Genomic DNA, 111,363 nt, shown 5'->3' on the forward strand with positions numbered 1-111,363 from the left:
GTACACCACGTAGAGCCGGTCAATGCTGCCGTCGCGGTAGGCGTCGAGCATCACCTTGACGCTGCCGATGACCTGTTCCGCGCTGGGCCGGTCCCCGAGCTGGGTTTCCGATGCCACGATATTGCCACCCACCACGTTCAGGAAAACGCTGGCTTTCTGACCGAGCGTGCAGAAATCCGACGGCACGCCTTTGTCGTTCCAGGAGCGGCTGTCCTGAAGCATGGTCTTGAACAGATTGTTGTTCAGACCACCACAGAGACCACGATCCGTGGAGACGACGATGTAGCCCACACGATTCGCTTCCCGAGCTTCCATGAACGGGTGCCGGTAGTCGGAGTCGGCTTCCGCCAGATAACCGATCACATCCCGGATCTTGCTCGCGTAGGGGCGGGTCAGTTCCATGCGCTCCTGGGCTTTACGCATCTTGCTCGCCGCCACCATTTCCATGGCGTTGGTGATCTTCTGCGTATTCTGGATGCTGGAGATCTGAGTGCGTATTTCTTTTCCGCTGGCCATAGTTCAGTGCCTTTTCCGGTTGATCGCTCCGCCACAGTCACGGGGCCCGCAGGCCCCGAACGGCATTACCAGCTCTGGGTCGACTTGAACTTATCCAGCGCTGATTTCAGACCACTCTCGACCTCGTCATTCAGTTCGCCGGAGTCGTTGATCTTGGCCAGCAGCTCAGACTGCTCGGTGCGCATGTAATCCATAAGCGCCTTTTCGAAATCCACGATCTTCTTGGCGTCCACATCCTCGAGGTAACCCTCGTTGGCAGCGAACAGGACCGTCGCCATCTCACCCACGGACATGGGCGAGTACTGTTCCTGCTTCATCAGCTCGGTAACACGGGCACCGTGCTCCAGCTGCTTACGGGTCTGCTCATCCAGATCGGACGCGAACTGTGCGAACGCCTGGAGCTCGCGGTACTGGGCCAGAGCCAGACGGATACCGCCACCAAGCTTCTTCATGATCTTGGTCTGCGCGGAACCACCCACACGGGAGACCGAGATACCCGCGTTCATCGCCGGGCGGATGCCCGAGTTGAACAGGTCCGTCTCCAGGAAGATCTGACCGTCAGTAATGGAGATTACGTTGGTCGGAACGAAGGCGGACACGTCACCGGCCTGGGTCTCGATGATCGGCAGTGCCGTCAGTGACCCGGTCTTGCCGGTTACTTCACCGTTGGTGGCCTTCTCAACGTACTCCGGATTGACCTTGGACGCACGCTCCAGCAGACGGGAGTGGAGGTAGAAAACGTCACCCGGATAGGCTTCACGGCCCGGCGGACGGCGCAGCAGCAGGGAGATCTGGCGATACGCCCAGGCCTGCTTGGTCAGGTCGTCGTAGATGATAAGGGCGTCTTCGCCGCGATCACGGAAGAATTCACCCATGGAGGTACCGGCGTAGGGCGCCAGGAACTGCATGGAGGCCGGATCGGCGGCACCAGCAGCGACCACGATGGTGTTGTCCATGGCACCGTGTTCTTCCAGCTTGCGCACCACGTTGGCGATGGTCGACTGCTTCTGGCCGATCGCCACGTAGATGCACTTAATGCCGCTGTTCTTCTGGTTGATGATGGTATCAACGGCCACGGCGGTCTTACCGATCTGGCGGTCGCCGATGATCAGCTCCCTCTGGCCGCGACCGACGGGAACCATGGTATCAATCGGCTTCAGGCCGGTCTGGACGGGCTCGTTCACCTCTTCGCGGGCGATAACCCCGGGGGCCACCTTCTCAATCGGTGTGGTTTCGGTGGTTCCCGCGTCACCCTTACCGTCGATCGGGTTACCCAGGGCGTCCACGACGCGGCCCAGCAGTTCGCGACCCACCGGCACCTCAAGGATGCGGCCGGTACACTTGACCTTCTGACCTTCCGCGAGGCCCTCGTCCTCACCGAGCACAACGGCACCGACCGAATCCCGCTCGAGGTTCAGGGCCATGCCGTAGTTGCCGTTCTGGAACTCAACCATCTCGCCGTACATGACGTCGGCCAGACCGTGGATGCGAACGATGCCGTCGGAAACGCTGACGATCGTCCCTTCATTGCGAGCTTCAGAAGACACATCGAGCTTTTCGATGCGCTTCTTGATGATCTCGCTGATTTCGGATGGATTCAGTTGCTGCATGCCTGTGTCCTCAAAAAATTCTGCAAATGACCGCGTGTCGGAATTCGGTTCCTGCCGTGCCTGGCGGACTCAGGCGCTCATGGCGTTGGCCAGCCTGTTGAGGCGCCCGCGCAGCGAGGCGTCAATAACCTCGTCACCCGCTCGGATAACCACGCCGCCGATGATTGACTGATCGGACTCAACACTGAGCTCAACCGAGCGGTCCAGGCGTTTTTCCAGGGCCTGGGAAAGCCGCTGCTTCTGCTCATCGTTCAGTTCAAAGGCGGTGGTCAGCGTGACGTCGACAATCCGCTCATGATCATGACGATAGGCTTCGAAGAGTGCCGCAACAGCCGGGAACTGCGCCAGCCGGCGATTTTCAGCCATGATATGGATGAAGTTGTTGACTGACTCCGGGAGCGGGTTCTCACAGACGTCGCTGATGAGCTGGATCTTTTCCTGGGCACTCAGGCCCGGATGGCGCAGGACCGAGGCCATGCGGTCATCACTGGTGATGGCCGCCAGCAGATTGAGCGACTGACTCCAGTCATCGAACTGACCGCTGTCGCGTGCCGCTTCGAATGCCGCCCGCGCGTAGGGTCGGGCGAGTGACGTTGACTCTGCCATGTTGGACCTCGTTTACAGTTCCGCGGAGAGCTTATCCAGCATCTCGCTGTGCGCCTTGGCGTCGACGGAGGATTCCAGAATCTTTTCCGCGCCGGCGATCGCAAGAGTGGCAACTTCAGCGCGCAGCGCATCCCGTGCCTGCTGGCGTTCCTGCTCGATCTCGTCGCGGGCCTGGGCCAGCAGCCGATCGCCCTGTTCACGGGCTTCGGTCTTGGCCTCTTCCACAATCTGGTTGGCGCGCTTGTTGGCCTTTTCCACGATCGTGGCCGCTTCGTCACGCGCTTCCCGCAGTTCCTGGGTTGCCCTTTGCTGGGCCAGTTCCAGGTCCTGGTTTGCCCGGTCGGATGCGGCAAGGCCGTCGGCGATCTTCTTCTGGCGATCCTGCATGGCCTGAACCAGCGGGGGCCAGACATACTTCACGCAGAATGCGATGAAGATGAAGAAGCCGATGGTCTGCCCGATCATCGTGAGGTTGATATTCACGGCGTTCTACCTCTTTCCGATTCGTTGCGTTCGGGACGATGGGGCAGCCGCTATTGGACCACCCCTCAACCATCCGGTGTTATGCAACAACAAAGATCAGGTAAAGACCGATACCCACACCGATCATGGAAACCGCGTCCAGAAGACCCGCCATGATGAAGGTCTTGGTCTGGAGCTCAGCGGCCATTTCCGGCTGGCGTGCAGTGGTTTCGAGCAGCTTGCCACCCAGCAGGGCAAAGCCAACGGCGGTACCCAGAGCACCAGAGGCGATCATGATTGCGGCGGCGATGATTACGAGTTCCATAACAACTCCTGATTTAACGACGGTTTAGGGGTTTAGGATCATCAAAGATTGATGGTTAATGCTCTTCATGGGCCATGCTCAGATACACGATCGTGAGCACCATAAAGATGAAGGCCTGTAGCGTGACCACCAGAATGTGGAAGATCAGCCAGGGCACCTGCAGCGCCCACTGGGCCCAGAACGGCAGCAATGCGATCAGGATGAAGATCACCTCACCCGCGTACATGTTGCCGAACAGCCGGAGCGCGAGGGAAAACGGCTTGGTCAACAGCCCCACGGTCTCAAGGATCAGGTTGAACCAGGACAGAGACCAGTGGTTGAAGGGACTGAAGGTCAGCTCCTTGGTGAAACCGCCCACGCCTTTCACCTTGATGCTGTAGTAGAGCACCATCAGGAAGACACCGATAGCCATGCCGAAAGTGGCATTGGGATCGGTGGTGGGTACGATCTTGGTGTACTCGATGCCCATGGCCGAGGTCAGGGCCGGAATGTAGTCCACCGGGATGAGCTTGAGCGAGTTCTGGAGGAAAACCCACACAAAGACGGTCAGGGCGATTGGCCCGATCATGGGGTTACGACCGTGGAAGGTGTTCTTCACCAGATCCTGAGTGAATTCCACAACCATTTCCACCAGGTTCTGGAGCTTGCCGGGCTGATCACTGGTGGCGTTCCTGGCCACTATCCGGAAAAGAACCAGAAAGATGATGCCTGTCAGCGCCGACATGAAGAGAGTATCCACATGAAACGCCATGAACCCCATGGCGCGTGCCTCTTCGGCGGACTGGGCCATGGTCCAGGTGGCTTCCTGGAGTTCGGTGCCGTTCCGCTCAAAACCGGCCGGCAGTTTTCCGTAGGTGAGGTTTGTAAGGTGGTGCTGTATGTATTCCGCTGGAGATTCACCTGCCATGTTCTACTCTCGCCCCGTCATCGGTTTGCAACCCTACTGAACACAAGCGGCGTCAGCATGTGGCTGAGGATCATGGTGCCGAACCCTGTAAACAGGGCCGGCCCGTCGATTGGCTGGATCAGCATCAGCGTGCCCGCCAGAAGAACCACTGTCGCGGACAGCTTGAACATCTCACCGGCCATCATGGCCGCGAAAACCGCCCCCATCCGCCGCGCTCCGCTATGGCGGAAATAGCGCAGGGCAAAAAGGCTGTTCGGTATCCAGTAAGCAAGCCCCCCGAACAGGGCGGAGCGGGCACCGAGCGCCGACTCAAGCAGGAAAAGACTGCTGATCAGCAGCAGAATTCCCAGCTGTAGCGTGATGAGTCGGCCTACCGGAGGCCGCCTGATGTTCAAAATGCCAACCCTTGTCGGCCGTTGTTAAAGCGGGGCAGATTATAGGGCTTTGGGTGGTCTGGATCAATAAATTTGGATGAAAATTCGAACGATTGCCAGCAGCCGACTACTGGATATGATCAAGAATTCCGTCCAGCTCATCCAGGCTGTTGTATTCGATCACCACCTTCCCCTTACCACGTTTGCCGTGATTGATGGCCACGCGCGCGCCGAGCCGATCCGCCAGCCGATCCTGGAGGTTGCGGATGTCCGGATCCTCCTTTTTCGGTTCCGGCTTGGCATTGTCCTGGCCCTGCTCCAGGCTTTTGCGCACCAGCGCTTCTGTCTGACGTACCGAGAGTGACTTGCTCACCACCTGGCGGGCGACCGGCGCCTGCTGCTGCTCCGGCAAACCCAGAAGGGCGCGGCCATGGCCCATCTCTAGGTCGCCGTGTTCCAGCATAATCCGGACCTCTTCGACCAGCCCCATGAGCCTCAGCAGGTTGGTGATGGTGGTGCGTGACTTGCCCACGGCGTCAGCCGTCTGCTGCTGGGTCAGGCCGAATTCTTCCTGCAGGCGGTAAAGGGCGGCGGCTTCCTCGATAGGGTTGAGGTTCTCGCGCTGGATATTTTCCACCAGACCCAGGGCAATGGCAGCCTCATCCGGAACCTGACGGATCAACGCCGGTATGCGGTCCAGGCCTGCGAGCTGGGTGGCGCGCCAGCGACGTTCACCGGCGACCAGCTCGTAATGGCCGCTCTCCAGAGGCCGCACCACCACCGGCTGCATCACACCCTGCTGCTTGATGGACTCGGCCAGCTCCTGCAGCGCCTCTTCATCCATGTCCCGACGCGGCTGATAGCGCCCGCGCTGGATCAGATCCAGGGGCAGCTCTTTCAGCTCGGCTTCAATGGCCGGATCCGCCGGAGCGTCATCCTCCAGGTTGGTCCGGGAACCTTCAAGAAGAGCGTTGAGGCCTCTCTGGCCCAGTCCGCGTTTGCGCGATGACATGATGGTTGCTTGTTATCCTGTTCGTTGCTGGTGCGGGTGCCTGCCGTCAAACGGCGACGGCGCCCTCTGATTGCTGGCTGCCATTACGCCTGACCATCTCCCCCGCCAGCGCGAGATACGAGATGGCACCCTTGGAGCTGCGGTCGTAGCGCAGCGCCGGCATGCCGTAACTGGGAGCTTCGGCCAGGCGCACGTTGCGCGGGATAACGGCCGAGTAGACCCGGTCGCCGAAGTAGTCGTTGAGCTGGCGCGATACGTCCAGGGTCAGGCTGTTACGGGGGTCATACATGGTACGCAGCAGGCCCTCGATTTTCAGCGCCGGATTCACGGTTTCCTGGATCTGCTCGATGGTACCCATGAGTGCAGCCAGCCCTTCCAGCGCGTAGTACTCGCACTGCATGGGAATCAGCACCGAGTCGGCGGCGGCCAGGGCGTTGACGGTCAGCAGGTTGAGCGCCGGCGGGCAGTCGATGAGGATGAAATCATAGAGCTCGGTGATGGGCTTGAGCGCCAGGCGCAGACGGTGCTCCCGGCCGATCTCGTTCATCAGCTCCACCTCGGCGGCGGTCAGGTCGCCGTTGGCCGGCAGCACATCGAACCCGGAGTCCGGTGCTTCAGTACAGACGTCGGCAGCGTTCTGGCGGCGGGTCAGCACGTCAAAGCCGCTGACCTTGAGTTCGTTCTTGTCGAGCCCGCTGCCCATGGTGGCGTTGCCCTGGGGGTCCATATCCACCAGCAGCACGCGGCGCTTGGTCGCCGCCAGCGAGGCCGCCAGGTTCACACAGGTGGTGGTCTTACCCACGCCACCTTTCTGGTTGGTTACCGCCACGATGCGCGCCATTACCGTCAGTCTCCTGTCTCGCCCGTGGAATCCGTGCTGTTGCGCCCGATGCGCAGTATCCGCCGTTCCGCGTCCACGCCGGGTACGGTGACCCGACTGTCTTCAAGCAGCTGCCAACCGGTGGGCAGCCCTTCAACCTCGGTGGTGGCTTCCGGGCCCTTCATGGCCAGGTGTTCCCCGTCCTGCGCCAGTAGATGGGCCGTCATGGGTACCATTTCCGCCAGTGAGGCGAAGGCGCGGCTTGTGATCTGCGGGAAGGGGCCGCCCTGCCAGTCCTCGACCCGGGAATGCACCACCTGCATGTTATCCAGGCCCAGCTCCAGCCGGCACTGGGTCATGAACCGGGTCTTTTTGCTGTTGCTGTCCAGCAGTGTCACCTGTCTGGACGGCGAGTGCAATGCCAGGACCAGGCCCGGGAAGCCGCCGCCGGAGCCGACGTCCAGTATGGGGCCAGGACCGAGCCGCGGCACCAGGGTCAGGCTGTCCAGAAGGTGCCGGGCGCACATGGCGCTGCGCTCGCGTACGGCGGTCAGGTTGTAGGCCCGGTTCCACTTTTCCAGTAGATCCAGAAGCCGCAGCATCCGGTCCGCCGTCTCCGGGGCGAGACGGACACCGAGTGCTTCGGCCCCCGCCTCCAGTTCACGGCGCTCCGTGTCCATTCAGGCGCTTTCCTGCTGCAGCAGATCCCGTTTCTTGAGATGGATCAGCAGCTGGGAGACCGCCGCCGGCGTCACGCCCTGAATGCGCGAGGCCTGGGCAATGGTTTCCGGACGTGTTTCCTCAAGCTTCTGCTTCACCTCATTGGACAGGCCACCGACACTGTCGTAGTCCAGATCCTTCGGCAGGGTCATGTTCTCATGCCGGCGCAGGCGCTCGATGTCCGCTTCCTGACGGGAGATGTAGCCCTCGTATTTGACCTGGATGGCCACCTGTTCGGCCACCACCGGATCCTCGGCGCGTTCGCCCCCAATGGCAGCAACCGCCTCGTAGTCGACCTCCGGCCGGCGCAGCAGTTCGGACAGGGTCTGGTCCTTTTTCAGAGGCTGTTTCAGGTACTGGTCGGCCACCGCCGCTGCTTCCGTGCCCGGATGGATCCGTGTGCGGTCAAGGCGCTCACGCTCCGCCTGGATGCCTGCGCGCTTGGCCTCAAACGCAGCCCAGCGCTCATCGCTTACCAGACCCAGATTGCGCCCTGTTTCGGTCAGTCGCAGATCCGCGTTGTCTTCACGCAGCACCAGGCGGTATTCCGCCCGGCTGGTGAACATCCGATAGGGCTCCTTCGCCCCCATGGTGATGAGGTCGTCCACCAGTACACCGAGATAGGCTTCGTCCCGACGTGGGTACCAGGGTTCCTCACCACGCGCGGCCAGGGCCGCGTTGAGCCCGGCCAGCAGGCCCTGGGCGCCGGCTTCCTCGTAACCGGTGGTGCCGTTGATCTGGCCCGCCAGATAGAGCCCGCCGATAAAGCGGGTCTCAAGCGTGTGATGGAGGTCGCGCGGGTCCAGGTAGTCGTATTCGATGGCGTAACCCGGCCGGGTGACGTGGGCGTTCTCGAAGCCCGGGATGGTCCGGATGAAGGCCATCTGCACGTCGAACGGCAGGCTTGTGGAAATACCGTTGGGATAGAGTTCCTGGCTGTTCAGGCCTTCCGGCTCCACGAAGATCTGGTGGGAATCCTTGTCCGCGAAGCGGTGGACCTTGTCCTCGATGGAGGGGCAGTAGCGCGGCCCAACGCCTTCAATGTCGCCAGAGAACATGGGCGACTGATCCTGGGCCCCCCGGATGATGTCGTGGGTCTCCGGCGTGGTGCGGGTGATGTAACAGCACATCTGCTCTGGATGCGAATCCGCACTGCCGATGTAGGACATCACCGGTTCGCGTTCGTCGCCGGGCTGAACGTCCATCTTCGAGAAGTCCACGGTCTTGGCGTCGATCCGCGCGGGTGTGCCGGTCTTGAGCCGGCCCACGGTGAACGGGAGCTCCCGCAGCCGTTTGGCCAGGCCGATGGTCGGCGGGTCGCCGGCGCGGCCGCCCTGCTGATTCTGCATGCCAATGTGGATGACCCCCCCGAGGAAGGTACCGGTGGTCAGCACCACCGTGGGTGCCCGGAAGGCGACACCGGTCTGGGAGACCACGCCCTGCACCTGGTCATTCTCGACGATCAGATCCTCCGCCGCCTGCTGGAAGATATGCAGGTTGGGCTGGTTTTCCAGCATGTTGCGGATGGCGGCCTTGTACAGGGCACGGTCCGCCTGGGCACGGGTAGCGCGTACGGCCGGGCCCTTGCTGGAATTGAGAACCCGGAACTGGATGCCCGCCTGGTCCGTGGCCAGGCCCATGGCCCCGCCCAGCGCATCGATCTCCTTCACCAGGTGACTCTTGCCGATACCGCCGATGGCGGGATTACAGGACATCTGGCCAAGGGTCTCGATGTTGTGCGTCAGCAGGAGGGTATCGCGCCCCATGCGGGCCGCGGCGAGGGCCGCTTCGGTGCCCGCATGGCCACCGCCGATGACGATGACGTCGAAGTGCTTGGGGTATTCCACGCTGGACCTCGGGGTTTGCCGGTATCTCTGAATGAACCGCGTAGTATAACCCGAAGCGTCAAGCCTGTGCAGGCGATCCGGACAATTTCTGAACAGATACCATCTATCCCGGAATAACAGACACCTGCAGTGCTTTCGTCACAAAGCACTCAAAAAACTGTCCACAGATTGGAGGAGCCTTAAAAAGCCTTATTTATTACCTAGAATGCTGACGTAAAAGTATTTTTTAAATTTTCTACAGATCTCTCCCTATTCTGTAAACAGAGTTTTCCACAAGGAAGGCGACCTACTGTCTCTGGATCACCAGGACCACCTCGCCCACACGGAATCCCCACCAGGTCATTTCCGTTTCATTGATGACGGTGTCCTCGGTGACACGGTACATCCAGTCATCCATTCGGACGTTGTAGGTGCTTCCTCCGAAGGACACTTCCAGCACGTAGTTCATGTGGATGGCATTGCCCTCGAACTCCATGAAACCCGGCTCTGTCACATCCCCAGCCGTGGCGTGATAGCCGCCGTCACGGGGCTCCAGGGTCCAGACGCGCGTGTCGGTCTCACCATCGCTGTACGTGAACACCTCGTCCAGGGTACCCACGCCCTCCTCATCCCATGACGCATCAATGGTGGCATCGAAATGGCGGATCACCTCGCCGGAACGGTTCTTCACCACACCACGGGCGGTCAGCTCACCCTGGAAGAACTCACTGGGCACCAGCTCCGGCTCCTGGCCCGCATAGTCGTTGATTGCGGGGCCGGAGCAGGCCGCCAGAAAGGGCAGGACCAGAAAAAGAAGCCCGTAGACGCGGCGGGCTGGATGTATGACTGCCATGGGCTGAACCTCCATCGGAATGAGTGACTGTTACTGGATACGTGGGTTTTCCCGGGAGGGTTCATTGGGTGGCCGCAGTGACGTACACAGATGTACACGTCGCCATTGGCTCGAATGACGGAGCTGTCAGAAACTGTCTTCACAGTAAACAGATGGGAGGGTCCGAGATGGCAAGCTACAAGGCGCCTCTGACCGACGTGAATTTCCTGCTCAACGAAGTGTTCGACTACCCCAGTCACTACCAGAGCCTGAGCAACGGGGCCGAGGCGACACCGGACATGGTGGACGCCATCCTCGGTGAATGTGCCAAGTTCTGTGAGAACACTCTGTTTCCGCTCTACCAGAGCGGCGACCAGGAAGGCTGCAAACTGGTGGATGGCGAGGTTAAGACCCCGGCCGGCTACAAGGAAGCCTACGAGGAATACGTGGCCGGTGGCTGGCAGGGCCTCTCCAGCCTGGAGGAATACGGCGGCCAGAACCTGCCCGCCTCCCTGGGCCTGATGAAGCAGGAGATGATGGGCACCGCCAACTGGCCCTTCAGCATGTACCCGGGTCTGTCGATGGGGGCCATGAACACCCTGCAGCTTCATGGTGATGAGGATCAGCGCCAGACCTACCTGACGCCGATGACCGAGGGCCGCTGGACCGGAACCATGTGCCTGACCGAGCCCCAGTGCGGCACCGATCTTGGCCAGGTCCGCACGAAGGCTGTCCCCCAGGAGGACGGCAGTTACCGCATCACCGGCACCAAGATCTTCATCTCCTCCGGAGACCATGACCTGGCCGAAAACATCGTGCACATCGTGCTGGCACGCACCCCGGAGGCGCCCAAGGGCACCAAGGGCATTTCCCTGTTCATCGTGCCCAAGTACCTGCCGGACGGGAAGGGCAACGCGGGCGAGGCCAACGGGGTTTCCGTGGGCGCGCTGGAAGAGAAGATGGGCATCAAGGCCTCGGCCACCTGCACCATGAACTTCGATGACGCCAACGGTTACATGGTCGGGGAGGAGAACAAGGGCATGGAGTGCATGTTCACCTTCATGAACACGGCCCGGATCGGTACCGCCATCCAGGGCGTGGGTCCGGCCGAACTCTCCTACCAGAATGCGCTGGCCTACGCGAAGGAGCGTCGCTCCATGCGTGCACTCTCTGGCAAGAAAGAGCCGGAGCAGGTGGCGGACAGCCTGATGTACCACGCGGACGTGCGCCGCATGCTGCTGACCCAGAAGGCGGTGGCTGAAGGCGGGCGGGCCATGCTCTATGATGCCGCTCAGTACGCGGATCACATGGTCTGCGGCCACCTGGAGGAGGACACGAAGAAGATCCAGAAGTACGACGACAAGCTCGGCTTCCTGACCCCGATCCTCAAGGGCTTCCTCACCGAGAAGGGTTATGAGGCCACCAACCTGGGCATGCAGGTATTCGGCGGCCACGGCTACATCAAGGAGCACGGCATGGAGCAGATCGTGCGCGACACCCGGATCGCCACCCTCTACGAGGGCACCACCGGCATCCAGGCGCTCGACCTGCTCGGCCGCAAGGTGCTGATGATGACACAGGGCGGCGCGGTGCGTGACTTCACCCTGCGCATGAGCAACGAGGCGCGCAAGCACCTCACCGACAGCACCCTGCGGCCCTGGGCCTGGCAGATCCTCAAGCTGGCAACCCAGTGGAACTGGCTGACGTTCCGGCTGATGGTCATCGCCCGCAAGGACCGCGACATGGTTTCGGCGGCCGCGCATGACTTCCTGATGTACAGCGGCTATGTCTACATGGCCTTCATGTGGCTGCGCATGGCGGCCGCCGCGCGCCAGGGCCTGGCCGAGGGCGGCGACCAGAGTGAGGATTTCTACAACGCCAAGCTCGCCACCGCTGAATTCTACTTCGAGCGGATGCTGCCACAGGCCCAGGGCCATGCCGACAGCATGCTGAGCCCCAGCGATACCCTGATGCAGCTGGGTAACGAGGCCTTCGCCTTCGATTACTGAACCCCTTTTACCCCTCCCCTGCCGGCCTCCGGGCCGGCTTTTTCATCTCAACCCCCCAGCGGCACCCTGAGGGTCATGCGCACATCGCGCCCGGGGCTCAGCGCATAGCCTTTGTAGGTATCCAGAAAGTCCCGGTAGGTCTTATCCGTCAGATTCCGCACTTCGAGGCTGAACCGCATGGGCGCGCCCGTAACGCCATCCACGGAAAAGCCCAGGGCCAGGTCCGCGACAGTATAGGCATCGGTCGATGCCGTGCCGAAGGGGGCGTTGTCGAACTGGGCGAAGGGTTCACCCGGGGCTGCCTCCCTGGAAGCGTTATGCCGGAGACCCAGGCGGATATAGGGACTGCGGGCCCATCCCCAGTTCCCGGGTGTCCAGGTTCCTGCGACCAGCAGTTCGTCAGCCGGCTGGAGTGGCAGGTCCTCACCGGTCTGGTCGTTTTCACCGTCAACGGCACTATAGGTGGTACTCAGCTCGAGCGTTTCAGTCATCTGTGCCCGGGCTGTCAGTTCCACGCCGGTGAGGACGGCGTCGGTCTGCTGGTACTGAAACACCGGCAGAGCGTCCTGCGTATTGCCCGTGTCGTGAAGGTAGATGTAGTTGTCAATCGCATTGCGGTAAACCGTGGCACTGGCAGACGTTTCGTGGGAACGCCACCGGAGCGACAGGTCGGTATTCAGCGATTTCTCAGCATCCAGGTCGTCATTGCCCTTCTGGACCGCCGCAACACCAGCATGCACCCCGTCCGCATGGAGTTCGAAAAGGGTCGGCGCCCGGAAACCACGCCCGATGTTACTGGCAAGCGTCAGGTTATCGGTCAGGGCATAGGAACCACCGAACGAGCCCGATGTCACCGAGTAGTCATTGGAGTCACTGCCTGAGAACGAAGTCGGCGCCGCCGTCTTGCTGCTTTTCGCGATGGTCTCGGTCCAGTCCTGCCGCAACCCAGCCTGCAGGGTGAGACGCCCCAGTGTGCGCTCCTCAAAGGCAAACAGGCCGACATTGTTCACCCGACCTCCGGGCGTCAGCTGGGTGGTGCCACGGGAGACCTGTTGCTTGGTGCGGTATTCAATCCCCATGCGCCCGGCGTCGAGAAACGCCAGTTGGCCGTGTCTGGCCTCGAGACGGGTGGTGTACTGGTCGAATTCAATGTCGAGGGTCCCATCAAACAGCGCATCCCTCGGGACACCGGCCGCGTTCGACTGGCGCAGGTTATTCTGCCATGCCAGGGTTGGCTGAAGGGTCCAGGTGTCATTGACCGGCAGCGTGGCGTCCAGACGAAGCTCGTCGTTCTCCAGATTCTGGCCGATGCCCTCCGGGCCCTGGCCAGGCGGCTTGTTGCCGGCCGGGGGCGGCAGCAGGAAGTTGTGTTCATTGCGCCATCCGGTATAGCGCATCCGGACCTCGCCGAAGGTCCCACGATAACCGACGCCGAGTTGACCGTTGGTCTGGTCAAAGTCCGTGTACTCCAGTGATCCGGTGTAGGCGGGTGCCCGGCGTTTGCCGGCGTCACTGGGAGGCGGCGGGAAGAAGGTCCGGTCATCCGGCACGGTGACATCCCCGGCGTCCCGGTGAATGATGCCAGCGGCAAAACTCCAGTGCTTCCCCTGGCTGGTTCCCTTGAGCCCGAGGTCATTCTGGTCGTTGTTGGTAGCATGCCCCAGTAGCGCCTCGCCCCTGTTGTGACGGGATCCATCACTGCTGAAAGTCAGTGGCAGGGGTTGTACATCCACCGCACCGCCCAGGGCATCGGATCCGTAGAGGATGCTGGAAGCGCCTCGCACTACTTCGATCCGCTCACTCAGGAAGGGCTCCATGTTCGGCGAATGCCGGGTTCCGAATTGCTGGTGATCCACACCGATGCCGTCAGACAGGATACGCACCCGATTCCCGGACAACCCCCGGATCACCGGTTTACCCACCTGGTTGCCGGCACTGACGGTATCGACCCCGGGAAGGTGATCCAGCGTCTGGCCAAGAGTGGCGCTTTCGCGGCGATCCTTGTCCTCGCCCTGCAGGACGTCAATCTGAGCGGCCTGCATCAGGGGCGAGCCCGGTGCCGGTGCGCCAGCCTCAACCACTACCTCGTCAAGGGCCATAACCCCCGTATCAGCCTCATCCTGCCCAAAGGCCAGAGGCGCGACCGTGGTAAGACCCAACAGCCCCAGGGAGGCCTGAACGGCGCCAGGCAGTCCACCGCTTTTGATTGGCTTCAATCTCATAACAACCCTATAAAACGGTATAACGTAACTTCAAGATAATCGCTCTGAGCAAGCTCCCCAATCCGGGGACTTCCAGTTCGTGATGATGGAATTATCGGATGTTATACCATAACATTTATTCGAGCAATCGAATGGTAATGGCCAGGTAAAGGAGCAATGGAATCAGCTGTGACTATTTGCCAATACAGAAGGATCCGAAGATTTCGCCCAGGAGCTCATCCGGTGTCATGGCACCGGTGATCTCGCCAAGTGCCTCCTGGGCCTGGCGCAGATCCTCGGCAAGCAGCTCACCGGCGCCGAACTCGCTGAGCTGGGTCTGGCCCTGGACCACCATGGCGCGGGCGCGCTCGAGAGCGTCAAGGTGGCGCCGGCGTGCCATGTAGCGGCCCTCGGCGGCCGTCTGGTAACCCATGCAGTCCTTCAGGTGTTCGCGCAGCGCCTCGATGCCCTCCCCGGACTGCGCGGAAAGCCGGATAACAGGGGTGCCCTCGTCTTCGGTATAGCCAGGGGTTTCACCGGAAAGGTCCACCTTGTTGCGAAGCACGGTTACCGGCAGTTCCTGCGGTAGCTGGCGGGGTAGCCCTGTTGTCAGCCTGGCAGGGTTGGTATCCGCTGTGATGGTACTGTCCGCCAGCAACAGGAGACGGTCCGCTTTCTCGATCTCCGCCCAGGCCCGGTCGATGCCGATGCGTTCCACTTCATCGGCGCTGTCGCGCAGGCCCGCGGTGTCAATGATGTGCAGCGGCATGCCGTCAATCTGGATCTGCTCTCGCAGCACGTCCCGGGTTGTGCCCTCGATTTCGGTCACGATGGCTGTGTCCTGGCCGGACAGGGCATTCAGGAGGCTGGACTTGCCGGCGTTGGGTTTTCCGGCGATGACCACCTGCATGCCGTCCCTCAGCAGTGTGCCCTGATGGGCTTCCTGGACAGTGCGGTCCAGTGATTCCAGCAGGGCCTGGAGATCCGCGGCAACCTTGCCGTCACCGAGGAAATCCACATCCTCGTCCGGGAAATCGATGGCCGCCTCCACATAGACCCGGAGCTGGACCAGTTCCTCAATAAGTCCCGAGACCACCCTGGAGAAGGCACCCTGAAGGGATTGCAGGGCACTTCGAGCCGCCTGTTCCGAACTGCTTTCAATAAGATCGGCAATGGCCTCGGCCTGGGCGAGGTCCAGTTTATCGTTCAGAAAGGCGCGTTCCGAGAATTCCCCCGGGCGTGCAAGTCGGGCCCCCCGGACCGTGGCGGAAGCCAGGATCCGGTCCATGAGGACGGGTCCGCCATGGCCCTGGAGTTCAAGGACATCCTCACCAGTAAAGGAATGCGGACCGGGAAAGTACAGGGCAATACCCTCATCCAGGACATCGCCCGTCTCATCCAGGAAAGGGCCATAGTGAGCATACCTGGGCCGGGGCTCAAACCCCAGGAAGGCTTGCGCCAGGACCAGGGCCTGTGGCCCCGAGAGGCGGATAACGCCAACACCCCCGCGGCCCGGAGGCGTAGCGAGGGCAGCGATGGTATCCCGGTCAGCACCGCTCATGGCGCGTCAGAGGATCAGCCCTTGGCGGACTTCCCCTGCTCCTTCTCGATCTGGCGGTAGATGAAGAACTGCTGTGCCATGGAGAGCACGTTGTTGCTCAGCCAGTACAGCACCAGGCCTGCCGGGAACCACAGGAAGAAGAAGGTGAACATGATCGGCAGCAGCTTCATCACCTTCGCCTGTACCGGATCCGGTGGTGTCGGGTTCAGCTGCATCTGCAGGAACATCGAGCCGCCCATCAGGATCGGCAGGATGAAGTACGGATCCATCACCGAGAGGTCGTTGATCCACAGCATGAAGGGTGCGTGGCGCAGCTGAACACTCTCGAACAGCACCCAGTAGAGGGAGATGAACACCGGCATCTGCACCAGTATCGGCAGGCAGCCGCCCAGTGGGTTGATCTTCTCCTTCTTGTAGAGATTCATCATCTCCTGGGAGAGCTTCTGGCGATCATCGCCGTACTGTTCCTTGAGACGCTGCATCTCCGGCTGGACACGGCGCATGTTGGCCATGGAACGGTAACTGGTGGCCGAAAGCTTGTAGAACGCCAGCTTAACCACGACAGTCAGCAGGATGATGGCAACACCCCAGTTGCCGGTCAGGCCATGGAACCAGTCCAGGAGGTAGAACAGGGGCTGGGAAATGAAGAACAGCCAGCCAAAGTCGACCGTGCGGTCCAGATTGGGCGCAATGCCCTGGAGACGCTCGATGATCTTGGGGCCGACGTAGACCCTGGAACTGATCTCTTTCTCTTCACCCGGAGCGACTTTGGTACCGGGACTGACAAAGCCCATGACATGGAGGTTACTGCCACGCTGGCGGGTCTGGTAGCGATGGGTCTCATCCTGGTCCGGGATCCAGGAGCTCATGAAGTAATGCTGGAGGAAAGCGATCCAGCCCCCCTCGACCTGGCGGTTCAGGGGGGTTTCCCTCAGATCCGAGAACTCGTACTTGGTATAGGGCTCCTGGGGTGTGCTCAGAACCATGCCGAGGAAAGCCTGGACGCCAAGGATCCTCTGGCCGGTGGGATCGCCACTTTCATCACGCACGATACGACCGGAGAAGTATCCGTTCCAGGGCTCACTGGAATTGTTCCGTATATGGTAGCTGACCTTCAGGCGGTAGTGATCACGCTCGAAGGTGTAGCGTTTGATGATCTGTACCCCGGAATCCGTTTTATGGGTCAGATCCACGGTCAGCTTGTCTTCACCTTCCTCCAGACGATAGCTGTCGGAGTCGCTGTTGAAGGTCAGATTCCCGTGGCCGCGTGCGGAACCACCATCACCTAGAAGACTGCTTTCAAGGATGTAGGTGAGTTCCTCGTCACTCCGGAGCAGCTGCAGGGGCTTGTCCGACTTCAGAGTTCGGGTGTGCTCGGGCAGCCAGGCTTCCACAAGATGGCCGCCGTTGAGGCTGATGCGGGCATCCAGAACGTCTGTTTTCACCCGGATGGTGTCACTGCTGTCGGCGGTCGCGCCGGATCCGGTCGCTTTACTGCTGGTCTGCTGCCCGGCCGACGCCATGTCAGATTCCGGGCGCTCAAAACCATCGCCGCTATCGCTGCTGTTCGGAGGTTGCTGGCTCTGGGTGCCCGGATCGGCGGGAGCGGACTCCTCGGCAGCCACGGGTTCGGTGGAAACGGGCTGCTGGTGATAATCCTCGTTCCAGGCCATGACGAGGAGGTAGCTGACTATGGCCAGACCGAGCCATATGGCGACGCGGGGGATATCCATGGATTGGGTCATCCTTTGCGTGAACAGGATTGATGGGTCGGGGAAACCCCTGGAACCGGATCATAACCGGAGGTGCCCCAGGGATGGCATCGGAATAGGCGGTGCAGCGCGTAGTAACCACCGCGGATCATGCCGTGCTGCTCGATGGCGCTCACGGCGTATTCGGAACAGCTGGGCGTATGCCGGCAGTGAGGGGGCATCAGTGGACTGATCCCGTACTGGTAAGCGCGAATCAGCAGAAGAAGCAGCCAGCGCATTGGGTTATCCCGTTTTTGCCGGAGACCGGGAGGTCGCCTGTTTGCCCAGCTTCCGCCACGCCCGGTCCAATTCCTGGAACAGTTCGGCATTGTCCATGGTATTGCCGCCGGGCCGGGCCAGGACAATGACGTCCAGAGCTGGCAGATCGTGCTGTCGATGCCTGAAGGATTCCCGTACGGCACGCTTGAACTGGTTGCGTGCTGTGGCCTTGGGCAGATGCCGGCGGGCCACGATGATGCCCAAACGGGGCAATGCCCGGGATTCGTCGGAACTCCGGGCAAGCATCAGGAATCCACGGCTGCCGGCCCTGAACTCGACACTGTCGAATACCCGCGTGTAATCACGACTGTTGAGCAGTCTTGCCTGGCGGGGAAATCGGAAGTCAGGCGGCAACTGGACGGGTTCAGACGCTGAGGCGCTTGCGACCCTTGGCACGGCGGCGCGCAATCACTTTGCGACCGTTCTGGGTTGCCATGCGGGCACGGAAACCATGGGTCCGTTTGCGCTTGAGGTTACTCGGCTGAAAGGTTCGTTTCATGGTGATGGTCCTGTTCAGGGCTGCGAATGTCGGAACGATGGTTTCGGCCGATGGTCCGAACACGGAGCTGCCACCGGGATGCGGGATTCTAGTCAATTTGTGGCGTTCAGACAATGGGCAGCGTTGACGGAAAAGCGGGGCAGTTACAGTAGAAACAAAGTTTTTATCTTTAATGAATCAATAAGACTGTTGTTACTGTTATTAGGGAAGCGGATTTCTGTGGATAACCGGTTACCAGCGGCTGGTGACGCCGTTTGAAGCTGGGGACGGTTCTGTTCAGTTGCGCTTGGCAAACTGGGACTAAGAGGGGGGATGGAATGGGTATAACCGGGGGTCCCTGGCCGGGGGTCGGGTTATCAAGGGGTCTGTCCGGGGTTTATACGGTCGTGAACACACGGTGTTTGCACAGTCTTCTGTGGAAAAGTCGTTTTAAGGAGAATTGATCTGTAATTTTGTGCACGACTCTGTTTTTAAGTTGGTAGTTTTCTGACTTAAAACGAAAAAGTTATCAACAGGGTGTTTATATCGTTGGCCTGGGGGGCTTTTACAGACGGTGGGCGGAGCGTAGAATACCGCTCTTGCCGGGGAGAGACCCGTCCGAAGAAGAACAATGCGAGGTCAGCAGTCGTGGCACAGGAAATCTGGCAGCAGTGTCTGGAGCTGTTACAGGATGAGTTCCCCGCCCAGCAGTTCAATACCTGGTTGCGTCCGTTGCAGTCCCGCGACGACGGAGGGTCTCTGGTGTTGCTTGCACCCAATCGGTTTGTGCGCGACTGGGTGAGCCAGAAATATCTGGATCGCATTGAGGAGGTCATCCGGGACCTGAATGGCGCCAAGGGGCTTCAGGTCGAGGTCAAGGTGGGGTCAGCGGAGGAAAACCGGTCCCGGCCGACCCATTCCTCCAGTAATCGCAGTGACAGGGCGACGAAGCGACAAACAGCGGTCAGCGCGGGTTCCGAGGTGGAGTCCGCCAGCGCGGAAGTGGCACCGCCGGTGAACGATGCCGAACTGAACACCGCTGATGAACGCCCGGTAGAGGATTCACCCGTGGCGGCGCGCATTGCCGGGCGTGCCAATGGTGGACGTGATGACCGCCGGGCGAATGTCGAAGGCGGTGTCCAGCACAGTGAGACCTTCCTGAATCAGCAGTTCACGTTTGGGACCTTTGTTGAGGGCAAGTCCAACCAGCTGGCGCGGGCCGCGTCCAGCCAGGTGGCGGAAAACCCGGGGGGATCCTATAACCCGCTGTTTCTCTACGGCGGCGTGGGTCTGGGCAAGACCCACCTGATGCACGCCGTGGGCAACGAGATCGTGCGCCGCAATCCCGGGGCACGCGTGGCCTACCTTCGTTCCGAGCGCTTTGTGGCGGACATGGTCAAGGCGCTGCAGCTCAACGCCATCAATGACTTCAAGCGCTTTTACCGGTCCCTCGATGCCCTTCTGATCGACGATATCCAGTTCTTCGCGGGCAAGGAGCGCTCCCAGGAGGAGTTCTTCCACACCTTCAATGCGCTGCTTGAGGGCGGCCAGCAGGTGATCCTGACCTGTGACCGTTTCCCCAAGGAGATCGTGAACATGGAGGAGCGGCTCAAGTCCCGGTTCGGCTGGGGCCTGACGGTCATGGTGGAACCACCCGAGCTTGAGACCCGCGTGGCGATCATCATGAAAAAGGCGGAGCAGGCACAGGTCAGCATCAGCAACGAAGCGGCCTTTTTCATCGCCCAGAAGATCCGGTCCAACGTGCGCGAGCTGGAGGGGGCGCTGAAGCTGGTTATCGCCAATTCCCACTTCACCGGCCAGCAGATTACACCGGCATTCATCCGGGAAAGTCTCAAGGACCTGCTGGCGCTGCATGAGAAGCAGGTCAGCATCGACAATATTCAGCGGACCGTGGCAGAGTACTACAAGATGAAAGTGGCGGATCTGCACTCAAAGCGCCGCACACGCTCGATCACACGGCCCCGCCAGATGGCGATGGCACTGGCCAAGGAGCTGACCAGCCACAGCCTGCCCGAGATCGGCGATGCCTTTGGTGGCCGGGACCACACCACGGTTCTGCACGCCTGCAAGAAAATCGAGGAACTGCAGGAATCGGACGCCAATATCCGCGAGGATTACCAGAACTTCCTCCGGCTTCTGACCACCTGAATCACTGACAAACCCACATCCGAACCAGGCGGAATCCGATAATCATGAAAATCCGGACCAGTCGCGAATCCCTTCTCGAGCCACTCCAGGCAATCGCCGGTGTGGTGGAAAAGAAACAGACCATGCCCGTTCTGTCGAACGTACTGCTGGTGGCCGAGGGCGAGGCCCTGACGCTGACCGGGACCAATATGGAGGTGGAACTGGTTGCCACCGTAACCGACCTGGAAGTGGAACAGGAAGGCCGCATTACGGTGCCGGCGCGCAAACTGGTGGATATCTGCCGGTCGCTTCCGGAAGCAGCGGATGTGACGCTGGCCCTGGAAGGGGATCGCATGCGGATCCGGGCGGGGGCGAGCCAGTTCACGCTGGCTACCCTGCCCGCGGATCATTTCCCGAATGTCGAGGACGATGAGGACAGCTTCACGCTCAATCTTGAACAGGGCAGCTTCCAGAGTCTGCTCAGCAGTACCGCCTTTGCCATGGCGCAGCAGGACGTTCGCTACTATCTCAACGGGCTGCTGCTCGAGATCGGGGATGACGCCATACGGGCAGTTGCGACGGACGGGCACCGTCTGGCCCTGTCGAATCTGTCCGCCCCTACCTATCTGGATGAGACACGACAGATCATTGTGCCGCGTAAGGGCGTTCAGGAACTCATCCGGTTGTTGGACGACAGTGAAAAGAATGTGGCGGTGACCATCGGCGGTAGCCACATACGGGCAACAGTGGACGGGTTCACTTTCACCTCCAAGCTCATCGAGGGTCGTTTCCCGGACTACAACCGGGTGATTCCCAGCGGCGGTGACAAGACCGTGATCGCGGATCGTGAGACGTTGCGCAGCATTCTTCAGCGCGCCGGAATCCTGTCCCACGAGAATATCCGTGGTGTGCGGCTGGAACTCGAGCCCGGTGAACTGCATGTCTACGCCAATAACCCGGATCAGGAGCAGGCGGAGGACACCATGGCGGTGGAATACCAGGGTGAGGCGCTGCAGATCGGGTTCAATGTGGGGTATCTGATCGATGTGATGAACGTCATCCGTGAGGATCAGGTCCGGATCGTTCTGTCCGGGCCCAATGCCAGTGCGCTGATTGAGAGCACTGGCCCGGATGACAATCTGTACGTTGTGATGCCGATGCGTCTTTAATCGTTTCCAGATTGGACTGACAGGGAAGCTTGGTAATGAGTGTACTGATTCAGAATAGCCCGCTAGCGGGTCGCAACAGAGGCAAACGAGCCCCTGACGAGGAAGGTAGGACGCTGGGGAGCGATCCCGCACGTGTCCTTGGGGATGGCATCAAGGGCGCGTTCCGGATCGGGCAGACGGCCATGGTGGTCGGAGGTCAGGGGGTTCGCTGGCTGCGGGGTGACCGTCATCCCCTGCCGCGGCTGATGCGGGATACCTTTGAGAGGCTTGGCGCGACCTATATCAAGCTGGGTCAATTCATCGCGTCCTCCCCGACGTTCTTTCCCCGTGAGTATGTGGATGAATTCCAGAACTGTCTGGATCAGACTCGCCCCCTGCCCTATGCGGTGATGGAGCGGATCCTGAGGGAAGAGCTGGGCAGTGCGGTGGATACGGAATTCACCCGCATTGACCGGACGCCATTGGCTTCCGCATCGATTGCGCAGGTTCACGGTGCCCGGCTGACCAATGGGGAAGAAGTGGTACTTAAGATCCAGAAGCCGGGTGTATCCAACATCCTGCTTACCGATCTCAACTTCCTCTACGTATCAGCCCGCGTTGTGGAAACCCTGGCACCGAAGCTCGCGTGGACATCGCTTTCCGGGATCATCCAGGAGATCCAGCGGACCATGATGGAGGAATGCGATTTCGTCCAGGAGGCCAATAACCTTGAGGCGTTCCGGGAGTTCCTTGATCGCACTGGTAACACTGAAGCTACGGTTCCGCGGGTTCATCGCAGGCTGAGTACTGGGCGGGTTCTGACGATGGAGCGCTTCCACGGCGTACCACTGACGGACCTGGATACCATCCGGCGCTACAGCGACGACCCGGAACGGACACTGATTACGGCCATGAACACCTGGTTTTCCAGCCTGACACAGTGTGAGTTTTTCCACGCTGACGTTCACGCTGGCAACCTGATGGTGCTGGAGGATGGTCGGGTCGGTTTCATCGACTTCGGAATCGTTGGGCGCATTGATCCCGACACCTGGACGGCGGTGTCCGACTTCATGGGCGCGCTGATGAACGCCGATTTCGGGGCCATGGCGGATGCCATGGCCAGGATCGGGGTGACGAGGGAAGGAGTGGATATCGAGGCTCTGGCGCGGGACCTCTCCGGCCTTCAACAGCACATGGAGACGGTTGTTCCGACGGATCCGCAGGAGATGCCCGATATCGAAACACTCTCCGAGGAAACGGACGATGACGTGAATGAGCTGCTGATGGATCTGGTCCGGGTGGGTGAGGATCACGGTCTTCACTTTCCACGCGAATTCGCGCTACTGATCAAACAGTTCCTGTATTTTGACCGCTACGTTCACATACTGGCGCCGGAAATGGATATGTTTCTGGATGAACGCCTTAACATGCTCCATTGAGGCTCAGGCAGATGGCACTTTTCCCCCAGCTTGTTACCTCCACCCTGGCGCTCTGGCGAGGCACCGCGATCCGCGCTCCTGACGGGGATCAGCCGGAACAGCCGCTGCAGCTGTTTGATATGGAGGGCTGCCCTCACTGCCGTCTGGTGCGGGAAACACTTACGGAGCTGGATCTGGATGCGGTGATCTACCCGTGTCCGAAAGGGGGTGACCGGTTCCGGAACCGGGCTCGCGAACTGGGCGGACGTGAACGCTTTCCGTTGCTGGTGGATCCCGAACAGGGAGAAGTTCTCTACGAAAGCCGGCGCATCAGGCGCTATCTGTGGGAGCGTTACGGTCACGGACGGGTTCCCGGGGTGAGCAGCCGGCTACCGCTCGATAAAGGGCGTGTTGTAATGGCCACCGCCTCCAGGCTTGGTCGGGGGCTTTACGCGAAGCCGGCCCGTCGGCCCGAGCGGCTTCTGGAACTCTACAGTTTCGAGTCCAGCCCGTACTCCAGGGAAGTACGCGAACTGCTGTGCGAACTGCAGCTTCCCTATGTAATCAGGAACTGTGGTAAATCGTCGGGGAGTGAGTTTGTCCTTCCTGCGGTCCGTGACCGGCTTGGACTTGAATACCAGCCACGCTCCCGCAATCGTATGGAACTGCTGGACAGAACGGGCCGTGTTGCCGTGCCTTATCTGGTGGACCCGAACCAGGGAACGGCAATGTATGAAAGCGAAACGATACTGGCGCACCTCCGCGATCATTACCAGATCTGATCCATGGCGCTGCGTGAGCTCCATCTTCATCACTTCCGCAATATTGAGCAGCAGAAACTCCAGTTCTCTTCCGACCTCAATCTGATTTATGGCGCTAACGGGAGTGGTAAAACCAGCCTACTCGAGGCGATCTACTATCTTTCCACTGCCCGCTCTTTTCGCACATCGAATCACCGTCGTGTTGTGCAGGAGGGATCCCGGTCACTGACCCTTTTCGGTGTGGTGACGGATCCGGTAAGGGGATCGCTCCGGATTGGACTGGAGCGGGAGCCCGGGGATGCAAACGGCGTCCGTCTGCAGCGTAACGGGGAGGCAGTGCGCTCGGTCTCTGAGCTCGCGAGACTTTTGCCTGTCTCAGTGATTGAACCCGGGACTTTTGAGCTGGTTGCCGGAGGGCCGGGTAATCGGCGGCGTTTTCTGGATTGGTTGGTGTTCCACGTGGAACATTGGTTCAGTGGCGTCTGGCAGGAAGCACAGAGAGCCCTTAAACAACGCAATCACCTGCTCCGGCATGGTATAATTGATCACTCGTCCATCGGCCCCTGGAACGCCAGAGTGGCGGAGCTCGGTGAGCGATTGAATCAGGGGCGTCAGGCGGGTTTCGACCGGTTTTACAATGAGTTCGAATCAATCCGCGCCAGGTCACAGGCGGAATGGCTCAACAGCGTTTCCCTGGCTTTCAGTCCAGGTTGGGATTCGAGTAACGGCCTGGCTTCGGTTCTGGAAAGCAATCTTGAGGCGGAGGCCCGTGCCGGTTTCAGTCTCTATGGCCCGAATCGGGCGGATATCCGCGTCCGGGTCGGCAAACAGCCCGCCGGGGAGGTATTGTCCCGCGGCCAGCAGCGATCCCTGGTGGTGCTTATGAAGCTGGCTCAGATGCGGGTGCTGCAATCCGTGGGCTGCGAGGGTATCTGCCTCCTGGATGATATCCATGCGGAGCTTGATGGCGAAAATCAGGCTCTTCTGGCCGGTGAACTGCTGGCCCTGAACACACAGGTTTTTCTTACCGGGATCACTGCTCCGAATGAAGGAGCGCTCGGTCACCTGATGCACAAACATGAACCTGCGATGTTCCACGTGGAACATGGCCGATTCACGGAACAATGAACGCCAAGCTGGGGGAACCCTGCGAATGTCTGATTACACCTCTACAAGCATCAAGGTACTCAAGGGTCTGGATGCCGTGCGCAAACGGCCCGGCATGTACATCGGCGACACCGATGATGGAACCGGTCTCCACCACATGGTCTTCGAGCTGGTGGACAATTCCATCGACGAGGCTTTGGCAGGGTTCTGTTCCGAGATTGGCGTTGTCATCCATCCGGATGAGTCCGTAACCGTCCGGGACGATGGTCGTGGTATTCCCACGGACCTTCATGAGGAAGAAGGCGTTTCCGCCGCCCAGGTCATTATGACCGTCCTCCATGCCGGCGGTAAGTTTGACGACAATACCTATAAGGTGTCCGGGGGTCTGCATGGCGTGGGCGTGTCCGTGGTCAACGCCCTCTCCTCGACACTCAAGTTAACGATCCGCCGCAGTGGCAAGGTCCATGAACAGGTCTACCACGACGGGATTCCGGAGGAGCCGCTCCGGATCGTTGGCGATACGGAAGCTTCCGGCAGCGAAGTCCACTTCATTCCCTCCACCGAAACCTTCACGAATATCGAGTTCCATTTCGATATCCTGGCCAAGCGGTTGCGGGAACTCGCCTTCCTCAACAGTGGTGTAAGGATCCGGCTGACCGATGAGCGCAGTGGCAAGGATGAGGTTTTCGAGTACGAAGGTGGACTCAGGGCTTTTGTTGAGCACCTGAACACCAACAAGACGCCACTGAACCGGGTATTCCATTTCACCCGGGAACGCGAGGACGGCATCGTGGTGGAAGTGGCGATGCAATGGAACGACGCGTTCCAGGAAAACATCTTCACCTTCACCAACAATATTCCCCAGCGTGATGGCGGTACCCACCTTGCCGGATTCCGGGCGGCATTGACCCGGACCCTGAACTACTACATGGAGCAGGAAGGGCTGCTCAAGAAACTCAAGGTGAACACCTCCGGGGACGACGCCCGCGAAGGTCTGACCGCGATCATCAGCGTTAAGGCGCCGGACCCCAAGTTCTCGTCCCAGACCAAGGACAAGCTGGTTTCCTCTGAGGTCAAGACGGCCGTCGAGCAGGAGATGAACCAGCAGTTCACGGACTACCTCCAGGAATATCCCCAGGAGGCCAAAACCATCGTCAACAAGATGGTTGATGCCGCCCGGGCCCGGGAAGCCGCCCGCAAGGCCCGCGATATGACACGCCGCAAGGGCGCTCTTGATGTCGCGGGTCTGCCGGGTAAGCTGGCGGATTGCCAGGAAAAGGATCCGGCACTTTCCGAACTCTTCATCGTGGAGGGTGATTCCGCGGGCGGTAGCGCGAAACAGGGGCGTGAACGCCGCACCCAGGCCATCCTGCCACTCAAGGGCAAGATCCTGAACGTGGAGAAGGCACGTTTCGACAAGATGCTGTCCTCGGTGGAGGTGGGCACGCTGATCACCGCCCTCGGCTGTGGTATCGGCCGTGAGGATTACGATCCCGACAAGCTCCGCTACCACAGCATCGTCATCATGACGGACGCGGACGTGGATGGCTCCCACATCCGTACCCTGCTTCTGACCTTCTTCTACCGGCAGATGCCGGAACTCATAGAGCGCGGCCATGTCTTCATCGCCATGCCGCCCCTGTACAAGGTCAAGCGTGGCAAGCAGGAACAGTACCTCAAGGACGAGAAGGCCAAGACGGCCTACGTCACACAGTCCGCGCTGGAAAACGCCGCTCTCTATGTGAATCCCGAAGCACCGCCTCTGGCAGGCCAGGCGTTGGAAGACCTGGTCCACGAATACCAGAGCGTGATGGAGAACATTGAGCGGCTTACCCGTGTCTATCCGGAACGTGTGCTCCAGGAGATGGTCACCCACAGGACACTGACGACCGAGGACCTCAAGGACCCAGAAACCATCCAGAAGTGGGTGGCGGAACTGGGAGAACGCCTGGTGCTGGATACCCGCACCGGTATCCGTTATGAGTTCTCAACCACTGAGGACACGGAACGCGGACTCACGCTGCCGAAGGTCACCCTCCTGATCCACGGCATTCCCTACGAATACGTGTTCCGCCATGAATTCTTCGAGTCGCCCTCGTACAGCGCTATCGCGCGCCTTGGTGAAAAACTTGATGGTCTGATTGAGCCGGGCGCTTACATCCAGAGAGGCGAGCGCCGGCATCCGGTGGACACCTTCGCGGGGGCCCTGGACTGGCTCATGCGCGAAGGCCAGAAGGGCCTGACCATCCAGCGGTACAAGGGTCTGGGTGAGATGAACCCGGACCAGCTCTGGGAAACCACCATGGATCCGGAGACACGCCGGATGATGAAGGTGACAATCGAGGATGCCATTGCGGCGGACCGGATCTTTACGACCCTGATGGGCGACGAGGTGGAGCCCCGCCGGGAATTCATCCAGACCAATGCGCTGGAAGTGGCAAACCTGGATATCTGAGGGTTACGAGTCCCAGGTATCCGGTTTCAGGGCCTGGAAGCGGGTGGCCAGATCCGCCAGGCGGTCGGGCAGGGATGGCCCGAAACACATTAACTCCAGCATCGGAAGCCGGGCCCAACGCTCCGTTTCCGCTGCCGGTGACAGCATCAACGGCCAGTGCCGCGCCAAAGCGGATTCCCCCTCCTCCCCGGTCCAGGCTTCGAGAATCAATACGGCGTCGTGTTCCACCATGCTGAGCGTCCGGACGCTCAGCTTCTCACCCGCAACCCTCTCTGAAGGCGCACTGATCCAGCCAAGCTGCGCGAACATGCTGTGGCAGGGGTGATCCGGCGCTGTCAGGCGGTACCGACCACGCCCGGTTTCCACCAGTACCAGAACCCGCGGACCCGGTACGTGCAGCCGGGCGCGCAGCCCCTCGAACGTTTCCCGGAAGCGCTGGGCAGGGACCATTTCACCCATGGTATTGCCAAGGATGCGGGCAATGCGTTTCAGGTTATCCTGGACATCGGATGCGCCGCGCGCTCCCTGAACCATGGAAAGGCGAGGCTGGTAGCGGGTAGGCAGCCAGGTCGGGCACAGGCTGGTCCCGCCGGCGATCTCATGGGCCAGGATCAGGTCGGGGTCCGGACCATCATCGAGTCCGAGATGCTGCCAGGGAACCAGCCGGTCCCCGAAGCCCAGTGCTCGGACGTAGTCCTCAATGACCGCATCACCGGCCATAACACGTCGGATCTGGGGCATCGTCGTCGCATGAAGGACCAGCGCGGTTTCGATGCAGGCACTGACGGTGGCCTGGAGTTCGGGCAGGAGGCGGGTGAAAGACTGGCTCATGGCGATTCAATGGTTCCTGTGGGGTCATCGAATCGCCAGTATTGCCGGCCTTTTCCTATATGTCAATGAGAATGGTTCGCACTAATAATGGCGATCACCGGATCTTCCCTAGTCACTGCCAGTCTGCAGCAGTGAAATATCCGCGACCCTGAGGAACAGCTGCCTGAGTCGTTCCAGGAGTGCCAGCCGGTTGGCCCTCAGGCTGTCGTCGTCCGCCATCACCATGACGTCGTTGAAGAACCGGTCCACCACCTCACGCAGCTGCGCCAGGGACTGGAGGCCGGCATCATAGTCGCCGCGGGCGAACAGCGGTTCGACCTGTGCCTCCTGGGACTGGAGCGCCTCATAGAGTGCCCGTTCCGCCTCTTCCTGAAAGCGTTCGGGATCCACACTGCCGGCCTGGGTGCCGCCCTGTTTCTCAAGGATATTGGAGACCCGCTTGTTGGCGGCTGCCAGGGCCTGAGCTTCCGGCAGGGCGACGAAGTTGTTCACCGCCAGCACCCGGCGATGGAAGTCGAGGGGCTGGGTGGGTCGGCGCGCCTGAACCGCCAGGAAAACCTCCGCCGGAACTCCCTGATCCTCGAAGCTGGCCCGGAAACGCTCAAGAATATAGTCCACGACCGGCTGGATCGGATCGTTCACAGTAAGGCTGTTGAACTCCCCGGCAGCCCAACCGGCCAGCTCTTCGAGATCCAGGGTCAGTTCGCGTTCCACCAGTATGCGGATCACGCCCAGTGCCGCCCGGCGCAGTGCGTAGGGGTCACGTGTGCCGCTGGGGGGCTGGTTGATCCCGAACAGGCCCACCAATGAATCAAGCCTGTCCGCGAGCGCAACGCAGGCGCCAATGTCGGTCTGCGGCACACGGTCCCCGGCAAAGCCTGGCAGGTACTGTTCGCTCAATGCCCTTGCGACCGATTCGTCCTCACCATCATGACGTGCGTAATACTCGCCCATGACACCCTGGAGGTCGTCGAACTCCTGGACCATCTCGGTCAGCAGATCGGTCTTGCTCAGGGTTCCGGCACGCCGTGCCTTGTCCGGATCCGCGCCAATGCCCCCGGCAATACGCCCGGCCAGGGAGGCAATCCGGAGTGTCTTGTCGTGCAGGCTGCCCAGATCCTGCTGGAAGACAATGGGTTTGAGATCGTCCAGCCTGTCGATGAGCGGGGTTTTCCGGTCGGTATCGTAGAAGAAGGCGGCGTCCGCCAGCCGGGGCCGGATGACCTTTTCGTTGCCCGCGATCACCGCCGAGGGGTCGTGGCTCGCGATATTGGCCACTGTGATGAAACACGGCATCATGGTGTTATTGGCATCCACCACGTGGAAGTACTTCTGGTGTTCCTCCATGGAGGACACCAGGGCTTCCGGCGGTACGTCGAGGAATCGCTCCTCAAAACGGCCGAGCAGCGGTACCGGCCATTCACACAGCGCGGTGACCTCGTCCAGAAGGTCCGGATTGATGACCGCGCTACCTTTAGCCTGTTCTTCCGCCACACGGTTCACCCCGCTACGGATCGTCTCCCGGCGTGTCGCGAAATCCGGTTCAACCCAGCCGTGCTGGCGCAACACCAGTTCGTAATCCGCAGGCGTGGAGATGATGAGCTCACCCGGGTGATGGAAACGGTGACCACGCGTGGCCTGCTCGGCTTCGCAGCCCAGTACGGTGCAGGGTACTTCCTTACTGCCATAGAGCATGATCAGCCAGTGAACCGGGCGAACAAACTCCTCGCGGCGGGACCCCCAACGCATGCGTTTGGGGATGGGCAGTCCATTGAGCGCTTGCTCCACCATACCGGGAAGCAGCTCGGCCGTGGGGCGGCCTTTTTCCACGCCACGGTAGACCAGCCAGGCGCCTTTATCGGTCTCCATGGTGTCCAGCTCGTCCGGCTGGATGCCCAGGTTGCGCGCAAAGCCTTCCAGGGCGCGCGTGGGGTTGCCCTGATCGTCAAACGCCGCTTTCACGGCCGGGCCCTTCTTCTCGAAGGGAGTGTCCGGCTGGGCGTCCGCGAGCTTATTCACGCGTACGGCCAGTCGCCGGGGTGTGGCGAAGGTCTCGATCTCGCCGTACTCAATGCCCGCGTCCGCCAGCGCGCTGCGCAGGCCCTCCCCGAAGGATTCCGAAAGTGTCTTCAGCGCCTTGGGGGGTAATTCTTCCGTGCCGACTTCAACCAGGAAATCCGGTGTGGCCATGATCATGCCTCCTTCTGGGTGTCGTCGTCGGCGAGCAGTTCGCGCCGGATGGTCTCGTCCGCCATGGGGAAGCCGAGATCCCGGCGCCGGTCGTAATAGGCCCGGGCCACCGCCCGGGCCAGGGTGCGTACCCTCAGGATGTAGCGCTGGCGCTCGGTGACCGAGATCGCATGCCGGGCGTCCAGCATATTAAAGGTGTGGGAAGCCTTCAGAACCTGTTCGTAGGCCGGCAGGGGAAGGCCCGCATCAACCAGGCGCTGGGCCTCACGCTCATGCACCCCGAAGGCGTGGAACATGAACTCGACATCCGCCTGCTCGAAGTTGTAGTGGGACTGCTCGACCTCGTTCTGGTGGTAGACGTCGCCATAGGTTACTTCGCCGGCCGGTGTCCGCGTCCAGACCAGGTCATAGACGCTGTCCACCTCCTGCAGGTACATGGCGATGCGTTCCAGGCCGTAGGTGATTTCACCGGTCACGGGGTAGCATTCAATACCGCCCACCTGCTGGAAATAGGTGAACTGGGTGATCTCCATGCCGTTGAGCCAGACCTCCCAGCCCAGGCCCCAGGCCCCCAGGGTTGGCGACTCCCAGTTGTCTTCCACAAAACGGATGTCGTGCACCAGTGGGTCCAGGCCCAGGACCCGCAACGAGTCCAGGTACTGTTCCTGGATGTCGTCCGGCGAGGGCTTGAGCACCACCTGGAACTGGTAATAGTGCTGCAGCCGGTTGGGGTTCTCACCGTAGCGACCGTCCGTGGGGCGGCGGCTGGGTTGGACATAGGCGGCATGCCAGTTTTCCGGCCCGATACTGCGCAGGAAGGTGGCGGGATGGAAAGTCCCCGCGCCCACTTCCATGTCCAGCGGCTGCTGGATGATGCAGCCGCGCTCGGCCCAGAACTGCTGGAAGGCCAGGATCAGCCCCTGGAAGGTTGTTACATCGGGTTGTGCCTGTTCGCTCACGGCGTCCACCTGCTGGGGATTGAGGGGATCGGTTTCCCGTTCTACCAAAGGCGCGTATTATACGCTCCGCCTCCGGTTCTTAGGAAACCCCGGCCCGGGAGTCGTTCAAATTTCCATGAAAACCCTGCGCATCAGGGGCCTGCGCGCCCTGCTCTGGCTCATCGGTCACCTGCCGCTGGCGCTCGCCCAGTCGCTGGGCCGTGTTGTTGGCCTCTGTCTATGGGCCGCGCGCGATCGTACCCGCAAGGTAACCGAGCGCAGTCTCACCCTGGCCTATCCGGACATGCCGGAAGCCGAGCGCCGTACCCTGGCCCGCGACAGCCTGCGGGAGACCGGCAAGCTGATCGCGGAAATCCCCATCATGTGGGAAAGCCCAGTCCCGCGCTGCCTGGGCCTGATCCGTGAATTCGAGGGCCAGCATCTTCTGGACGAGGCACGGGCCGAGGGCCGCGGCGTGGTGCTGATCGTGCCCCATCTCGGCAACTGGGAACTGCTGGGGCTCTACTACTCCACCCGCTTTTCCATGGCCGCGCTCTACAGCCCGCCCAAGATGGCTGAGATGGAAGACTACATGTCGAAGGTGCGGGGTCGTGGTGGGTCGGAGCTGGTCCGGGCGGACCGCAAGGGGGTGCTGCGGCTGTTCAGCATCCTGCGCGAAGGCGGTGTTGTGGGGATACTGCCGGACCAGGTTCCGGATGCCAGTGGCGGCACCTACGCGCCCTTCTTTGGTATCGATGTTCTGACCATGAAGCTGGTTTCCCGCCTGGTTCAGAAAACCGGCGCCCGGGCTGTGGTGACCTATTGCGAACGGCTGCCTGGCGCCCGCGGTTTCCGCCTGGTTGCGGACGAGGCGGATCCACGGCTCTACGCGGCGGACACGGAGACCTCGGTGGCCGCCCTCAACGCCAGCGTGGAATCCGTTGTCCGGCGGATTCCGGAACAGTACCAGTGGGAGTACAAACGCTTCCGCAAGCAGCCATCCGGCAAGCCCAACCCCTACAGAGACCTCTGACGGAGCCATTGAGTGCGCGCCTACGCGGATAACGACTACCCGGGCGACTACCGCCCGGACTGGCGGGTGATCGCCAGCCTCTGGCCCTACCTGAAGGAATTCCGGGGCCGCGTTGGCATCGCGGCTGCCTGCCTGATCGTCGCCAAGCTGGCGACGGTGGCCACGCCTGTGGCACTGAAATACATCGTCGACCATCTGGACGCGAAAGACAGCGGCGACATGGTCCTCTGGATTCCGGTTCTCCTGGTGGTCGCCTACGGGTTGCTGCGCTTCAGCGGCACCCTGTTCAACGAGGTGCGCGACGCGGTCTTCGCGCGCGTCGCAGAGCGGGCCATGCGTCGTGTTTCGCTGCAGGTCTTCCGTCATCTGCACCGGCTGGAGCTGGGCTTTCACCTGGACCGCCGTACCGGGGGCCTCGCCCGGGATATCGAGCGCGGCACCAATGGCATCAGCTTCCTGCTGCGCTTCACGCTGTTCAACATCGTGCCCACTATCCTGGAACTGGTGATGGTCTGCGGCATCCTGTTGTTCGCTTTTGATCCCGGCTACATGCTGACCGTCCTGGTGGCCGTCGTGATCTACGTGGTGTTTTCGATCCGGGTCACCGAGTGGCGGACACGGTTCGTGCGCGAGGCGAACGCCAAGGACAACGAGTCCAACAGCCGTGCGGTGGACAGCCTGCTGAACTACGAGACGGTCAAGTACTTCAGCAACGAGGACTTTGAGGCCGAGCGCTACGATGCCAACCTGGCCGAGTGGGAACAGGCCCGGCTCAACAACCGCCTTTCACTGGCGACGCTGAATGCCGGTCAGGCCCTGATCATCGGCATCGGGCTCATTGCGGTCATGGCCATGGCGGTAACGGATGTGGCGGCTGGGGACATTACCCTGGGCGATTTCACCATGATCAACGCCTACCTGCTGCAGCTGTTCATTCCCCTGAACGCCCTGGGCTTTGTCTACCGCGAGATCCGGCAGGCACTGGTCAACGTGGAGCGCCTTTTCGGGTTGCTGGAACAGCCACCAACAGTGGTGGATGCGCCGGACGCGAAACCACTGGCGGTCACCGGGGGCCGGATCGAATTCCGCCATGTTGGGTTCGGCTATCGCCCGGACCAGCGGATCCTGCAGGATGTCTCCTTTGAGGTGCCGGCCGGCTCCCGGGTGGCGGTGGTGGGCGCCAGCGGCGCCGGCAAGTCGACCCTGGCAAGGTTGTTGTTCCGCTTCTTCGATGTGCAGGAAGGCGCCATTACAGTCGATGGTCAGGATATCCGCGAGGTCACCCAGCAGAGCCTGCGCGAGGCCATCGGCGTGGTGCCCCAGGACACCGTGATGTTCAACGACAGTCTGCGCCGCAACATCCTCTACGGACGGCCCGATGCCAGTGAGGAGGACCTGCAGCGGGCGCTGCGCATGGCCCATCTGGAGGACTTCGTGGCACGCCTTCCCGAGGGGCTGGAAACGCGGGTCGGTGAACGGGGCCTGAAGCTTTCCGGGGGTGAGAAGCAGCGCGTGGCCATCGCCCGTGTCATCCTCAAGGATCCGCCCATACTGGTGCTCGACGAGGCCACGTCGTCACTGGACTCGGTGGCGGAGCAGCATATTCTGGAGGCGTTGGACGAGGTCGCCAGCAACCGGACCACGCTTGCCATTGCCCATCGCCTGTCCACGGTGAATGACGCGGACAGCATCCTTGTCATGGATGCCGGCTGTATTGTTGAACGCGGCACCCATGAACAGCTGCTTGCCCTGGGCGGTCGTTACGCCCGGCTATGGGAACGTCAGGCGCTGGGCGATGAGCCATCGGCGGATGCCTGAAGGGATTCGGGGGTGAGCATGTCGATACCGCCATCAGCGTTCTGTCGGGCCACAACCGTGCGGTTACGGCCGCGCGTCTTGGCCTGATAGAGGGCTTCGTCAGCGGTACGGATCAACCACTCATGGTCCCGCTGGCAGTCCGGTATACAGCACGCCAGCCCAATGGAAACGCTCAGCGCAATGGGGTTGCCCTCCCATTCAAATTCCACTGATGCCGCGGCCTCGCGTATGCGTTCGGCCAGCAGGGTCGCGCCTCCGAGATCGGTCATGGGCAGCAGGATCACGAATTCCTCGCCCCCGTAGCGCGCGACGGTGTCGGCGACCCGTCCCACTCCCTCTTCGCAGATCGCTGCAATCCGGCGCAGCGCGTCATCACCGCAGAGGTGGCCGTAGTCGTCGTTAACCGCCTTGAAATGATCAATGTCCAGCATCAGAAGGGACATGGTATGGGTCTCACGGCAGCTGCGCCGCCATTCGCGCTCCAGGGCCTGGTCAAAGTAGGGTCGGTTCTTGAGCTGCGTGAGGCCATCCAGCTCGCTCAGCTGCTTGAGCTGATCATAGGCGTGGCGGAGCTCCTCGGTGCGCTCCTCCACCCGTGCTTCCAGCTTGAGGTTGGCGTCCTGCTGCACCCGCAGCGCCTCGGCCTGGGCCTGCTGGCGCTGTTCGCGTTCCTGGTTGATGCGCCAGGCCAGAGCAAAGGACAGCAGCAGCATCTGGATGACGGCGCCGATCTGGGTGCCATGGTCCACCAGCATATTGGTGGGAATCACGCCGGTCTTGCTGACGGTATAGGCGATGTTGGCAAACAGGAAGATGCCCCAGGCAATGACGTAGAAGCGGGCCAGCACTTCACCGCGCCACCACAGATAGCAGGCACCCACCAGCGCCAGTACCGCCTCGCTGCTGACGACCCCGAGCATCAGAGCAATGGCGATGTGATAGGGCACGAGCACGCTGATGATTGCCAGGGCAATACCCGACCAGCCGATGGCCCGGAAGATGATGGACCACAGGCGGCTGTGCCTGGGGGCATTGAGGAACTGATGGGTAAAGAACCCCACGGCGGCAAGGCTGAGTGAGAGAAGCACCGTCAGGCTGATGCCGTTGAACCAGGGCGCGCCGGGCCACAGGTACTGGAAACCGAAGCCCCGCAGCGCCGCCTGTGACAGAACGAAGGCCAGCAGATAGAGGACGTACCAGAGATAGGCGCCATCCCGTACCGCAAAGTACAGCAGCAGGTTGTAGATGGCGAGCGCCCCCATGATGCCGAAGAACATCATGTGCAGTGCCGAGGACACCTGGGTATCCCTGAGGAAGGCCTCCGGCTCCCACAGACGTACCGGGGCCTGCAGGGCCCCTTCGGTCTGGATGCGGATCAGCAGCAGGTAGCGGGTGTCCGGAGCCAGTGTCAGCCGGCTCACGAAATCGTGATGCGCGATCGGTCGGGATGAGAATGGCAGGGTATCCCCGGTGTGGACCTCGGTGACGGTTTCACCGTCACTGGCCCGAAGAAGCTGGATCCGGACATCATCCAGTGGTGGATAACCTATCTGGAGATAGCGGTCGATTTCCGAACTGCTTTTGAGCCAGACGCCCATCCATACGGGGGCGCTCTCCAGCCCGAGGTTGAGGATCCGGCCGTTGGTGGTCTGCCAGTCCGGCTCCCCAGGCGCCTGTAACAGCGATTGCGCGCTCAGTTCAGAGTTGGGGTCGGCCACCCACCGCATATCAGCGCTGAGGTCCAGTTCCCTTTCATCATCGACCTCGACGAGCTCAAGCGCCGCTGCTGGGCCGCTGCCGAGTACCATGAGGACCAGGATGACGACTGCAAACCACGTTCCGACAATACGTTTCATGTTCCGCAGTCTAGTTGAGCCGCAGTGGTTGTCACATTGGCCGTTCAGCGCCGCCAGAACTCAGGTGTGAACAGTACCAGCAGCGTGAAGATTTCCAGTCGTCCCAGGATCATGGCGGCCATGCCGCTCCATTTGGTGACATCCGGCATGGTCTGGAAGGTGCTCGAGACCTCGCCGAGACCCGGACCCAGGTTGGTCAGGGTGGCTACAACGGCGGTCCAGGCGGTTACCTGATCCAGACCCACCGCGAGGTTGATCATCAGCAGTACAACGAACACCACCATATACATGGAGAAGAAGCCCCAGACTGCCTGGAGGATGCGGTCGGAAACCGGACGGTTACCAAGTTTGATGGGAATAACCGCATTGGGGTGAAGGATCCGGCGGATTTCTCGTGCACCCTGACGATAGATCAACAGGATCCGCATGGCTTTCATTCCGCCGGTCGTTGAGCTTCCGGAGCCCCCCATGAAGGCCATGAGAATCAGCATGACCGGAAGGATTCCGGGCCAGGATGCGAAATCCCCCGTTCCAAACCCGGCCGTTGTCGCAACGGAGAGTACCTGGAAAAGACCTTTGGAAATGCTGCTGAGGGGGACATAGACGTCGTTGATCAAAAGCAGGACGATCGTAATGATGCAGCCCCCGGCCATTACGCCTGCATAGAAGCGGAATTCAGGGTCTCTGATGTACTGACCGGGCCCCTTTTGATTCCACGCCATGAAATGCAGGGCGAAATTGATGCCACTCAGGAACAGGAAAAGAGAGCCGATCAGTTCAATGGTTGAGCTGTCGAAATAGGCGAAACTGGCATCATGGGTGGAGAACCCACCTGTGGCGATGGTCGCAAAGCTGTGACCGATCGCATCAAAAAGCGTCATTCCAGCCGCCCAGTAGGACAGGGCGCAGGCAATGGTCAGTATCACGTAGATATAGGAAAGCGCTTTTGCGGTTTCCGCAATGCGTGGTGTGAGCTTACTGTCCTTGACTGGTCCGGGGACCTCAGCTCGATACAGTTGCATGCCCCCGATACCGAGCATGGGCAGCATGGCAACTGCCAGAACGATGATGCCGATGCCGCCCAGCCATTGAAGCTGTTGCCGATACCAGAGAATGGACTTGGGAAGGTCATCGAGACCGGTCAAAACAGTGGCACCAGTCGTTGTCAGCCCGGAAACCGACTCAAACAGGGCATCCACGAAAACCATGCTGGGTTCGGAGCTGAAGAAAAACGGAACGGCGCCTGACAGGCTGAGAACAATCCAGAAGAGCGATGTGATCAGAAAGCCATCACGCACCCTCAGTTCCATATTGTTCCGACGATTGGGCCACCAGATCAGGGCTCCGGAGAAAAGCACAACCGCAAACCCTTCCAGAAATGCGAGAGACTGCCCGTCCTGATAGATCAGCGATACCAGAATCGGTGGCAGCAGCGTCAGGCTGAAGAGCATCATCAGCAGGCCGAGGATTCTGGCAATGACTCCGTAACGCATGGCGTGCCCTTCTAGAAGAACGTGAGTCCGACCTGGAAGAGCTTCTCCACTTCCCGGATCCGTGTCTTGTCCACCAGGAAGAGGATGACGTGATCGTCCGGCTGGACCCGGACGTGGTCGTGGGCGATCAGCACCTCGTTGTCGCGCACGATGGCGCCGATGGTGGTCCCTTCTGGCAGCGGGATCTCATCCAGCCGCAGGCCCACGACCTTGGAGGAACGCTGGTCGCCGTGGGCGATGGCCTCAATGGCCTCGGCCGCCCCGCGACGCAGCGAGTGGACGTTGACCACGTCGCCCTTGCGCACATGGGTCAGCAGGCTGCCAATGGTGGTCTGCTGCGGCGAGATCGCCACATCGATCTCACCGCCCTGGATCAGGTCCACGTAGTCCGGATTGTTGATCAGCGTCATCACCTTGCGCACGCCCAGGCGCTTGGCGAGCATCGAGGCCATGATATTGGCTTCGTCGTCGTCGGTGACGGCGCAGAATACGTCCGTGTCCTCGATGTTCTCCTGCAGCAGCAGGTCCTTGTTGGCGGCGTCACCCTGGAGGACGATGGTGTTGTCCAGGTTCTCGGAGAGCTCGATGCAGCGGTCCTGACTGCGCTCGATGATGCGCACCCGGAAGCGGTCCTCGAGGGTGCGCGCGAGCCGGTGGCCGATGTTGCCGCCGCCTGTGATCATGATGCGTTTGTAGGGCTTCTCCAGGGGCTGGAGTTCGCTCATGACCGCACGGATATGGTCACTGGCGGCGATGAAGAAGACCTCGTCGCCCTCCTCGATCACGGTGTCGCCCTGGGGAATGATGGGCCGGTCACGGCGGAAGATGGCCGCCACCCGGGTGTCGATGCGCGGCATGTGCGCGCGCAGGTACGACAGTTCATGCCCCACCAGTGGGCCGCCCTCGGTCGCCCGGATCGCGACCAGCCGCGCCAGGCCCCGGGAGAAATCCAGCACCTGAAGCGTGCCGGGGTATTCGATCAGTCGTGTGATGTGCTCGGTGACCACCTGCTCCGGGCTGATCAGCACGTCGATGGGGAAGCCTTCCTTCTTGTCCCGCTCGAACAGCTCCGGGCGGGCCAGATAGGCGCCGGTGCGCACACGGCTGATCTTGGTGGGGGTTCGGAAGCAGGTCCAGGCCACCTGGCAGGCGACCATGTTGACCTCGTCACTGTTGGTGGTGGCGATCAGCATGTCCGCGTCCTGGGCCCCGGCCTGCTTGAGCACGCGCGGATAGGAGGCACGCCCGAGCACGGACTGGATGTCGAGCCGGTCCTGGAGCTCGCGCAACCGGCCCGGGTTGTTGTCCACCACGGTGATGTCGTTTGCCTCGCTGGCCAGGTTTTCCGCGAGCGTACCCCCAACCTGGCCGGCGCCGAGAATGATGATCTTCATGGGTAACTGCTGACTCCCTCGCCGGATCCGTCAGACCCAGTGGGCCGGGTTTTTCTCCAGACAGGCGTAGAAAAAGCCGTCCTGTTCCCGCTCCCCCGTGATTAACTGGCGACCGTAACCGGTCTCGATGCCCCAGTCCAGCGTTATGGGGACCAGCTGGGCATCCATGTGGCCATTGATGAAGCGCTGGATGATACGCGCATTCTCCTGCTGAAGCACAGAGCAGGTGGCGTAGACCAGCCGGCCGCCGATGGCCAGCGTCTGCCAGCAGGCCTCAAGCAGGCGCAGCTGGGTATCCGCCAGCTCGCGGATGTCGGTCTCGCGGCGCAGCAGCTTGATGTCGGGGTGGCGGCGGATCACACCGGTGCCGCTGCAGGGGGCATCCAGCAGGATGCGGTCGAACGCGGTGCCGTCCCACCAGGCGTCCGGATCGCCGGCATCCGCCGCCACCAGCCGGGCGCCGGCGCCGATGCGTTCAAGGTTTTCGGTGATCCGCCCGAGTCGGTCCCGGTCCGAGTCCAGCGCTACTACTTCCGTGAGGTCCGGTTCGTGCTCCAGGATGGCGCCGGTCTTGCCGCCGGGGGCAGCACAGGCGTCCAGCACCCGCTGGCCCGGGGCCAGCTCAAGCAGTTGCGTACACAGCTGCGCGGCTTCGTCCTGCACACTGAAGTGGCCTTCGGCGAAGCCTGGAATGCGTTCCACGGGGCAGGCTTCATCCAGCTGCAGGGCATGGGGCGCGAGCTGGCCGGGTTGTGCGGAAAGCCCGGCGTCCGCCAGTGCTGCCAGGGCACTGGCCTGGTCATGATGACCGGTATGATAGCGCAGGCTCATGGGGGCCCTGCGGTTGTTCGCCTCCAGCATAGCCTGCCAGCGCTCCGGCCAGTTGGCACTGAGCTTGGCTACCAGCCATTCCGGATGGCTGTAGCGGATGGCATCGGTAACGGGCTCTGATTCGCCGTCACGCAGGCTTTTCCGGAGTATGCCATTGACCAGGCCGGTGAGCTGGTGCGCGCCGAGTTCCCTGGCGGTCTCGACGCTCTGGTGAATGGCCGCATGGGGCGCTATCCGCGTGTGGCGAAGCTGGTAGAGACCGAGAATCAACAGGGACTCCAGCTGCGCATGGCGTTTCGGCAGGGGCTTGTGCAGCCGCTGCTGGAGTTCCGCGTTGAGGCGGTGCCACCAGCGGCAGCTGCCGAAGCACCAGTCCTGAAGCCGGCCGCGCTCATCCGCCGGCAGACCCTCAAGGGCGGAGGGCAGGATCTGCCCAAGGGACTGGCCGCTGTGAACCACCTGGTGGATGATGCGGGTTGCCGTGGCGCGCAGGGAGCCCCCTGTCACGCCGCTCATGCTCCCAGCCTCTGACCAGGGAGGAGCACGGGCCTGCCGCCATTGATGAGGTCCTGCATGGATTGGGGGCGGCCGCCGGGCAGCTGGACCCGGGTGATGCGGAGGACGCCCTCGCCGCACTGCACCAGGGCGCCGGAGGGCTCGCGCTCGAGAACCGTCCCCGGCTCGGCATCCGTCACCTCGGTGTTCACCGGCTCCGCGAAGAGCACGCGCACAGCCTCATCATCCACCGTGGTGTGAGCCATGGGCCAGGGATTGAAGGCACGGATACGGCGCGCCAGGGACTGCGCCGATCCCTGCCAGTCGATGCGGCCATCGCTGCGCTCGAGTTTGCGCGCATAGGAGGCCCTGTGATCGTCCTGGGGTTCGGGGTCCAGGCTGCCGTGCGCCAGTTCGTACAGTGCTGCCGTGATGGCTTCGCCACCAAGCCCGGCCAGCCGGTCGTGAAGGCTGCCACCCGTCTCGTCGTCCGCGATGGTAAGGCGGTGGCGGCTGAGCACATCCCCGGTATCCAGCCCGGCGTCCATCTGCATGATGCTGATGCCGGTCTCGCTGTCGCCGGCGGCGATGGCCCACTGGATGGGCGCGGCCCCGCGCCAGCGTGGCAGCAGCGAGGCGTGGACGTTCAGGCAGCCGTGATCCGGAATGTCCAGAACGGACTGGGGCAGGATAAGGCCATAGGCGGCGACCACCATCACATCCGGGGCCAGTTCCCTCAGCGTGGCCTGCGCCTCTCTGTTGCGCAGGCTTTCGGGCTGTTCAATCCGGAGCCCGTGATCATGGGCCAGCTGGGATACCGGGCCGCGACGTGCCTTTCGGCCCCGTCCGGCGGGGCGGTCCGGCTGGGTATAGACGGCCAGGATCTCATGCCCTGCTTCAATCAGGGCGCTGAGGCTGGCCGCGGCAAAATCCGGGGTGCCCGCGAAAACGATCCGCACGGTTCAGTGACTCCTCAGGAGGCTTTCTGGCGCTGCTGTTTCTCGACCCTGCGCCGGATGCGGCTGCGCTTGAGCTGGCTCAGGTAGTCGATGAAGAGCTTACCGTTCAGGTGGTCCACCTCATGCTGCAGACAGACCGCCATGAGACCGCTGTGTTCCTCGTCGAAGGGCTCGCCGTGGTAGTCCAGCGCCCGGACCCGGACGGACTGGGGACGGGAGACATCCTCGTAGACGCCGGGAATGGAGAGGCAGCCTTCCTGCATGGGCTCCTTCTCGCTCTCAGGGATCTCGAGTTCAGGGTTGATGAATACCCGGGGGGTGCTCTGGTCCTCGGAAAGATCGATCACCAGTACCCGCCGGTGGACGTTCACCTGGGTGGCGGCCAGCCCGATGCCCGGGGCCGCATACATGGTTTCGATCATGTCATCGACCAGGCGCCGGATGCTGTCATCCACGGATGCGACCGGCTCGGCGACGGTCCGCAGCCGCGGGTCCGGAAATTCCAGAATACTGAGAGTCATGATGCTGCTCCGAAGGGTTACTGGCGCCATTATCACGCATCAGGCAATGACCGTACAAACCGCCACGCTTACAAATCATTGCAGTGTTGTGGACGCGGTCCACCCGCTGGGATCGCAAATGGCGTTATTTCTTCTATAGTGGTGAAATAATGACGTCGATCGATCGAGACAAGCCAGCAAGGAAACCGAGCATGAGGATTCTGTCGATTCTGCTCACGGTGGCCCTCGGGCTGGGCGCCACCGGGGTCATGGCCGAGACACAGCTGCGGGATGACCATCCCGAGCAGTACACCGTCCAGCCCGGGGATACACTCTGGGACATCAGCGCACGCTTCCTGAAGGAACCGTGGAACTGGCCGGAGATCTGGCAGGCCAATCCCCAGGTGGACAATCCGCACCTGATCTATCCGGGGGATGTCCTGGAACTGACCTGGGTGGATGGCCAGCCGCGGCTGTCACGGGCCACGGACACGGACCGGGAAATCAAGCTCTCCCCGGAGGTGAAGGAAACTCCGCTGGACACCCCTATCCCCACCATTCCCCTGGAGGAGATCCGGAGCTTCCTGTCCAACACGCGGATCGTTGATGAGGCCACGCTGGAGGAAGCGCCCTATATCGTGCAGGGCCGTGATCGGCGTTCGATTATGGGTGCCGGGGATCGGGTCTACGCAAGAGGCGAGGCGCAGCCCCGGGAGACCCTGGCGGTGTTCCGTCGCGGTACCCGGCACGTGGATCCGGAAACCGGTGAGTTCCTGGGCCTCGAGGCACGCTCCATGGGTCGGGGTCGTGTGGCTGAGGTCAACGGCGAGCTTCTGAGCGTGGATCTGACCGCCAGCCGCGAAGAGATTGAAGCGAAGGACCGGCTGCTGCCCACGGAGTCGCGCGAGATCACCACGCGTTTCCAGCCCCGTGCGCCCGAGACGGATATCCAGGGGCGGATGATCGATGTCGAGGATGGCGTCAGCAACATCGGCCAGTATAATGTGGTCACCATCAACCGCGGTGAACGCGAGGGCCTGGAAGCGGGTCATGTGCTGGCGGCCTACAAGAAGGGCAACCAGGCGCGGGACCCGGTGACGGATGAACTGCTGCAGCTGCCTTCGGAACGGGCGGGGCTGGTGATGGTTTTCCGCACCTATGAGAAGCTCAGCTACGGGCTGGTTCTGCAGGCGACGCGACCACTGGAGATCATGGACGAGGTCCGTAACCCCTGAAACAACCATTCTGACAGAGGAAGTCACTGATGACGGTCATGGAACGACCCACCCTTCCCGGCCCGGAGACGGGCGACGCCCATCATCTGCTGGCGCTGCTGCCGGGCATGAATCCGGAACACTGGCAGGTGGTGCTGGATCAGCTTGAGGATCCCGCACGGCTGCTGACCATGACGCCGGACAGCCTGCGGGCACTTGGGCTGCCCAGGTCCACCCGCCAGACCCTGAATGCCTGGCAGGCCCAGGGGCTTGAGCCCACCACGCGGCAGCGCCTGGAGCATGCCCGGCAGCAGTGCGGGGAACTCGGGATCCGTGTTATCCATTGGCGGGATCCGGACTATCCGGAGGCGCTGAGGCACATCCATGGCCCGCCGCCAGTGCTCTACTGCCGGGGTGACATCAACGCGCTCAATCGCCCCTGCCTCGCCATGGTCGGCAGCCGGCACGCCAGCCGCGATGGCCTCAATCACGCACGGCGCTTTGCCCATGCCCTGTCCGAGGGTGGTTTCAGTGTGGTCAGCGGCCTCGCCCTTGGCATTGACGGGGCGGCCCATAAGGGGGCGCTGGAAGGCGGTGGCGCCACCGTGGGCATCCTCGCCAACGGCGTGGACCGCCCCTACCCGCGCCGCCACGAGGCGCTGGCCAGGGACATGCTCCAGGCCGGAGGGCTCCTGGTCTCGGAGCTGCCTCCGGGCACCCCGGCCCGTGCCCACCTGTTTCCCCAGCGCAACCGCCTGATCAGCGGGCTCTGCCTGGGTGTGCTGGTGGTGGAAGCCGGGCTGCGCAGCGGCTCGCTCATCACGGCACGGCTGGCGATGGAGCAGGGGCGGGAGGTCTTCGCCGTTCCCGGGTCCATCCATCAGCCAAGCGTCCGGGGCTGTCACCGGCTGATCCGGGAAGGCGCCGTGCTGGTGGAGACAGTGGATGACATTGTCTCGGAGCTGGGGGTCTGGGAATCCGTGCCCGCCAGAACGGAACCGCAAGCTGAAACCACACCCGCCCATCTGGATGAAAGCAGTCGTCGCGTTCTGGAGGCGGTGACCTATGAACCGGTGGATTCGGACAGCCTCTGCCGCGCCACGGGCATGGCGGCTGCCGATCTGCTTCAGGCCACGCTGCTGCTGGAGATGGAGGGGCTGGTGGAATCAACGCCGGGCGGTTATCGACGCCGATCGGGCTGACGTGGGCCGCCGCTGGGGATAGACTTCCGCCTGACGATTCTGGAGATGGAGGTACCGGTGACAGCGCAGAGCCCGGACTGGTGGCATACTGAACAGGCAGCGGACTCACTCATGGCCGGCGGCGTCTGGGCTTACCCTACGGAAGCGGTCTGGGGACTGGGTTGTGATCCCTGGGACCCGGAGGCCGTGGAGCGGATCCTGGCGCTCAAGGGCCGGCCCTGGCACAAGGGCCTGATCCTGGTGGCGGCGGATACGCAGCAGCTGGATTTCCTGTTGGCGGACGCACCGGAAGAGGTCCGCAAGGCGGTGGACGACTACTGGCCCGGCGCCAATACCCTGCTGTTGCCGGATCCCGGTGAGCGAGTGTCTTCGCTGGTGCGCGGCGATCATGACCGGGTGGCCGTGCGGGTGCCGGATCACCCCCAGGTCCGGCGTCTGTGCCGGGCTTTCGGTGGGCCGCTGGTGTCCACCTCCTGCAATCGCGCCGGCGGTTCGCCGCTGCGCTGGTCCTGGCAGATCCACCGGGCATTCGGCAGTGAGCTGGATGGCATCCTCACCGGAGCCCTGGGTGGCGCCCGACGCCCGAGCCGCATCATCGACCCCATGGATGGTACCCTTCTGCGTGACTGACAACGCCCGTCCACGGGCAGCCGAGGAGCATCCATGAACAACACCCCCGACCCGGACGCCGTCTACCAGTACCTGATAGATCTCCAGGACCGGATTACCGATACCCTGGCAGAGCTGGATGGTGGTGCCGGTTTCCGGGAGGAGACCTGGGAGCGGGAAGCCGGAGGAGGTGGCCGCAGCCGCGTGATCGAGGACGGGGATCTGATCGAGAAGGGTGGCGTGAATTTCTCCCACGTCATGGGCGCGGAACTGCCGCCCTCGGCCTCCGCCAGCCGCCCGGAGCTGGCGGGTGCGAGCTGGGAGGCCATGGGTGTATCGCTGGTGATCCATCCGCGTAATCCCTATGTGCCCACCTCCCACGCCAACGTGCGCTTCTTCATTGCCAGGCCGGAAGGCCGTGAACCGGTCTGGTGGTTCGGTGGCGGTTTCGACCTGACGCCCTATTACGGTTTCGTGGCGGACTGCCGGTACTGGCACGAAATGGCCCGGCAAGCCTGTGCGCCGGCCGGTGATGACACCTGGCACCGTTTCCGCCAGTGGTGTGACGACTATTTCCACCTCAAGCACCGTGGCGAACAGCGTGGTATCGGCGGGCTCTTCTTCGACGATTACAACGAAGGCTCCTTTGAACACAGCTTTGAACTGATGCGCTCCATCGGGGACAGCTACCTGCCGGCCTATGTGCCCATTGTGGAGGCACGCCGCCATACGCCCTACGGCGACCGGGAGCGCCAGTTCCAGCTCTACCGCCGGGGGCGCTACGTGGAGTTCAACCTGGTCTACGACCGGGGCACGCTGTTCGGGCTGCAGTCCGGAGGGCGCACGGAGTCCATCCTGATGTCCCTGCCGCCGCTGGTGCGCTGGGACTACAACTGGCAACCGGAGTCCGGAACGCCCGAGGCGCGGCTGAGTGACTACTTTCTGCAACCCCGCAACTGGCTGGAGGAGACGGATGACTGAACAGGCCCGCTATGCAGTGGTCGGCAATCCCATCGAGCATAGCCTGTCGCCGCGCCTCCATACGGCATTTGCTGAACAGACCGGCGAGTCCCTGGTCTATGAGCGGCTGCTGGCGCCGCTGGAAGGGTTCCGGGATAGCGTGGAACGCTTCTTTGCGGAGGGCGGTGCCGGGCTCAACGTGACGGTGCCGTTCAAACAGCAGGCCTGGGAGATCGCCGGCCGCCATGAGCCCAGGGCGGCCCGGGCCGGCGCGGTGAACACCCTCTGGCGGGAAGCGGACGGAACCCTGGTCGGGGACAACACCGATGGTGCCGGGCTGGTGCGGGATCTGCGTGTGAACAACGGCGTGACCCTGGCCGGTGCCCGGGTGCTGGTGCTGGGCGCCGGCGGCGCCGTGCGCGGTATTCTGGAGCCACTGCTGAAAGAAGCACCGGCGGAAGTGGTGATCGCCAACCGCACACTGGCGCGCGCCGAGGGGCTGCGGGATCTCTTTGGGGATACCGGTACCGTGGCGGTCAGCACCTTTGAGGCTCTGGTGGGGCCCTTCGATGTGATCATCAACGGCACCAGTGCCAGCCTGCAGGGCGAGCTGCCACCTCTGCCGGGCGCTCTCGTCAATCCGGCAACCGTCTGCTACGACATGATGTACAGCCAGGCGGAGACCGCCTTCAATGCCTGGGCTCGGCAGCAGGGTTCCAGGCTGCGCCTTGACGGGCTGGGCATGCTGGTTGAGCAGGCGGCGGAATCCTTCCTGCAGTGGCGCGGGATGCGCCCGGATACAGGTCCGGTCATGGCCCTGCTGCGGCCCGACTGAAGGCTGTTCCGCTGAATCTGGACTATGCTGGGGCCATGGAGGCCAGCCGGGAGGATCTCCCGGCCCCTTTCGGAGACAGTGAGGCGCCATGGATCTTCTGACACTGCTCGGCCTGCTGGTCGGCATCACCACCATTGTTGCCGCGATCGCCACCAGTTCCGGTCTCGCGTCCTTCCTCAATATTCCGGGGTTCCTCATCGTGGTGGTGGGCACCCTGGCGGTAACCCTCATCAAGCACCGCATGACCTCAGTGGTCAGCGCCTTCCGCATGGCGTTCGGCGAGGCCTTTCGGGACCGCACCGAGGAGCCCCTGGACCTGATCCTTCAGATCCGGGACCTGGCGGACATCGTCCGCAAGAAAGGCATCCTGGGCCTGGAGGATTACGACACCCGTTACCGGTTCCTGGCCAGGAGCATTGAGCTGGCCGTGGACGGTCATCCGCCGGAATTCATCGAGGAGGCCATGACCCATGAGTTCCAGCAGACGCTGGAGCGCTATGAGAACGCGGAAAGGGTCTTTCGGGGCATCGGTGACTCCGCGCCGGCACTGGGCATGATCGGCACACTGGTGGGGCTGGTGCAGATGCTCAACCAGATGGAGGACCCCTCGGGCATTGGCCCCGCCATGGCGGTGGCCCTTCTGACCACCTTTTACGGCGTGGCCATCGGCCAGGTGATCTTCCTGCCGCTGGCGGACAAACTCCAGCTCAAGATGCAGGACGAACAGCGCAACATGACCCTGGTGCTGACCTCCATGCAGAACATCCTGCAGGGCCAGAACCCACGCGTCATGCAGGATGTGCTGGCCGCCTATCTGTCACCCGAGGCGCGCGAGCGGCTCGACCAGGGCCGGCAGGCCTGACGGAGGGCGTTGATGGCGGCACTGCCGAAGCGCCGGTCCAGACGCGGCAACACCAGCAGCAGTTCTCCCGGGTGGATGACCACCCTGGCGGACATGTTCATGCTGCTGATGACCTTTTTCATCCTGATGCTGTCCTTTTCCAGCATGGATGCGGAGAAGTACCGGGCCATGGTCACGTCCCTGGTTGAGGCATTCAATATGGCCCCGGATCAGATGCCCGAGCCCCAGGGGCTGGCGGATGAGGATACGGAATCGCCGGCCATCAGCGAGGACGTCCCCATCCCCATGGACGGGGCACCCGCGGCCCCTTCCGAGGGCGACGCCATGCTCCGGGGGCAGGCCTCGGCGGAACCGGCGCGCCCGGATGTGCATCCCGGGGTGGAACAGCTCGCCAGTATGCTGATCTCGGAAATGGAGAAGGCGGTCAGTGAGGAGCAGATCGACGTCGGGTTTGATCGCCAGAGGGTGGTGATCCGCTTCAATGACGAGGCGACCTTCCCGGTGGGTAGTGCTGAGCTGATTCCGGACATCCGCCCTGTGGTGGCCGACATCGTGGAGATTGTAGCCCGCTGTGACGGCGAGGTGGTCGTCACCGGCCATACGGACAACCGGCCCATCGTCAGTGACCGTTACCGCTCCAACTGGGATCTGTCCGCGGCGCGGGCCGTGTCCCTGGTGCATGAGCTGGTGCTCAATCGGGCCATACCGGCGGAGAATGTGGTGGCTGCGGGGAGGGCCGAAACCCGGCCGATCGCTGATAACGACACCGCGGAAGGCCGCGAGAAGAACCGGCGCGTGGAGATCGAGATCTATGAGCCGGACTGTGACACTGGTGGTGGGGACTGAGTTCCGGGCATAAAAAAGGCGCCGGCAGTGCCGGCGCCGGAGCACCATGGGGCGTCCTGCCCCGAGGGGTCAGTTGACTTCCACCTCGATGGCCCTGGGCTTGGCCTTCTCCTGCTTGGCGAGGGTCAGCTCAAGCACGCCATCGTGGTAGTTGGCCTTGATGTTCTCGTCGTCCACATGCTCGGGCAGTGTGAAGCTGCGGGCGAAGTGACCGTAGAACCGCTCCACCCGGTGCCGTTTCGCGTCGTCTTCGGTGGTCTCGAAGTTACGCTCGCCCTGAATGGTCAGCACGCCATCGTGCACCGAGACTTTGACGTCTTCCTTCCGGATACCGGGCAGTTCCGCGGTTATGACGAAGGCATCCTTGTTTTCGGTGATGTCCACCGAGGGAGCCCAGTCGGTTTTCTGCAGGATTTCCCGATTGCCGTTGGTCGCCGGTGTTGTATCCCGGCCGGCCATCTGACGGTTGTACCGGTCGAGAATGTCTTCGAACTCGGCAAAGGGATTCCAGCGGGTCATGGCTGTCATGGTTATCACCTCCTCTCAACGAACCTGAAATCATGTCGGGACAACAGCTTCGTCAGGGGGAGCGTGGCTGACCGGCGCCGGATCATCAGTCCGCTTCCCTAACGCCCTATTGGATAGATAGGGACTGCTCGCGTATTTTCAAGGGGCGTCGGCAAGGAATTCGTCCTTGAGCTTGACGTAATTTCCGGCAGTGTAGGTGAAGAACCCAAGCTCCTCGTTGGTGAGGGGGCGGGCCTGGCGTGCTGGGCTGCCGCGGTACAGGTAGCCGGATTCCAGGGTCTTGCCCGGCGGTACCAGGGTGCCGGCGGCGATGATGACTTCGTCTTCCACAACGGCACCGTCCATGATGATGGAGCCCATGCCGACCAGCACCCTGCTGCCGATGGTGCAGCCGTGCAGCAGGGCCTTGTGCCCGACCGTGACATCATCGCCCACAGTGAGGGGGAAGCCGTCCGGGTTGTAGGGGCCGGCGTGGGTGATGTGGCACACGGAGCCGTCCTGGATGCTGCAGCGGCTGCCGATGCGGATGCGGTGCATGTCGCCGCGGATAACGGTCATGGGCCAGACCGAGCAGTCGTCGCCCAGTACCACGTCGCCGATGACGGTGGCGGTGGGATCAATCCATACGCGGTCCCCGAGCTGGGGGTGATCGCCCTTGTGGCTGCGGATCCGGGTCATGGTGGGTCCTCCATCTGAACTTAGGGTGGTTACGGGAAGTATGTCATCATGATTGCATCAAGGTCACACGCAGGAGACGCTCCATGAACAATCCTCTGCTGGCTCAGGACCAGCTGCCGAAGTTCGATGCCATTGATGTCGAGCACATGGAGCCGGCCATCGACCGGATCCTGAAGGAGAATCGGGCGCGCGTGGCGGAACTGGCGGAGCAGCAGGCGCCGACCTGGGCGAGCCTGGCCCAGCCCATGCAGGCGCTGGACGACCGCCTCAACAATGCCTGGGCGATCATTTCCCATCTCAATGGCGTGATGAACGACGAGGCGATCCGCGAGGTTCACAAGCGCTGCCTGCAGAAGATTACCGAGTACGGTTCCGAGATCAGCCAGAACGAGGCGCTGTGCGAGGCCTATAAGCGGCTCGCGGCCAGTGATGAGTTTGGCCGGTTGCAGGAGGACCAGCAGGAGGCCATCCGCCAGACCCTGCGTGACTTCCGGCTCGGTGGCGTGGATCTGCCAGAGGCGCAGAAGGCGCGTTTCGCCACCCTTTCCCAGGAGTTGGCGGATCTGGAAAGCCGCTTCGGCGACAATGTGCTGGATGCCACCCAGAACTGGTACCGCCAGGTGACCGATGAATCCGAGCTCGCCGGCCTGCCGCAGACCGCTCTGGACAGTGCCCGCCAGGCGGCGGAGCAGCGTGGCATGGACGGCTGGGTGATTACCCTGGATTTCCCCTCCTTCTACCCGGTACTGACCTACTGCGATAACCGTGAGCTGCGCCGTGAGGTGTACGAGGCGTTCACCACCCGCGCCTCGGATCAGGGCCCGGATGCGGGGACCTGGGACAACAGCCCGCTGATTGACGAGATCCTGAAGCGCCGGCACGAGCAGGCGCAGCTTCTGGGTTACGACAACTACGCCCAGCTGAGCCTGGCAACCAAGATGGCGGCCAGCGAGGACGAGGTGCTGGGCTTCCTGAACCGGCTGGCCGGGCGAGCGAAGCCGGTGGCCGAGCGCGAGCTTGAAGAGCTGCGTGAATTCGCCCGGGAACAGGGTGGTCCCGACCCCCTGGAGGCCTGGGATCTGGGCTATTATGGCGAGAAACTGCGCCAGGCCCGGTTCAGCATCTCCGAGGAGGAGGTCCGGCCCTGGTTCCCTGTGGGCCGTGTGATCAAGGGCCTTTTCCAGGTCGTCGAGAAGCTGTTCGATGTGCGCATCGTGGCGGATGAGAGCATTCCGGCCTGGCACGACGACGTGACCGCGTACCGCATGGAGCGCGGTGGTCAGCCCCTGGCCTTTTTCTATCTGGACCTCTATGCCCGCCAGGGCAAGCGTGGCGGCGCCTGGATGGCCGACTGCCGTGTCCGCTGGCGCCATGACGACGGCAGCGTGCAGCTCCCTGTAGCCTTCCTTACCTGCAACTTCACCCCGCCGGTGGGCGAGCAGCCCTCCCTGCTCACCCACGATGAGGTGGTGACGCTCTTCCATGAGTTCGGTCATGGGCTGCATCACATGCTCACCCAGGTGGACGTTGCGGATGTCTCCGGCATCAATGGGGTGGCGTGGGACGCGGTGGAACTGCCCAGCCAGTTTCTGGAGAACTGGTGCTGGGATCGTGAATCACTGGCGCTGATTGCCGGCCATCACGAGACCGGCGAGCCGCTGCCGGACGACATGCTCGAACGTATGCTCGCGGCGCGCAACTTCCAGAGCGGCATGCAGATGGTGCGCCAGCTGGAGTTTTCGCTGTTCGATTTCCGTTTGCACAGTGAATACGACCCGGCTGACCCCGTGGACCCGCTGGCGCTTCTGACCGAGGTCCGCAACCAGGTGGCCGTGGTGCATCCACCGGCGTTCAACCGTTTCCCGCAGGCGTTCGGACACATCTTCGCTGGCCCTTACGCCGCGGGCTACTACAGCTACAAGTGGGCGGAAGTGCTGGCCGCGGATGCCTTCTCGCTGTTTGAGGAACAGGGCATTTTTGATCCGCAGGCGGGGCGTGCTTTCCGCGAGAATATTCTGGAAAAGGGTGGTTCACGTGAACCCGCAGCGCTCTACCGGGCCTTCCGGGGGCGCGAGCCCAGCGAGGAGCCACTGCTGCGCCAGTCGGGAATCACTGAATCGGAGCGGGCGGCCTCAGCCGCGGGAGAGCCAGCTTGAAGAAACGTTTCATCGCCGGGGCGGTCTGCCCCCGTTGCAGTGCCATGGACCGGATCGTGATGTACACCACCGAGGAAGGCACCTTCCGGGAGTGCGTGGACTGTGGCTTTGAGGATCGCCAGCCCGAGGCGGCGGACATGACCCCGGCCTCGGAAACCCTGAAGACCCGCGTCACACCCACCGAACCGGATCCGCCGAAAAAGGACGATACGCCACAGCCGGTGCGGATCCTGCCTTCCGGGTCCGGCGGGACCCATTAAGGCGGGAGGTCAGCGGCTGCCCTCAGGCACCGGCAGCAGAAGGTCCGGGCGTATCGGCAGCAGCGGCAGCTGCACCGGTGATCCCCCATTTTTAAGGAAGGGGTTCGGCAGGGGAATGAAGACCCGGTCCATGACGTCCAGCTTCTGGATCGGCCTGCGGAAATAGGTGCTGAACCATTCCTCGTAGTCGCCGCTGAGCATGGCACGGTGCAGCCCCACGGTAAGCCGCTCGGCCATGTGCTCGTCATCCGGGGCCACGAACAGATATGAGGGCATCCGATAGGTGAATACGAGCCCGTCCTCTATCGTCAGCCGGTCGCCCTGATACTGTTGCAGATCGATCAGGATCTCACCAACCCCGCGCAGGAAGCAGTCGAAGCGGTCCCTCTCAAGCATCGTCAACAGGTTACTGAAACGCGGCGAGGTCACGACCTCAAAACCGGACTGGCGCAGGATGCGGGTATCGGGCCAGTGCGTACCCTGGCCAATGGTCAGGCCCTGCTGCTGGAAGTCGTCGGCGGAGAAGATCCGGTCAAACCGCGCCTGGTCACCCTTGCGGATGATGCAGATGCGGAATCCCAGCATGCCCTGGGCAATGGGAATCGGTACGGGTCTGAGTTCGCGGTTGCGTTCCGGGGAAGAGGCAACGTTCGCAATGCGGACCCGGTTCCTGTGCCCGGCGCGCAGATGCCGGGTCGCCCGGGCCTGGGCCATGGGCATGCTGGCGCGGATTTCCGTGGGCCCGTAATCCGGCGTCTTCGCCAGTGCCATCGTCACGAGTTCGCGGATGGCCGGGCTCTCATGGTTGCGCTTCCAGAGCGTGATGGGCCCATCGCCGCCGTCAGTGCCCGCCAGCAGGGGGGGTGCCAGCGCGAGCAGCAGAAGAATGGCAACTGACTTCCGTGTTGTCAGCATGGTCCGCTCCAGTCAGGAATGGGCCCGGTAGCGGCCAGGCCCGAGCATCAGGACCACCACCGCATTCACCAGGAAAAGCACCGGCAGCTCCAGGGCCCAGCCGCCATTGGTCTTGAGCGTGAGCAGCTCGTGCTGGTGTGCGAGAACCAGAGCGAACACCATGTTGATGGCTACCAGCACCGCTGCGACACGGGTGTGAATACCCAGGATCAGCATGGCGGGCGCCAGGATTTCACCGATCAGAACGCCCCACGCGAGTATGGCCGGAAGGCCGTGCGCGGCCAGAAGGTTCTCGATTGGCCCGATGCCGTTGAGCAGCTTGCTGATCCCGTGCAGCAGGATCAGAAAACCCAGCGCCAGACGCAGTATGAGACGGGCAAGATCCGGTTGGTTGAGCACCTGAGTCCCCTTCGGTCATTTCCTACAGTGCTGAGCGGAACGAGAACCGGAAATGGATTCCGTTGCGCGCCAGCAGGTTGGTCCAGTATTCGTGCATCCACTGCCAGGCCTCGTCGCTGGCCTGGGCGACAAAGGGCGCCAGATCCAGATCGTAATAGTCGCCCGAACCGACAATCTGGCGTACCGTGATCAGTATGGCCTGATCGAGCTCGTTGGCAAAAGGCTCGCCGATGAGATGATGCACCAGGAGGTTCGCCTCGGTGGCTTCCGGCTCCAGAAGATTGCTGTTGCGGAACGACCGGTTGTTCTCGTACATCTCCTCCATAAGGCGGTGGCACTGGTAAGCTTTCACCAGCAGCCCCTCCAGACCCTCATAGCCTGCCAGAAGCACGGACGGATGGGCGAAATAACCGGTGGCTGTCTTGAGGAAGGGGTGAAACAGTGCATCGACCCCTGCACGTTCGGCGCAGATCCGGACGCAGTGGATGAGCCCGGGCGTCATTTCCACGTATTCGCGGGCAAATCCGTACAGCGCCGCTGCCGGGTCTTCGGCCTCCACCCGGAACAGCCCATGCAGGACTTCCGCCCTGGTGCGGAGTGCCTGCTGGAACTGGCCACCGGCGGATTCCCGGGCCACGGCCTGGGCGATGATCTGGGTGATGGACTCCGGCGTCATGGACCGTACAGCGCTGGTGGATGGAGACCGCAAGCGGTTTAGTCTCAGTGTAGCTGAGTTTGCGGGCAGTGCCCGCCGGGTGGTCGGGGCTGGCCGGACACGATAGAATTGGGTCTTGACGGTTGTCATACGCGCAAAAAACGATAAACTCTGCGTAACTTTGCGCGAGAGACCCATACATATCCCCGCGTTCCCCAGGGTTCGACGCCACGGCCCGGTTTATGGTGCGCGGGGCCGAAACACAATTCTTGTTGGAGACGAGGTATGAGCGTGCAGGCCCTGCGTGCCGGTGCCCTGGCGACTGCTGTAACGGCGCCGTCCAGCGCCCTTGCCGAGTGGGGGGTTAACCTTCCTGAAGGTGTCACCTCCATAAGCAACACCATCTATGACATTCACATGTGGGTGTTCTGGATCTGTGTTGTGATCGGTGTGGGTGTTTTCCTGGCCATACTCTGGTCGGTTCTGGCCTACCGTCACTCAAAGGGGGCGAAGCCGGCGCATTTCCACGAGAACACCACGGTGGAGATCATCTGGACCGTCATTCCCTTCCTGATCCTCATCATGATGGCCATTCCGGCCACTGGCACTCTGGTCGACATGTACGACACCTCCGACGCCGAGATGGAGATCAAGGTCACCGGGTACCAGTGGCGCTGGCAGTATGAGTACATGGATGAGGACATCAGCTTCTTCAGTTCTGCGGATACACCACGTGATGCCGAAAAGAACCTGATGGAGAAGACCGAGGACTATAAGTATTCAGTGGATAACCCACTGGTTCTGCCTGTTGATACCAAGATCCGGTTCCTGATCACGTCCAACGACGTTATCCACAGCTGGTGGGTACCGGAGTTCGGCTGGAAGCAGGACGCGATCCCCGGGTTCATCAACAAGAACTGGGCGAAGATCGAGGAGCCCGGCACCTACTATGGGCTGTGTGCTGAGCTGTGCGGTCAGGGCCACTCGGATATGCCGATTGAGGTCAAGGCAGTACCAAAGGACGAATATCGCGAATGGGTCGCCGAGCAGACCGGCGAAGACGGTTAAGTATTCAGCGTTTGAATAACGGGGGTTCATCATGAGTGCGGTTGCAGACGCTCACGCCGCTGATCATCACGATCACGGCCCCGCCAAGGGGATTGGACGGTGGTTGTTCACGACCAACCACAAGGATATCGGCACCATGTACCTGGTGTTCTCGTTCGCGATGTTCCTCGCGGGCGGCGCCATGGCCATGATTATCCGTGCCGAGCTGTTCCAGCCAGGCCTCCAGATGGTGGAGCCGGCCTTCTTCAACCAGATGACCACCATGCATGGCCTGGCCATGATCTTCGGTGCCGTCATGCCAGCCTTCGTGGGGCTCGCGAACTGGATGATCCCACTGATGGTGGGCGCACCGGACATGGCTCTGCCACGCATGAACAACTGGAGCTTCTGGCTGCTGGTGACTGGGTCGCTGATCCTGATGTCCACCCTGTTCATGGATGGCGGTGCGCCCAACTTCGGCTGGACGGCCTACGCGCCCCTGTCCACAACCTATGGGCCTGACAGCACCACCTATTTCATCTTCTCCGTCCATATCCTGGGCATCTCCTCCATCATGGGCGCGATCAACGTGATCGCCACCATCATCAATATGCGCGCCCCCGGCATGACCCTGATGAAGATGCCCATGTTCGTTTGGACCTGGCTGATCACCGCTTTCCTGCTGATCGCGGTGCTGCCGGTACTGGCGGGTGCGGTGACCATGCTGCTCATGGATATCCACTTCGGCACCGCATTCTTCGATGCCGCGGGTGGCGGTGATCCGGTGCTCTACCAACACATCTTCTGGTTCTTCGGTCACCCGGAGGTCTACATCCTGATCCTGCCGGCGTTCGGCATCATCTCCCAGATCATCCCGACCTTCTCGCGCAAGCCGCTGTTTGGCTACACCTCCATGGTCTACGCCACGGCCGCGATCGCTATCCTGTCGTTCCTGGTCTGGTCGCACCACATGTTCACGGTTGGGCTGCCGCTGCCCGGTGAGCTGTTCTTCATGTACGCCACCATGATCATCGCGGTGCCCACAGGGGTGAAGATCTTCAACTGGATCACCACCATGTTCCGTGGTTCCATCAGCTTTGAAACCCCCATGCTGTTCGCCATCGGTTTCGTGGTGCTGTTCACAGTGGGCGGGCTCTCCGGCGTGATGCTGGCCATCGCGCCCGCGGACTTCCAGTACCATGACACCTACTTTGTGGTTGCCCACTTCCACTATGTCCTGATACCGGGCGCCATCTACGGCATCTTCGCTTCCGTGTACTACTGGCTGCCCAAGTGGTCCGGCCGCATGTACAGCGAGGCACTGGGCAAGGCGCACTTCTGGCTGTCTTTCATCGGCCTGAATATCGCCTTCTTCCCGATGCATTTCCTGGGTCTTGCCGGTATGCCACGGCGTTATGCGGACTACCCGATCCAGTTCGCCAACTTCAACCAGGTTTCGACCATCGGTGCTTTCCTGTTCGGCGCCAGCCAGCTGCTGCTTGTCTTCATTGTCTACAGGGCTGTGAAGAACGGTCCCAAGGCGGACGCCAAACCCTGGGAAGGTGCGGAAGGTCTGGAGTGGACGGTTCCGTCTCCGGCGCCCTATCACACCTTTGAGCAGCCGCCGCGGGTCGACTGACCCCGGCGGTCCGGAAAAACGGAAACCGTAACGGAACAAGAACAGCGGAGGCTGCATGTCGAGCAACCAGTCCTATTACGTCCCGGAGTCGAGCATCTGGCCCATTGTGGGCAGCATCGGGATGTTCCTGACCTTCTTCGGGCTTTCCACCCTCCTGGTGAATCAGTCCAACGGGGATCCCACCACCACAGCCTGGGTCGTATTCACGATCGGGGCCCTGGTCCTGATCTACATGATCACCGGCTGGCTCCGGGATGTGATCCGCGAAAGCCGCGCCGGGCTCTACGATGCCCAGATGGATCGTTCCTTCCGTCAGGGCATGAGCTGGTTCATCTTCTCCGAGGTGGCTTTCTTCGCGGCACTTTTCGGCAGCCTCTTCTATATCCGTTTCTTCGCCGTTCCCTGGTTGGGTGGTGAAGGCGCCAAAGGCACCGCCAATATGCTCTGGGAAGGCTTCCAGGCCCAGTGGCCCCTGCTGAGCAATCCGGATAACAGCCAGTTCGCTGGCCCGGATTCAGTTATCGGTCCCTGGGGGCTGCCGCTGCTGAATACCCTGATCCTGGTGACGTCGTCCATCACGTTGACGCTGTCTCACAAGGCGCTCAAGTACGATAAGCGCAAGCAGACCATCTACTGGCTGGCGGCCACCGTGGCCCTGGGCGCGATTTTCCTGTTCTTCCAGATCGAGGAGTACATTGAGGCCTACAGCCATCTGAATCTGACGCTGGACTCCGGTATCTACGGCAGCATCTTCTTCCTGATGACCGGATTCCACGGCCTGCACGTACTACTGGGTGGGATCATCCTGTTCGTTGTCCTGATGCGGCTGATCAAAGGGCATTTCAGCGCCCATGATCACTTCGGCTACGAGGCAGGTGCCTGGTACTGGCACTTCGTGGACGTGGTCTGGATCATGCTTTTCGTCTTCGTCTACGTAATCTGAAAAACTGACGCGCCGCTCAGAAGGGCGGCGCGTTCAGTTGCAGATTGCCCGTCATCGCCGCCACTCCAATAAGAACCAGCAGCAGCGCGGACAGCGACACCCGGACGATCAGTCCATTCACAGTTCTGTGACGACTGCCCTCATCCTTCATCATGAAAAAGAAACTGCTGGTCAGGCTGGCAACGATGCCGATAAGTACGAGGACGATCAGTAACTTGAGCATGGCGAATCTCTTGACGCTGAAACAACCCGATCACTATAACAGAGCATGACTGAATCCCGGAGCCAATGGCGCTGGCGGCCGAATCGGGCCATCTGGGGTATTGCCATCGCGTTCCTGCCGCTGCTGCTCGGGCTCGGCGTATGGCAGCTTGACCGGGGCTTTGACAAGGCGGAGCGCCAGGCTCGCTGGTCGGACACCGATGGGCCCGTTGAATGGCCGGTTGAGCGTCCCCTCGAAGGGCAGCCGGTGGCGCTCTCGGGTGAATATGACCCAGAAGTCCAGTGGCTTCTGGACAACCGGACCCGGGATGGCCGGCCCGGCTACGAGGTGCTCCAGCCCTTCCATACCGAAGACGGGCCGGTTGTGGTCAACAGGGGCTGGATTGCGGCACCGGGGGAGCGTGACCGCCTTCCGCACCCGGAGACGCCCGACGGTAGGCGGACGATTGAAGGCCATGTCTGGTCCTGGCCCACGCCCCTGGTGCTTGGCCGGGTCGAAGCGGTCAATCCGGATGGCTGGCCGAGACGGGTGGCCAGCCTGGACCGGGCGGATGCCCGGGGAACCCTCTCCAATGTCGCCGCTGCTCCTGTCCGGCTGGCGGATGAGGGGCAACCCGGGGCGCTGCGTACTGGCTGGACGCCGGACCGGATGGACGCCGCAACCCACTACGGCTATGCCGTGCAGTGGTTCGGGCTGGCAGTCGTGCTGTTGACTCTGACCATCGCAACCAGCTTTCGCCGAGATGAGGAATCCTGAGTGAGCCAGAACAGTTTCAGTGACGAGGAAACCCGGCGCGCCCGCCGCAAGGCCGCGCTGCTGTTCCTGATTGCCATCCTGCCCCTGATGGCCGCTACGGTTATGTACTATACCGGCTGGGGTATGCCGGGCAGTACCACCAACAAGGGCGAATTCGTTGAGGGCAACGAACAGGTGCTCGACCAGGGGATCCGCGACCCGGATGGCGAGCCTTTCCGGAGTCATTTCCTGCAGGAAAACAAGGATGCCAAGTGGTGGATCCTGGTCACCGCGGCAGACTGCGGTGATGCCTGCGTGGAGTGGCTCGACCGCACAGGCAGCGTCCACCAGCTCCTGCACCGCGACTGGAATCGCGTGCGCCGTGGTTTCATCAGCAGGGATGGCAGTGTACCGGAGGGTGCGGATGACCGGAGGCTGGTACCGCTCTCCGCCGGGGAGGCCAATCCCCTGGCGGCATACACGGCGGATGATGCCGAGGCGACCGTCTTCATCGTCGACCCCATGGGTAACCTGGTCCTGCGCTACGACCAGCGCCATTCCGGGGATGATGTACTGGAAGACCTTGAACATCTGCTGGAAGTTTCCCCACTTGGCTGAATCCGGATAAAACGATGAGTACAGCTTCGGGCCGCTCACCGGCCACTGCTTTCCCACGTCTGCGCCGGGCCGCGCTCAGCGCACTGGTTCTGGCCACGATCGTGATCCTGCTCGGCGCCTGGACCCGGCTGGTGGATGCGGGCCTGGGTTGCCCGGACTGGCCCGGCTGTTACGGTCATCTGACGGTGCCCGGCGGTGAGGAGACCATTGCGAAGGCGCAGGCCCGGTTCCCCGAGGCCCCTTTTGACGCCAGCAAGGGCTGGCCCGAAATGATCCACCGCTATGCGGCCGGTACCCTGGGTCTTGTGATCTTTGGCATTGCCGCCGCCTGCATTCGTCACCGCAGGGCGGGCGCACCCGCCGGGCTGGCCAGCTTCGCGGCGGGATTCGTGGTGTTGCAGGCGGCTTTCGGTGCCTGGACCGTCACCCTTTCCCTGTGGCCCCAGGTCGTAGCGGCTCACCTGCTGGGCGGTTTTACCACCTTCTGCCTCATGTTTCTGCTGTTCAGGCGTCTTGAAGGTCGAACGGGCCATGACGATCTGCCTCCGGAACCCCGGGCCCGTGTCCTGGCCATGCGGCCCTGGCTTTATGGGGGGCTGGTTCTACTGGTCCTGCAGATTGCGCTCGGGGCGTGGACGGCCGCCAACTATGCCGCGGTCGCCTGCACCGACCTGCCAACCTGCCAGGGCGCGCTCTGGCCGGAGATGGATTTCGCTGAGGGGTTCAATTTCTTCCAGTCCGTTGGGCCCAACTACCTGGGTGGTCAACTGGGCAACGACGCGCGCGTGGCCATCCACCAGAGTCATCGCATCGGAGCACTGGTGGTTCTGGTGACCCTTGGTACGTTATTCTTGGCAGTGATCCGAAGAGCACGGGGATCCGCCCTCGCCGGCGCTGCCGGTGCTGGGCTCGCGCTGCTCCTGGTGCAGGTTGCTCTGGGTGTTCTCAACATTCTCCTCCAGGTTCCGCTGGCGATCGCCATGGCCCACAACGCATTCGGGGCCTTTCTCCTGCTGGGTCTCGTCAATCTCCTCGTGCGGGTGGAAAGACTGCGCGTCGCGCCCTCGAATCCGTGAATACCGGAATTTCCTATGAGTGACAATACCGCATCCGCGAAACGAGCCATTACATGGCGCGACTATCTTGAGCTGACCAAGCCGAAGGTAGTCGCACTGATGCTGATGACCGTCATCATCGGCATGCTGGTCGCTGAGCCCGGGCTGCCGTCTCTGGCCACCGTTTTCTGGGGCAACCTGGGTATTGCCCTGCTTTCCGGCGCCGCTGCCGTCATCAACCATGTTGTGGACCATGAGATCGACGCCCGCATGGCCCGTACACGGCGCCGGCCGGTTGCAACCGGGCGCCTGAGCAACGCCGATGCCCTTGGCTTCAGCGCCACCCTGGGTCTTGCCGGAATGCTGGTGCTTGTCTGGCAGGTGAACATGATCACCGCCTGGCTGACGCTGGCATCGCTGGTGGGCTATGCCATCATCTATACCGTCTTCCTCAAGCGCGCCACCCCCCAGAACATCGTTATCGGCGGGCTTGCTGGTGCCATGCCGCCCCTTCTGGGCTGGACCGCCGTAACCGGAACCGTGGACCCCAATGCCCTGCTGCTGGTACTGATCATCTTTGCCTGGACGCCGCCCCACTTCTGGGCCCTGGCGATTCATCGCAAGGAGGAATACGCCCAGGTGGATATTCCCATGCTCCCGGTTACCCATGGCAACCGTTTTACCGAACTGCATATCCTGCTCTACACCTTCATGCTGTTCGCCGTGAGCCTGCTGCCCGTAGCGACCGGTATGTCCGGCATGATCTATCTGGTCGGCGCCACCCTGCTCGGGCTGCGTTTCCTGCAGTACGCGTTTCGGCTGTGGTGGGGGGATGACCGGCGTGTCGCGCTGGATACGTTCAAGTATTCCATCACCTACCTGATGCTGCTGTTTGTCGTCCTGCTGGTTGACCACTTTGTCCGCTTCCCGGAGATCTGATGTCCCAGAACCGCAACATCGCCATTACCGTCATCATCCTTTTCATGGTCGCGGCCGGTGTGATGGCACTGACCATCTACAACGTCTGGCTGGGCTCCCAGTACAGCAGTGGCGGGAATGCCAAGCCCCCTGAGGTGGCTGCGGACAACGTCTACCTTTATGACAAGCCGCGCGCCATTGCTGATTTTTCCCTTGTCGATGAACAGGGCAACACGGTGGATGAGTCCATCCTCCGCGGCCAGTGGACGCTGGCCTTTCTGGGCTTCACCCATTGTCCGGACATCTGCCCGACCACCATGGCAACACTCTCCAAGGCAGACAGCCGCATTTCGGACCGGGCTACGGAGCCCCAGTTCCTTATGATCACTGCGGATCCGGAAAGGGATACACCGGAAGCCCTGAGCCGCTACGTCACTTTCTTCGGGGACGATTTCCGGGGCCTCACAGGCGACCTCGAAACCCTGAGAAGCCTGGCCGCGGATCTCAACGCCACCTTCACCCACAGTACGGATGCCAACGGCAACCCTGTGGTCGAGCACAGCGCCCATCTGTCGATCATCTCCCCCAACGGCCGCCTTGCCGGGCTGATCCAGAAGCCCTTTGACGCCGATACCGTGGCGGACACCTATGAAGCCATCCAGAGTTGGCAACCCGGCAGTCAGTGACTCCAATGCCCCGGTCGGGGCTGCTTGCCGGCTGTGACTTCCGGTCATACAATGACCGCTGGTCACTAAAGGAGTCCGACACCGGTGCGCTATCAGGATGAACTCTTCCAGCAGCGGGAAACCCTGCTGCTGGATACGGCTCTGTCACTGTTCCGCGACAGCGGCTGGGAGCGCGTTACCATCGCCCAGCTCGCCCAGCATGCCGGTGTCGCCAAGGGTACGGTCTACAAGCACTTCAGCAGCAAGGAGAGCATCTATGCCCGCCTTGCCCTGCGTTTCTCCCGTGACTGTCTGGCCCATTACCGTGCCCTGGAGCCGGCCGGAACCCCTCTGAAGAGCATCCGGCGCGTCCTGCACGAAGCCTTTGCCCTGATGCAGGCCCACCCCGTGGATGTCCAGCTGTGTCTGCATTGCGACCGCCCCGAACTCCAGGCCCGCCTGGGAGAAGACGAACGCGCGGCCATGGAGGCTCTGGACCGGGACTACCAGGTGTTGTTCCATGAGCTGGTCCGGGCTGCCATCGAAGCCGGCGAAGTACCGGACAAACCCATTGAGGGCCTGTTCTGGGGCGTGGATGCCATCTTTCAGGGCGTTATGGAACGTATTGCCGCCGGCGGCCTGGGCCCGGAGCGCCATGGGACCCCCAGTCTCGAGGCCTATTTTGAGCATGTGGTGGAATTCATCGTCGCTGGCCTGACAGGGCCGGATCCGGTCCAGGGAAGGGAGGTAGCTCAATGATCAACAGAATCCCCCGGGGGCCGGTGGCAATGGCGATTGCGCTGGTCATCCTTCTGGTGCTCTGGCTGCTCAGCGGGGATGTCCGCCGCAGTGCCAGCAACATGGAGGATCCCTACGAGGAGTCAGAGCCAACCATTTCCCGGGTTGAGGTGAGCGAGCGTCTGGCCACGCCTTTCCAGCCGGAAGTTGTGATCCAGGGCCAGGTTGAGCCCTGGCGCACCGTGGTGATCCGAAGTCGCATCGCAGCACAGTTGGAGAGCCTTGAGCCTCTCGGTGCCGAGCTCGCCAAAGGCGATCGCATCGCCCGGCTTTCCGAGGAGGATCGGGAGGAGCAGCTGGAAAAGGCACGAGCGGAACTGGAGCGTGCCCGTACGGACGTCGAGGCTGCCTCCCGGCTGCGTGGCGCGGATCTGGCCTCCCAGTCCGAGTACCTGGCGCGGCGTGCTGAAATGGCAGCGGCCGGGGCGGAACTGGAACAGGCCCGAATTGCGCTCGATGACCTGACGCCGGAAGCGCCGTTCGACGGCAGCATCAACAGCCATGAAGCCGAGATCGGGGACGAGCTCCAGCCCGGCGACCCCCTTGCGGAGTTGGTGCAGACCCGACGCCTGAAGGTCAGTGGCCGGGTTCCCCAACAGAAGGCCGGACAACTCGCCAATGGCCAGTCCGTGCGGGTGGAGCTGCTTGATGGGCGGGAGCTCAGTGGCAATCTGTCTTTCATTGCCAACTCCGCGCACCCGGAGACCCGAAGCTTCCGCATTGAGGCTGCCGTGCCCAATCCCGACCACTGGCGTGTGGCCGGTTCCAGCGCCACGCTGCGCATCGGTCTGGCGCCGGAACTGGCCACCCGCCTTTCACCGGCACATCTCAGGCTCAATGATGCGGGCCGCCTGGGTGTCCGCCATGTCTCCGCCGACAACGAAGTGGTGTTCACCCCGGTACGGCTTCTGAGTACCGATGATGATGGCGCCTGGGTGACCGGCCTGCCGCTGCGCACACGACTGATCACCCGCGGCGCTGGTTTTGTCCGTGAAGGTGAGCAGGTCACACCGGTCGCTGCCGGCGGGAACGGGGACTGAGCATGCGTGGCCTCATCAACGCGGCCCTGGACCGCGCACGCACCACCATACTGACCCTGATCTTCCTTGTGGTGGCGGGAATAGTGGCCTTCCAGACCATACCCAGGGAAGCCAATCCCGATATCCCCATCCCCATGATCTACGTCTCAATGGCGCTGGAGGGCGTCAGCCCGGAGGATGGGGAACGGCTGCTGGTCCGCCCGATGGAACAGGAACTGCGCTCGCTGGAAGGTGTCGAGGAGATGAGCTCGACGGCCAGTGAGGGCCATGCTTCGGTCATGTTGGAATTCGACGCCGGCTTTGACGCCGATCAGGCGCTTCAGGATGTGCGCGAAAAGGTGGACATTGCCCGGGCGGATCTTCCTTCGGAAGCCGAGGAGCCGCGCGTGAACGAGGTCAACGTGGGGCTCTTCCCGGTGCTGACCATTGGTCTTTCCGGTCCACTGTCCGAGCCGGAACTGATCCGTATGGCGCGGGATCTCCAGAACGAGATGGAGGGGATTCCGGAAGTTCTGGAAGTGGAGATCGCCGGTGACCGGGAGGACATGGTCGAGGTGGTCGTGGATCCGCAGGTTCTGGACAGCTACGGGATCGACTACGCCACCCTGGGTAACCGGGTGGCCCGCAACAACCAGCTGGTGGCGGCCGGCAGTCTGGATACCGGCGCCGGCCGCATGGCCCTCAAGGTGCCCGGGGTGGTCGAGACCCTGGAGGATGTCATGTCCATGCCCCTGAAGGTGGCGGATGATTCCGTGGTCACCTTCGGGGACGTGGCCACCCTCCAGCGCACCTTCAAGGATCCGGAGGGTTTTGCGCGCATCAACGGCGAACCTGCAGTAGTCCTGGAAATCTCCAAGCGCACAGGCGCCAACATCATCGAGACTGTCCAGAAGGTCCAGCACCTGATGGATCAGGCGCGCGAGCGGCTGCCCGATGCGGTGCGGATCACCACCATCATGGACCAGTCGGACGAGGTCAATGACATCCTTTCCGACCTGCTCAACAACGTCCTGACGGCCATCGTGCTGGTGCTGGTCATCGTGGTGGCCGTCATGGGCCCACGTTCGGCGCTGCTGGTGGGCTTGACCATTCCAGGTGCCTTCCTTTCGGGTATCCTCCTGATCTGGCTGCTGGGCTATACCCTCAATATTGTGGTTTTGTTCAGCCTGATCCTGGTCGCCGGCATGCTGGTGGACGGCGCCATCGTGGTGTCGGAATTGGCGGACCGGAACCGCCTGTCGGGCATGCCGCCGCGCGAGGCCTGGGCCGAGGCCGCCATCCGCATGGCCTGGCCGGTCATCGCCTCGACGGCCACCACCCTGGCGGTGTTCATCCCGCTGCTGTTCTGGCCCGGGGTGGTGGGCGAATTCATGAAGTTCCTGCCGATCACGGTGATCCTCTGTCTGCTCATGTCACTGGTCATGGCACTGATCTTCCTGCCCATACTGGGTGGGGTCAGTGGCGGGCGCGCGAAAGGAGGCGATAACCGGCCGAGCCGTTTTGGTCAGGCCTATCGGCGGCTGCTGGACCGCTCCCTGACCTGGCCCGGCCGTACCCTTCTGCTGCTCCTGGTGGCCATGGCTGGCATCTATGGCGCCTACGGGGCCTTCAATCATGGCGTTGAGTTCTTTCCGGACGTGGAGCCGGATTCCGCCCAGGTGCACATCCGGGCCCGTGGCGACCTGTCCGTGTACGAACGCGACGCCATTGTCCGGGAAGTGGAGAAACGGATGTACGGGCTCCGGGAGGTCGAGGCGCTGTACGCCCGTTCCCGGGCCAGCGCCGGGGACCAGATGGCACCCGATGTGATTGGCACCATCCAGTTCCAGCTGGTCGACTGGGAGAAGCGCCGCCCGGCCAGCCGTATCCTGGCGGATCTGCAGGAGCGCACCCGGGATATTCCAGGCATCAAGCTGGAATTCCGGCAGCAGCAACAGGGGCCCGGCCAGGGCAAGCCCGTGGAGCTTCAGGTGCGCGGTGTGGGTGAACAGAAGCTGGATACGGCCACGGATCGGATAAGAGCGACCATGGAGGAAGTGGGCGGTTTCGTGGATGTTGAGGATGACCGCAGCCTGCCCGGCATCGAGTGGCAGATCGACGTGGACCGTGAGGCGGCATCGCGCTTCGGGGCCGATGTGGTCAGCGTGGGCAATGTGGTCCGGCTGGTGACCAACGGCCTGGTACTGTCCACCTACCGGCCGGAGGGCGTGCGGGATGAGGTGGATATCCTGGTGCGGCTGCCGGAGCTGTGGCGCAACCTGGACCAGTTCGAGCGTCTGACCCTGCACACGGAAGGCGGCCAGGTGCCGATCACCAACTTCATGGATCTTGAGCCGGCGCCCAAGACGGGCGTGATCAAGCGCGTGGACGGCCAGCGGGCCATCACCATCAAGGCGGATGTGGCCTCCGGCGAGCAGGTTACGGAGCGGCTGGAGACGCTGCAGTCGGCCATGCCGTCACTTCCGGACGGTATCCGCGTCGAAGTGGCCGGTGAGAACGAGGATCAGCAGGAGTCGGCCCGTTTCCTGAGCACCGCGTTCGCGGTCGCCCTGTTCCTGATGTTCACCATCATGGTGACCCAGTTCAACAGCCTCTATCAGGCGGTTCTGGTTCTCTCCGCGATTGTGCTGTCCACGGCCGGCGTGCTGCTGGGGCTGCTGCTCAATGCCCAGCCCTTTGGCGTGGTGATGGTGGGTATGGGCATCATTGCGCTGGCCGGCATTGTGGTGAACAACAACATCGTGCTGATCGACACCTTCAATGTGATGCGCGGGGAGGGCCTGTCACCCTATGAGGCCGCCCTTGAGACTGGATGCCTGCGTCTGCGGCCGGTCCTTCTGACGGCCGTGACCACAATACTGGGCCTGATGCCCATGGTGCTGGGTGTGAACGTGGACCTGCTCACCCCCGCGCTGGGCATCAACGCCCCGTCCACCCAGTGGTGGACCCAGCTTTCCAGCGCCATTGCAGGCGGTCTGGCCTTTGCCACCGTGCTTACGCTGCTGGTTACCCCGATTCTGCTGTTGCTGGGTGAGCGTTGGCTGCCCGGCAGAGGAGGTAAGAGTGACACCTGAAACCCGGTACATCGAGAGCAATGGTCTGACGTTCTGCGTGGAGGAACGGGGGGACCCGGAGGGACCACCTCTGTTATTGATCATGGGCCTGGGGGCACAGATGACCCTGTGGCCGGAAGCCATGCTGGAGCGCTACGCTCGCGCGGGTTTCCGGGTGATCCGGTACGATAACCGGGACATCGGTCTTTCCTCGGAGATAGAGGCGTCGGTGGACGGCCATCCCGTGATGGCCATGGCCCGGTTCCGGATGGGCCTGAAGCTGGACGCGCCCTATACCCTTCATGATCATGTCCGCGACGCCGTGGGGCTGATGGATGCCCTCGGCATCCAGAGTGCCCACGTCAAGGGGGTCTCCATGGGGGGCATGATCGGCCAGCTGCTGGCGGCGACCCATCCCCGACGGGTGCGCAGTCTGGCGCTGGTCATGACGTCCAACAACAGTCCGCGCATGCCCCTGCCCAAACCGGAGGTGATCTGGTGGCTCCAGGGTGGCGGCGTCAAAGGCCATGACGAGGAGGCGGCCGTCGCCCGGGGGCTGGGACTCTGGAAGCGGATCCAGAGCCCGGCGTACCCGCGCGACCTGGTGGAGACGGAACGCCACATCCGTGCCGACTACCATCGCAGCTACCGGCCCAGGGGGATACTGCGCCAGATGCGGGCCATCCTCGCCACTGGTGATCTCTCGGACTACAGTCGCCGCATCCACGCGCCCACCCTGATCCTGCATGGCACCGCGGATCCCCTGATCCGGCCCCAGGCCGCACGCCGGTTGCACCGGCTGATACCGGGGGTGCGTCTGGCCTGGATCCGGGGCATGGGCCATGACCTTCCGGATGAACTGGTCAACCGGATCGTGGACCAGACCATCGCCCTCACGCGCCGGGCTGACGAGCCCCACTGACGCCGGTGTTCAGCCGCGGCGCGGCTTGAAGGCGTTCGCGCCCATGGCAGCGAAGGTGTTGGCGACGGTGATCCAGGGGCTGAGCCCGGGTTTCGGCTTTTTGCCGTCCGCATGTCGGGCGAGCTGGGACTCGTAATAGGTGATGTCCAGCATCAGTGCCTTGTCGAGCCCCTTGAAGCCGGTGGACGGCCGCTTGATGGCCAGCTTAGCCTGAGGGTTGCTGAGCAGGGTGCGTGGCAGCTCCGGGTCCACGGCCATCGGGCGGGCCAGACCGATGAAATCGGTAGCACCGGAGTCCAGCGCCTGCTGCATGGCGGTGGCGGAACGGAAGCCGCCGGTGACCATCAGCGGGACGTCCGTGTGGCGGCGGACCGCGTCCGCGTAATCCAGGAAGTAGGCTTCACGGGCGTTTTCCTTCTTGGCCTTGAACCCGGTCATGGCGGGTGCCTCATAGGTGCCGCCGGAAATCTCGATGAGATCGATGCCGGCCTCGGTCAGTGCCCGCACCACATCCATGGATTCCTCTTCGCTGAAGCCGTCCTTCATGAAATCCGCCGAGTTGAGCTTGATGCCCACCGGAAAGTCCGGGCCCACCACCTCACGGATGGCCTCATGAACGGCCAGCACGAAGCGGCGGCGGTTCTCCGGTGAGCCACCCCATTCATCGTCACGCTGGTTGTGGCGCGGAGAGAGGAATTGGCTCACCAGGTAGCCGTGGGCGCCGTGGATCTGGACCCCCGAGAAGCCGGTTTCCCTTGCAAGGTGCGCGGAACGGGCGAACTGGCCGATGATGGCCTGGATCTCTTCCCCTTCCAGGGCCCGGGGTGTGGCGAACATCTTCTCCAGCCCGCCTCCCAGGGGCACCGCGGAAGGCGCCACCGGCTGGCTGTTCAGGAACTTCGGGATCTGTTTGCCGGGATGGTTGAGCTGCATCCATACCTGGGTGGCATTGGCCTGGCCCTGTTCGGCCCAGTTCCGGAAGGCGTCCAGGTCGGACTGTTCGTCCAGCACCACGTTCTTCGGTTCGCCCAGTGCGTTGCGGTCGATCATGACGTTGCCGGTCATGGACAGACCGATGCCGCCGTCCGCCCAGGCCCGGTACAGGCGGGCGAGCCGTTCATCCGGGTCGTGCCGGGCGTTGCCCAGCTGCTCGCTCATGGCGGATTTGATCAGGCGGTTCTTGATGGGGCGGCCGCGCTGCAGTGTTTTTTCGTCATTCAGTGTGGGTGTTGCCATGGAACGGATACTCCATAAAAGGGATTGGGATCGGAAATCAGGGGGCGGGCGCCATCAGGCGGTCCAGGAGCCAGTCCAGATCAGCGCGCAGCAGATCGGCCTGGCCCTCGAGCTTCATGCGCAGGATGCCGCCCTCCCAGTGGTTCCAGAAGATGTCGGTCAGGGCGCTGGCGGGAATGTCGTCGCGGAACTCGCCAAGGCGCTGGCCCTGTTCCACCAGTGGCACGAACCGTTCCCGCCAGTCGCGGTAACCTTTCTGAAGGGCCTGCTGGCACTGCTGGCTGGCGGCGCCGATTTCGGCGGCCAGGTTGCCCAGCAGGCAGCCCCGGATGCAGCCCCGGCGTTCAAACTCGGTGATCATCAGCCCGTACATCTGGCGGATGGTCTCGCGGGCGGAGTCGCGGGGCTGGTCCAGGTGGCGGTCCATCAGCGCCAGCAGATCCTCGGTGTAATCCTCGATGATCTCGGCGGTGAAGCCTTCCTTGCTGCTGAAGTAGTGATAGAAGGACCCCTTGGGGACCTGGACCCGGTCCAGGATCTCCTTGATACCGGTGCCGTGGTACCCCTGCTCGGACAGCAGGTGAACACCTGCTTCAAGGAGTTCCTGGCGGAGGTTGGGATTGCGCTGGGCTCTGGACATGATGATTGACTTTCTGTGCCAATTAGACCGGTCGTCTACTCGATGTTTTGAACATTATCTGTTCTCCGGAGGGAGGTCAAATCCTCGTGTGAACGGGGTGGATCAGTGATAATGCCGTTTTCCGTCCACAGGAGGTTCAGTGAATGGCTCAGAGTGCCAGCGACCTGAAGCGCCGACTCGACGCGCTGCACCGTAACCGCCTCTTTGAGGGCGCGGTGATCAGCATCATCATCGTCTCCGCCCTGCTCATTGGCGCCCGCACCTACGAGGGCGTCAGTCGATTCGACCAGGTGATGGGGGTACTGGACTGGGCGGTGACGGTCTTCTTCCTGATCGAGATCCTGATCCGGATGGCGGCGGAGGAGCGCCTGCGGGACTTCTTCCGTGAGCGCTGGAATGTCTTCGATTTCATCATTGTGGTGGCAAGCCTGATCCCCATCGACGACTCGGAAATGGTGCTGCTGGCACGCCTGCTGCGCATTTTCCGGGTCCTGCGCCTGGTGTCGCTGATCCCGGAGCTGCGGATCCTGATGGGGTCGCTGTTCAAGGCCATCCCGCGCATGGGTTACGTGGTGTTGCTGATGTTCATCATCTTCTACATCTACGGTGCCTTTGGCAGCTTCCTGTTCGGCCACATCAATGATTTCCTCTGGGGCAATATCGCCCGCTCCATGCTGACGCTGTTCCGCATCGCCACTTTCGAGGACTGGACGGATGTGATGTACGAGACCCAGGAAGTGTACTCCCTGAGCTGGATCTATTATCTGAGCTTCCTGTTCCTCACGGCGTTCATTTTCCTGAATATGATGATCGGTATCGTGCTGCAGGTGATGGAAAAGGAAAGCCAGCGTGTGGACGAGGAGAACGGTGAGGGCGAGGCCGTGGAGGTGCACCGGATCCATGAGCACATGCAGGAGCTCCAGCAGCAGCTGGATCGCATCGAGACCAGCCTGGAGGGCAGGGACGGCACGCGCAGCGGCTGATTCCGTGCCATACTGGAATGTCACATTGAACAAGGGAACGGCAGGAGGGAGCAGCTCCGATGAACGAATGGCTCAGGAAACGGCTTCACAGCAGTCGCATCCCGGGGGATCTGGATACGGTCACAACCGTGGACAGGGGCGGGGAGCAGAACGCCGCCGAAGCGGGTGTGAGCAGCGAGTCCGTTGAGGCCGTCTGGGAGAAGGTGGCCGCGCTGTATCGTACTGGGACCCATCCGGGCCTTCAGATCACGCTGCGCCACCGGGGCCAGCTTCTGCTGAACCGGGCCCTTGGCCATGCCCAGGGCAATGGGCCCGAGGATCGCCCCGATGGGCCCCGGGTGCCCATGACAACGGAGACACCCGTCTGCTATTTCTCCGCTTCCAAGGCCGTGACTGCCCTGCTCGTTCACATGCTGGCGGAGGATGGGCTCATCAATCTGCTGGACCCGGTCAGCTTCTACTGCCCGGAATTCGCCCGCAACGGCAAGAAGCACATCACCATCCACCAGATCCTGTCCCATCGCGGGGGCATCCCGGGTCTGCCCAAGGACACACCCATCGATGCGCTCTGGGACGAGCGCTACATCTGGAAGCTGCTGTGCGATGCCCGGCCCATAGAGGCGGACGGCAGCACGGTTGCCTACCATGCCATCACGGGTGGTTACGTCCTGGGGGAAGTGGTTCGGCGGGTCACCGGGGAAAGCATTGATAGCCTGCTGGACAAGCGCCTGCGCCAGCCCATGGGCATGCGCTACTTCACCTACGGCATTGACCATGACAACCTGCTGGATCTGGCCTGGAACTACGCCACAGGCCCCAAACTGGTGTTTCCGGTGTCCTGGATCGTGCGCCGGGCCCTGGGTGGTGATATCAATACCGTGGCCGAGGTCAGCAATGATCCGCGCTTCCAGGAGGCGGTCATCCCCGCCGGCAACCTGTGCGGCACCGCTGAGGAGATGGGGCGCTTCTTCCAGATGATGCTCAATGGGGGCACCTGGAACGGTAAGCGCATCTGCGACCGCCAGACGGTCATCCGCGCGGTGCAGGCCTACGGCCGCATGCAGATTGACCGCACCATGATGATTCCCATGCGCTTCAGCGCCGGCTTTATGCTGGGGGCGGATCCGGTGGGGCTCTGGGGGCCGCAGTCGGGCGAGGCCTTCGGCCATGTGGGCCTGATCAACAAATGGTGCTGGGCCGACCCGAGCCGCGACATCAGCGTGTCGCTGATTAATACCGGTATTCCCATCGTGGGGCATCATCTGCCGGTGCTGGCGGGTTTCGTGAATCAGGTGTGCAGCAGTTTCCCCGTACTGGAGGAATCGGAGCGGCCGCTGGGAGTCGTTCAGGGTGCTCCGGGCGCGACCTGAACGCTTGTGTAAAATGGTGAAAGCCTGTTCACATCTTATTGCAATCCGATGTCAGTCGGGGCAGAATGCGCAAAAAGTAGTCAGTATAACCAGGCAGGGACGGGTTATTACGATGCGCAGCGAACAACAGGATGTGATGAGGGCTGATACCGATATCGCCCTGGATCAGTTCGAGAGTGTCCACGACCATCTTCATCAGCGGCTCTGCAGTGAACTGCGGTCACTGCAGGAACGGGTGGATGCCCTTCGGGAATCACCCACCGCGCACAGCGCCAGCATTGTCAGCACCTACGAGCGCCTGATCCGCAAGAAGCGGGCCTTCATGGAGCAGTGGGGTATGGATACGGGGTGCAGCCGGCGGTGAGCCCGCACGGCTGCTCAGTTCCGGACCTGCTCAACGGTTGGGTCAGCTGACTTATAGGTGAAAAATTTCTCCGCGTTGAAGTCTGTGGGATCACTGATGCTGGGACACGCTTCCGAGGCCAGTTCCACGGTTATACGATCCTGCGAGGTGCTGTCCGAGTAGTCAGCCGTAACCCGCACGCACTTTGCCCTGTCGATTCCAGAATCATAGCCAGAGAAATCCGTGGTTCCTTCCTCAGAACTCCAGGACCAGCGGTCGGTCTGACTGCGGTCATCACCCCGGTCGTCCTGTGTGTTCTCAAGGAAGGATTCGAAGATCACCGAGTCTGGATCTCCTCCGTCATTACCTGAATCCCCGGAACTCTCCTCTTCGTTCACGGTTTCCTCGAAGTCCGCGTTGAAACCGGCGATCAACTTGCTTGGCTGTTTGAATCCGGATGAGGGTCCGATGCCCTGAAATGCCTGGTTGGGGTAGAGCGTGAATACAAAGCTTTCCGGTGTGAAAGCCACGCGCGCGACGTTGGGACCAAAGGGCGTGGGATCCGTCAGTGGTTCCGGGTTGTGAGCGTAGTTCACGCCCAGCTCCCATGTTTCCCGCTCGTCTTCGGGGACCTCTGTTTCCGTGACTTTCAGTGTGTTGACCCTGATGCTGCCGGGGGCGTCCTCGCGAACGCAGTTCGCCATGGCATCCCGGGCGGTCTGGAGGGGGGCGACATTGCCGGAGGCGATCATGGCTTCCAGAAGGTCAAAGCCGTTTCTCACCTGGTTGTAGTCCGGCAGGTTGTCTTTGTTGAACCCTATGAATTTTTCAGTCTCTTTTTTGAAGAAATCATAGGCTTCCGTTGCCTGATTCTGGTTCTCCGTCCCGTCAGCCGGTTCTGCAATCCTTGCGAACTGGCGGAACAGCGTCTTTTCAAGGTTCGCGCCAGCGGGATTGGTGTTCTGATCCTTATCGATGGTCAGCGACCCGTACTGCACTTGCGACGGATCCTCAAAGGTGAAGCCATCCGTGCAGGACCCTGGGCCGCCCCCGGAGGAGCCGGTGTCAAGCTCACAGCCGGTGAGCCCGGCGCTCAGCAGAACGGCCAGAGACGCCGCATACGCTCTGAAACACGGGCGCGTTTTCATCAATCCACTCCAGCGACCATACTGTTCCGGTGAATGCACATTTACAGCATAATGCGCGATTGCTTTCCCCGCGTCCGGAGAGATCACAGTTTTGAACGCCAGATTGCCCGCACATCCCCGGTATACCTGGCTGCTCCTTGCGCTGGCGGTGCTGTGCCCTGTTGTGGTGTCCGGGGCCAGCGCGCAGGAAGCCGGGAGCTGCCTGGCGGGCCCCGTGGAGATCCGTGACGGGGAGGAGCACCACAATATCGGCAGCTGCTTCCGTTATCTCCAGGACGAGGCCCACGAATACAGCCTGGAGGATGTGATCGCCGGCAATACGCCGGAGTTCAATGAGCACACTGTAGGGGTGCTCAACTACGGCTATACCGAGTCGGTGTTCTGGATCAAGCGCGACCTTGTCTACCGTAACGGCAGTCACCCGGTGGCCGACTGGGTGGTGGAACTGGTGCTGCCGCTGGTGGATCAGGCGGACCTGTACCTGGTCAATGAACAGGACGAGGTGGTGACGCGGCAGCAGCACCGCTATTCGGATGAGTGGTCCGAGCGGGAATTCGCGGTGCCCAACCCGTCCTTCCGTCTGAACCTCGCGCCCGGGGAACGCTATACGCTGCTTCTGCGCGTGGAAACCCGAAACACCATGCGCCTGCCCCTGAACCTGTGGGAGCTGGATAGCTACCTGGGCAAGGTCGCGGTGGATGAGTGGATCCAGGGGCTGTTCATGGGGGCGCTGTTCGCCCTCCTGGCCTATAACTTCTTCGTCACCCTGGTGGTGCGCGAACCGGGCTACATCTACTACACCACCTACATCCTGTTCGCCATGCTGTTCGTGATGACCGAACAGGTGCATGGCATGCAGGTGTTCGGCGGGCTCCAGTCCTGGCTCCACAAGGAGTACCTGCACATCTACATCCAGCTGAGCTGGATCTTCGGCACCATGATGGCGCGGGAACTGCTGGATACCCGCAACCGCGCCGCCCACCTGGACCAGGTGCTGAAGCTCTGCCTGTACGCGGCCATTACCACGCTGGTGATCAGCCTTTTTCACGACTACCACGTGGCGATGGAATGGACCGTGGTCGGCTCCGTGGGCCTGGCGGTGGTGATCATCGCGCTCAGTTACTGGGCCTGGCGCAATGAGCTGCCCAGCGCCGGGATCTACTTTGTTTCCTGGCTGTGCACCCTGGTCGGCGTGGGCTTCTACGGCACCGCCGTGATGGGGTATTACCCGCTCAACAGTTTCACCAGCCACGCCCCCCAGATCGGGTTCGTGGCCCAGAACATCCTGCTGTCACTGGCGTTCGCCAACCGCATCAAGATCGTCCAGCGCGAGGCCCTGGAGTGGAACCAGCAGGCGGTGGCCAATCTTCACCGCTACCGCGCTCTGTTCGAGAATGCCATGGAAGGGATCTTCCAGATGTCGACCAGCTGCCGGTTCCTGGACGCCAATCCCTCCATGGCGCGGATTCTGGGCTACAGTACCGTCGAAAGCCTGATCAATGGTGTTCCGGATGCGCTGCGGGCCTGCTTCTCCCAGTCGAGTGTCCGCCACTGGGTGATCCGGCAGCTGGAGAAGGAGGGCGAAGTACACGGGGTTGAAGGCACCTTCGAGACCTGTCAGGGCGAGGAACGCTGGGCCAATATCTCCATCCGGACCATCTATACCGAGGACGGCGAGCCCAGCCACCTTGAGGGCACCTTCGTGGATGTGACCGAGCGGCGCCAGCGCCACGAGGTTGAGAAGGAGCGCGAGAACGAACGACTGGAGAAGGAGATCGCCCGCAACTCGGCCGCCGCCAAGAGCCAGTTCCTGGCGAACATGAGCCACGAGATCCGCACACCTCTGGCGGCGATCATCGGCTATGGTGAAACCCTCATGGAACCGGATCTCAGCGAGTCCGAGAAACGCGGCAGTGCCGAGACCGTGGTCCGTTCAGGGCGTCACCTTCTCGACCTGATCAACGACATTCTCGACCATTCCAAGATCGATGCGAACAAGCTTGAGGTGGAGCGCCTGAACGTCAACCTCCCGGAACTGCTGGACGAGGTGCGTGCCTTCTTCACCCCCAGGGCCCGGGAGAAGGGGCTCGAGTTTTTCATCCAGTGCGAGTACCCGCTGCCGGAGATCATCCGCACGGATCCGACACGTTTCCGCCAGATCCTGATCAACCTGTGCGGTAATGCGCTCAAGTTCACCGATAAGGGCAGTATCCACATCGCGATCCGCTGCGACCGGGAGCAGGAAAAGCTGCATGCCAGGGTGGTGGATACCGGCATCGGTATGAAGCCGGAGCAGATGGAGCGCCTGTTCGACCCCTTCGCCCAGGGTGCCGCCGCCACCGCTCGCCAGTACGGGGGAACGGGGTTGGGCCTGAGCATCTCCCGGCATCTCGCCGAGTTGCTGGGCGGTGATATCAGGGTGGACAGTGTCTATGGCGAGGGCAGTGAGTTCGAGGTCACGATCGACAGCGGGCCACTGGACGGTGTCCACATGATCCGTGACGCCTCGGAGATGACCCAGCGCCGTCGCCAGCTGCCCATGCTGCATGCACCCCACCTGAGTGGCCGCATCCTGGTGGCGGAGGACAACGAGGTGAACCGCAAACTGGTGGATCTGCTCATCACCCGCACCGGGGCCGAGGTGGCCCATGTGGGCAATGGGGCCGAGGCGCTGGAGCGGGCGAGCAGCGAAGCATGGGATCTGATCCTGATGGACATCCAGATGCCGGTGATGAATGGCCGGGATGCCACCCGGGCCATCCGGGAAGCCGGTATCAACACACCGGTCGTTGCCCTGACGGCCAATGTCATGGCGGAGGATCTGCAGGACTATCAGGAAGCCGGCTGTGACGATTATCTGGCCAAGCCCATCGACAAGCGGCGTTTCTACGAGACACTGGCCCGTTACCTGCGGGTGCGCAGTGAGGCCAGGACAGAGGTGGTACAACAGTATCAGGGCACAGTGCTGGTAGCGGAAGACAACGAGGACAACCGCCGCCTGGTCGAGCGCCTTCTGGCGCGCTTCGGGGTGACGGTGCTGTCGGTGGATACGGGGTCCGCGGCGGTGTCCACCGCCATGAGCGAAACGGTCCACCTGGTGCTGATGGACAGCCACATGCCGGAGATGGACGGCCCGGAGGCGACCCGGATGTTGCGCCAGACCGGTTTCCGGCGGCCGATCATTGCCTTCACCGCGGGTGATGAGTCGGAAGTGGATGACCTCCAGAAAGCGGGCTGCGACGGCGTTCTGCACAAACCCATTGATTCCGGGCAGCTGCGGGTGCTGCTGCAGAAACACCTGGGGGGTGGGGAATCGGCGGAGGCTGAATCAGAGTCGGGAACGGATCCGGATATCCAGCACCTGGTGGATCAGTTCCTGGATGGACTGCCGGAGCGGCTCGACACCATGGAGCAGGCGATCCGGGATGAGCACTGGATGGATCTGCAGCGCCAGGTCCATCAGATCAAGGGAACGGCGGGCGCCATGGGGTACCCGCTGATTACGGAGAAGGCGGCCGAAGTGGAACGCGCCCTCAAGAACCAGGACGTGACCCATGCGGTCAACCTCTATCCGGAGCTGGCCGGCCTTATCCGGCAGGCTCTGGAGGGGCGGGACAGTCAACAGTAACAGGATGATGCCATGAACCATCTTCCGGACCATCGTACGAACCACGAAACCGTCAACATGATGTACGGGACCTACGCGGATGTGATCTTCATTCTCTTCCCGTTTGCCGTGATCGCCCTGACCCGGGCCTGGCATGGCCATCCGGAAGCCACGCTCACGGCGCCGGATCTTTCCATTGCCGCGGCCATTCTGGGAGGGCTGGCTCTGGGCAAGTTCGTGCTCGGGCTGATCACCGATCACAGTCTGAGCCATTTCCGTGAGCGCATCGTGTTCTTTCTGGCACTGACCCTGCTGCTGGTGCTCGGGCCGGCCATTCTGATGCTGCTCCTGATCACCACCAGTGAGGAGGTGCCGCGGATGGTTGTGTTTGTCCAGCCGATACTGCTGATCGTCGCCATCTCGCTCTATACCACCGCGATCAGTATCAGCAATCTCCTGACACGCCCGGACCCGGTCCTTTTCGGTAGTGAGGACCCGGATCAGGGTGACCCCGAGGGCGAGCGCGAGCTGGAACTTCCCGCCAGGGACGGAGAAAGTCAGAGAATGTCACGCGATGAGGCGTGAGGGTGCACGCCTGCTATAGTTGAGAGGCTGGAGAACAATCGAGAGGATCCAATGACGAATCTCAACGTGCTTGTTGTTGAGGACGAACCCACCATGCGCCAGATGCTCACCGAGATGCTCTATGCCGTCGGTGTGAGCCGGGTGGTTGAAGCGGATGATGCGGCATCCGGGGTGGAGGCCTTCAATGGAGACAGTTTCCAGATCGTGATGCTGGACCTTGGCCTGCCGGATCGTGATGGCCATGAGGTGATGAAGGAGATCAAGGCGGCGAATCGGCAGCAGCATGTGGTGCTGGTTACGGCCGATGATTCCATCGACAGCATTCAGCGGGCGATCACCGCCGGCGCCAATGGTTATGTGGTCAAACCCTATTCCCGTGAAAAGATCCAGGATGTGGTCAACAACTACATGATGATCCACAACAGCGGCGCCTGAGCCGCTGTTGTGCGCCCTCCTTCCTCTCAGGCCACCTGTTTCTGGATCCAGGAGTTGTACCGGGCTGCAAGCGAGCGGATGTAGCGGCTTTCCGCCTCGCTCGGTGTACCCAGAACACCATGGAAGATCCAACCGCGCTCATACAGAGCCAGAACCGAGCGTTCATCCTCCAGGTTCACGCGCTGGTTGAGGCGCTTGCAGATGGCGTCCAGGAACGGCAGACGCCCGGGGCGGCGGATACGGTTGCTGTTGTGATTCGCTTTCTGGCTCATGGGACCCCTCCTGTCCGCGTTGCTCGGATTCAATACAACGAAAAAGCCCGGAGGCGGTCACCTCCGGGCTATCGGACAGGGCATCAGCCCAACCGACCGGAGGCGACCCCGCAGGGCTCCCTCCGGTCTTGCATACCGTTCAGGAGCCCGCGGTCGTCAGCGGGTGCTTTCGTGTCGTAATGGATGTCACCCCCACGGGGTTACCACCTGTTGTCATGGTATAAGTGCCTTCTGACTCCATACCCTCAGTGTATCCCGGAACCGGGCTTTTTCAAGAGCGGCTGCGGGTAGTCTGTTAGAATGGGCACCAGGCCAACCGCACGGGAATCCCAATGAGCCGTATTGTTGTCATCTATTCAGGAGGCATGGACTCCTACACGCTGCTGCACCGGGCGCTGGCGGAGGGCTGGCACGTGCATGCCCTGTCCTTTGACTACGGCCAGCGCCATGCCCGGGAACTCGACTGTGCCCGGGCCGTCACCCGGGAGCTCGGGATTGATCACGAAGTGGTCGACATCACCAGTATCCAGGGTCTGCTGGCCGGTTCCGCGCTGACCGATTCAGAACCCGTGCCGGAGGGGCATTACGAGGAAGCCACCATGAAGGCTACTGTGGTGCCCAACCGCAACATGATCCTGCTGTCGCTGGCCATCGGCCATGCGGTGAGTCGCGGCGCCGAGGCGGTCTGGTACGGGGCCCATGGCGGTGATCATGCCATCTATCCCGACTGCCGGCCTGAGTTCATCGAGCAGATGGACCGGGTTGCCCGCGTGGCCAACTACGAAGCTGTGCGCGTGGCGGCACCCTTCATGCACTTCACCAAGGGTCAGATCCTGGGTGAGGGGCTCGCCATGGACCTGGACTACAGCCGTACCTGGACCTGTTACAACGGCCGGACCCGGGCCTGCGGCCGTTGCGGGGCCTGCACGGAACGGCTCGAGGCCTTCGCCGCCCACGGCGTCACAGATCCCCTGCCCTATGAGGATGCGCACTGATGTACCGGATCAAGGAAGCCTTCACCACCCTCCAGGGGGAGGGGCTTCAGGCAGGGCGGGTTGCCGTTTTCTGCCGCTTCAGCAAGTGCAACCTCTGGACTGGCCGGGAAAAGGACCGGGCCACGGCGGTGTGCCAGTTCTGCGATACGGATTTTGTGGGGACCGATGGGCCCAATGGGGGCGTATTCGAGACGCCTGAGGGGCTCGTCGATCATATCGCGTCTCTCTGGCCGGGCTCCGGAAGCATTGAGGAATCCCCCATGGTGGTGTGTACCGGCGGCGAACCCTTGTTGCAGCTGGATGGAGCCCTCCTGGAGGCATTCCACCAGCGCCATTTCTTCGTGGCGGTGGAGACCAACGGCACGCTGGATGCCCCGGATGGCATCGACTGGCTCTGCGTCAGCCCCAAGGCGGGTACCGGTATCCGTATCAGGCGCTGTGATGAACTGAAGCTGGTGTATCCCCAGCAGGGCCAGGATCCAGCGGACTATGACGATATCGAGGCGCGGGCACGGTTGCTTTCACCCATGTCATCACCGGATGCGGGGGCGGAGCGGGATCTGGTCCGGGATGCAAGCACGCGTGAGGCCATCCGTTACTGCATGGCGCATCCGCGCTGGCGGCTGAGTGTTCAGATGCACAAGATGGTGGGTATAGAATGAGGGAAGGAAGCCGCCCTGGGGCGGCTTCCCGGTACCGGCTTACTCCTTGCCGGTAGCGCGGTCCAGCATGCGCTTGGCCCGCTCGTTGGCTTCCTCAGCCGACTGCTCGGCATTCTTGGCGCGCTCGAGCGCTTCCTGAGCCAGCTCGTAGGCTTCGTCAGCCCGCGCCTGTGCATCAGCCGCACTGCTGTCAGCACTCTCCGCCGTGCTCATGGCATCGTTTGCTGTGTCCATTGCATCGTCCGCCGTATTCATGGCGTCGTTGTTGGTGCTTGCGCAGCCGCCCAGTGCAACAGCGGTCAGGGTAATTCCTGCGAGCGTCAGCTTTTTCATGATAGTCCCCTTTTTCTTCGGGTTAATATTCGGCGGGACTCAGTGTGAGGAGTCCATGCCGCTTCAAGTGTAGCAAAGTGACGGTTTGTGAAAACCGTTTTCACGGCCTGATTTCAATCGGTGTACCAACGGTAACCCGGCGCCAGATCTCATCCATTGCCCGGTTGTTAACGGCAATGCAGCCATCCGTCCAGTCGAGCCCCTCGAAGGCGAAGTTCCACTTGTCCGCGTCATTGGGCAGTCCGTGGATCATGATGTTACCTCCGGGGTCCTGCCCCCATGCCCGGGCCTTGCGGCGATCCTCGGAGTTGGGGTAGGAGATGTGGATGGAGCGGTAGTAGTCACTCTCGGGATTGCGCCAATCCAGGGTGTACTGGCCCTCCGGGGTACGGTTGTCGCCGGCGAAAAGTTTGTGCCCTTCCGGCTCCTGCCCCAGGGATACCCGGAAACTTTCAATGCGTTTGCCGTCACGGATCAGGTACAGCCTGCGCTCGCTCTTGATCACCAGCACCCGGTCTGCATGGGGGGTGCCGTCACTGATGGCGGTTGCCGGGAAAGACTGGATCAGAGGCAACAGGAACACCAGAACAGTGGCGGCTGTTATGGATCGACGCATGGTTCTCCCCGTGGGTCTCAGCCTGCGCTGGAACGCTGGTGCTCGGGAATGCCGAGCAGGGCCGGGATCGGTATCAGGGTAATATCACCACCCCGGTAAAGCGTGTCAATCCAGAAACGGTTGGCCGCATGTATCGGCTGGTCGCAGGAGACATGGCCATGCACCACGCGGGTCACGTGGCGTACCGGGGGAACCAGTGCCGGGGCACGCAGGGCCTGGTTGTAGTCGGACCGGTCCCAGACCAGTTCCTCCCACTGGCCTTCATCCATGGGGACTTCCTGCACGGTACGCCAGTCCGAGGGGGCGGTGGCGTGGATGATGCCCACGGAACCGTTCATGGTTTCCACTGTAAAGGCCAGGGACAGGTGCTGGTGCAGCAGAGTGCCCTGGTAGAGCTGTGCCCCGGAGGGCTGGCGGTGAAACCAGCGCCCCCCGTTGTGCTCGTGCAGCACCCGTGCGCCCGGGTCAGCCAGTGCATCCAGCAGCATCAGTTCGTGGTTGCCGAGTACGCTGAAGAACCAGCGTTCCTCCAGGCGCTCGACCAGGGCGGCACTGTTGTCGCCGCGATCAACAAGGTCCCCAACGGCGAACAGACGGTCGCGCCCGGGGTCGAACCCCTGCTGTTCCAGCCGGTAGTCAAGCCGATCCAGACGGCCGTGAAGATCACTGACCACGAAATCACGGCCACGCTGGTTGCGCCGGAAATAGCGATGCTGTGTCAGGTCGTGCATGATATATGGGTTTCCAGTCTGGTCCTGCAGGATACACCCCAAGCTAGCAGGGAACAGGTTTCAGGCGGAACCCGTTTCAGCCTCATCCCTGACGCGGTAGCCGGCGGCTTCCAGCTGGGTGCGTGTTTGCGCCAACTGGTGTTCCGGAACCAGGCCGTAGGCGCCAGCGCCGGAAGGCAGTGGGACAAAGCCGATGCCGCTGTTGCGCAGATTCTGCGCCACTTCCGGGAGCACCGGATCGCCGGTGCGGATATTGAGGCAGAGCCAGCCGGTGCTGGTGTCGGCGGCCGGCAGCGACAGTGACTCATCACAGATGAGTGACAGAAACCCGGCGGTACGCCCGATCCAGTAATAGGGGGTCCGGAAGACCCCGGCAGGGATCAGGTCGGTGCTTCTGAGCTGGTGGACGGCGAAACGCACGTCCAGAACCAGTACCTCATCGGTCATAGAGGGTTTCTCCGGGTTGCTGAAACAGGCAAATTGGTGCATTGACTCCGTACAGGACGCTCAAGCGCACTACCGGTTCCATTGAAACTGAAACAGCTGCGTTTTGCAGCCATCATCCTTAAAGCCGGGTAAAAAAACAGTCCGGGGAGGACCGATTGACCACCGACCTTCTTCTGTTCATTGGCCTGCTGCTCAGCCTGAGTATCCTGCTCAGTCCGCTGTCGAGCCGGATCGGCATGCCGGTGCTGCTGCTGTTTCTGGCCATCGGCATGCTTGCCGGAGAAGACGGACCGGGGGGGCTGCCGTTCAATGATTTCGGAACCGGTTTTCTGGTAGGCAACCTGGCCCTGGCTATCATACTGCTCGACGGTGGCCTGAGAACGCGGCGCGAGAGCTTCCGGGTAGGGCTGAAACCGGCGCTCAGCCTGGCCACCGTGGGGGTGGCGATCACCGCCGGACTGACAGGGTTGGCTGCATTCTGGCTGTTCGACCTGCCGCTGGCCGTGGCGCTGCTGATGGGGGCGATTGTATCCTCGACGGACGCGGCCGCCGTATTCTCCCTGCTCCAGGGGCGTGGTCTGCATCTGAATGACCGCGTCAGTGCCACCCTGGAGATCGAATCCGGCAGCAACGACCCCATGGCCATCTTCCTGACCCTGGTGCTGCTGTCGTTCATCCAGAGCAGCGGTCAGACACCGCTGCTCGAAAGTCTCTGGCTTCTCGTCCAGCAGTTCGGGCTGGGCGTGGCGGGTGGCCTGCTGGGAGGGCGGCTGCTGGCTGCTCTGATCAACCGGGTACAGCTGGTACCGGCCTTCTACCCGTTGCTGGTGGCCTCCGGTGGCCTGGTGGTGTTTGCCGGCATCAACAGTCTGGGCGGGAGCGGGTTCCTGGCGATCTATCTCAGTGGCGTGGTGCTGGGCAATCGGCGGATCCGTATGCTGCCGGCAGTGCTGCAGATGCACGACGGGCTCGCGTGGCTGGCCCAGATGGCACTGTTCCTGATTCTCGGGCTGCTGGTCACGCCGTCCGAACTGGTGGACCTGCTGATTCCAGGGCTGGTCGTTGCCGCGGTGCTGATCCTGCTGGCCAGGCCCATAGCCGTGCTGGCAACACTCTGGCCCTTCGGCTTCCATGCGCGGGAGAAAGTGTTCATCAGCTGGGTCGGGCTGCGTGGCGCGGTGCCTATTGTTCTGGCACTGTTCCCGGTCATGGCCGGCATCGAGCATGCGCACCTGCTGTTCAACGTGGCGTTCTGCGTGGTTCTGGTGTCACTGCTGGTCCAGGGCACAACCCTGGCGCCCCTGGCCCATCGCCTGCGTCTCGAGGTGCCCTCGGGCCAGGAGCCGCGGCGCCGGCTGCCACTGGATCTGCCCGGCTCCGGCGACCATGAGCTGATGGTCTTTGAGCTGACCGGCGAGCGGTGGCGGGAACCGCTGCCGTTCAGTGAACTGAATTTGCCCCGGCATGTGATCTGCGCTGGCGTCTTCCGTGACTCAGAACTGTTTCACCCGGGCGTGGAAACGGAACTCGCGGAGGGGGATCTGGTGGCGGTTATGGCCTCACCGGGGCAGCTGGACGAAATGAGCAAACTCTTTGATACCCATCCACGGACCAGTCCACTGGAGGATCGCCAGTTCTTCGGCGAGTTCGTTCTCAACGGCGATGCCACGGTCGGGGACGTGGAACTCTTCTATGGCATCGACATCTCCGGCTATGATCCCGGCGACACACTGTCGGAGTGCTTCCGCCGGGCGCACGGGCATCCGGTGGTGGGTGACAAGCTGCGCATGGGGCCAATCAAACTGGTGGTCAAGGCGGTTTCCGGCGATGCGGTGACCCGGGTCGGCCTGAATCTGCACAGTCGCAGCACCAACGCGCAAATCACGGAGTCATGATGGACGCAGAACACTGGAAACAGGAACTGGGGCTGGCGCCCCATCCGGAAGGCGGCTGGTATCGGCGCTTTTTTGCCAGCCCGATCAATGTGCGCACCGAGCATGGCAGTCGCCCTACCATGACGGCCATCCACTACCTGCTGGAAAAAGGCCAGTACAGCGCCTGGCACCGGCTGCGCAGCCATGAGCTCTGGCACTGGCATGCGGGCGGTCCGGTGCTGGTCCACTGCGCCGATGACAGCGGCATCGCCACCCATAAACTCGGCAGCCAGTCGGAACTGACCCTGACCATTGAGCCCAATACCTGGTTCGCCGCCGAGCCCGCGCCAGAGACCAGCTATGTGCTGGTCAGCTGTACCGTGAGCCCGGGTTTTGACTTCGAGGATTTCGAGTGGGGTGAGCCGGAGACACTGATGGCAGCGTTCCCCGAGGATGAACGGCTGATACGAAGGCTGACGCGATGAGCAGTATTCCCGCACACCTGATTCTGGGGTTCCTGGGGGTGGGCAAGAGCACCGCCATCATGGATCTGATGCAGCGGCGCCCTGAAGGCGAGCGCTGGGCCGTTCTGGTCAATGAGTTCGGGGAAGTGGGCGTGGACGGCGCCCTGATGGAATCCGGAGGGGTCGCGGTGCGCGAGGTGCCTGGCGGCTGCATGTGCTGCGTGGCCGGTCTGCCCATGCAGGTGGCCCTGAACGAGCTGATCCGGCGCGAGAAACCGGACCGGCTTCTGATCGAGCCCACCGGCCTGGGGCACCCGAGCCAGGTGATCGAAACCCTGACCGGGAGCGGTTACCAGGGGGTGCTCCACCTGGCCTCCGTGCTCTGTCTTGTGGATCCGCGGCGCCTGGCCGAGGAGCGGGTGCTCAGCAATGTCCACTTCCAGGACCAGGCGGCGGTTGCCGATGTGCTGGTGGCCAACAAGACCGACCTTTGCAGCGACGCGGATCGGGCTCGTTTCCATGAATGGGCTGCCGGGTTTGAGCCGCCCAAGGCGCTGGTGACCGAGACAGACCATGGCCGCCTGGAACTGGATTGGCTCTCCCGGGCTCACAGCGACCGTAAGGCGGGGGATCCGCACGCCCACGAGCACCATCACGGCGCGGTGCCCGCCGAAGCGCCGCCGCTTTCCGCGCAGCCATGGCAGCAGTACCTTAACAGTGGCGATGATCACTACAGCTGCGGTTGGCGAATCAGCCCGGATTACTGTTTTGATCACCGGAAGCTTGCGGCCTTCTGCCACGGCGACGACTGGCGCCGCATCAAGGGTGTGATGCGCACGGATCAGGGCTGGGTGGCGCTCAACAGAGCTGGTGATGCTCTGAGCGAGGCGGGCGTTGATCCGGCCCGGCAGAACCGGCTGGAAATCATCATGGATGAGTCTCCGGACGCGGAGGACCTGGATCAGCGCCTGAGTGCGGCCCTAGTCGGCGGGTGATAGCCTCACAAGCAGCTCCACACGGCGATTGCGTGCACGGCCCTCGGCGGTCTCATTGCTGGCCCTGGGCTCGATGTGGGCCTTGCCCACGGCCGTCATGCGTTCCGGACTGATCCCCTCTTTCTGAAAGAAACGCACAACCTGCGCCGCCCGTGCCGACGACAGCTCCCAGTTGGAGGGGTAACGGTCCGTTGTGATCGGTACATCGTCCGTGTGGCCCGTGACCACAATGGGATGGGAGGACTGCTCCAGTGTCGGTACCAGCTCCGCGAGTGTATCGAGTCCCTTGTGTGAGAGCTCGGCCTGGCCTGATTCAAACAGCAGACCGCTGCTTATGCGCAGGCGGAGCCCTTCGTCGCTGCGGCTGGTCTCGATGTCGTCGCCCAGGCTGCCCTCGGGCCAGTCCGCCGGATGGGGGGAGGGCCCTTGCACTTCGGGGGCTGGTTCCGTGGTATCAGCCGCGGTCTCGGGATCTCCGTCACCGGCAAAGGTAAGCATGACCACGAACATGACCACCAGCAGCGTCATGACGTCCAGATAGACCAGCAGCCAACTCTCCTCCTCCGTGCTGTCCCTGAGCTCTATGGCCTTATGGGGCGGCGTCCGGGGCGGTGTGGTGTCCTCGCTCATGCGTCCGGATCCCCTTCGTCATCATGTTTCCGGAGGCGGTCTTTCAGTTTCGAGAACAGGCCCTGGTGCGACGAACTCCCGTTTCCGTCGCGGATCTCGTTAATGTGGTCGGCCACAAAGGAGTTCAGGGTTTCGCGCATCAGGGTCGGGCGGCGCTTGCGGAACATCATGGAGACCCCCTGCATGACCATGTGCATCACGATCATGCGCTGTTCGGTGCGCCGTTCAAGCTTCACCGCAATCGGCTTGAGCACCAGGTTGGCCAGCAGGATGCCGTAGAAGGTGGTCATCAGCGCCACGGCCAGGCTCTGGCCGATCAGCTCCATATCGCCACTTCCCAGCTGGAACATCATGTTGATCAGCCCCACCAGTGTGCCGATCATCCCGAAGGCGGGGGCGAACCCCGCCATGACACGGAACAGCTGCGCTTCCGCATGCTCCTTGGCCTGGAGCCGTGCGATCCGCCACTGCATCAGGTCGAGGACGTCCTCTTCCGGGGTCAGGTCCACCGCCAGCTGGATGCCGGTCCGCAGGAAGGGGTTGTTCACGTTCTGGAGCTCCTTTTCCACGGCCGGCATCTGACCGGTCTGGAAGAGCCGCGTGATGCGCATCAGTTCCTCGATGTCGTCCTCCGTATACAGGCGCTCGTTGCGCAGAACCGTGCCGATGAGCCGGAAGATGCTCAGCACTTCGCGGATGGGGTAGCTGATGAAGGTTGCGGCCAGCGTGCCGCCAATCACGATGCCCAGCCCCGGCAGGTTGATGAACAGGGAGGGGTCGGAGACGGCATTCAGGAAAATGGTGGCGAAAAGACCGAGCCCGCCGAGAATGCCAATGAGAGTGGAGGGGTTCATGAATGGTCCCTGTTGGATTCCGTGTGCATGTCGTTAACGGCCACCTGACCCATAACCAAAGCGCCGGCTGATGATCCGGTTCCTGCCCGTGGTCTTGGCATGGTAGAGGCGTTCATCGGCACGCTGGAGCAGCGTCTGGATGGCATCGGAGGGGCGTATCTCCGCCACCCCGAAGCTGCAGGTTACCTCGAGCGGGCGCCCGTCGGCGGTCACCGGTTGCTCGACGATCTGCTGGCGGATGCGCTGGGCGGTGGTGATGGCCTCGGATTCGGCGGTGCCGGGCAGGACCACCAGGAATTCCTCGCCGCCCCAGCGGATGACCGAATCCATTTTCCGGCAGCCCGAAGTGAGCCGCGTGGCGATGGTCTGGATCACCTGATCCCCGACACCGTGGCCCAGGGTGTCGTTGATGGTCTTGAAATGGTCAATGTCGGCCAGGATAACGCTGAACGGGGTGTCGTTGCGCTGGAAGCGCGCGAACTCCCGGGCCAGCCGGTCCGTGCCCTCCCGCCGGTTGGCGAGATTGGTCAGGGCATCATGGGTGGCGGCGTGTTCGAAGATTTCGGCCATCTGGCGCAGGCGCTCGGCATGCTGGCGCCGGGCCCGGTCCAGCAGGTAGCTGAACACCATCACAAAGGCGAGCGACGTGGCCAGCACGAGCCGGAACGGCAACGGGTACTCGGCCACACTGAAAATAAGCCGCCCGAGCGGTGTCAGCGCCACCACCAGCGTCAGCCAGCCCGCCACGCAGCTGATCACCCCGAATCGGGGGCTCGAGATGTAGAACACCACGGGCGGATAGACATAGAGCCACATGACGCCGCTGCCCTGCTCCACGCCTGAGAGGGCCACAAAGATGAGTACGGCCGTGATGGTGGCGATGAAACCCCAGCGCAGCTGGGCCAGGTTCTCGGTCAACAGATGCAGAAGAAGGTTGGCGATCAGGATGCCGCCGAAGGCGGCCATCACGGTCCCGAACCAGCGTGGGTCAGCGGTCACGTAGGTATTGCGCCAGGTGAAGAAGAACAGGGCCAGGGCCGCGGCCACAGACAGTATCCGTACCAGGTGCACGATGTCGGAACGGGTCTCGGTGGATTCCGAGGCGGGATCCGGTGCTGTTGGGGGCGTGGCTTCGGCCATTACGGGTATCTTTCGCGCGAGCTGCTGACTGCCATGGAAGTGTAGTGCACACGACGGCGTTTGCACTGGGTCGTGTGCGCCGGGGAGCGCGTTACGACCATGGTGGGGGTTGCACTGGCGGGCCCAGGCAAGGCTCAATGGCATCAGTAATCCATCCCGTCAGAGGAGGTGTGCATGGACATCCAAGTCAAGGACATCAACGAGGGCCAGCCCGTTCCGGAGCACTTTGCGTTCGGCGTGTATGACCCGGACAACCACATGGCCCTGGGGCGCAATCTCAACCCCGAAGTCACCTGGTCGGGGGTACCCGAGGGCACACGCAGTTTCGTGGTCATGATCAAGGACCCGGATGTGCCCAGTGAGGCCGGCGATGTGAACCAGGAAGGCAAGACCGTTTCGAAGAAGATTCCGCGCGTGGACTTCTACCACTGGCTGCTCGTGGATGTACCGCCGACGGTGGCCCGCATCGAGGAAGGCAAGGAGTCCAACGGGGTGGTGCCCAAGGGCAAATCCCCTTCGAAGGATGCCCTGGGTAAGCGTGGCATCAATGATTACACGGACTTCCTCGCTGGCGACCCGGAGCTTGCTGGTACCTATGCCGGCTATGACGGACCCTGCCCGCCCTGGAACGACGAGATCGTGCACCACTACATCTTCACCGTGTTCGCGCTTGATGTGGAGCACCTGGACCTGGGGGATGAGTTCCGCGGTCCCGATGTGGAGAAGGCGATGGAGGGGCATATTCTGGATCAGGCGTCGGTAACGGCCACCTATACCCTGAACCCGGATCTGCGCTGATGCGTGACTTCACCTTCAACACCACGCCCTCGATCGCCATGGCGAGCGGGGGCGCCGCCAGCCTTGCCGCGTACTGTCGTGAGCGTGGGGCCCGCTCGGTGTTCATCGTGACGGACCCCGGCATCATCAAGGCGGGGCTTCTGAATGAGGCGCAGGCCGGGCTTGTCGACGAAGGGCTGGCGGTGGACTGGTTCAGCGGGGTGGAAGCGGACCCGCCAGACACCACCGTGCGGGCGGCCGCTGAGCGCGCACGGGACTGCGGCGCGGACCTGGTGGTGGGCTTCGGTGGCGGCAGCTCGATGGACGTGGCCAAGGTCGTGGCCCTGCTGGCCTCGGATGGCTGTGATCAGTCGCTGGAGGAGCTCTATGGCGTGGGCATGGCAAGCGGTCGCCGACTGCCCCTGATCCAGGTGCCCACCACCGCGGGCACGGGGTCCGAAGTGACGCCCATTGCCATCATCACCACTGGTGAGACCACCAAGTCCGGCATTGTGTCGCCCCTGCTGCTGCCGGACCTGGCGCTGCTGGACCCGGACCTGACGCTGGGGCTGCCGCCGCAGGTAACGGCCGCCACGGGCATCGACGCCATGGTGCACGCCATCGAGGCCTACACCAGCGCCCATCGAAGGAACCCGGTCTCGGATGCCCTGGCGCGGGAAGCGCTGGCGCAGCTTTCCAGCAACATCGTGGAAGCCGTGCACAACGGCGAAAACCGTGACGCCCGGGCAGGCATGCTGCTGGGCGCCATGCAGGCCGGCCAGGCATTCGCCAATGCGCCGGTGGCCGCTGTGCATGCACTGGCCTACCCGCTTGGGGGCCACTTCCACATTCCCCATGGTCTCAGCAACTCCCTGGTCCTGCCCCAGGTCCTGCGCTTCAACCAGCCCGTGGCGGGCGCTCTGTATGAGGAGCTGGCACCGCTGGTGCGCAATGGTGGCGATGGGGATCTGGTCAGCCGCATGACCGCGTTGATTGAGGCGGTCGAACTGCCGCGCACACTGCGGGAGATGAGCATCAGCGAGGATTTTCTGCCGACCCTGGCCGCCGATGCCATGAAGCAGCAGCGGCTGCTGGTGAACAACCCGCGTGATGTCACCGAGGCGGATGCCCTGGCGATCTACGGGGAGGCCTTCTGATGGCCGGAGACGAGCCGCTGCCACGCGGTGCCTTCGATGCCTTCCAGACGATCACCACCCGCTGGCACGACAATGACCTCTATGGGCATGTGAACAACGTGACCTACTACGCGTGGTTTGACACAGCGGTTAACCGGTTCCTCATCGAGGATGGTGGCCTGGACATCTACAACGGACCCGTGATCGCGTATGTGGTGAGTTCCGGGTGTGAGTATTACCGCTCGGTGGCCTACCCCGAGCCGGTGGAGGTGGGCCTGCGCGTGGAGCGGCTGGGCAACAGTTCCGTGACCTGGGGCATTGGTGTTTTCGGCGGCCACGATAGCCGCCCCCTGGCCCAGGGTCGGTTTGTGCATGTGTTCGTCAACCGCGCCACGGATGAACCCACGCGCATTCCGGGGCCGCTGAGGGAGGCCATTGAGCGGCTCGGTGCATGATGCGCCTCGGGGGCTTCCCTGACCCCCGGATTCCCCCCATTCCTGTGACCTGCGTGGAGCGGTATCCTTGCGGTTCAGGTTGACGCTATGACTGACATGCTGGAGTGACCCATGTCCCCATCCGAATTGCAGCAGTACCTGCACAAGCATATCCCCATTTCCGAAGCCATGGGCGTGTCCGTAAACGCCGCCTCGCCGGAGTCGGTTAGGGTTGAAGCGCCCCTGGAGCCGAATATCAACCACCGCGCCACGGTCTTCGGGGGCAGCGCCTCGGCCGTGGCCATCCTGTCCGCCTGGTCACTGCTGCACCTGCGGGTGCGCGACGCGGGCCTGGAAGCGCAGCTGGTGATCCAGCGCAACGCCATGGACTATGAAAGGCCCATCCACGGCGCCTTCACCGCCGAGGCGCGGCTGGCGGACCCGGAGCGCTGGGAGCGTTTCCGTAAGACCCTGGAACGCCGGGGCCGGGCCCGCATCCGTGTGGAATCAATCCTGACGTTCGCCGGTGAGCCGGCGGGCCACCTCACGGGTGAGTTCGTGGCCCTGACCCAGGGTTAGCCGTTCATGCGCGCGAGCAGCTCGTTGATGGCGCGCGCGAACGGAACGGGCGAGTCCTCCTGCAGGAAGTGCCCGCCCTTGAGGGTGACGTGGGGCTGCCCCTGGGCGCCCGGAACACGCTCCTGCATGTAGCGGTCGCCACCTTTGGTAATAGGGTCACCATTGCTGAAGGTGGTAAGGAAGGGTTTGTCCCACTGGCTGAGAACCTCCCAGGCCCGGCGGTTGGCTTCCGTTGCCGGATCGTTGGGCGATGCCGGTACCAGGGCCGGGAACGCGCGGGCCCCCGCCTTGTAGTGGCGCGAGGGGAACGGCGCCTCGTAGGCCCGGCGTTCGTCGCGGCTGAGCCGTCGGAAGCTGCCCACATCCACGATGCGCGCGGGCGGGAACACCGGCGAATAGAGCGCGAAGGTCTTCCAGAGCTGGAACGCCCTGGGCATCGCCTGGTCACCGGTTGGCAGCATGCCGTTACCCACCACGATGGCGCGGAAGCGTTCCGGGTTCTCGGCCGCGTAACGCAGGCCAAGGAGCGAGCCCCAGTCCTGGCAGACCAGGGTGATGCGCTTGAGATCCAGCTGTTCGATCAGGTTACCCAGCCAATCCATGTGGGACTGGTAGCTGTAGTCCTCGATGCGGGCAGGTTTGTCGGATTTGCCGAAGCCGATCAGGTCCGGGGCGATGACCCGGTGGCCGGCAGCGGCGCAGACCGGGATCATGTGCCGGTACAGGTAGGACCAGCTCGGTTCGCCGTGGAGCATGAGCACCGGGTCCGCATCCGCTGGGCCCTCGTCGAGGTAGTGCATCCGGAGTCCGTCCACATCCCGGTAATGGGGTTCGAACGGGTAATCGAGCAGGCGCTCGAAGCGGGATTCCGGGGTGCGCAGTATGTCCTTGCTCATGAGTCCTCCTCGGCAGCGCGGTATTGGTTTTCGGAGAGAAAGTGCTCCAGGGAGAGCCCTTCGGTCCAACCTTCGATCTCCAGCATCGGGCGTTCGTAGAACGCCTCCACATGCCCGAGGCAGAGGATGGCCATGGGGTGACCTTCCTCCGGAATGGACAGGAGTTCGGCCAGCGCCCGGGGATCGAACAATGATACCCAGCCCATGCCCAGGCCTTCCGCGCGGGCGGCCAGCCACAGGTTCTGGATGGCGCAGGAGGCGGACGCCAGATCCATCTCCGGCAGTGTGCGGCGGCCGAAGATGTGCCTTTCGCGGCCATCCCGCAGGGTCACCACCAGCAGTTCCCCGCAGTCGCGGATGCCCTCCACCTTCAGTTTCATGAACTCGTTGCCCCGCTCACCCAGGGCCTCCGCTGTACGCTCCCGCTCGGTGTTCACCATTTCATAGATGCGCTCGCGCAACTGCGGTTCCGTTACGCGGATGAAGTGCCAGGGCTGCATAAGCCCGACGCTGGGCGCCCTATGGGCGGCCTGGAGAACCCGCATCAGCACCTCTTCCGGGACCGGATCCGGCAGGAAATGGCGCATATCGCGGCGCTCGGCGATGCATCGATAGAGCGCCCTGCGCTCCTGGTCACTGAAGGCGTGTTGCGGTTCCATGGGCATTGAACGCTGTCGGTAAAAGCCGCAGGATAACCCAGAAGGCGCTTTCTTTCAGTGAATCCTCCGGAGGTTCGCCATGGCGCGCTGGTTCATACTGGCCGGCCTCATTCTGGTGGTGATCGGGGTGGTGCTTCACACCATGCCCTGGCTGCTCAACTGGTTTGGCCGGCTGCCCGGTGACATCCGCTACGAGAGCGGCCAGACACGCGTGTTCGTCCCCCTGACCTCGATGATCCTTGTCAGCGTGATACTGACCCTCGTTCTGAACCTCTTCTCCCGCTAGCGGCCGGTGGCTCTTTACGCACCCTGCGGAGCGCTCCAATAATGAAACGACAGTGGATTGAAAGAGGTTAGACCCGATGGGATTCCAGGCGAACGGTATTGAGGTGGAGGTGGTTCAGGGCGACATCACCGATCAGTCGGATATGGATGCGATCGTGAACGCGGCCAACGCGGAACTGCGTATGGGCGGCGGTGTTGCAGGAGCCATCCATCGGGCAGCAGGCTCGGAGCTGGATGAGGAGACCCGTCCCCTGGCGCCCATCAATACGGGCGAGGCTGTGATGACGTCTGCCCCGAACCTGCCCAACCGGTACATCATCCATTGCCTGGGTCCGGTTCACGGGGTGGACGACCCCGCTTCAACCCTGCTTGCCAGCTGCTATCAGCGGGCACTTGAGCTGGCTGAGGATGCCGGGCTGGAGTCCGTTGCTTTCCCGGCGATTTCCACGGGGGCTTTCGGCTTTCCCATGGAACAGGCCGCGGAGGTGGCGTCGCGCACGATTCTGGCCCGCTCGGGCAGCCTGCAGTCCGTCCGCCGTCTGCGCTGGGTGCTGTTCAGTGAGGAGGATCGCATTCTGCACGAAGAGGTGTTCGAGTCCGTCCTCAATGCCTGAGGGAATGGGTCTCCTCGGTCCAGGCGCCTTCGAAATCCCGGATGATGCGCCGGGCGTCCTCAGTCTTCCGTGAGAAGACCAGTGTCGTGCCCCAGGAGGTGATGGGGCTATGTGTAATCTCCGGAAACGAGAGTTTCTCCAGCGTCTGGGTGACCGGCGCCTCAAAATCCAGCAGGTAGTCTCCGCGTTCCGCCTTCAGCATACGCAGGGCTGCCCGGTGTGTTGAGGCCTGGTCGACCTGCGTTGCTTCGGCTTCCGTCGCGGGGTCAAGCTGGTTCATGTAGGTGTACCCCCGGATCTGGATCAGGTGGCTGCCCTTCAGGTCCGTAACATCGGATACTGGCCCGGTCTCCTCAAGGTGATAGGCGTGCAGGCGTATATCGCGGAACGAGAAGTCCGGCTCCAGTGTCCACTTCGAGAGCGCGGGCACACCCTGCGACCCCAGCCATAGGTCCAGCTTCCCTTCGCGCAGATAGAGGTAGATCCGGTCAATGGGAAGGCTTCGCCATTCGATCCTGTAACCGGCTTTGCGCGCGAGGCGGTTGGTTGCCTCCATGTAGGGGCCTGCTGGTTTTCCCTGCCCGTCGGTGTACGTCAGAGGCGGGAATTCGATATAGGCGCCCTTCAGAACCGTACGCCGTCCTTCCTCACCCCATGCAGGAGCGATCACGAGCATCGTCCACGCAATGATGACAGGCAGAATGCGGTTTACGCTCAACAAAGGCACATCCATCCTTTAGGTGACTGTTTCGGGGCAGGATAGTGCCTTACTTTCAGCCGTGCGACTGGCTTTTGTGAACGGGTGTCTCCTCTGTCCGCTGGAGATCCTTCGAAACGGATGTGTAGGTGGATACCAGGTAGGGAACCAGGAAGGTTAGAAATACCGTGGGGAGGGAGAGTTGGGCTTGGCCGAGCAATGCTTCCCACTGGTTGATGGCGACCAACAGCGTGCCCAACGACTATCAGACACTGCTGAACAGCCATCTGCAGGAGAAACGCACCGCCAATGGGGGGCTCGTTTCCGCGTTCGACTACGAAGCGGCACTGGCCGATGACCAGACGGAGGGGCTGCTGGATGACCAGTCAGAGCAATTGGCGGCGTTTGATGTGTCGACCCTGGATACCCGGGAGCAGGCGCTGGCGTTCTGGAACAACGCCTATAACTTCTTCATGATTCAGCAGATCCTGACCGAACGTGGTGAGGGCGAGCTGGTCAGCTCCGTATGGGATTACGGCGGCCGCTACAATCCCTTCACGGATAATGTGTTTGAGCGCCAGATGTTTGAGATCGACGGAAGGGATTACAGCCTGAACGAGATCGAGAAGGGCATCCTGTTGGGGGCGGAGTTCGAGGAAAAAGGGTGGAAAGAGGCACGCGTTCATTTCACCGTGAATTGCGCCTCGGTCGCCTGCCCGCCACTGCGGGAAAGCATCTACACCAGCGACAACATCGATGAGCTGATGACCGAAAACACCCGTCTGGCGTTCAATACCGACCGCCATCTCCGGGTGGAAGGCGACACCCTTCACCTTACGGAGCTGTTCAAGTGGTACGAGCAGGATTTTGTCGATGAGGGCGGTTCAGTCCGTGGCTTTATCAGCCAGTGGGCGGATGAGGCGATCGTGGAGAAGGTTGAGCAGACGGATTCCATCGAATACATCGACTATGACTGGTCGTTGAACCGTCCCGGGAACTTCCCCGAGTTCCGGTAACCTGCGCTTTATTGGTCCCAGGGTGACGTTTACCGTTCAATCATCATTCAGGTCCCGAGCGTCAGGTTTCTCGAGTGCCTCGTCCACCGTCCGCTTAAACGTTTCAATCTGCCGGGTGTCAGGTTGTGGTGGACAATGACCGCGTATAACGGTAACAACGGCGCGGAAGTTGGCCATGAAGCGTCGGCAATGGGGACACATGATCAGGTGCGCAACCACGGCCAGCCGCTTGCCCCAGCGGAGTCGGCCGTCGACGTAGTCGCTGGCGACCAGCGTGATGTCGCGACATTTCACCATAGATTGTCCCCGCCTTTTGGCACTTGACCTCCGTTTCAGGCCGCATGGTGGATGCCCGCACCCACCACTCTGGTCCGATGGGCAGGAGACACGCTGGAGGCAGTGTTGTTACAGGGGCATCGGGGCTCAGAGTTCGCTGGCCATCTCCGGTTCCAGCGGCACGTTCAGGGAGTCGAGCATGCGGTTGAAGGAGCTGTAGAGCTCCATCACGCCGATTGCTTCCATGATGGCGTAATCACTGGCACCAGCCGCCCGGGCATTGGCGATAAGGTCCGGCGGCATGCCATGGGGGTTGCGGTTCGCCTCACGGGCGAATTGCAGTAGGGCGGCGTCCATCGGCCCCAGGAAAACAGGCTCCGATGTCGCCATGAAGGTTGATAGGTCGCCTGGTTCGACACCGAGAGTCTTCAGCATTCGTTTGTGGTGGGCTACGCAGTAGTCACAGCCATTATCCTGGGAAACGATGGTAGCGATCGCATTTTTCAGCCGCGGCGACAGCTGGCCGTTATACATCAGCGACTTCACCCGGCTCCAGGCCTGTTCGAGGAGATCCGGGTTATGGGCATAGGCCCTGAAAAGGTTGGGCACGTAGCCCTCTTTCTGGCGGATTTCATCGAAAATGGCCAGGACTTTGTCGTCGGACGTTTCCTGAAGTGGGTGGAAAGTCGGGTCATTGCCGGCCGCGTCGGAAACGGCAATATTGCCGTTGGGTGGTCCCTGTGATGCACTTTCCGAAAGGCGAGCGTCCAGAGCGCTCGTAGTGCGCTGGAGAAATTGGTCGGGGATCGCGGCCTCGGATTCGACCCGCTGAACCAGAATGCGTTGGGTTGTCGCGAGGCCATCCACCAGGTTTCGGCAATGCCGACACATCATCAGGTGGAGGCGCACCTTCATCTTCTGGCCGGTAGTGAGCTCCCCGTCCAGCCAGTCACTCGCCAGTGCGGATATTTCGTGGCACTTCAGCATTCCCCCGTCTCCCGGAAGCCTTCAATCATGGTAAAGAGTTTCTGCCGCGCCCGATGCAGGCTGACCCTGAGGTTGGCGGAGCTGAGCCCCAGTATCCGGCAGACATCGTCTGCCTCCATCTGCTGGATCTCACGCATCATCAGTACTGAACGCTGGGTTTCGGGCAGGGCTTCGAAGTGCTTATCGAGGCATTCCTTGAGGGCTTCGTTGGACAGCAGCTCATCGGCGGATTCCGACCCCCAGGGCCGTGTGGGTTGGGCCCAGCTGCCACCCTCATTGAATCGCCGCTCCAGCGATGGATCCAGCGGGGACTGGAAATCCGTCAGTGTTTCCCGGTTACTCTTTCGCAGCCTGTTGCGTGCGCGGTTTGCCGTGATGGTACAGAGCCAGGTCTTGAGCGCCGAGCGCCCCTCGAAGCCATCAATGGCATCAATCACCGCCACCCAGGTTTCCTGCACGACATCCTCCGCCGTGGCCGGATCGAGCATGCTGCGCGCCGTTGCCAGCATGGAACCGGAAAAGCGCTGGACGGCCTCGTGGTAGGCACTGGCGTCGCGCTGGCGAAGACGGCCAACCAACTGCTGTTCTTCCGTCGCTGCCTGCTCCATGTCTTCGCTCATTGCGACTTACCATGATTGTGGATCATAACGGCCCGCCGGTGCATGAGCAAAACCAGATGCCGGGCCCGATCCGGTTACGTGTGGTTGGCGTCTCTTGGCAGTTTTTCGGCAAGCTCCTCCAGGTTCTGCACCGTCAGGCTTGGCTCAATATCCCAGGGATCGAAAACGGTGGCCGGATCGCGCTGGACCCAGGCTGCACCGAGGCCGGCCGAACGCGCGCCGATGACATCCCAGGGGTTACCGGAGACCAGCCAGAGTGGGTCAGAGCCGGCAGCGGTGGCCTCGCGTGCGTGACTGTACACGGCCGGGTCAGGCTTGAACGTGCCCAGCTCGTGCACACTGACGACGCCCTCAAGGTGATCGCGAACCCCCGCGTTCCGGAGCACCCGCTCCACTGCATCGGGCGTTCCATTGGAAAAGGCGAACAGGCGGTAGTGCGGTTTCAAAGCTGCCAGGGCGTGGACCGCGTCGCTGAACGCCGGCAGACTCTGGTAGGCCTGCAGCAGGGCATCGCCGGTCCAAGTGTCCAGCGTATGCCCTTTTGAGCGGAACGCGAATTCCAGCGCCTGCCGGGTGCAGGTCCCGAAATCCGCGTACTGTCGCATCAGGCCCCGACGGAAGGCGTACTCCACCTGCTTCTGGCGCCAGAGCGCAGAGATGGCGTCTGCATCATCACCGGTGAAGTGACGCAGGTGGTCCACCATCCCGGATGGATCAACCAGGGTACCGTATACGTCGAACGCCAGTACGGGTGCCATTCGGGGCCCTCCTTCAGTGCTGTTTACGAACGCTTCCAGGCCAACGTCTGGAACGGCTCATCCAGCGGGGTTTCCGCGATGTGATTGACGTAGTTACTGATGGTCTTCTGCGCGAGCCCGAGGATGACTTCCAGCACCTGCTGCTGGCCATAGCCCGCCTTGAAGAACGCGTCCAGGTCCGTCTTTTCGACATTACCGCGTTTGGCGATGACCTGCTTTGTGAATGTCCTCAGTGCTTCCAGTTTTTCATCCGGAAGAGGCGTTTCATCACGCAGTGCCTGGGAGATGTCATCCGACACACCCATCTGCTTGGCAATGGCGGTATGGGCCGGCACGCAATAGGTGCACTCGTGCTCAACGTTGATGGTCTGCCAGACCACGGTGATCTCATCGTTATTGAGGCTGGTGTTGGTGAACAGCTCGTGCAGTGTACCGTAGGCCTTGAGCGTCTGCGGCGCTTCGGCGAGTACTGCATGCAGGTTCGGGATCATGCCCATGGATTTCTGCGAGCCTTCAAGAATGGGTTTGGCATCCGAGGGTGCGCTCTGGGTGTCGTGAAGCTGGAAAGCGGTCATGGAGCCTCCTGCATTGTAATGACTGTGTGTAAGCTTGAGTAATCACTCAAGAACAGGAGAACGATAACTGGTTTTGAGCAATCACTCAAGTTATAATTGAGTGAACACTCAAGAAGCCTTCCGTTATGCCACGCACTGCGCGACACGATTACGCCATATCGCTGGAGCGGGCCGCCCATCTGTTCTGGGAAAAGGGGTATCACGCCTGCTCGCTCAAGGATCTCGAAGCCACGTTGGATATGCGCCCAGGCAGCATCTATGCCGCCTTTGGGAGCAAGGAGCAGTTGTTCGAGGCGGCACTGATGACCTATTACCAGCAGCTCGTTCAGGGTATGGAGGAAGTGTTGGAGGCTCATGAACGGGTTCTGGATGGCTTGTCCGCCTACCTCCGTCGCCTTGCAGCGGAAGCGACAGGCCGCACGGGGGCGCGGTCTGCACCGGTTTCCGCCTGCATGATGGTGAAGACGCTGCTCGAGGTGACAACGGATACGCCGGGGTTAAGTCATACCGTTAACCAGCTTTTTGATCGGATCGAAAGCGATCTGACCGCCCTGCTTGAACATGCTCTGGACCAGGGTGAGCTGCCCCGGGGGAGCGACTGCGCGCGTCTGGCACGGCTCTGGCAAGCACAGATCATGGCACTGAGAACCTTCGCCCACCGTGAAGTGGATGCGGAGTCAGTTGAACAGCTTGCCGAAGACATGGTGACGTTGCTCCGGAGCAGTTCCGGCCGCGAGGTGTAACGCGGCCCTTTATCTCGGGCCGGACGCAGGGCTACCGGTATCCCGTGATGGTGAGCTGCATGTGTTGATCGAAGCCGATCTGCTCCACTTTCATCGCCCAAGCGTTCCAGTACATCCGTTATCCAATATTACCTACCCGCTCTGAAGGCCAGGATGACGACCCAAACTGCAAGGGGTGTCTGCGCGAGTACTACCGAATCCGTCATCATTCACTGTTCGTGCCACGTGATTTTGACGCCTCCCCTTACTTCGACATCGTCAAACCATCAGTCCAGGCTGGTTTTGACCACCGTGCTATGCCCTGGATCGGCAACGCCGAATGACTGTCAGTCTTTGCTGGCATTCGTGGCAAAAAGCAGCCTGGGTGTCCAAACCGAAGCGACCGCTGTAACGTAAGCCGTCGGGTGACGTCTCAACGGAAGCGAGCCATTCATAACCATAAGGATTTCGGAATGAGCAACAGTAAAAAGATTGTTTTAGGCGTCATCGCGTTGCTGGTGGGGGCCTTCTTCCTTTTTGACCTGGGCCGTTTCCTTGAACTGTCGGTCCTCAAGGCGCAACAGGAGCAACTTAGCGAGTTGATTGAAGCCAATCTGTTGCTCAGCCTGGCACTGCTGTTCGTTGTCTATGTGGCTGTCACGGCACTGTCCCTCCCGGGCGCCGCTGTCATGACGCTCGCCGGCGGCGCCCTTTTCGGCTTCGGCTGGGGGCTGCTGGTGATCTCCTTCGCCTCCACGGTCGGGGCCACGCTGGCCTTTCTGGTGGCACGGTTCCTGTTCCGGGACACGCTCAGGGAGCGGTATGCGAGCTACCTGAAGAAGATTGACGATGGCATCCAGCGCGACGGCGCCTTCTACCTCGCCACCCTGCGTCTGATTCCGGTCTTTCCATTCTTCGTGATCAACATTGTGTTGGGTCTGACCGGTATGAAGACCTGGACCTTCTACTGGGTCAGCCAGCTCGCCATGCTGCCGGGCACCGCGGTTTTCGTGAATGCCGGCACCCAGCTCGCGCAGATCGAGCGCATGGGAGACATCGTTTCGCCGGAGCTGCTGCTGTCCTTTGTGCTGCTGGGGGTTTTCCCACTCATCGCCAAGTTCGTGGTGGGCCGCATCCAGAAGAAGCGGCTCTATGCGCATTATGACAAGCCCGAGCGCTTTGACTACAACATGGTCGTGATCGGTGGCGGCAGCGCCGGCCTGGTCTCCGCCTACATCGGCGCCACCGTCAACGCCAGGGTGGCACTCATCGAGCGCGGCAAGATGGGGGGTGATTGCCTGAATACCGGCTGCGTGCCCTCCAAGGCGCTGATCCGCTCTGCCAAGGTTGCCCAGAACATGCGTGAGGCGGACCGCTACGGGCTGACGGCCGCGGAGCCGAACGTACCCTTCGCCAATGTGATGAAGCGCATCCATAACGTCATCAAAACCATTGAGCCCCATGATTCGGTGGAGCGCTTTACCAGTCTGGGCGTGGACTGCATCCAGGGCTCGGCGCGATTCGTCAGCCCCTGGGAAGTGGAGGTGGACGAGGATGGCGCCAAGCGCCGGATCACGGCGAAATCCGTGGTCATTGCCACCGGCGGCAAGCCGTTCGTGCCGCCGATTCCCGGTATCGAGGACGTAGCGCCGCTGACCTCTGAGAATCTCTGGGAACTGGAGGATCAGCCTGGGCGGCTTGTGGTGCTCGGAGGCGGCCCCATCGGGTCAGAATTGAGTCAGGCCTTCTCGCGTCTGGGCACCCAGGTCATCCAGATTGAAATGGGCGATCGACTTCTGCCGCGGGAAGATGCCGATGTATCGGAACTGGTGCTGAAGCGTTTCCGTGATGAAGGTGTGGATGTTCGTCTGGACCACAGGGCGAGCCGGTTTGCGGTTGAGGATGGTGAGCGGGTTGTCTACTGCGAGCATGCGGGTGACACCGTGCGCATCCCCTTCGACCGGGTTCTGGTGGCCGTGGGCCGTAAAGGCAATACCGAAGGACTGGGTCTGGAGAGCCTGGGTATTGAGCCAGGGCCCCAGGGCACCTTGCCCACCAACGATGACCTGAGCGTGGTCTTCCCCAACATCTTCGCCTGTGGCGACGTGGCCGGGCCCTACCAGTTCACCCACATGGCCGCGCACCAGGCCTGGCACGCGGCGGTGAACGCCCTGTTCGGCCAGTTCAAGCGCTTCAGCGTGGATTACTCGGTCACCCCCTGGGTGACCTTCACCTCGCCGGAAGTCGGCCGGGTTGGTCTCAATGAAACTGAGGCCCGTGAGCAGGGCATTGACTACGAGGTCACCACCTACGGTCTGGACGACCTGGACCGGGCCATCGCCGAGAGCGAGGACCACGGCTTCATCAAGGTCATCACGCGGCGCGGCAAGGACAGGATCCTGGGCGCAACCGTGGCCGGTGAACACGGGGGTGAACTGCTGACCGAGTTCATCCTGGCGATGAAACACGGGATTGGCCTGAACAAGATCCTGGGCACCATCCACCCCTATCCGACCTGGAATGAGAGCGTGAAGTTTGCGGCGGGTGAATGGAAGAAGGCCCACGCGCCACAGAAAGTCATCCAGTGGCTGGGGCGGTATCACCGTCGGCGTCTGAAAAGCTGAATCCCCCCAGCCTGGATGCATGATGGCCGCCTGGAAGGCGAGCTTCCGGGCGGCTGCGGTTAAAGGGGAAGAAGCCGCTGGGCGGCCCGTTCGATAAGCTCTAGTGCATCGTTCACGCCGTTTCCGTCCCCTTTCTCAAAATCACCTTCCTGGCCCATCTGGTTGGTCACATGCGCGAAGCAAAGGACCGAACACCCGCGCGCCTCAGCAAAGGCATACAGCGCCGCTGCCTCCATCTCCACAGCCAGCAGACCTTCCTCCCGGTGTTTTTCAATCGCAGTTTCGGTTTCACGGAAGGGGGCATCCGTGGTCCAGCTTGCGCCTGCTATCACTGGGGCCGGGAGCTCACCCGAGCCCTGTTCGAACGCAGCTACAAGGCCGGCCGGTGCATGACTGTAATCCGATGGCGGGCAGTAATGATAACTCGTTCCCTCATCCCGAAGCGCACGGTCGATCAGGATGAAATAGGGTGGTTTCTGGACCGGCGTAAGCTGGCCTGCCGAGGTGAGGCTCAGTAGAAGCCGGCAGCCACAGGCGAAGAGTTCCTCCGCCACCAGCACCGCGAAAGCGGACCCTACGGCACATCCCACGATGCCCACTTCCCGGTCCCCCAGCGAGATCACGTCGAGTTCGGTGTGATAACAGACCCAGTCCGTGTGGCGCCGCGTCAGCCCTTCGGCGCGTTTGCTACGCACAATGTCGCCGTCCGGATCGAGAATGCATACCTCCGGCACTGGTGAGGTCGATGCCTGTTTCTGGCGGCGCGCTTCCCGCAGGAGGCTTTCCGGCGTGAAAGCGGAGGGCTCGTGCCAATGCTTATCGCGAAGAATCGGCGGCAATTGGGTGGACTCTGTCATAATCACCTTTGTTTCGGCCTGTACCCGTGACGACTTGCTGGACCTGCCGGAACAAGTATAGTCGATCGCCTGGCCCCCAGGATCCGGTCTCCGCTCTCGAGAAAAGTGGCCTCAGCGGCCTTTACATAATGGGGGTTGGTGAGCGCCGGTATGCCATCCCGGGGCGGTCCGCCACGGAATACGTCGTCGGCGGGGACGCTGGCATCGGACAGGTCGAAGCCGTTGAGGGTCCGGGCGCCAGCAGGCGGTGAGGCCACAGTGCCGCCGAGCAGTACCACAGCTGTCAGTTGCATAACCCAGGCCGGAATAGTCATATCCCACCTTCCGGTGTGGTTCATTTCGTTTCAAGGTCTTCGCCCGTGGCCTTTCGCCAGAACTGCCGGAAGCGCTGCGGGTGAAAACCGTTCATGGTCTTGCCCTCAAGAAAAAGCAGTGGCGTGCCCCGCCCACCAAGACGCTCAAATGTGGTCCTGGCCTTGGCGGATTCATTCAGGTTGTACTCGCTGTAGACGATGCCGTGTTCGTTGAAAAAGCGCTTCGCCGCTTCGCAGCTTGGGCAGTAGTCAATGGAGAACATGACCACCTCCCGGTCTGTTTCCGCGATGCTCACCGTACTGACGGCCCCAATGATGAGGAACAAGAAGATGTAAAGCGTATTTCGGAGGATCATGAGAGACCTCCCTCTGGTATGACTCCAGTGATACCGACACAGGAAGAGTTCCAATGTTACTCCGCAAAGGCTCGCTCCCCGCCAGCCGATCGCCCGTTTGATGTCTCTTGGCCTGCGTGATTGCGTCATGTGCTTGTTGTTGGCGACATCAGAACTGATAGGTTGCGATCAACTCGCCATAACTGAAAGAGCGGTCTGCGCGGCCAGCGCGCCATGGGCGGTGACGATAAGCAAGCCCATGAAAGGCGCGATAATGGTCCGTCGGTTCATCATGCGGGATCTCCGGGTGCTTTGTCGTTGGTGTAAAAGCAATGGAGGGCTTTTATTACGAGTTATACATCGAAGACATCCGGCAGTGGATTTTGTTACGGCGGAGCCTGGCATAAGGACTCTCCGAATTAGGGAAGTCCAGCTCCCATAACCCCCTCCCCGGGAAGTCCGGTATATCACTTCCCGGAGGAGGGCTGGGTTTCGCCATTCGGTAGTTCATAGGCCGTTTCCACAGGGGCGTGTCGTGGGGCCGTCGGGCCCAGCCCCAGCAGCGGACCAAGGACCGGCATGGGCTTGTAGGGCTCAACCGGCAGCATGATCAGGTGGGTGTGATGGGGCTGTGACGAGATGGGCCGTTTTTCCGCGGGGAGCGGGAGCTCTTCGTCAATGGCCAGCGAATAGTCGTTCTTGCGGACGATTTCGGTGGTCATCAGGTGCGTCATCCAGGTGCCCTGCTTCTCACCATTCACATAGAGGTCACCGAAGCCCCAGAAGGCACCATGGGTGTACTCTCTGGGCATCAGGGGTGTGCCGATACCGGTTGTCCCGTGGAGTTCGGTATCCACCACCACACCGCCGCCGGTGTCGTACCCGGGAATGGGCGGCTGGACCAGCGTCTGCATGTCGATGCGGTAGTGGTTGCCGTCAGGGTCGTGGAATTCCGTCTCCAGTTCCAGTTCATCGGCGGCACTGAAGGGGCCTGCCGGCTGGTCCACCTCGACATTGTTGACCATCCTCGCCTCAAGATACCCATTGCTGCCCTCGGCCATGGGCAGGGGCTGGGCGTTATTGCCGAAGGGGCCCGGCTGGTTGAAGGCGGTGTACCGGGTGCCGGCTTCATTGGTCTCTCGTGCTTCTTCCGGGGCTGACACCAGCGCCGGCATATCCCGCAGCAACTGTTTGATGGGGCCGAGATCTGTCTTTTCGACATAGGCTTCCACGTCGCCACGTTTCGGGTTGTCCGGCGTGCCGAAGACTTCTTCGCTGAGATTGATGCGCGGGCCGGGTTTGACCCAGTAGACCAGTTTTCCAGGGTCCTGTTTGACGGCCACGACCTCCGGTTCGTCGAGGGCGCCTGTGATGTCCGGCTGGCTCGCGCAGCCGCCGATGATGGCGGCGGACAGCGTTGTTGTGATGAGTGTCGTCCTCTTCATGATGGTCACCTTCCTCTGCGGTTTTGCTCTCTTGGCCGCCGGGGTAACCCGGCTGCCCCGCTTTGGGACACAGTAACGCCAGCCTCATTACAGTGTCGTTCATGTACCGGATGCCAGATTCCCGATCCGGTTTCATGATCAGGAGGTTTCTTAATGAGAGTACGAACGTTTGGAAAGCATTTGAGTGCCCTGCTTCTGGGCTTCCCTGTAATCGCCCTGGCTGCGGAGTCGGCGGACGTAACCATCCAGGCGAAACCCGGGTTCCAGTTCGAGCCTTCCACCATCGAGGTTCCTGCAGGAGCTGAAGTTACGGTCAATTTCGAGAACACCGGCGCCATGGGGCACAACTTCACAGTGCCTGAACTGAATGCGGGCACGGAGACGATCGGCGCGGATCAGAACGAATCCATCACGTTCACCGTGGGGGAGAGCGGCAGCTATGAGTTCATCTGTGATGTTGCCGGGCACGCGGCGGCGGGCATGACCGGCACCCTCAAAGTGAAGTAGCTGCATCGATGACGCCCGGGGCTTACCGGGCGTGTCAGACGGCCAGGTGACCCTGGCCGGACAGCGCCATGTCCACAAACCCTTTGATGTCTGCCTTGATCGACTCATGGTGCACCAGGCCCTTTCTGAGTGATCCATCAACAGGCTGTATTGCCCCCAGCAGCATCCCCAGGCTCATACCCCGGTGTACGGTATCGCCACCGATCATGGCGTTGGTGCAGAGGCTCTCGTGGAGATCTCCGCCGTGGATCCGAGCAATCCAGAGTATCAGGGGGATGCCGTGCTCCGGGTAGCAGGCATGGGCAAAGGGATGCGGCAGTGACTGCCGGTCGGATTCCTCGCAGGCAGCCTTTCGGATCTGGACGTCTTAGAAGTAGGTCTGTTACGCCAAGATGATGGGATTCTGGACAGTGCTGTAGCGCCCTAAAAACCGGGCTGGTTCCATTTTCACCAGCCAGCCTTTATAATGGACTACGTATTATCCCATACAGGGCTTGGAAAAAGCCTCTAAAATCAACGGCAAAGGCACTCAGCCAGAACAGCGGGCACAGCTCCGATGGTTGGGTGAACTCAGACCGAATGACCAGCGAGACCTCCAGGGCGGAGGCAATCGAGCTCCGGCAACCAACGGACACAGACGGCTACCGGTTACACCGGCTGATTGCCGAATGCCCGCCGCTCGACCCCAATTCCATCTACTGCAACCTTCTCCAGTGCTCCCACTTTGCCGAGACCGGCGTGGCCGCCGAGCTTGACGGCGAGCTGGTGGGGTTCATTTCCGCGTACATTCCACCCACGAAGCCGGACACCGTTTTCGTCTGGCAGGTGGCGGTGCATGAGAAAGCCCGTGGCACCGGGCTGGGTAAGCGCATGCTGCGCTTCATTGTGGAGCGCCCGGCCTGCCGCAACGTCTGCTTCATGGACACCACCATCACCGAGGACAACGAGGCCTCCTGGGGCCTGTTCCGTTCCTTTGCGCGGGATCTGGGCGCGGAGACACAGCACTCCATTTTCTTTGACAGTGAGGCCCATTTCGGTGGGCAGCACGATTCCGAGATCCTGTTCCGGATCGGGCCCTTCGACGTGAACGCTCACTGAAACAGCATACGGCTCCGGTGCCGGCTACACTGGTTGGCAGGAAAACCGGTCGGTTCCGGGGCGCAAAGTCAGAATCAACCTAAGAACGGTACTATGGCAGAACATACGGTAGAAAAAATCGGTGGTACGTCCATGTCGGATTATACCGCCGTTCGCGACAACATCATTCTCGCCAACCGCGAGGAAGGCGATGTCTACAATCGCATCTTCGTTGTCTCCGCCTATGGCGGCGTCACGGACCGGCTTCTGGAGCACAAGAAGAGCGGCGACGCAGGGGTCTATGCCCTGTTCTCCCAGTCCGACTCCGACTGGGCCTGGGGGGATGAGCTCACCAAACTCTCCAAATACCTGTGCGAGATCAATGAGGAGCTGTTTGGGGATGAGCTGCTGAGCCAGCAGGCCGACCAGTTCATCGCTGAGCGCATCGAGGGTGTGCGCAACTGCCTGCTCGACCTGCAGCGGCTGTGCTCCTACGGCCATTTCCAGCTGGAGGACCATCTGCTGACGGTGCGCGAGATGCTCGCCGGCATCGGTGAGGCCCACAGTGCCTTCAACACCACGCTGCTGCTGCAGAATGAGGGCTACAACGCCCGGCTGGTGGACCTGACGGGCTGGCGTGATACCGAAACCCTGCCGCTGGATGAGAAGGTCTCCCAGGCGTTCGACAAGATCGACCTGAGCCGCGAGCTGGCGATCGTGACCGGTTACGCGCAGTGCAAGGAAGGGCTGATGCGCACCTTCGACCGCGGCTACAGCGAGATGACCTTCTCCCGGATCGCGTGCATGACCGAAGCGAAGGAGGCGGTGATCCACAAGGAGTACCATCTCAGCTCCGCCGACCCCAAGATCGTGGATGCGGAAAAGGTGGTGCCGTTGGGCCGCACCAACTACGACGTGGCGGACCAGCTCGCGAACCTGGGTATGGAAGCGATTCACCCGCGCGCGGCCAAGGGCATGCGCCAGGCGGATATTCCGTTGCGGCTGAAGAATACCTTCGAACCGGAACACACCGGTACCCTGATCACCCGCGACTATGTGAGCGAAAAGCCACAGGTTGAGATCGTGGCCGGCATGCGGCACGTCTTTGGTATCGAGGTATTTGACCAGGACATGCTCGGCGAGCCCGGGGCGGACCGCAAGTTCCTGGAGATTCTGTCGCGCTTCAAGGTGCACTTCATCAGCAAGGACACCAACGCCAACACCATCACGCATTATGTGGATACCTCGCTGCGCAACGTGAAGCGGCTGGTGAAAGCGCTGGAAGAAGTCTTTCCGTCGGCGGAGATCTCCACCCGCAAGGTGGCGATGGTGTCGGCCATTGGCAGTGACATGCAGGTGCCAGGACTGCTGGCCACGGCGGTCAACGCCCTGCAGGATGCGGAGATCCCGGTGCTGGCCATGCACCAGTGCATGCGCCAGGTGGACATGCAGTTTGTGGTGGAGGAAAGTGACTACGAGCGTGCCATCGCTACCCTGCACGGTAAGCTGATTGAGCCCCATAAGCACGAATACGCCATTGTTGCTGCCTGATTGGCTGTCTCAATGGCTGTGATGAGACGCTGCTATTGCTTCAGAGCCCCTGTCTGACAGGGGCTCCCGCCCTTCCGCCCTGTAACACTCGCGGGCGCATTGAGTCATCCATAAACGACCGCATACAGTATATACAGATAGAACCATCAACCAGGGGAATACTATGGATACGCTGTTAAACCCGATGGAACAGCGTGACCGTGAGCTGGTTGACGACGTCAGGGCCGATACGACGGAAACCTGGAAGGAACCGGCGTCAGCCGAGCCGGAAGGGCTCGACGATCAGGAGCCAGCTTCCGTCGTCGGTCACTATTTCCGGGATGCCCATCGCTTTTCGCTTCTCGGCAGGGAAGCGGAACGCGACCTGGGGCAGTCACTGGAACAGACCCTTCGCGGTCTGCTCGCGGAAATCGCGGAACCCGAACTGGAAGCGCTCACCATCCGGGAAGTGCTTGCCCGGGTGGAAGCTCACAGCGGTTCGCTCAGCGAGCAGGCACGCCAGCATCTGGCGGACCTGCGAAAGTGGCGGCGTGAACTCATCCAGAGCAACCTTCGGCTGGCGGTGTACATCGCCCGGGGCCAGCAGGGCCGGGGTCTGCCCTTGCCGGATCTGATCCAGGAGGCCAACCTAGGCCTGATCAAGGCCGTGGAGCGCTTTGATCCGACCCGTGGCTTCAAGTTCTCCACCTACGCCTACTGGTGGATCTCCGAAGAGGTCAAGCGGGCCATCAAGCGCGGTCGCCGTGTGGTGCGTACGCCCGACCATGTGGTGGATGAGATCCGCCGCCTGCAGGCTGTGGAGGCCCGTCTCCAGCGCGAAACCGGTTCCCAGCCAGATCGCTATGAGCTGGCGGAGGCGGCCGGAACCACGCCGGAGCGCGTGGATGAACTGCTGGGCTTTGCCCGTCCGGAGGTCTCCACCGCCACGCCGATTTCCAGTGAAGGGGATCTGGAACTGGGCGACACCCTTGCCGATGAAAGCGGCAACAAAGGGGAATCGCCTCTGGAGGAACGGGATCAGGCGCGCCTGCTGAAGGATCTGTTCCACCTGCTGCGTGAACGCGAAGCGGATATCCTGGGTCGGCGATTCGGGATCAACCGGGACGAGCCGGAAACGCTTCAGGTGATCTCCGAGGAGCTGGGCATCAGCCGTGAGCGGGTGCGCCAGATCGAAAAGGGCGCACTCAGCAAGCTGCGTGAGCATGCCGCCCTGTTTGCGGATGTGGCCGGCAACTGAATCCCAGCTTCAGTTCACCAGGTAGAGCCAGGTGGCAGCCGCTGCCTGGCACGCCACCACCCCCGTTGTCAGCATAAGCCGGAGATTGAGGTACCAGCGCGGCCAGTAGCCGGGCAGGGTAAACCAGTCCGCAAGGCACAGAAGGATGTACAGGACCGGGAAGATCAGTGCCTGTAAGTGCCAGTCCAGCAGCAGCGTCAGCCCCGCGGAAACGAAGAACACCTGACTCAGGAACATGGCGTGGATGGGGGACAGCGGATAGCTGTGCTCCCCCATCTGCATGCTTACAGGCCAGTAGACGCCGCTGAGGAACGCCAGTATCCCCGCGCTGTACAGGTAGAAGAGCTGGGTGCCCAGCGGGCCGTGATGGGTGGAAAACACCATGATGGCAAGCGTGGCTACGAAGGGGATCAGCCCCGCTAGACCGAAGGTGAATGCAAGCGGGCGTATTGCAAGCATCAGCGGTATCTCCCTGTGGGGATGCGCAGAGGATCAATGCCCACCTCATCCAGACCGACCATTTCGTTGTAGGCCGAATCATGGACCAGTTCCCGGGTGGCAATGCCCGCCTCGTCGAGCAGTTCATTGGCGGCGGGGATGCTGGGAAGGAGCATGGTGGTGTTATGGTCGTCCGAAAGAACCCGCTGCTGACCGTCTAGCAGCACACGGATCATGTAGAACTGGCCTTCCAGTGAACGGATTTCGGTGTACTCGACACGTTGTGCCGCGTCGCGGAGAGCGGGTAGCTGAATACGCATAACCGGGTCCCATCATGCCCTGTGGTGTATCGAGAGATACGATGGCGTGGTGGTATCTGGTTTGCCCGTGCCCTCAGTCTGTGTGATCTGTCATGTTCCGCCGGCCTGCTGCCAGACCCACAGCGGCGGCGACCAGCATCAGCACGACAGTGACCGTCATGTTGGCAATCCCCGCCGCTACGGCGCCTGAGCGCAGCAGGATAAGGGTCTCGTGGCTGAATACCGAGAATGTGGTGAACCCGGCGCAGACCCCCGGGACCAGGAAAGCATGGATGTCGGCGTGCGCGAACCGTGATGAGGGCGTGGTGGCACGCGCGGCAACCCAGCCAATGAGAAGGGAGCCGACGGTATTCACGACAAGGGTGCTCCAGGGGAACGTGGCCCCGGGGGCCATGAATCCATCAACTCCGTAGCGCAGAATCCCGCCCAGTGCTGTACCCAGTGCGACCCAGAGGCTGGTGATCCCTTGGTTCACGCCCCGCCTCCTGTCATTGCCAGTCCCAGAATGACCGCCCCCAGCCCGGCCACCAGTGTGGCGGCCAGGTTCACGAGCGCTGTCCCGGCCCGGTGCGTGCGGGCCAGGGTCAGCGTCTGCAGTGACCAGGAAGACACGGTTGTGAAGCTCCCGCAGAAGCCCGTCATGGCCAGGGCAGCAGCCACGGGCTGGTCTGCTGTCCCCCCGAGCGTGCCGGCCAGAAGCCCGAGGAGAAAGGCCCCAAGGGTGTTCACCGCGAGGGTGCCGAAGGACAGTGGCGTGTGGGTGCGCCGGTCAATCCAGCCCGTCAGGTGGAAGCGGCAGAGCCCGCCCAGCGCGCTGCCGGCCGCGACGGCCACGAATTCCGTGATCACAGCGCCACCCCGCGGCTCTGGGCGACGGTTTCCTCCCGGACCGGGCACCCCAGGAGGTGGTCATTGACCATGCCGACCGCCTGCATGAAGGCATAGCAGATGGTAGGGCCGACGAAGCGGAAGCCCCGTTTTTTCAGCGCCCGGGACATGGCCCTGGACTCCGCGGTTTCATCCGGAATTTCCTGCACATCATGGAATTCGTTGATGATCGGCTGATGGTTCACGAACGACCACAGGAAGGCACTGAAGGCCTCGCCATCCTGTTCCATGGCCAGAAGTGCCCGGGCGTTGCCGACAATGGCCTCAACCTTGCGGCGATTGCGGACAATGCCGGTGTCCGAGAGAGCCACCTCGATCTCCGGCTCGCCCCAGCCGGCCAGACGCTCGGGCTGGAATGCCTCGAACCGCTGCCGGTAGCCTGACTGCTTGCGCAGGATCGTCAGCCAGCTCAGCCCGGCCTGCTGGCCATCCAGGCAGAGTTTTTCGAACAGCTCATTCCGGTCCGTTACAGGACGGCCCCAGACCCGGTCGTGGTACTCGATGTAATCCGGCGCATCGCCGCACCAGGGGCAGCGCCCGTCACTGCGTTCCGTCACATTCTTCATGCTGAACCCACCCTGTGTAAGTGCCAGTGCGCGTCACGGATTACCCCGTCATGTCGCCATTCGGGCATTGCATGCCCCTGCCAGGCCACGCACAGCCGGTGGCCCTGAACCGTGGTGGTGGCTATGCGCCAGGCTGGACCCGGCCGGTCAAGAACAACCCGGTTGCGCTCAGGGTCGAACACCAGTGCCTGCAGGTTGCCGGCAATGCCCCGCCCGGTGGCCTTGATCCAGGCCTCCTTCAGGGTCCAGAGCGTCAGGAAGGCGTCTTCAGGCTGGTCCTGCGCCCGAAGCCAATCCATTTCAGAGCCCGCAAACCAGCGCCGGGCGAGCGGCTGCCAGGGCGGTTGGCGATCCACCGGCTCGGCATCCACCCC

General features: G+C 62.0%; 116 protein-coding genes (2 of these 116 only partly in view). 54 read left to right on the forward strand and 62 right to left on the reverse strand.

All coding sequences use genetic code 11. The features are described 5' to 3' along the window. From atpG to F3089_RS07270, 12 genes are all read right to left on the reverse strand, one after another. A protein-coding gene (gene atpG, locus F3089_RS07215) for a F0F1 ATP synthase subunit gamma (protein ID WP_151440143.1) crosses the window boundary here: on the reverse strand, positions 1 to 516 show its 5' portion. The gene continues 345 nt to the left of window position 1, outside the view; only the first 516 of its 861 coding nucleotides appear in the window; its start codon is at positions 514 to 516; its stop codon lies beyond the left edge, outside the window. Positions 517 to 581: 65 nt separating this feature from the next. Then, on the reverse strand, positions 582 to 2,126 hold the full coding sequence (gene atpA, locus F3089_RS07220) for a F0F1 ATP synthase subunit alpha (RefSeq protein ID WP_151440144.1): 1,545 nt from the start codon (positions 2,124 to 2,126) through the stop codon (positions 582 to 584). Positions 2,127 to 2,195: 69 nt separating this feature from the next. After that, positions 2,196 to 2,732 (reverse strand): F0F1 ATP synthase subunit delta, encoded by a 537-nt coding sequence (locus tag F3089_RS07225; protein ID WP_151440145.1) that lies wholly within the window; start codon positions 2,730 to 2,732, stop codon positions 2,196 to 2,198. A gap of 12 nt (positions 2,733 to 2,744) precedes the next feature. Further along, on the reverse strand, positions 2,745 to 3,215 hold the full coding sequence (locus tag F3089_RS07230; protein ID WP_077529950.1) for a F0F1 ATP synthase subunit B: 471 nt from the start codon (positions 3,213 to 3,215) through the stop codon (positions 2,745 to 2,747). 79 nt (positions 3,216 to 3,294) lie between these two features. Further along, positions 3,295 to 3,519 (reverse strand): F0F1 ATP synthase subunit C, encoded by a 225-nt coding sequence (gene atpE / locus F3089_RS07235; RefSeq protein WP_077529949.1) that lies wholly within the window; start codon positions 3,517 to 3,519, stop codon positions 3,295 to 3,297. A 55-nt stretch (positions 3,520 to 3,574) separates the two neighbouring features. Next, positions 3,575 to 4,426, reverse strand: coding sequence for a F0F1 ATP synthase subunit A (gene atpB, locus F3089_RS07240; RefSeq protein WP_151440146.1), 852 nt, complete (start codon positions 4,424 to 4,426; stop codon positions 3,575 to 3,577). Positions 4,427 to 4,443: 17 nt separating this feature from the next. Then, the gene (locus F3089_RS07245) at positions 4,444 to 4,821 is read right to left on the reverse strand and encodes an ATP synthase subunit I (protein ID WP_158223020.1); all 378 of its coding nucleotides are present in this window, start codon (positions 4,819 to 4,821) and stop codon (positions 4,444 to 4,446) included. Between the two features lie 106 nt (positions 4,822 to 4,927). Continuing rightward, entirely contained in the window at positions 4,928 to 5,812 is an 885-nt protein-coding gene (locus tag F3089_RS07250) for a ParB/RepB/Spo0J family partition protein (protein WP_151440147.1), read from the reverse strand. A gap of 46 nt (positions 5,813 to 5,858) precedes the next feature. Then, a complete protein-coding gene (locus tag F3089_RS07255) occupies positions 5,859 to 6,653 on the reverse strand; it encodes a ParA family protein (RefSeq protein WP_095616140.1) in 795 nt (264 codons plus the stop codon). 5 nt (positions 6,654 to 6,658) lie between these two features. Next, the gene (rsmG, locus tag F3089_RS07260; RefSeq protein ID WP_151440148.1) at positions 6,659 to 7,312 is read right to left on the reverse strand and encodes a 16S rRNA (guanine(527)-N(7))-methyltransferase RsmG; all 654 of its coding nucleotides are present in this window, start codon (positions 7,310 to 7,312) and stop codon (positions 6,659 to 6,661) included. Next, positions 7,313 to 9,199, reverse strand: coding sequence for a tRNA uridine-5-carboxymethylaminomethyl(34) synthesis enzyme MnmG (gene mnmG, locus F3089_RS07265; RefSeq protein WP_095616138.1), 1,887 nt, complete (start codon positions 9,197 to 9,199; stop codon positions 7,313 to 7,315). A gap of 286 nt (positions 9,200 to 9,485) precedes the next feature. Continuing rightward, positions 9,486 to 10,031 (reverse strand): DUF3833 domain-containing protein, encoded by a 546-nt coding sequence (locus tag F3089_RS07270; protein WP_202405556.1) that lies wholly within the window; start codon positions 10,029 to 10,031, stop codon positions 9,486 to 9,488. A 167-nt stretch (positions 10,032 to 10,198) separates the two neighbouring features. Here F3089_RS07270 and F3089_RS07275 point away from each other — a divergent pair, with 167 nt between their 5' ends. Further along, complete coding sequence (locus F3089_RS07275; protein ID WP_151440150.1) at positions 10,199 to 12,019, forward strand: acyl-CoA dehydrogenase C-terminal domain-containing protein; 1,821 nt, start codon at positions 10,199 to 10,201, stop codon at positions 12,017 to 12,019. A gap of 47 nt (positions 12,020 to 12,066) precedes the next feature. On the opposite strand, the gene F3089_RS07280 is transcribed toward F3089_RS07275, so the two are convergent. The 6 genes from F3089_RS07280 to rpmH form a co-directional block, all read right to left on the reverse strand. Further along, on the reverse strand, positions 12,067 to 14,235 hold the full coding sequence (locus F3089_RS07280; RefSeq protein WP_225741704.1) for a TonB-dependent receptor plug domain-containing protein: 2,169 nt from the start codon (positions 14,233 to 14,235) through the stop codon (positions 12,067 to 12,069). Positions 14,236 to 14,413: 178 nt separating this feature from the next. Then, positions 14,414 to 15,781: a tRNA uridine-5-carboxymethylaminomethyl(34) synthesis GTPase MnmE gene (gene mnmE / locus F3089_RS07285; protein ID WP_151440152.1), complete on the reverse strand. Its 1,368-nt coding sequence runs from the start codon at positions 15,779 to 15,781 to the stop codon at positions 14,414 to 14,416. Positions 15,782 to 15,795: 14 nt separating this feature from the next. Continuing rightward, complete coding sequence (gene yidC, locus F3089_RS07290; protein ID WP_151440153.1) at positions 15,796 to 17,514, reverse strand: membrane protein insertase YidC; 1,719 nt, start codon at positions 17,512 to 17,514, stop codon at positions 15,796 to 15,798. Between the two features lie 8 nt (positions 17,515 to 17,522). Then, positions 17,523 to 17,861 (reverse strand): membrane protein insertion efficiency factor YidD, encoded by a 339-nt coding sequence (gene yidD / locus F3089_RS07295; protein ID WP_151440154.1) that lies wholly within the window; start codon positions 17,859 to 17,861, stop codon positions 17,523 to 17,525. Further along, entirely contained in the window at positions 17,776 to 18,165 is a 390-nt protein-coding gene (gene rnpA, locus F3089_RS07300; protein ID WP_160898191.1) for a ribonuclease P protein component, read from the reverse strand. Before rnpA ends, yidD begins: the two co-directional genes overlap by 86 nt. Before the next feature lie 10 nt (positions 18,166 to 18,175). After that, on the reverse strand, positions 18,176 to 18,310 hold the full coding sequence (gene rpmH / locus F3089_RS07305) for a 50S ribosomal protein L34 (RefSeq protein WP_077529936.1): 135 nt from the start codon (positions 18,308 to 18,310) through the stop codon (positions 18,176 to 18,178). Between the two features lie 627 nt (positions 18,311 to 18,937). Here rpmH and dnaA point away from each other — a divergent pair. The 6 genes from dnaA to gyrB all read left to right on the forward strand — a co-directional run bounded on the left by dnaA (position 18,938) and on the right by gyrB (position 27,326). Next, positions 18,938 to 20,458: a chromosomal replication initiator protein DnaA gene (gene dnaA, locus F3089_RS07310; RefSeq protein WP_225741706.1), complete on the forward strand. Its 1,521-nt coding sequence runs from the start codon at positions 18,938 to 18,940 to the stop codon at positions 20,456 to 20,458. 44 nt (positions 20,459 to 20,502) lie between these two features. After that, entirely contained in the window at positions 20,503 to 21,606 is a 1,104-nt protein-coding gene (dnaN, locus tag F3089_RS07315) for a DNA polymerase III subunit beta (RefSeq protein ID WP_151440157.1), read from the forward strand. 182 nt (positions 21,607 to 21,788) lie between these two features. Continuing rightward, on the forward strand, positions 21,789 to 23,024 hold the full coding sequence (locus F3089_RS07320; protein ID WP_225741710.1) for an ABC1 kinase family protein: 1,236 nt from the start codon (positions 21,789 to 21,791) through the stop codon (positions 23,022 to 23,024). Positions 23,025 to 23,035: 11 nt separating this feature from the next. Continuing rightward, a complete protein-coding gene (locus F3089_RS07325; protein WP_151440159.1) occupies positions 23,036 to 23,785 on the forward strand; it encodes a glutathione S-transferase N-terminal domain-containing protein in 750 nt (249 codons plus the stop codon). Positions 23,786 to 23,788: 3 nt separating this feature from the next. Beyond that, on the forward strand, positions 23,789 to 24,892 hold the full coding sequence (gene recF, locus F3089_RS07330; protein WP_151440160.1) for a DNA replication/repair protein RecF: 1,104 nt from the start codon (positions 23,789 to 23,791) through the stop codon (positions 24,890 to 24,892). Between the two features lie 25 nt (positions 24,893 to 24,917). Beyond that, positions 24,918 to 27,326 (forward strand): DNA topoisomerase (ATP-hydrolyzing) subunit B, encoded by a 2,409-nt coding sequence (gene gyrB / locus F3089_RS07335; RefSeq protein ID WP_151440161.1) that lies wholly within the window; start codon positions 24,918 to 24,920, stop codon positions 27,324 to 27,326. A gap of 3 nt (positions 27,327 to 27,329) precedes the next feature. Here the strand turns inward: gyrB and F3089_RS07340 are convergent, their stop codons facing one another. From F3089_RS07340 to glyQ, 3 genes are all read right to left on the reverse strand, one after another. Further along, positions 27,330 to 28,157 (reverse strand): substrate-binding domain-containing protein, encoded by an 828-nt coding sequence (locus F3089_RS07340; protein WP_151440162.1) that lies wholly within the window; start codon positions 28,155 to 28,157, stop codon positions 27,330 to 27,332. Between the two features lie 108 nt (positions 28,158 to 28,265). Next, entirely contained in the window at positions 28,266 to 30,347 is a 2,082-nt protein-coding gene (gene glyS / locus F3089_RS07345; RefSeq protein WP_151440163.1) for a glycine--tRNA ligase subunit beta, read from the reverse strand. A gap of 2 nt (positions 30,348 to 30,349) precedes the next feature. Further along, positions 30,350 to 31,306 (reverse strand): glycine--tRNA ligase subunit alpha, encoded by a 957-nt coding sequence (gene glyQ, locus F3089_RS07350; RefSeq protein WP_151440164.1) that lies wholly within the window; start codon positions 31,304 to 31,306, stop codon positions 30,350 to 30,352. 115 nt (positions 31,307 to 31,421) lie between these two features. Between glyQ and F3089_RS07355 the strand changes: the two genes are divergently transcribed. Both F3089_RS07355 and F3089_RS07360 read left to right on the forward strand, forming a co-directional pair. Next, positions 31,422 to 32,318, forward strand: coding sequence for a lysophospholipid acyltransferase family protein (locus tag F3089_RS07355; protein WP_151440165.1), 897 nt, complete (start codon positions 31,422 to 31,424; stop codon positions 32,316 to 32,318). Between the two features lie 12 nt (positions 32,319 to 32,330). Beyond that, a complete protein-coding gene (locus F3089_RS07360) occupies positions 32,331 to 34,136 on the forward strand; it encodes an ABCB family ABC transporter ATP-binding protein/permease (RefSeq protein ID WP_151440166.1) in 1,806 nt (601 codons plus the stop codon). On the opposite strand, the gene F3089_RS07365 is transcribed toward F3089_RS07360, so the two are convergent. Genes F3089_RS07365 through def form a run of 6 tightly spaced genes read right to left on the reverse strand, consistent with a single transcriptional unit; the run spans position 34,100 to position 41,688 of the window. Continuing rightward, positions 34,100 to 35,992, reverse strand: coding sequence for a sensor domain-containing diguanylate cyclase (locus F3089_RS07365; protein ID WP_151440167.1), 1,893 nt, complete (start codon positions 35,990 to 35,992; stop codon positions 34,100 to 34,102). The two genes, F3089_RS07360 and F3089_RS07365, sit on opposite strands and share 37 nt — an antisense overlap. A 44-nt stretch (positions 35,993 to 36,036) precedes the next feature. Then, the gene (locus tag F3089_RS07370; protein ID WP_151440168.1) at positions 36,037 to 37,485 is read right to left on the reverse strand and encodes a TrkH family potassium uptake protein; all 1,449 of its coding nucleotides are present in this window, start codon (positions 37,483 to 37,485) and stop codon (positions 36,037 to 36,039) included. Positions 37,486 to 37,496: 11 nt separating this feature from the next. Continuing rightward, positions 37,497 to 38,879, reverse strand: coding sequence for a Trk system potassium transporter TrkA (gene trkA / locus F3089_RS07375; protein ID WP_151440169.1), 1,383 nt, complete (start codon positions 38,877 to 38,879; stop codon positions 37,497 to 37,499). A 30-nt stretch (positions 38,880 to 38,909) separates the two neighbouring features. Further along, positions 38,910 to 40,226, reverse strand: coding sequence for a 16S rRNA (cytosine(967)-C(5))-methyltransferase RsmB (gene rsmB / locus F3089_RS07380; protein WP_151440170.1), 1,317 nt, complete (start codon positions 40,224 to 40,226; stop codon positions 38,910 to 38,912). Further along, positions 40,223 to 41,164, reverse strand: coding sequence for a methionyl-tRNA formyltransferase (gene fmt, locus F3089_RS07385; RefSeq protein WP_151440171.1), 942 nt, complete (start codon positions 41,162 to 41,164; stop codon positions 40,223 to 40,225). Before fmt ends, rsmB begins: the two co-directional genes overlap by 4 nt. Before the next feature lie 14 nt (positions 41,165 to 41,178). Beyond that, complete coding sequence (def, locus tag F3089_RS07390; protein ID WP_151440308.1) at positions 41,179 to 41,688, reverse strand: peptide deformylase; 510 nt, start codon at positions 41,686 to 41,688, stop codon at positions 41,179 to 41,181. Between the two features lie 188 nt (positions 41,689 to 41,876). On the opposite strand from def, the gene F3089_RS07395 reads away from it, so the two are divergent. The 7 genes from F3089_RS07395 (at position 41,877) to F3089_RS07425 (ending at position 48,192) form a co-directional block, all read left to right on the forward strand. Further along, positions 41,877 to 42,899 (forward strand): LysM peptidoglycan-binding domain-containing protein, encoded by a 1,023-nt coding sequence (locus tag F3089_RS07395; RefSeq protein ID WP_151440172.1) that lies wholly within the window; start codon positions 41,877 to 41,879, stop codon positions 42,897 to 42,899. Between the two features lie 29 nt (positions 42,900 to 42,928). Next, positions 42,929 to 44,080 carry a DNA-processing protein DprA gene (dprA, locus tag F3089_RS07400; protein WP_151440173.1) on the forward strand — a complete coding sequence of 384 codons (1,152 nt, stop codon included), beginning with the start codon at positions 42,929 to 42,931 and terminating at the stop codon, positions 44,078 to 44,080. Between the two features lie 111 nt (positions 44,081 to 44,191). Continuing rightward, positions 44,192 to 44,710: an L-threonylcarbamoyladenylate synthase gene (locus F3089_RS07405; protein ID WP_225741711.1), complete on the forward strand. Its 519-nt coding sequence runs from the start codon at positions 44,192 to 44,194 to the stop codon at positions 44,708 to 44,710. Between the two features lie 33 nt (positions 44,711 to 44,743). After that, positions 44,744 to 45,670: an oxygen-dependent coproporphyrinogen oxidase gene (hemF, locus tag F3089_RS07410; protein ID WP_151440175.1), complete on the forward strand. Its 927-nt coding sequence runs from the start codon at positions 44,744 to 44,746 to the stop codon at positions 45,668 to 45,670. Then, on the forward strand, positions 45,663 to 46,484 hold the full coding sequence (gene aroE / locus F3089_RS07415) for a shikimate dehydrogenase (protein ID WP_151440176.1): 822 nt from the start codon (positions 45,663 to 45,665) through the stop codon (positions 46,482 to 46,484). The genes hemF and aroE overlap by 8 nt, the downstream gene beginning before the upstream one ends. A gap of 88 nt (positions 46,485 to 46,572) precedes the next feature. After that, complete coding sequence (locus F3089_RS07420; RefSeq protein ID WP_151440177.1) at positions 46,573 to 47,346, forward strand: motility protein A; 774 nt, start codon at positions 46,573 to 46,575, stop codon at positions 47,344 to 47,346. 12 nt (positions 47,347 to 47,358) lie between these two features. After that, a complete protein-coding gene (locus tag F3089_RS07425) occupies positions 47,359 to 48,192 on the forward strand; it encodes a flagellar motor protein MotB (protein WP_151440178.1) in 834 nt (277 codons plus the stop codon). Positions 48,193 to 48,261: 69 nt separating this feature from the next. Here F3089_RS07425 and F3089_RS07430 read toward each other — a convergent pair whose 3' ends face one another. Beyond that, positions 48,262 to 48,720 (reverse strand): Hsp20/alpha crystallin family protein, encoded by a 459-nt coding sequence (locus F3089_RS07430; RefSeq protein ID WP_151440179.1) that lies wholly within the window; start codon positions 48,718 to 48,720, stop codon positions 48,262 to 48,264. 138 nt (positions 48,721 to 48,858) lie between these two features. Beyond that, entirely contained in the window at positions 48,859 to 49,398 is a 540-nt protein-coding gene (locus F3089_RS07435) for a gamma carbonic anhydrase family protein (RefSeq protein WP_151440180.1), read from the reverse strand. An 83-nt stretch (positions 49,399 to 49,481) separates the two neighbouring features. On the opposite strand from F3089_RS07435, the gene F3089_RS07440 reads away from it, so the two are divergent. Beyond that, entirely contained in the window at positions 49,482 to 51,554 is a 2,073-nt protein-coding gene (locus F3089_RS07440) for a M3 family metallopeptidase (RefSeq protein ID WP_151440181.1), read from the forward strand. Next, on the forward strand, positions 51,551 to 51,814 hold the full coding sequence (locus F3089_RS07445; protein WP_198949356.1) for a YheV family putative zinc ribbon protein: 264 nt from the start codon (positions 51,551 to 51,553) through the stop codon (positions 51,812 to 51,814). Before F3089_RS07440 ends, F3089_RS07445 begins: the two co-directional genes overlap by 4 nt. 9 nt (positions 51,815 to 51,823) lie before the next feature. Here F3089_RS07445 and F3089_RS07450 read toward each other — a convergent pair whose 3' ends face one another. Genes F3089_RS07450 through F3089_RS07460 form a run of 3 tightly spaced genes read right to left on the reverse strand, consistent with a single transcriptional unit; the run spans position 51,824 to position 53,804 of the window. Further along, positions 51,824 to 52,729, reverse strand: coding sequence for a transporter substrate-binding domain-containing protein (locus tag F3089_RS07450; protein WP_151440183.1), 906 nt, complete (start codon positions 52,727 to 52,729; stop codon positions 51,824 to 51,826). Between the two features lie 12 nt (positions 52,730 to 52,741). Then, positions 52,742 to 53,128 carry a DoxX family protein gene (locus F3089_RS07455; RefSeq protein ID WP_151440184.1) on the reverse strand — a complete coding sequence of 129 codons (387 nt, stop codon included), beginning with the start codon at positions 53,126 to 53,128 and terminating at the stop codon, positions 52,742 to 52,744. 22 nt (positions 53,129 to 53,150) lie between these two features. Beyond that, a complete protein-coding gene (locus F3089_RS07460; protein WP_151440185.1) occupies positions 53,151 to 53,804 on the reverse strand; it encodes a hypothetical protein in 654 nt (217 codons plus the stop codon). Between the two features lie 264 nt (positions 53,805 to 54,068). Between F3089_RS07460 and coxB the strand changes: the two genes are divergently transcribed. From coxB to F3089_RS07475, 3 genes are read left to right on the forward strand one after another with little or no spacing between them, the layout of a single operon-like run. After that, the gene (gene coxB / locus F3089_RS07465) at positions 54,069 to 54,851 is read left to right on the forward strand and encodes a cytochrome c oxidase subunit II (protein WP_151440186.1); all 783 of its coding nucleotides are present in this window, start codon (positions 54,069 to 54,071) and stop codon (positions 54,849 to 54,851) included. 31 nt (positions 54,852 to 54,882) lie between these two features. Further along, positions 54,883 to 56,469 carry a cytochrome c oxidase subunit I gene (gene ctaD, locus F3089_RS07470; protein WP_151440187.1) on the forward strand — a complete coding sequence of 529 codons (1,587 nt, stop codon included), beginning with the start codon at positions 54,883 to 54,885 and terminating at the stop codon, positions 56,467 to 56,469. A gap of 55 nt (positions 56,470 to 56,524) precedes the next feature. Beyond that, the gene (locus F3089_RS07475; protein ID WP_151440188.1) at positions 56,525 to 57,412 is read left to right on the forward strand and encodes a cytochrome c oxidase subunit 3; all 888 of its coding nucleotides are present in this window, start codon (positions 56,525 to 56,527) and stop codon (positions 57,410 to 57,412) included. Positions 57,413 to 57,428: 16 nt separating this feature from the next. Here F3089_RS07475 and F3089_RS07480 read toward each other — a convergent pair whose 3' ends face one another. Next, complete coding sequence (locus tag F3089_RS07480; protein ID WP_151440189.1) at positions 57,429 to 57,635, reverse strand: DUF2909 family protein; 207 nt, start codon at positions 57,633 to 57,635, stop codon at positions 57,429 to 57,431. Between the two features lie 45 nt (positions 57,636 to 57,680). Between F3089_RS07480 and F3089_RS07485 the strand changes: the two genes are divergently transcribed. The 9 genes from F3089_RS07485 to F3089_RS07525 all read left to right on the forward strand — a co-directional run bounded on the left by F3089_RS07485 (position 57,681) and on the right by F3089_RS07525 (position 67,439). Next, a complete protein-coding gene (locus tag F3089_RS07485; protein WP_151440190.1) occupies positions 57,681 to 58,391 on the forward strand; it encodes an SURF1 family protein in 711 nt (236 codons plus the stop codon). Continuing rightward, the gene (locus F3089_RS07490; RefSeq protein WP_151440191.1) at positions 58,392 to 58,988 is read left to right on the forward strand and encodes a redox-active disulfide-containing membrane protein; all 597 of its coding nucleotides are present in this window, start codon (positions 58,392 to 58,394) and stop codon (positions 58,986 to 58,988) included. It begins immediately after the preceding gene. A 14-nt stretch (positions 58,989 to 59,002) separates the two neighbouring features. Beyond that, positions 59,003 to 60,064: a COX15/CtaA family protein gene (locus F3089_RS07495; RefSeq protein WP_151440192.1), complete on the forward strand. Its 1,062-nt coding sequence runs from the start codon at positions 59,003 to 59,005 to the stop codon at positions 60,062 to 60,064. Positions 60,065 to 60,079: 15 nt separating this feature from the next. Continuing rightward, on the forward strand, positions 60,080 to 60,982 hold the full coding sequence (gene cyoE, locus F3089_RS07500; RefSeq protein WP_151440193.1) for a heme o synthase: 903 nt from the start codon (positions 60,080 to 60,082) through the stop codon (positions 60,980 to 60,982). Further along, positions 60,982 to 61,647, forward strand: coding sequence for an SCO family protein (locus tag F3089_RS07505; protein ID WP_151440194.1), 666 nt, complete (start codon positions 60,982 to 60,984; stop codon positions 61,645 to 61,647). Before cyoE ends, F3089_RS07505 begins: the two co-directional genes overlap by 1 nt. An 84-nt stretch (positions 61,648 to 61,731) precedes the next feature. After that, entirely contained in the window at positions 61,732 to 62,385 is a 654-nt protein-coding gene (locus F3089_RS07510; protein ID WP_151440195.1) for a TetR/AcrR family transcriptional regulator, read from the forward strand. Continuing rightward, on the forward strand, positions 62,382 to 63,464 hold the full coding sequence (locus F3089_RS07515; protein WP_151440196.1) for an efflux RND transporter periplasmic adaptor subunit: 1,083 nt from the start codon (positions 62,382 to 62,384) through the stop codon (positions 63,462 to 63,464). Before F3089_RS07510 ends, F3089_RS07515 begins: the two co-directional genes overlap by 4 nt. A gap of 2 nt (positions 63,465 to 63,466) precedes the next feature. Further along, a complete protein-coding gene (locus F3089_RS07520; protein WP_151440197.1) occupies positions 63,467 to 66,538 on the forward strand; it encodes an efflux RND transporter permease subunit in 3,072 nt (1,023 codons plus the stop codon). Next, positions 66,528 to 67,439 carry an alpha/beta fold hydrolase gene (locus tag F3089_RS07525; RefSeq protein ID WP_225741707.1) on the forward strand — a complete coding sequence of 304 codons (912 nt, stop codon included), beginning with the start codon at positions 66,528 to 66,530 and terminating at the stop codon, positions 67,437 to 67,439. Before F3089_RS07520 ends, F3089_RS07525 begins: the two co-directional genes overlap by 11 nt. 9 nt (positions 67,440 to 67,448) lie before the next feature. On the opposite strand, the gene F3089_RS07530 is transcribed toward F3089_RS07525, so the two are convergent. Both F3089_RS07530 and F3089_RS07535 read right to left on the reverse strand, forming a co-directional pair. Then, complete coding sequence (locus tag F3089_RS07530) at positions 67,449 to 68,675, reverse strand: NADH:flavin oxidoreductase/NADH oxidase family protein (protein ID WP_151440198.1); 1,227 nt, start codon at positions 68,673 to 68,675, stop codon at positions 67,449 to 67,451. 37 nt (positions 68,676 to 68,712) lie between these two features. After that, complete coding sequence (locus F3089_RS07535; RefSeq protein WP_151440199.1) at positions 68,713 to 69,315, reverse strand: TetR/AcrR family transcriptional regulator; 603 nt, start codon at positions 69,313 to 69,315, stop codon at positions 68,713 to 68,715. A gap of 143 nt (positions 69,316 to 69,458) precedes the next feature. Between F3089_RS07535 and F3089_RS07540 the strand changes: the two genes are divergently transcribed. The 3 genes from F3089_RS07540 (at position 69,459) to F3089_RS07550 (ending at position 72,032) form a co-directional block, all read left to right on the forward strand. Further along, positions 69,459 to 70,298, forward strand: coding sequence for an ion transporter (locus F3089_RS07540; RefSeq protein ID WP_151440200.1), 840 nt, complete (start codon positions 69,459 to 69,461; stop codon positions 70,296 to 70,298). A gap of 59 nt (positions 70,299 to 70,357) precedes the next feature. Then, positions 70,358 to 71,668 (forward strand): serine hydrolase domain-containing protein, encoded by a 1,311-nt coding sequence (locus F3089_RS07545; RefSeq protein WP_151440201.1) that lies wholly within the window; start codon positions 70,358 to 70,360, stop codon positions 71,666 to 71,668. Positions 71,669 to 71,780: 112 nt separating this feature from the next. Further along, entirely contained in the window at positions 71,781 to 72,032 is a 252-nt protein-coding gene (locus tag F3089_RS07550) for a hypothetical protein (protein WP_151440202.1), read from the forward strand. A gap of 14 nt (positions 72,033 to 72,046) precedes the next feature. Here F3089_RS07550 and F3089_RS07555 read toward each other — a convergent pair whose 3' ends face one another. Further along, complete coding sequence (locus F3089_RS07555) at positions 72,047 to 73,159, reverse strand: hypothetical protein (RefSeq protein WP_151440203.1); 1,113 nt, start codon at positions 73,157 to 73,159, stop codon at positions 72,047 to 72,049. A 91-nt stretch (positions 73,160 to 73,250) separates the two neighbouring features. Between F3089_RS07555 and F3089_RS07560 the strand changes: the two genes are divergently transcribed. Genes F3089_RS07560 through F3089_RS07570 form a run of 3 tightly spaced genes read left to right on the forward strand, consistent with a single transcriptional unit; the run spans position 73,251 to position 77,786 of the window. Further along, complete coding sequence (locus F3089_RS07560) at positions 73,251 to 76,787, forward strand: hybrid sensor histidine kinase/response regulator family protein (protein ID WP_151440204.1); 3,537 nt, start codon at positions 73,251 to 73,253, stop codon at positions 76,785 to 76,787. 12 nt (positions 76,788 to 76,799) lie between these two features. Further along, positions 76,800 to 77,351, forward strand: a complete 552-nt coding sequence (locus tag F3089_RS07565; protein ID WP_151440205.1) for a hypothetical protein — start codon at positions 76,800 to 76,802, stop codon at positions 77,349 to 77,351. 51 nt (positions 77,352 to 77,402) lie between these two features. Beyond that, complete coding sequence (locus F3089_RS07570; protein WP_151440206.1) at positions 77,403 to 77,786, forward strand: response regulator; 384 nt, start codon at positions 77,403 to 77,405, stop codon at positions 77,784 to 77,786. Positions 77,787 to 77,812: 26 nt separating this feature from the next. On the opposite strand, the gene F3089_RS07575 is transcribed toward F3089_RS07570, so the two are convergent. Then, entirely contained in the window at positions 77,813 to 78,058 is a 246-nt protein-coding gene (locus F3089_RS07575) for a hypothetical protein (protein ID WP_077529884.1), read from the reverse strand. 332 nt (positions 78,059 to 78,390) lie between these two features. On the opposite strand from F3089_RS07575, the gene queC reads away from it, so the two are divergent. Further along, complete coding sequence (gene queC / locus F3089_RS07580) at positions 78,391 to 79,053, forward strand: 7-cyano-7-deazaguanine synthase QueC (RefSeq protein ID WP_151440207.1); 663 nt, start codon at positions 78,391 to 78,393, stop codon at positions 79,051 to 79,053. After that, a complete protein-coding gene (gene queE / locus F3089_RS07585; protein WP_151440208.1) occupies positions 79,053 to 79,715 on the forward strand; it encodes a 7-carboxy-7-deazaguanine synthase in 663 nt (220 codons plus the stop codon). Before queC ends, queE begins: the two co-directional genes overlap by 1 nt. A 39-nt stretch (positions 79,716 to 79,754) precedes the next feature. Here the strand turns inward: queE and F3089_RS07590 are convergent, their stop codons facing one another. From F3089_RS07590 to F3089_RS07605, 4 genes are all read right to left on the reverse strand, one after another. Continuing rightward, entirely contained in the window at positions 79,755 to 80,048 is a 294-nt protein-coding gene (locus F3089_RS07590; protein ID WP_151440209.1) for an Lpp/OprI family alanine-zipper lipoprotein, read from the reverse strand. A gap of 100 nt (positions 80,049 to 80,148) precedes the next feature. Then, entirely contained in the window at positions 80,149 to 80,664 is a 516-nt protein-coding gene (locus F3089_RS07595; protein ID WP_151440210.1) for a L,D-transpeptidase family protein, read from the reverse strand. 17 nt (positions 80,665 to 80,681) lie between these two features. Continuing rightward, complete coding sequence (locus F3089_RS07600; RefSeq protein WP_151440211.1) at positions 80,682 to 81,395, reverse strand: metallophosphoesterase; 714 nt, start codon at positions 81,393 to 81,395, stop codon at positions 80,682 to 80,684. Between the two features lie 60 nt (positions 81,396 to 81,455). Then, positions 81,456 to 81,842, reverse strand: a complete 387-nt coding sequence (locus F3089_RS07605; RefSeq protein ID WP_151440212.1) for a hypothetical protein — start codon at positions 81,840 to 81,842, stop codon at positions 81,456 to 81,458. A 155-nt stretch (positions 81,843 to 81,997) separates the two neighbouring features. On the opposite strand from F3089_RS07605, the gene F3089_RS07610 reads away from it, so the two are divergent. From F3089_RS07610 to F3089_RS07620, 3 genes are read left to right on the forward strand one after another with little or no spacing between them, the layout of a single operon-like run. Beyond that, positions 81,998 to 83,737, forward strand: a complete 1,740-nt coding sequence (locus tag F3089_RS07610; RefSeq protein WP_151440213.1) for a potassium/proton antiporter — start codon at positions 81,998 to 82,000, stop codon at positions 83,735 to 83,737. Beyond that, complete coding sequence (locus F3089_RS07615; RefSeq protein ID WP_160898158.1) at positions 83,737 to 84,201, forward strand: cupin domain-containing protein; 465 nt, start codon at positions 83,737 to 83,739, stop codon at positions 84,199 to 84,201. Before F3089_RS07610 ends, F3089_RS07615 begins: the two co-directional genes overlap by 1 nt. After that, positions 84,198 to 85,175, forward strand: a complete 978-nt coding sequence (locus F3089_RS07620) for a CobW family GTP-binding protein (RefSeq protein WP_151440215.1) — start codon at positions 84,198 to 84,200, stop codon at positions 85,173 to 85,175. Before F3089_RS07615 ends, F3089_RS07620 begins: the two co-directional genes overlap by 4 nt. Here the strand turns inward: F3089_RS07620 and F3089_RS07625 are convergent. Genes F3089_RS07625 through F3089_RS07635 form a run of 3 tightly spaced genes read right to left on the reverse strand, consistent with a single transcriptional unit; the run spans position 85,161 to position 87,799 of the window. Beyond that, the gene (locus tag F3089_RS07625) at positions 85,161 to 85,805 is read right to left on the reverse strand and encodes an OmpA/MotB family protein (protein WP_151440216.1); all 645 of its coding nucleotides are present in this window, start codon (positions 85,803 to 85,805) and stop codon (positions 85,161 to 85,163) included. The two genes, F3089_RS07620 and F3089_RS07625, sit on opposite strands and share 15 nt — an antisense overlap. After that, on the reverse strand, positions 85,802 to 86,659 hold the full coding sequence (locus F3089_RS07630; RefSeq protein ID WP_151440217.1) for a motility protein A: 858 nt from the start codon (positions 86,657 to 86,659) through the stop codon (positions 85,802 to 85,804). Before F3089_RS07630 ends, F3089_RS07625 begins: the two co-directional genes overlap by 4 nt. Before the next feature lie 33 nt (positions 86,660 to 86,692). Then, positions 86,693 to 87,799 carry a GGDEF domain-containing protein gene (locus F3089_RS07635; protein ID WP_192497298.1) on the reverse strand — a complete coding sequence of 369 codons (1,107 nt, stop codon included), beginning with the start codon at positions 87,797 to 87,799 and terminating at the stop codon, positions 86,693 to 86,695. Positions 87,800 to 87,973: 174 nt separating this feature from the next. On the opposite strand from F3089_RS07635, the gene F3089_RS07640 reads away from it, so the two are divergent. The 4 genes from F3089_RS07640 to F3089_RS07655 all read left to right on the forward strand — a co-directional run bounded on the left by F3089_RS07640 (position 87,974) and on the right by F3089_RS07655 (position 90,725). Further along, on the forward strand, positions 87,974 to 88,597 hold the full coding sequence (locus F3089_RS07640) for a YbhB/YbcL family Raf kinase inhibitor-like protein (protein ID WP_151440219.1): 624 nt from the start codon (positions 87,974 to 87,976) through the stop codon (positions 88,595 to 88,597). Further along, positions 88,597 to 89,733 carry an iron-containing alcohol dehydrogenase gene (locus F3089_RS07645; RefSeq protein ID WP_151440220.1) on the forward strand — a complete coding sequence of 379 codons (1,137 nt, stop codon included), beginning with the start codon at positions 88,597 to 88,599 and terminating at the stop codon, positions 89,731 to 89,733. Before F3089_RS07640 ends, F3089_RS07645 begins: the two co-directional genes overlap by 1 nt. Further along, on the forward strand, positions 89,733 to 90,167 hold the full coding sequence (locus F3089_RS07650; RefSeq protein WP_151440221.1) for an acyl-CoA thioesterase: 435 nt from the start codon (positions 89,733 to 89,735) through the stop codon (positions 90,165 to 90,167). Before F3089_RS07645 ends, F3089_RS07650 begins: the two co-directional genes overlap by 1 nt. A 111-nt stretch (positions 90,168 to 90,278) precedes the next feature. Beyond that, positions 90,279 to 90,725 carry a thioesterase domain-containing protein gene (locus F3089_RS07655; protein ID WP_095616062.1) on the forward strand — a complete coding sequence of 149 codons (447 nt, stop codon included), beginning with the start codon at positions 90,279 to 90,281 and terminating at the stop codon, positions 90,723 to 90,725. Here the strand turns inward: F3089_RS07655 and F3089_RS07660 are convergent. Continuing rightward, complete coding sequence (locus F3089_RS07660; protein WP_151440222.1) at positions 90,722 to 91,621, reverse strand: haloalkane dehalogenase; 900 nt, start codon at positions 91,619 to 91,621, stop codon at positions 90,722 to 90,724. The two genes, F3089_RS07655 and F3089_RS07660, sit on opposite strands and share 4 nt — an antisense overlap. Further along, the gene (gene bluB, locus F3089_RS07665; protein WP_151440223.1) at positions 91,618 to 92,280 is read right to left on the reverse strand and encodes a 5,6-dimethylbenzimidazole synthase; all 663 of its coding nucleotides are present in this window, start codon (positions 92,278 to 92,280) and stop codon (positions 91,618 to 91,620) included. Before bluB ends, F3089_RS07660 begins: the two co-directional genes overlap by 4 nt. Positions 92,281 to 92,359: 79 nt before the next feature. Between bluB and F3089_RS07670 the strand changes: the two genes are divergently transcribed. Beyond that, entirely contained in the window at positions 92,360 to 92,566 is a 207-nt protein-coding gene (locus tag F3089_RS07670; RefSeq protein WP_151440224.1) for a DUF2905 domain-containing protein, read from the forward strand. Positions 92,567 to 92,642: 76 nt separating this feature from the next. Next, on the forward strand, positions 92,643 to 93,179 hold the full coding sequence (locus F3089_RS07675; protein WP_151440225.1) for a macro domain-containing protein: 537 nt from the start codon (positions 92,643 to 92,645) through the stop codon (positions 93,177 to 93,179). Here the strand turns inward: F3089_RS07675 and F3089_RS07680 are convergent. Next, on the reverse strand, positions 93,169 to 93,897 hold the full coding sequence (locus F3089_RS07680; protein ID WP_192497299.1) for a substrate-binding periplasmic protein: 729 nt from the start codon (positions 93,895 to 93,897) through the stop codon (positions 93,169 to 93,171). The two genes, F3089_RS07675 and F3089_RS07680, sit on opposite strands and share 11 nt — an antisense overlap. 215 nt (positions 93,898 to 94,112) lie before the next feature. Here F3089_RS07680 and F3089_RS07685 point away from each other — a divergent pair, with 215 nt between their 5' ends. Further along, positions 94,113 to 94,892, forward strand: coding sequence for a DUF547 domain-containing protein (locus F3089_RS07685; RefSeq protein ID WP_151440227.1), 780 nt, complete (start codon positions 94,113 to 94,115; stop codon positions 94,890 to 94,892). A 36-nt stretch (positions 94,893 to 94,928) separates the two neighbouring features. Here F3089_RS07685 and F3089_RS07690 read toward each other — a convergent pair whose 3' ends face one another. From F3089_RS07690 to F3089_RS07710, 5 genes are all read right to left on the reverse strand, one after another. Continuing rightward, on the reverse strand, positions 94,929 to 95,189 hold the full coding sequence (locus F3089_RS07690; RefSeq protein ID WP_151440229.1) for an anti-sigma factor family protein: 261 nt from the start codon (positions 95,187 to 95,189) through the stop codon (positions 94,929 to 94,931). A 126-nt stretch (positions 95,190 to 95,315) separates the two neighbouring features. Continuing rightward, on the reverse strand, positions 95,316 to 96,155 hold the full coding sequence (locus F3089_RS07695; RefSeq protein ID WP_151440231.1) for a peroxidase-related enzyme: 840 nt from the start codon (positions 96,153 to 96,155) through the stop codon (positions 95,316 to 95,318). After that, entirely contained in the window at positions 96,149 to 96,775 is a 627-nt protein-coding gene (locus F3089_RS07700) for an RNA polymerase sigma factor (RefSeq protein WP_225741708.1), read from the reverse strand. The genes F3089_RS07695 and F3089_RS07700 overlap by 7 nt, the downstream gene beginning before the upstream one ends. Positions 96,776 to 96,849: 74 nt before the next feature. Continuing rightward, a complete protein-coding gene (locus tag F3089_RS07705; RefSeq protein WP_151440233.1) occupies positions 96,850 to 97,533 on the reverse strand; it encodes a haloacid dehalogenase type II in 684 nt (227 codons plus the stop codon). 23 nt (positions 97,534 to 97,556) lie between these two features. Beyond that, positions 97,557 to 98,108 (reverse strand): carboxymuconolactone decarboxylase family protein, encoded by a 552-nt coding sequence (locus tag F3089_RS07710; RefSeq protein ID WP_151440234.1) that lies wholly within the window; start codon positions 98,106 to 98,108, stop codon positions 97,557 to 97,559. 125 nt (positions 98,109 to 98,233) lie between these two features. On the opposite strand from F3089_RS07710, the gene F3089_RS07715 reads away from it, so the two are divergent. Both F3089_RS07715 and F3089_RS07720 read left to right on the forward strand, forming a co-directional pair. After that, positions 98,234 to 98,851, forward strand: coding sequence for a TetR/AcrR family transcriptional regulator (locus tag F3089_RS07715; RefSeq protein WP_151440236.1), 618 nt, complete (start codon positions 98,234 to 98,236; stop codon positions 98,849 to 98,851). Positions 98,852 to 99,303: 452 nt separating this feature from the next. Further along, positions 99,304 to 101,454 (forward strand): dihydrolipoyl dehydrogenase family protein, encoded by a 2,151-nt coding sequence (locus F3089_RS07720; protein WP_151440238.1) that lies wholly within the window; start codon positions 99,304 to 99,306, stop codon positions 101,452 to 101,454. Positions 101,455 to 101,513: 59 nt separating this feature from the next. On the opposite strand, the gene F3089_RS07725 is transcribed toward F3089_RS07720, so the two are convergent. The 3 genes from F3089_RS07725 to F3089_RS07735 all read right to left on the reverse strand — a co-directional run bounded on the left by F3089_RS07725 (position 101,514) and on the right by F3089_RS07735 (position 104,405). Further along, complete coding sequence (locus F3089_RS07725; protein ID WP_151440240.1) at positions 101,514 to 102,311, reverse strand: nucleoside phosphorylase; 798 nt, start codon at positions 102,309 to 102,311, stop codon at positions 101,514 to 101,516. Between the two features lie 334 nt (positions 102,312 to 102,645). Further along, positions 102,646 to 102,981 carry a glutaredoxin family protein gene (locus tag F3089_RS07730; RefSeq protein WP_192497300.1) on the reverse strand — a complete coding sequence of 112 codons (336 nt, stop codon included), beginning with the start codon at positions 102,979 to 102,981 and terminating at the stop codon, positions 102,646 to 102,648. A 446-nt stretch (positions 102,982 to 103,427) separates the two neighbouring features. Beyond that, the gene (locus F3089_RS07735; protein WP_151440243.1) at positions 103,428 to 104,405 is read right to left on the reverse strand and encodes a hypothetical protein; all 978 of its coding nucleotides are present in this window, start codon (positions 104,403 to 104,405) and stop codon (positions 103,428 to 103,430) included. A 153-nt stretch (positions 104,406 to 104,558) separates the two neighbouring features. On the opposite strand from F3089_RS07735, the gene F3089_RS07740 reads away from it, so the two are divergent. After that, positions 104,559 to 104,912 carry a cupredoxin domain-containing protein gene (locus F3089_RS07740; RefSeq protein WP_151440245.1) on the forward strand — a complete coding sequence of 118 codons (354 nt, stop codon included), beginning with the start codon at positions 104,559 to 104,561 and terminating at the stop codon, positions 104,910 to 104,912. Positions 104,913 to 104,946: 34 nt separating this feature from the next. Here the strand turns inward: F3089_RS07740 and F3089_RS16225 are convergent, their stop codons facing one another. Continuing rightward, positions 104,947 to 105,078 (reverse strand): hypothetical protein, encoded by a 132-nt coding sequence (locus F3089_RS16225; RefSeq protein ID WP_502707329.1) that lies wholly within the window; start codon positions 105,076 to 105,078, stop codon positions 104,947 to 104,949. A 413-nt stretch (positions 105,079 to 105,491) separates the two neighbouring features. On the opposite strand from F3089_RS16225, the gene ectA reads away from it, so the two are divergent. From ectA to F3089_RS07760, 3 genes are all read left to right on the forward strand, one after another. Next, a complete protein-coding gene (gene ectA / locus F3089_RS07750; protein WP_151440249.1) occupies positions 105,492 to 106,010 on the forward strand; it encodes a diaminobutyrate acetyltransferase in 519 nt (172 codons plus the stop codon). Between the two features lie 93 nt (positions 106,011 to 106,103). Continuing rightward, positions 106,104 to 107,540, forward strand: coding sequence for an aspartate kinase (locus F3089_RS07755; RefSeq protein ID WP_095616044.1), 1,437 nt, complete (start codon positions 106,104 to 106,106; stop codon positions 107,538 to 107,540). 163 nt (positions 107,541 to 107,703) lie between these two features. Continuing rightward, positions 107,704 to 108,777, forward strand: a complete 1,074-nt coding sequence (locus tag F3089_RS07760) for a sigma-70 family RNA polymerase sigma factor (RefSeq protein WP_202405549.1) — start codon at positions 107,704 to 107,706, stop codon at positions 108,775 to 108,777. Positions 108,778 to 108,786: 9 nt separating this feature from the next. Here the strand turns inward: F3089_RS07760 and F3089_RS07765 are convergent, their stop codons facing one another. From F3089_RS07765 to F3089_RS07790, 6 genes are all read right to left on the reverse strand, one after another. Continuing rightward, a complete protein-coding gene (locus F3089_RS07765; RefSeq protein WP_151440251.1) occupies positions 108,787 to 109,236 on the reverse strand; it encodes a DUF3429 domain-containing protein in 450 nt (149 codons plus the stop codon). Further along, on the reverse strand, positions 109,236 to 109,535 hold the full coding sequence (locus F3089_RS07770) for a DUF6482 family protein (RefSeq protein ID WP_151440253.1): 300 nt from the start codon (positions 109,533 to 109,535) through the stop codon (positions 109,236 to 109,238). The genes F3089_RS07765 and F3089_RS07770 overlap by 1 nt, the downstream gene beginning before the upstream one ends. Positions 109,536 to 109,608: 73 nt before the next feature. Then, a complete protein-coding gene (locus tag F3089_RS07775; RefSeq protein WP_151440255.1) occupies positions 109,609 to 110,010 on the reverse strand; it encodes a fluoride efflux transporter FluC in 402 nt (133 codons plus the stop codon). Then, positions 110,007 to 110,384 (reverse strand): fluoride efflux transporter FluC, encoded by a 378-nt coding sequence (locus F3089_RS07780; protein WP_151440257.1) that lies wholly within the window; start codon positions 110,382 to 110,384, stop codon positions 110,007 to 110,009. The genes F3089_RS07775 and F3089_RS07780 overlap by 4 nt, the downstream gene beginning before the upstream one ends. Next, on the reverse strand, positions 110,381 to 110,989 hold the full coding sequence (locus F3089_RS07785; protein ID WP_151440259.1) for a DNA-3-methyladenine glycosylase I: 609 nt from the start codon (positions 110,987 to 110,989) through the stop codon (positions 110,381 to 110,383). The genes F3089_RS07780 and F3089_RS07785 overlap by 4 nt, the downstream gene beginning before the upstream one ends. Then, a protein-coding gene (locus F3089_RS07790; RefSeq protein ID WP_225741709.1) for a 4'-phosphopantetheinyl transferase family protein crosses the window boundary here: on the reverse strand, positions 110,986 to 111,363 show its 3' portion. Its footprint extends 324 nt past the window's final position; the window shows 378 of its 702 coding nt (coding positions 325–702); its start codon lies beyond the right edge, outside the window; it ends in the stop codon at positions 110,986 to 110,988. Before F3089_RS07790 ends, F3089_RS07785 begins: the two co-directional genes overlap by 4 nt.

Origin of the sequence: Halospina sp. K52047b (genome assembly GCF_008709855.1) — a bacterium.
Taxonomy (GTDB): domain Bacteria; phylum Pseudomonadota; class Gammaproteobacteria; order Pseudomonadales; family Oleiphilaceae; genus Halospina; species Halospina utahensis_B.

What these genes read in the sequence shown, in the direction of transcription:
- F3089_RS07340 (WP_151440162.1), bottom strand. Translation starts at nt 28,157, where the DNA reads ATGAGCCAGTCTTTCACCCGCCTCCTGCCCGAACTCCAGGCCACCGTC.
- F3089_RS07695 (WP_151440231.1), bottom strand. Translation starts at nt 96,155, where the DNA reads ATGCTGAAGTGCCACGAAATATCCGCACTGGCGAGTGACTGGCTGGAC.
- F3089_RS07540 (WP_151440200.1), top strand. Translation starts at nt 69,459, where the DNA reads ATGGCTCAGAGTGCCAGCGACCTGAAGCGCCGACTCGACGCGCTGCAC.
- F3089_RS07505 (WP_151440194.1), top strand. Translation starts at nt 60,982, where the DNA reads ATGTCCCAGAACCGCAACATCGCCATTACCGTCATCATCCTTTTCATG.
- dprA (WP_151440173.1), top strand. Translation starts at nt 42,929, where the DNA reads ATGACGGTCATGGAACGACCCACCCTTCCCGGCCCGGAGACGGGCGAC.
- F3089_RS07645 (WP_151440220.1), top strand. Translation starts at nt 88,597, where the DNA reads ATGCGTGACTTCACCTTCAACACCACGCCCTCGATCGCCATGGCGAGC.
- F3089_RS07600 (WP_151440211.1), bottom strand. Translation starts at nt 81,395, where the DNA reads ATGCACGACCTGACACAGCATCGCTATTTCCGGCGCAACCAGCGTGGC.
- F3089_RS07770 (WP_151440253.1), bottom strand. Translation starts at nt 109,535, where the DNA reads ATGCGTATTCAGCTACCCGCTCTCCGCGACGCGGCACAACGTGTCGAG.
- rsmG (WP_151440148.1), bottom strand. Translation starts at nt 7,312, where the DNA reads ATGGACACGGAGCGCCGTGAACTGGAGGCGGGGGCCGAAGCACTCGGT.
- F3089_RS07635 (WP_192497298.1), bottom strand. Translation starts at nt 87,799, where the DNA reads ATGGCCGAAGCCACGCCCCCAACAGCACCGGATCCCGCCTCGGAATCC.
- rsmB (WP_151440170.1), bottom strand. Translation starts at nt 40,226, where the DNA reads ATGAGCGGCGTGACAGGGGGCTCCCTGCGCGCCACGGCAACCCGCATC.
- F3089_RS07365 (WP_151440167.1), bottom strand. Translation starts at nt 35,992, where the DNA reads ATGAAACGTATTGTCGGAACGTGGTTTGCAGTCGTCATCCTGGTCCTC.
- F3089_RS07740 (WP_151440245.1), top strand. Translation starts at nt 104,559, where the DNA reads ATGAGAGTACGAACGTTTGGAAAGCATTTGAGTGCCCTGCTTCTGGGC.
- F3089_RS07650 (WP_151440221.1), top strand. Translation starts at nt 89,733, where the DNA reads ATGGCCGGAGACGAGCCGCTGCCACGCGGTGCCTTCGATGCCTTCCAG.
- yidC (WP_151440153.1), bottom strand. Translation starts at nt 17,514, where the DNA reads ATGGATATCCCCCGCGTCGCCATATGGCTCGGTCTGGCCATAGTCAGC.
- F3089_RS07705 (WP_151440233.1), bottom strand. Translation starts at nt 97,533, where the DNA reads ATGGCACCCGTACTGGCGTTCGACGTATACGGTACCCTGGTTGATCCA.
- bluB (WP_151440223.1), bottom strand. Translation starts at nt 92,280, where the DNA reads ATGGAACCGCAACACGCCTTCAGTGACCAGGAGCGCAGGGCGCTCTAT.
- F3089_RS07570 (WP_151440206.1), top strand. Translation starts at nt 77,403, where the DNA reads ATGACGAATCTCAACGTGCTTGTTGTTGAGGACGAACCCACCATGCGC.
- F3089_RS07435 (WP_151440180.1), bottom strand. Translation starts at nt 49,398, where the DNA reads ATGACCCGGATCCGCAGCCACAAGGGCGATCACCCCCAGCTCGGGGAC.
- queE (WP_151440208.1), top strand. Translation starts at nt 79,053, where the DNA reads ATGTACCGGATCAAGGAAGCCTTCACCACCCTCCAGGGGGAGGGGCTT.
- F3089_RS07575 (WP_077529884.1), bottom strand. Translation starts at nt 78,058, where the DNA reads ATGAGCCAGAAAGCGAATCACAACAGCAACCGTATCCGCCGCCCCGGG.
- F3089_RS07555 (WP_151440203.1), bottom strand. Translation starts at nt 73,159, where the DNA reads ATGAAAACGCGCCCGTGTTTCAGAGCGTATGCGGCGTCTCTGGCCGTT.
- F3089_RS07685 (WP_151440227.1), top strand. Translation starts at nt 94,113, where the DNA reads ATGGCGACCAACAGCGTGCCCAACGACTATCAGACACTGCTGAACAGC.
- F3089_RS07725 (WP_151440240.1), bottom strand. Translation starts at nt 102,311, where the DNA reads ATGACAGAGTCCACCCAATTGCCGCCGATTCTTCGCGATAAGCATTGG.
- F3089_RS07480 (WP_151440189.1), bottom strand. Translation starts at nt 57,635, where the DNA reads ATGCTCAAGTTACTGATCGTCCTCGTACTTATCGGCATCGTTGCCAGC.
- F3089_RS07545 (WP_151440201.1), top strand. Translation starts at nt 70,358, where the DNA reads ATGAACGAATGGCTCAGGAAACGGCTTCACAGCAGTCGCATCCCGGGG.
- F3089_RS07660 (WP_151440222.1), bottom strand. Translation starts at nt 91,621, where the DNA reads ATGAGCAAGGACATACTGCGCACCCCGGAATCCCGCTTCGAGCGCCTG.
- F3089_RS07355 (WP_151440165.1), top strand. Translation starts at nt 31,422, where the DNA reads ATGAAAACCCTGCGCATCAGGGGCCTGCGCGCCCTGCTCTGGCTCATC.
- F3089_RS07425 (WP_151440178.1), top strand. Translation starts at nt 47,359, where the DNA reads ATGGCGGCACTGCCGAAGCGCCGGTCCAGACGCGGCAACACCAGCAGC.
- F3089_RS07475 (WP_151440188.1), top strand. Translation starts at nt 56,525, where the DNA reads ATGTCGAGCAACCAGTCCTATTACGTCCCGGAGTCGAGCATCTGGCCC.
- F3089_RS07755 (WP_095616044.1), top strand. Translation starts at nt 106,104, where the DNA reads ATGGCAGAACATACGGTAGAAAAAATCGGTGGTACGTCCATGTCGGAT.
- recF (WP_151440160.1), top strand. Translation starts at nt 23,789, where the DNA reads ATGGCGCTGCGTGAGCTCCATCTTCATCACTTCCGCAATATTGAGCAG.
- F3089_RS07440 (WP_151440181.1), top strand. Translation starts at nt 49,482, where the DNA reads ATGAACAATCCTCTGCTGGCTCAGGACCAGCTGCCGAAGTTCGATGCC.
- trkA (WP_151440169.1), bottom strand. Translation starts at nt 38,879, where the DNA reads ATGAAGATCATCATTCTCGGCGCCGGCCAGGTTGGGGGTACGCTCGCG.
- F3089_RS07675 (WP_151440225.1), top strand. Translation starts at nt 92,643, where the DNA reads ATGGGATTCCAGGCGAACGGTATTGAGGTGGAGGTGGTTCAGGGCGAC.
- F3089_RS07495 (WP_151440192.1), top strand. Translation starts at nt 59,003, where the DNA reads ATGAGTACAGCTTCGGGCCGCTCACCGGCCACTGCTTTCCCACGTCTG.
- F3089_RS07700 (WP_225741708.1), bottom strand. Translation starts at nt 96,775, where the DNA reads ATGAGCGAAGACATGGAGCAGGCAGCGACGGAAGAACAGCAGTTGGTT.
- atpB (WP_151440146.1), bottom strand. Translation starts at nt 4,426, where the DNA reads ATGGCAGGTGAATCTCCAGCGGAATACATACAGCACCACCTTACAAAC.
- F3089_RS07715 (WP_151440236.1), top strand. Translation starts at nt 98,234, where the DNA reads ATGCCACGCACTGCGCGACACGATTACGCCATATCGCTGGAGCGGGCC.
- F3089_RS07670 (WP_151440224.1), top strand. Translation starts at nt 92,360, where the DNA reads ATGGCGCGCTGGTTCATACTGGCCGGCCTCATTCTGGTGGTGATCGGG.
- F3089_RS07655 (WP_095616062.1), top strand. Translation starts at nt 90,279, where the DNA reads ATGTCCCCATCCGAATTGCAGCAGTACCTGCACAAGCATATCCCCATT.
- F3089_RS07640 (WP_151440219.1), top strand. Translation starts at nt 87,974, where the DNA reads ATGGACATCCAAGTCAAGGACATCAACGAGGGCCAGCCCGTTCCGGAG.
- F3089_RS07255 (WP_095616140.1), bottom strand. Translation starts at nt 6,653, where the DNA reads ATGGCGCGCATCGTGGCGGTAACCAACCAGAAAGGTGGCGTGGGTAAG.
- F3089_RS07605 (WP_151440212.1), bottom strand. Translation starts at nt 81,842, where the DNA reads ATGACCGATGAGGTACTGGTTCTGGACGTGCGTTTCGCCGTCCACCAG.
- rpmH (WP_077529936.1), bottom strand. Translation starts at nt 18,310, where the DNA reads ATGAAACGAACCTTTCAGCCGAGTAACCTCAAGCGCAAACGGACCCAT.
- F3089_RS07370 (WP_151440168.1), bottom strand. Translation starts at nt 37,485, where the DNA reads ATGCGTTACGGAGTCATTGCCAGAATCCTCGGCCTGCTGATGATGCTC.
- atpA (WP_151440144.1), bottom strand. Translation starts at nt 2,126, where the DNA reads ATGCAGCAACTGAATCCATCCGAAATCAGCGAGATCATCAAGAAGCGC.
- F3089_RS07325 (WP_151440159.1), top strand. Translation starts at nt 23,036, where the DNA reads ATGGCACTTTTCCCCCAGCTTGTTACCTCCACCCTGGCGCTCTGGCGA.
- cyoE (WP_151440193.1), top strand. Translation starts at nt 60,080, where the DNA reads ATGAGTGACAATACCGCATCCGCGAAACGAGCCATTACATGGCGCGAC.
- F3089_RS07270 (WP_202405556.1), bottom strand. Translation starts at nt 10,031, where the DNA reads ATGGCAGTCATACATCCAGCCCGCCGCGTCTACGGGCTTCTTTTTCTG.
- F3089_RS07735 (WP_151440243.1), bottom strand. Translation starts at nt 104,405, where the DNA reads ATGAAGAGGACGACACTCATCACAACAACGCTGTCCGCCGCCATCATC.
- aroE (WP_151440176.1), top strand. Translation starts at nt 45,663, where the DNA reads ATGACTGAACAGGCCCGCTATGCAGTGGTCGGCAATCCCATCGAGCAT.
- hemF (WP_151440175.1), top strand. Translation starts at nt 44,744, where the DNA reads ATGAACAACACCCCCGACCCGGACGCCGTCTACCAGTACCTGATAGAT.
- F3089_RS07530 (WP_151440198.1), bottom strand. Translation starts at nt 68,675, where the DNA reads ATGGCAACACCCACACTGAATGACGAAAAAACACTGCAGCGCGGCCGC.
- F3089_RS16225 (WP_502707329.1), bottom strand. Translation starts at nt 105,078, where the DNA reads ATGCTGCTGGGGGCAATACAGCCTGTTGATGGATCACTCAGAAAGGGC.
- F3089_RS07730 (WP_192497300.1), bottom strand. Translation starts at nt 102,981, where the DNA reads ATGATCCTCCGAAATACGCTTTACATCTTCTTGTTCCTCATCATTGGG.
- F3089_RS07520 (WP_151440197.1), top strand. Translation starts at nt 63,467, where the DNA reads ATGCGTGGCCTCATCAACGCGGCCCTGGACCGCGCACGCACCACCATA.
- F3089_RS07625 (WP_151440216.1), bottom strand. Translation starts at nt 85,805, where the DNA reads ATGAGCGAGGACACCACACCGCCCCGGACGCCGCCCCATAAGGCCATA.
- F3089_RS07590 (WP_151440209.1), bottom strand. Translation starts at nt 80,048, where the DNA reads ATGAAAAAGCTGACGCTCGCAGGAATTACCCTGACCGCTGTTGCACTG.
- F3089_RS07430 (WP_151440179.1), bottom strand. Translation starts at nt 48,720, where the DNA reads ATGACAGCCATGACCCGCTGGAATCCCTTTGCCGAGTTCGAAGACATT.
- F3089_RS07630 (WP_151440217.1), bottom strand. Translation starts at nt 86,659, where the DNA reads ATGAACCCCTCCACTCTCATTGGCATTCTCGGCGGGCTCGGTCTTTTC.
- F3089_RS07595 (WP_151440210.1), bottom strand. Translation starts at nt 80,664, where the DNA reads ATGCGTCGATCCATAACAGCCGCCACTGTTCTGGTGTTCCTGTTGCCT.
- F3089_RS07710 (WP_151440234.1), bottom strand. Translation starts at nt 98,108, where the DNA reads ATGACCGCTTTCCAGCTTCACGACACCCAGAGCGCACCCTCGGATGCC.
- ectA (WP_151440249.1), top strand. Translation starts at nt 105,492, where the DNA reads ATGACCAGCGAGACCTCCAGGGCGGAGGCAATCGAGCTCCGGCAACCA.
- F3089_RS07690 (WP_151440229.1), bottom strand. Translation starts at nt 95,189, where the DNA reads ATGGTGAAATGTCGCGACATCACGCTGGTCGCCAGCGACTACGTCGAC.
- F3089_RS07275 (WP_151440150.1), top strand. Translation starts at nt 10,199, where the DNA reads ATGGCAAGCTACAAGGCGCCTCTGACCGACGTGAATTTCCTGCTCAAC.
- F3089_RS07460 (WP_151440185.1), bottom strand. Translation starts at nt 53,804, where the DNA reads ATGACGCCGGAGTCCATCACCCAGATCATCGCCCAGGCCGTGGCCCGG.
- F3089_RS07550 (WP_151440202.1), top strand. Translation starts at nt 71,781, where the DNA reads ATGCGCAGCGAACAACAGGATGTGATGAGGGCTGATACCGATATCGCC.
- queC (WP_151440207.1), top strand. Translation starts at nt 78,391, where the DNA reads ATGAGCCGTATTGTTGTCATCTATTCAGGAGGCATGGACTCCTACACG.
- ctaD (WP_151440187.1), top strand. Translation starts at nt 54,883, where the DNA reads ATGAGTGCGGTTGCAGACGCTCACGCCGCTGATCATCACGATCACGGC.
- F3089_RS07760 (WP_202405549.1), top strand. Translation starts at nt 107,704, where the DNA reads ATGGATACGCTGTTAAACCCGATGGAACAGCGTGACCGTGAGCTGGTT.
- atpE (WP_077529949.1), bottom strand. Translation starts at nt 3,519, where the DNA reads ATGGAACTCGTAATCATCGCCGCCGCAATCATGATCGCCTCTGGTGCT.
- F3089_RS07320 (WP_225741710.1), top strand. Translation starts at nt 21,789, where the DNA reads ATGGTGGTCGGAGGTCAGGGGGTTCGCTGGCTGCGGGGTGACCGTCAT.
- F3089_RS07225 (WP_151440145.1), bottom strand. Translation starts at nt 2,732, where the DNA reads ATGGCAGAGTCAACGTCACTCGCCCGACCCTACGCGCGGGCGGCATTC.
- F3089_RS07395 (WP_151440172.1), top strand. Translation starts at nt 41,877, where the DNA reads ATGAGGATTCTGTCGATTCTGCTCACGGTGGCCCTCGGGCTGGGCGCC.
- F3089_RS07565 (WP_151440205.1), top strand. Translation starts at nt 76,800, where the DNA reads ATGAACCATCTTCCGGACCATCGTACGAACCACGAAACCGTCAACATG.
- F3089_RS07720 (WP_151440238.1), top strand. Translation starts at nt 99,304, where the DNA reads ATGAGCAACAGTAAAAAGATTGTTTTAGGCGTCATCGCGTTGCTGGTG.
- F3089_RS07250 (WP_151440147.1), bottom strand. Translation starts at nt 5,812, where the DNA reads ATGTCATCGCGCAAACGCGGACTGGGCCAGAGAGGCCTCAACGCTCTT.
- F3089_RS07485 (WP_151440190.1), top strand. Translation starts at nt 57,681, where the DNA reads ATGACTGAATCCCGGAGCCAATGGCGCTGGCGGCCGAATCGGGCCATC.
- F3089_RS07785 (WP_151440259.1), bottom strand. Translation starts at nt 110,989, where the DNA reads ATGAAGAATGTGACGGAACGCAGTGACGGGCGCTGCCCCTGGTGCGGC.
- F3089_RS07535 (WP_151440199.1), bottom strand. Translation starts at nt 69,315, where the DNA reads ATGTCCAGAGCCCAGCGCAATCCCAACCTCCGCCAGGAACTCCTTGAA.
- F3089_RS07615 (WP_160898158.1), top strand. Translation starts at nt 83,737, where the DNA reads ATGGACGCAGAACACTGGAAACAGGAACTGGGGCTGGCGCCCCATCCG.
- F3089_RS07420 (WP_151440177.1), top strand. Translation starts at nt 46,573, where the DNA reads ATGGATCTTCTGACACTGCTCGGCCTGCTGGTCGGCATCACCACCATT.
- F3089_RS07450 (WP_151440183.1), bottom strand. Translation starts at nt 52,729, where the DNA reads ATGCTGACAACACGGAAGTCAGTTGCCATTCTTCTGCTGCTCGCGCTG.
- mnmE (WP_151440152.1), bottom strand. Translation starts at nt 15,781, where the DNA reads ATGAGCGGTGCTGACCGGGATACCATCGCTGCCCTCGCTACGCCTCCG.
- gyrB (WP_151440161.1), top strand. Translation starts at nt 24,918, where the DNA reads ATGTCTGATTACACCTCTACAAGCATCAAGGTACTCAAGGGTCTGGAT.
- F3089_RS07405 (WP_225741711.1), top strand. Translation starts at nt 44,192, where the DNA reads ATGGCCGGCGGCGTCTGGGCTTACCCTACGGAAGCGGTCTGGGGACTG.
- F3089_RS07765 (WP_151440251.1), bottom strand. Translation starts at nt 109,236, where the DNA reads ATGCTTGCAATACGCCCGCTTGCATTCACCTTCGGTCTAGCGGGGCTG.
- dnaN (WP_151440157.1), top strand. Translation starts at nt 20,503, where the DNA reads ATGAAAATCCGGACCAGTCGCGAATCCCTTCTCGAGCCACTCCAGGCA.
- glyS (WP_151440163.1), bottom strand. Translation starts at nt 30,347, where the DNA reads ATGGCCACACCGGATTTCCTGGTTGAAGTCGGCACGGAAGAATTACCC.
- F3089_RS07515 (WP_151440196.1), top strand. Translation starts at nt 62,382, where the DNA reads ATGATCAACAGAATCCCCCGGGGGCCGGTGGCAATGGCGATTGCGCTG.
- yidD (WP_151440154.1), bottom strand. Translation starts at nt 17,861, where the DNA reads ATGCCGAACTGTTCCAGGAATTGGACCGGGCGTGGCGGAAGCTGGGCA.
- F3089_RS07620 (WP_151440215.1), top strand. Translation starts at nt 84,198, where the DNA reads ATGAGCAGTATTCCCGCACACCTGATTCTGGGGTTCCTGGGGGTGGGC.
- coxB (WP_151440186.1), top strand. Translation starts at nt 54,069, where the DNA reads ATGAGCGTGCAGGCCCTGCGTGCCGGTGCCCTGGCGACTGCTGTAACG.